A 110,047-nucleotide genomic window follows, 5' to 3' on the forward strand; every position below is an offset into this window, starting at 1 on the left:
ATCTGGGAAAGCCCCTTTACCATGATTGAATAGTGACTGGCGACGGCACGCGCCGCGCCCATGCCCGCCGTCGGACCGAGCGCCAGGGCTACCACAGGCACGGTATCCTGATTCTTGATGATATCTTCCCAGCCGGGCACGGCCGGAACATAAGTGAAACCCATATCCTCGAGGCTTTTGACCGACCCACCGCCACCGGTGCCGTCGATCATCCGGATCATCGGAATGCCCAATGTATGCGCCATTTTCTCGCACTGGGTGAATTTGCGGTGCAGCGCCGCATCGGCGGCCCCGCCGCGTACGGTGAAATCATCGGCAGAGGCGACAACCGGGCGGCCCTCGATATTGGCGCGACCGAAGATCAGGTTGCTCGGCGCGAAATCCTCGAACGTTCCGTCCTCGGCATAAGTCCCGCGTCCGGCAATCTTGCCGATCTCGCGGAAGCTGCCCTCGTCGACAATGCCCGCAATCCGCGCCCGTGCGTCGAGCTTGCCGCGGCCATGCTGGCGGGAAACTTTCTCCTCGCCACCCATTTTCTCGGCGAGCCGCTGGCGCTCGGCCAGTTCTTCAAGTTCGGGTTTCCATGTCATGTTCGGGTCCGGTCATCTTTACAGTTATGGAGGTTTTTATTTTCTGCGACTTTAGGCTGGAGGCGGCAGAAAGATGCGGATCGCGCCCGGGCAAATTGTCGCCGAGTGTAATCTTCCGAAAAGGCCGTCCCGACCGGACAATCTGATGCTGCGTACATCATCCGGCCAACATAGCGCGATGCAGGAATGTAGGACAGGATCATCAGATGGTAGCCGGATGCGATATCATGGCAGGGGTTTAACCGAGTGGTTAAGATAGGGGAAGCGGCAAATTATCCGGTGCGCATTTGCAGAGGTGCAGAAGGTTTCATCCTCCCCAAAGCTTGGCTTTGGGGAGGGGGACCATCCGCAGGATGGTGGAGGGGTAGCGAACGCACGGTCATTGACAGTGGCAAAGAGCCCCTCCGTCATCGCTTCGCGCTGCCACCTCCCCAAAGCTGAAGCTTCGGGGAGGAAAGATGGCTATTCACTCATCCCCATAAATCGCCACGCTCGCTTCAGCCTCGCTGGTGGCTCTGCCGCGATACATGCCGGCGGTGTTGAAACTATAGCCGGCCTGGCCCCATGGTGTTGCATAGATGATCCCGCCATCGCCGCCGAGTTCGCCCAGTTCGGCGATCACATCATCGGCGATCTGCTGGATTTCCTGGTCGGACAACTGGAATTCGCTGCCGTGTACGACATAGGTATAGTTGCCTTCGTCATCCTTCGGCACCGTCAATTGTGCTTCCCGGATCGCTTCGGAGAAGCGCATCCGGATGCGGGTGCAGATTTCGTGGGCGACGCCGAGGCGGATGAAATATTCGCCCGATCCGGTCGCGGATATCGCGCAGCTGCGGTTGTCGGCATAGGTGCCTGCGCCGATGATCGGACTGTCGCCGATCCGGCCCCAGCGCTTGCCGGTCATGCCGCCGGTTGATGTGCCGGCGGCCATATCGCCGCCGCGGTCCTGCGCCACCACTCCGACCGTGCCGAATTTATAATCGACATCGGCGGCGCTGATTTCCTTGGCGAGGACGGCTTCAATCTGCTGCAGCCGGTGCGGGGTGGCATAATAATCGGGTGTCACCTGTTCGAGCCCCTGTTCGCGGCTGAACTGGTTTGCACCTTCGCCGGACAACATCACGTGCGGGCTGTGGTCCTTGACCGCGCGGGCCAGCAATATCGGGTTTTTGGTGCCGTTGATCCCGGCGACCGCGCCAGCGGACAGGTCCCTGCCATCCATGATGCTGCTGTCGAGCTCGTTGGTCTTGTCCCAGGTAAAGACCGCTCCTTTGCCGGCGTTGAAATTGGGGTTGTTCTCGAGAATGATGATGGTGGCTGTGACGGCATCAATCGCGCTGCCACCGTCCTCGAGAACGGCGGAACCTGCCTCAAGCGCCTGATTCAGCGCTGCGCGGATTTCGGCGTCTTTCTCGGGCGTGATCTTGTCTCGCTCGATTGTCCCGGCACCGCCGTGAATGGCGATTGACCAGCGGGCTTCCTCTTCGATTCCGTCCTGCGCATGAGCCGCCGTTGCCGTGGTCGAAAGCAAGAGGGGTGGCGCCAACAGGCCTAGCAAATAACGGATCATCAGATGTCTCTCCCGATTGGCTCTTATCATTTCTTCGCGAACAGCCTATATGTCCGGCAAACAGGCCCTTCTTACAAGAGCAAAGATATGACCTCAGAAAATCCGTCGCTGCGTCCATGGCGCGATATTGACCGGCGCAAGTCCCGCCAGATCATGGTCGGTGACGTGCCGGTGGGCGGCGATGCGCCGATTACCGTGCAGACGATGACCAACACTCTGACCTCCGACGCCAAGGCGACGATCGACCAGATCCGCCGCTGCGAAGAGGCGGGCGTCGATATCATCCGGGTGTCCTGCCCCGATGTCGAAAGCACGGCGGCGCTGAAGGAGATTGTCCGGGCGAGCAATGTGCCGATCGTCGCGGATATCCATTTCCACTATAAGCGCGGGATTGAAGCGGCAGAGGCGGGCGCGGCCTGTCTGCGGATCAATCCGGGCAATATCGGTTCTTCAGCGCGGGTTCGCGAAGTTATCGACGCAGCCAAGTCCAACGGCTGCGCGATCCGGATCGGCGTGAACGCGGGCAGTCTGGAAAAGGATCTGCTCGAGAAATATGGCGAGCCTTGTCCCGAGGCTTTGGTCGAAAGCGCGCTCGACCATATCAAGATATTGCAGGATCATGATTTCCACGAGTTCAAGGTCGCGGTGAAAGCCTCCGACGTGTTCCTTGCGGTTGCGGCTTATGCGCAGCTGGCTGATGTGGTGGATTGTCCGCTGCATCTTGGCATAACCGAGGCCGGCGGCCTGATCGGCGGCACCGTGAAAAGCTCGATCGGCATGGGCAATCTGCTTTGGGCCGGGATCGGCGACACGATCCGGGTGAGCCTGTCGGCCGAACCCGAGGAAGAAGTGCGCGTCGGCTATGAGATGCTAAAGGCGCTCGGCCTGCGCACGCGCGGCGTTCGGGTGGTCAGCTGCCCGAGCTGCGCGCGGCAGGGCTTTGACGTGATCCGTACGGTGCAGAAGCTGGAAGAACGGCTCCAGCATATCCGCACGCCCTTATCGCTCTCGGTGCTTGGTTGCGTTGTCAACGGTCCGGGCGAGGCGCGGGAAACCGACATCGGCATCACCGGCGGCGGCAAGGGCAAACATATGGTCTATCTCTCCGGCGTAACCGACCATCATGTCGCGGACGAAGATATGGTCGATCATATTGTCAAGCTGGTCGAGGCGAAGGCAGCGGAGATCGAGGCGGGGATTAGCGAAGCGGCTTGAAGCGCCACGCGGTCAGGATTGCTGACGAACTGAAGTTTTTCCAACCAACATCTAAGATAATCACCGTTCGCCCAGAGCCTGTCGAAGGGCCTCTCTCGGCTCGCGCTTCGTCAGCGTTGCGAGGAACAAGATGCTTCGACAAGCTCAGCACGAACGGCATTTGCAAAAATGCATTTTATGCTATGCTCTGGCGAGTTTCTGCCCATTTTCGCTGAAGGATGATCCATCATGACTTCGACCCGCAAGCGCGCAAGTGACTTTCACCCGCATATTCTCGAGATTTTTGACGGCTATGTCCACGGGGCGATCTCGAAAAGGGATTTTATCAGGCAGGCGGGGAAATTTGCTGCTGCCGGGGTGACCGGGGCAATGATCCTGGATCAGTTGCAGCCAAATTATGTCTGGGCGGCGCAGGTCGAGCCGGATGATCCGGCGATCACGGCCGAACGGATCAGTTACAACAGCGCCGAAGGACACGGCAAGATCAACGCGCTGATGGCGAAACCGGCTGGAGCGACAGGCAAGCTGCCGGCGGTGCTGGTGATCCACGAAAATCGCGGGCTCAATCCCTATATCGAGGATGTCGCGCGGCGCGTGGCCAAGGCCGGCTATCTGGCGCTGGCACCCGATGGCCTGTCACCCCTGGGTGGTTATCCCGGCAATGACGATGACGGACGTGCGATGCAGGCCAAGCTGGACGGCGCCAAGCTGATGGAAGATTTCTTCGCCGCTTTTGAATTTCTGCGCGATCATGACGGTTCGACCGGCAAGGTGGGCGCGGTCGGCTTCTGCTATGGCGGCGGCGTGTGCAACGCGCTGGCCGTGGCCTATCCCGATCTTGCCGCCTCGGTGCCTTATTACGGACGCCAGCCCGAAGCCGCAGAGGTGCCGGCGATCGAGGCGCCGCTGATGATCCATCATGCAGGTAATGACGAGCGGATTAACGCCGGATGGCCTGCCTATGAGGCGGCTCTGGCGGAGCACCAGAAAGAATATAGCGTGCATTTCTATCCCGATGTGAACCACGGTTTTCACAATGACACGACGCCGCGCTATGACGAAGAAGCGGCAAGCCTGTCGTGGCAGCGGACCCTGGCGTTTTTCGACGCGCATCTGCGCAGCTAGAGGCGCAGGCGGCCGGTCACGTCTTTTTGCTGAGCGGCATGGTCTCGCTCTCGAGCCAGTTACCGACGCCCGACAGATGCTCAGGCCTGGAATTCTGTAAAACCTGCGCGCCCAAATCCGCGAGCGTCACCGTCTTCAGGCTGTCCCGAAACGCCCGCTCGGCCACCGCGAAGGCGCCCGCAATCTGGCAGGGCTTGTTACAGTCCGTTTTCTTCAAACCGCAGGGACCGTTCTGCCGGATTTCGGTGCAGCGGAAGGCAGGGGCATGGCCTTCGATTGCGGCGGTTATATCCCACAGCGTAATATCGGCGGCAAGTCTCGCGAGCCGGTAGCCGCCATGGGCACCGCGCGATGATTGCACGATCTCTGCCTTGCTGAGCGCCTGCAACTGCTTCGCCATATAGGCGGTCGGCACTTCGTGATAGCGGGCGAGCGCCTCGGCTTTCAGGCCGCGACCGTCCGGCAATGCAATCATCATCACCGCGGCATGGGCAGCCCATTCGACACCCTTGGAAATCTGCATCATTTGACTCTTGATTTAAATCGGATAATAAATGTCCGAATAACATGGAGTCGCAGCCGGATAAAGGAAAAGATCGATGCTCACCGGAAAACCTGATGTCCTTGACCGCCTGGCGCAGATGCTTGTTCTGGGGGTGGGCTTGTTCGCCTTGCTCTTCGGTCTGTTCATGATCATTCGCCCGCTCGACTGGTATGTCGCGATCCCGACGGTCATTGCCACCGGACCGCCCAACAAGCATTTCATCCGCGATATCGGGATTGCCTATGCCGCTTGCGGAATCATTCTGCTCTATGCGAGCATCAATATCCACATGCGTTGGCTAGCGGCTCTGGCGGGTGCATTGTGGCTGTCGCTGCACGGCATATTGCACATTTATGAAGTGTCGGCCGGGATTTGCTCGCCGGATGCCTTTATTGCCGATGCGCCCGGCGTTCTGGGACCACCGTTGCTGGTGTTCCTGGCACTTGCTATCCTGTTCGCGCGCCAGCGGATCGCGCCTGCCGGTATCCCGAAATCCGTGTTTCTCAAATTTGCCAATGCGGAAGCAGAGGAAAGCGAGCGGCAATATCATGATGCAATCGCCGCCGCGCCCGGTCATGCGTTTGAAAAATTCATGCATTTCCTGCCCGCCTCGATGCACAGGCACGAGGCACCGGCGCTGCTGTTCCACGCAGCCCGGATGGGCGCCAATATGGTCGAGGACTGCGGGCCCTGCGCGATCAGCTGCGCAAACTGGGCGCTGGCCGATGATGTTCGCAGAGAGACCGTCAATGCCTGGTTCAAGGGGGCGGACAATCTGCCGGAAGAAGAAGCGCTGGCGTATAAATTCGGTCAGGCGATCGCGACCCGCTCTGCCGATGCTTTCGAGCTCGGCGACCGGATCGAGGCGCAATATGGCCGTAAAGTCCGTTTCGAGCTGGCGATGGGCGCCGCGATGGTCCGCAGCTTCCCGGCCATGAAACGCGGTCTTGGTCTGACAAAAGCCTGTTCCCTCACGCCACTGGAAGTGTAATAGCCGCTGCATGAGATTCTTGCTGTTATTCTTGGCCGTGTTTGGCCTCTCGACTGCTACCGCCAGTCAGGCCGTAAAGGCCGGGGCGAGCGAAACTAACCATCCCGAAGCCCGGCCATTCGACGAATCCGCCAATGCGGTGGAGCAAGTGGACGCAGCACTTGCCCGGGCGCAACTGTCCGGCAAACGGGTGATCGTCGTGATGGGCGCCAATTGGTGTCACGACAGCCGTGGCCTGTCCGGCTGGTTTGCCGAACCTCGCTTTGCCGCGATGCTGGCGGTCAAATATGAGCTGGTCTATGTCGATGTCGGGATGAAGGACCGGAATATCGATATCGCCCGGCGCTTTGGCATAAAATCGATCAAGGGCACGCCGACCGTTCTGGTGCTGTCCTCGGACGGCGATCTGCTGAACCCGAAATCGGCACCGAAATGGCGCAATGCTGCAAGCCGCGAGGAAGATGATATCTTCGTCTATTTCGACCAATTTGCTCCCGAACTCTGAGCCGAAGGAAAGCAGGTGCCGCGCGCATTGACCTATATATTGATCCTGCTGGCGGTAATCGCCGTGGCGCTGTTCTTCCTGCCGCTGCGGCTGGCTGTAGGCATGGCGGGGCTTGAAGGATCGCGCTTTTCGGCCAAGGCAATCAGCGGATCGGTCTGGAACGGCCGGATCGAGGGCGCGCAAGTCGGGCCGTTTGCTTTGGGTGATCTCGATGCCGGTGTGCGGTTCCTGCCGTTGCTGACGGGCAGGTTGCTGATGGATCTGGAGCGACCGGCCACCGCCGGTGATGACGGGCTGGTCGCGACGGTTGGCAAATCCGGCAACAGCCTGCTGGTGCAGGATGTGACCACCGTGCTTGGCGTCGGCCGCCAATTGGCCCCGTTGCCAGCCTCGGCGATTGATCTGCGGGACGTGAATATCAGCTTCGCCGGTGGACGCTGCCAGTCGGCGAGCGGTCAGGTGCGGGTCTCGCTGGACGCAAATATACCCGGGCTCGATCTCAAACAGGGCCTGCTCGGCAATGCAATATGTCAGGATGGAGTGCTGGTGTTGCCACTGCAGAGCGGTTCCGGCATGGAGCAGCTCACTCTCAAACTCGAAGGCAACGGCTATTATACCGCGCGGCTGTTCCTCTCGGGCAGCGACCGCGCATGGACGTTGCTATTGCCGACGCTCGGCTTTCGCAACGTTCCGGACGGCTATGCGATCAAGGTTGCAGGACAATTGGCACAAAGGAACGCACAATGACCAATGCCGGAAACAAAGCGGTAAAATTCTCGATACTGGACCTTTCTCCGGTGCCGCTCGGCAGCGACGTCAAAACCGCGCTCGACCGGTCGCTGGCGCTTGCGCAGCATGGCGAGGCGCTTGGCTACGAGCGGTTCTGGATGGCCGAACATCATGGCATGGAAGGCATTGCCAGCGCCGCGACTGCAGTGGCGCTCTCGCATATCGGGCAGGGGACCAGGTCCATCCGCATCGGTGCCGGCGGGATCATGCTGCCCAATCATGCGCCGATGGTGATTGCCGAACAATTCGGCACGCTGGAGGCTCTATATCCGGGTCGCGTCGATCTCGGCCTGGGCCGCGCGCCGGGTTCGGACCAGCGGACGGCGCAGGCCTTGCGCCGCAATCTCAACAGCGATGCGAACGAGTTCCCGCGCGATGTTCTGGAACTGCAGGCGTTCCTGGCGGGGGATGACCGGCTCGGTATCAAGGCGACGCCGGGGCAGGGGACCAATATCCCGCTCTATATTCTCGGCAGCAGCCTGTTCGGCGCGCAACTGGCTGCGGCTCTTGGTCTGCCTTATGCTTTCGCGTCGCATTTTGCACCGCAGATGCTCGACGAGGCGCTCACGATATACCGGCGTGATTTCAAGCCGTCGGAGCAGTTGGCCGAGCCCTATGTACTGTGCGGTTTCAATATTTTCGCTGCCGATAGCGATGAAGAGGCGGAATATCTGTCCAGCTCGATGATGCAGAGCTTTGTCGCGCTGCGCACCGGAAATCCCGGAAAAATGCCGCCGCCGGTCGAGGGCTATCGCGAAAGCCTGCCCCCGCAGGCCCAGTCAATGCTCGAACAGATTTTGCAGGGCAGCGCGATCGGTTCGCCGGACAGAATCAAGCAGGGCGTCGAACGGTTCATTGACCGGACCGGCGCCGACGAGCTGATCATTTCCGGATCGATTTTCGATCAGGCAGCGCGCGAGAAAAGCTATGCTATCGCCGCCGATATTCGAGACCTGATCGCGGCCTAGGGCCAATTTCGCTTCACTCAAGCCTTGATTTTACCATCCGGCCTGCGCATGACTCTGGCCAATCGCAATTCCGGAATAGACGCCCCCGAGGGAGAAGACATATTGCCACGTACAGGTAGAAATTCAGCGCTTAGAGACTTTCTGAAAAGCGAGGCAGCGGGCGGCATATTGCTGATGTTTGCCGCCGCTCTGGCGATGGTCGTCGCGAACAGCCCCTTATATGACATGTACCACCACTTCCTGCACGATCTGAAAGGACCGGTCCTTTCGAGCAAATTGGGGCCGATGACGCCGCATTTGTGGATCAACGACGGGCTGATGGCGATATTCTTCCTTCTCGTCGGGCTGGAAATAAAGCGGGAATTTGTCGATGGCAGGCTTAACACCTGGGAGAGGCGGCGATTGCCGGTTGTGGCGGCTGCGGCGGGCATGGTTGTGCCGGCGCTGATCTATCTGTTTGTCGTCAAGGATGTGCCCGAACTCTACAATGGCTGGGCAATTCCGGCGGCCACCGATATCGCCTTTGCGATCGGTGTGCTTGCTCTGCTTGGGCCGCGTGCGCCGACATCGCTGAAATTGTTTCTGGTCACCGTCGCGATTGTCGACGACATGGGCGCGGTGGCGATCATCGCATTGGTCTATACCGCCGAGATCAACGGCGCTGCCTTGCTCGCCAGTGCGGCGATACTGGCCGTCATGTATACGATGAACCGCAACGGCGTGCTCAAGCTCTGGCCCTATCTGATCGGTTCCGGTCTGCTCTGGTATACCGTGCTGATGTCAGGCGTTCATGCGACCATTGCCGGCGTTTTGGCGGCCATGGTCATTCCGATCGTGGTGACACCGACATCACCGGATGCCGAAAATTCTCCGCTGCACCGGCTTGAACATGCGATTTCGCCATGGAGCGCCTTTCTGATCGTGCCGATCTTCGGCTTTGCCAATGCTGGCGTTTCGCTCAGCGGGCTGGGCATAGAGCAGATTTTCGCGCCGCTGCCGCTGGGTATCGCAGCCGGCCTGTTGCTCGGCAAGCAGATCGGCATTTTCGCCAGCGTCTGGATCGCGGTCAAAACCGGTTTCGCCGGACGGCTTGGCGGGGCCAGCTGGTTGCAGGTCTATGGCGTGGCGATGCTCTGCGGTATCGGTTTCACGATGAGCCTCTTCATTGGCGCGCTCGCCTTCCCCGGCAATACGCTGTTGATCGAGGAAGCGAAGATCGGTGTGCTCGGCGGATCCGTTCTGTCCGCGATTATCGGTTTCTGCATATTGCGCTTCGCGCCGCAGGGCCGCCATCTGGAATCACTCGACAAGGAAGATGCGGAGCAGTTGCTTGATGTTTTACCGGATGGTCAGGCGCAAAAGCTGAAAGACGCGCTTTGAAGGGCAGTGGCCTGATTGCTATTGCCTGTCTGGCAATTTCCGCCGGTACATTGTCAGCGGCGCCAGTATCTGCGCCAGTGATCACCGATACGGCTGCTTTGCAAGCATCGAACGAGCTTGGCTCCATCGCCAGCGATTATGTAAAACTGACGCTGGCGCTCGGCGAAAAAGAAGCCGGCTATGTCGATGCCTATTACGGCCCGGCGCAATGGGTAGAGGCGGCCAAGGCCGATCCGCGCGATATGCGCGAACTGGGCAATGCAATTGTCGATCTGATGCTACGGCTCGATGCGCTGACCATTAGCGATGATCCGCTGGTCGAGGCACGTAAACGCTTTCTTTCAGCCCAGCTGGAAGCCGCGCTCACGCGCCATGCGATGATGCAGAAGGAGAAATTTCCTTTCGCCAAAGAAGCCATGGGGCTGTTCGGGGTAACGCCGGAACTCAGGCCGCTGACGGAATTTGATCCGGTGCTCGAGGAGATCGAGAATATCGTTCCCGGTGAAGGCCCGCTCAGCGAACGGGTGGCGGCTTTTGAAAACGGCTATATCATTCCCACGGACCGGCTGCAGGCCGTTTTCGACACCGCGATTGCCGAGTGCAAGGCGCGGACCGCGCAATATTTCGATTTGCCCGAGGGCGAGAATTTCAGGCTGGAATTTGTCACCGGCAAAAGCTGGAGCGGCTATAATTACTATCAGGGCAATTATCAGAGCCTGATCCAGGTCAACACCGACCTGCCGATCTTCATCGGCCGCGCGGTCGATCTCGGTTGCCACGAAGGCTATCCGGGTCATCATGTCTATAATATGCTGCTCGAGAAGAACCTGACCAAAGGCCGCGGCTGGCAGGAATTTTCCGTCTATCCGCTCTATTCACCGCAAAGCCTGATCGCCGAGGGGTCGGCCAATTTTGGCATCGAACTGGCGTTCAACGGCCAAGACCGGCTGGATTACGAGCGTGATGTCCTCTACCCGCTCGCCGGTCTTGATCCGGACACAGCGGCAGCTTACTGGGCGCTGCAAATCGCCAAACAGGCGCTCAGCGGCGCACGGATGACGATTGCGCAACAATATCTCGATGGCGAAATTACCCGCGAGGAAGCGGTCGCGCTGAACCAGAAATATCAATTGGTCTCGGCAGAACGCGCGGCGCAGATGACCGATTTCAACGAGCAATATCGCAGCTATGTGATCAACTATGGCCTCGGCCTGGAAATGGTCCGCGACTGGATCGAGGCGCAGGGTGACGCGCCGGTGTGGCGCTGGAAAGCGATGGAGTGGTTGCTGAGCGAACCGATGTTGCCGGGGGATTTGCTGGAGTGAGTGATGCCGTCATGCTGAACTTGTTTCAGCATCCAGAGCGGTAATAGGCGTCTTCTCTCCCTGGATCCCGAAACAAGTTCAGGATGACGGGCTTTTTTATCAGAACAACACTCCCGCTCTCTCCCTCAGGAGAGAAGGGAAAATGGCCAATTCGGACCCGAAAAACCCCTCCATATCTGCGACCAGAATAATTGCGAACAGCCCCGTCGAATCCCTCTTGCGCATTGCAAGAATCGGCGTAATCCAAGCGCAGTTTTTCGGGACAGGATTGCTGTATGGCTTTCAATCTTTTCGGACGTATCAAACCACTAGACGCGATTTTGGCCACGGCAGAGAAAAAGGCGCTAACCCGCACTCTCGGCCCCGTTCAGCTCACCTTATTGGGGGTCGGAGCGGTCATCGGCACCGGCATTTTCGTGCTGACATCGGAGGCGGCACAGAAAGCCGGGCCGGGGATGATGTGGAGTTTCGTGATCGCCGGGCTGGTCTGTGCCGTGGCAGCGCTGTGCTATTCCGAACTGGCCTCGATGGTGCCGGTCTCGGGCTCGGCTTATACCTATACTTATGCGGTGATGGGCGAGCTGCTGGCGTGGATGGTCGGCTGGGCGCTTATCCTGGAATATGCGGTGGCGGCGAGCGCGGTTTCGGTGGGCTGGTCCGGCTATTTTGTCGGGCTTCTGGCCAATGCGGGGATACATCTGCCGACGGCGCTTACCATTGGGAGCTATGCGCCGGGCGGACTGATCAACCTGCCGGCGCTGGTCATCGCTTTGCTGGTCACTTTTCTGCTGATGATCGGCACCAGCGAGAGCGCCAAGGTCAATGCGGTGCTGGTGGCGATCAAGGTTTCGGCTCTGACCATGTTCATCGTGCTCACGCTGCCGATGATGCAGGGGCAGAATTTCGATCCGTTCATGCCCAACGGCTGGTTTGGCGAAAGCCGCGGTTTCGGGGCGGTCGGCGCGGCGGCCTCGATATTCTTTGCTTATGTCGGCTTTGACGCGGTGTCGACAGCGGCAGAGGAGACCAAGAACCCGCAACGCAACGTGCCGATCGGGCTCATCGGCAGTCTGGCCATCTGTACCGTTTTCTATCTGCTGGTCGCGGCGGGTGCGATCGGCACCGTCGGCGCACAGCCGATTGTCGACGCAGCGGGGAATGTGCTGGCGCCCGGCAGCACTGCCTTTGCCGCCCAATGTCAGGCGTTGCTGACGGCGGGCCACGAACCTCTGGTGTGCAGCCACGAGGCGTTGGCCTTTGTGCTGCGGAACATCGGCTATCCGGTCTTCGGCAATCTTATCGGGCTAGCCGCCTTTCTGGCGCTACCGTCGGTGATCCTGATCATGCTGTTCGGCCAGACGCGGATTTTCTTCGTGATGGCGCGCGATGGCCTGTTGCCGGAAAAGCTCGCCACTATTCACCCGAAATGGAAAACACCGCATATCGTCACGGCGATTACCGGTGTCGCGGTATCGGTATTTGCTGCATTTCTGCCGGTGGGCCAGCTCGCTGACATTTCGAATTCGGGGACCTTGTTCGCCTTTCTGATGGTCGCGGTGGCGGTGCTTATCCTGCGCCGTACCGATCCCGACAGGCACCGCCCGTTCCGCACGCCGCTGGTCTGGATTGTCGCGCCGCTGGCGATTGTCGGCTGTCTGGGGCTTTTCTATAATCTGCCGCTGGACGCGAAGCTGGTATTGCCGATCTGGGGCGGGATCGGGCTGCTCCTCTATTTCGCTTATGGCTACAGAAAGAGCCATGTCGGGCGCGGCCATATCGAAGTCCACGAATCGGACGCGGATGCGCCGCCCCAGCCTGTTCCGCCGATCAACGACCAATAAGCTGCTTTTGCGGCCAGAAATTTCAGGCCGCCATTAACTATCTGCTAACCAATTTCGTTCACTCCGGTTTCTGAAACATGAATCGCGTGGTTATGCGCGCACCATGAACAGGGAACGGACTTTATGACCAGACAGAGAACGCCCGAAGATTCTCCGGTAGATGTCGCGATCATCGGCGCCGGGCCAGCCGGTCTGACAGCTGCCTATTTGCTCAGTAAAAAGGGCTTTTCGGTCACGGTTATCGAGAAAGATCCGAAATATGTCGGCGGGATCAGCCGGACGGTGGAGCATGAAGGCTTCCGCTTTGATATTGGCGGGCACCGCTTCTTTTCGAAAAGCCAGGAAGTGGTCGATCTGTGGAACGAAATCCTGCCAGACGACTTCATCCAGCGTCCCCGGATGAGCCGCATCTATTATGAAGGCAAATTCTACAGCTACCCGCTGCGCGCGTTCGAAGCCTTGTGGAATCTCGGTATCTGGCGTTCGACGCTTTGCATGCTGAGCTATGGCAAGGCGAAGGTATTCCCGAACAAGAATGTGAAGAGCTTTGAAGACTGGACGGTCAACCAGTTCGGCTACAAGCTCTATTCGATTTTCTTCAAAACCTACACCGAGAAGGTCTGGGGCATGCCGTGCGACGAAATGTCGGCGGACTGGGCGGCACAGCGGATCAAGGGCCTGAGTCTCTGGAACGCGGTCACCGATGGCCTGAAACGCTCGCTTGGCCTCAACAAGAGGCCGAATGACGGACAGGAAGTCAAAACCCTGCTCGAAACCTTCCGCTATCCCCGCCTCGGCCCCGGCATGATGTGGGATGCGGCCAAGGCCCATGTCGAAGCCAAAGGCAATGAAGTGCTCATGGGCCATAGCCTCAAGCAGCTCGCCCAGGATGCCGAAGGCAACTGGCGCGTAAGCGCGACGAGCGCTGACGGCGAAACCATCATCAATGCGAAACATGTGATTTCAAGCGCGCCGATGCGCGAGCTTGCCACCCGCATCCATCCACTGCCGCAATCCATGCCGGAGGCGCAGGATCTCAACTATCGCGATTTTCTGACTGTTGCGATCAAGGTCAAATCCGACGATCTGTTCCCCGACAACTGGATCTATATCCATGATGACCGGGTTCAGGTGGGCCGCGTGCAGAATTTCCGCAGCTGGTCACCGGAAATGGTGCCGGACGAGAATATCGCCTGCGTCGGGCTGGAATATTTCTGTTTTGAAAATGACGGTCTGTGGTCCTCGTCCGACGAAGATCTGATCGAGCTGGCCAAGAAGGAAATGGCAATCCTCGGACTGTGCAAACCCGAGGATGTTGTCGGCGGCGCGGTTGTCCGTCAGGAAAAGGCCTATCCGGTCTATGACGACAGCTATGAAGATAATGTCGCTACCATGCGCAATGATCTGGAAGGCCGCTACCCGACCCTGCACATGGTCGGACGCAACGGCATGCACCGCTATAATAACCAAGATCACGCGATGATGACCGCGATGCTGACGGTGGAGAATATCGAAGCCGGCACTCGCAAGTGGAACGTCTGGAACGTCAACGAAGACGCCGAATATCACGAGGCGGGCGACGAAGGCGCGCAGAAGGTGGTCGCCGAGGAAATCAGTGAAGACCGTGCTGCCGCTCTCGAAAGCATGCGCGATGTGCCGACGCGGATCGAGGAAGAAAAACCAGCGACACGGGCTGCCTAAAATGGAACGCAGCGGCTCGGACAGACGGTCAACCATCGGTGATTGGGTAGGAAATCTGCCCGCTCCGCTGGCTTTGCTCAACCGGTTTTCGATTACCCGCTATTTGCTGGCGAGCGTCGTCAGCCTGGCCTTTGACGTTGCCTTGTTCATGGTGCTGGTCGCATTCCTGGTCGATCCGGGCTGGGCTTCTGCAATAGGCTATAGCGCCGGCATCATCGTTCACTGGCTGATTTCCTCGAGCTTCGTATTTCCCGGCAAGGCGCGCGGTGGTGCGGCGTTGCATTTGCAACGGCTCGGTTTCATCGGAACCGCCATACTGGGCCTCGGCATAACGGTCGCCATGGTCAGCGGTCTCACCAGTGCCGGTATTTTGCCGGTCATGGCCAAGGCAGCGGCCGTCGCCGTCAGTTTCTTCGCCGTATATCTTACCCGCAAATACGGGGTATTCCGGTGAGCTATATCGACAAGACCATAGCCTTGCCTGCAAAGCAGCAGCGATTCAGCACCGAATTCACGAAATTCCTCAACTGGGCGCTGGTCTGGGTTATCCTCGCCAATATTCCGTTCATGGCGATGTGGATGGTTGGCGCACCACCACGCGCGATTCCGATTGTGCTGGCGGGTCTCGTCGGCCTGATCGTCAAACGGATGCCGCGAGCGGTACAGTGGATCGCGTTCGTCGGGGTGATGGTCTATTCCCTGCTTTCTTTTGTTTCCGGCCTGTTCAGCCTGACGCTGGATTCCTTGCTCTATTCGCTGCAGTTTTTTGCCGAAATCAAACCGAGCAACTCGATCGAATATATCATTGCGGCGATCGTCATGGTCGGCATATTGATCGGCAGCTGGTTCCTGCTCAAGCGCGACACCAATTTTTCCAAACCACTGCATATCCTGCTTGGCGGAGCTCTGATTTTCGGGCTTGTCGGAGCGGATGCCGCGGTCGGTGAAGGGATGCGGGGTCATTATTTCCGGCCGGCTCCTGCAGGTGCGGGGTTTGAATCGGCGGTTACGAAATCCGGCTTTGCCGCCCGCGCCGATGGCAAGCGCCATCTGGTGCTGATCATCGTTGAATCGCTGGGGGTTCCCAAGAACAACAAGGCGATGTCAGACAAGCTGTTTGCCTATTACAACAGCAGCGCGGTCAAGGCGCGCTATGAGGTCAGCCAGGGCACGAGCCTATATTATAACAGTACCACATCGGGCGAGATGCGCGAACTCTGCGGACGCTGGGGCGATTATTATGAGTTGCTTGAAAGCGATGATCCGAAGACATTGAATTGCCTGCCCGCGCAGCTTGCCGAAAAAGGCTATGCGACACAGGCGATGCACAGTTTCAAAGGTCCCTTTTTCAAGCGGGAAGACTGGTATCCCAAGATCGGTTTTCAAAAGCGGGAATTTGCTGTCGATCTGGAAAAACGTGGCGCCGAATGGTGTGGCGGTGTCTTTGCCGGCGCTTGTGATCGTCAGGTTCCGAAAATGCTGGCCGAAAATCTGAAGCGGGCAAAGCAGCCTGTCTTTCAATATTGGCTGACGCTGAACACCCATTTGCCGGTGCCTACCGAACAGAATCTGCACCCCGAGAATTGCGAGAAAGTATCTGTCGAACTGGCCCGGGACTATCCGATGATTTGCCGCCAGTTCGCGATATTCGACGATATAGACAAGGCGCTGATCAAGGAAATTACGGCGAGCGATTTTCCGGAGGCGGATATCCTGCTGGTTGGTGATCATATGCCGCCGTTTTTTGACCGCCATCATCGTTCGCAATTTGACCCGGAGCGGGTTCCATGGCTTTACCTGAAAGCCAAAGGCTCGCAGCCCGAGGGGTAAGATTTTGGAACGCTTGCGCGGAAACCTGCCAATATTATTGATCTGGCTCGCGGTCTGCGCCGTGCTCATTCTGGTCACGCGTGGCCAGATCATGAGCGGCATCGGGTGGGACCCGGATGATCAGCTGCGCATGGTCCAGCTGCGCGACTGGCTCGGCGGGCAAAGCTGGTTTGATACTATCCAATATCGCATTGGCGAACCGGACAGCCAGCCGATGCACTGGCCGCGCTGGGTCGAATTGCCGCTGGCCCTGGTGGTCTTGCTGCTCAAACCGTTGATCGGCGCAGCGTCCGCCGAAACTGCGGCAATGGTTATCGCGCCGCTCGTCACTTTGGGCGTGGCAATGTGGCTGGTCGTCAAAATCACAGAACAGGTTTTTGACCGCAAGGTCACACTTCTGGCGGCGGCTCTGTTGGCAACTGCCGTGCCGATTGTCTCGCAAATCCGCCCGATGCGGGTGGATCATCATGGCTGGCAGATTGCTCTGGCGCTGACCGCGCTGTGGACGATGTTCTGGCCTGACAAGCGCAAGGGCGGCATTGCGCTGGGTGCGACGCTTGCGCTCTGGCTTTCGATATCGCTCGAAGGATTGCCGCTATCGGCTGCCTTTGTCGTGCTGCTGGGTTGGCGCTGGGTCTTCCGGACCGAAGAAGGGGTTCGGCTGTTCTGGACCTTATTATCCTTTCTGATGGCCAGTTTCATGTTCTATTTTGCCTCTCAGGGCAATTTCAACACGGCGGTGAACTATTGCGATGCGCTGTCACCAGCGCATTTGCTGGCCTGTACGGCGGGTGCCGCTGTTATGTTGCCGGCAATCAAATGGCTGCCCGCAAATATCGCCTTGCGCACTGTCAGTCTGGCTGTCGCCGGTGCGGCGGCCCTGGCTATCTTCTATGGCTTCGCTGCCCAATGTGTTGGCGGAGCATTTAACACCATGGATCCAATCGTTCGCGAATATTGGCTGGTCAATGTTCTCGAGGGTCTGCCGATCTGGTACCAGAATGGCAAGACCATGGTCACCTTGCTCGGCGGATCGATCATCGTCGGGCTGGGAAGTCTGATCTATATCGTGCGTGTCCGGTGCGGACAGATTGATCGCGGCAAATTATTCATTCTCGCTTACGCATTTCTCTGGGCGGTGCTGCTGTCCCTGTTTGTCCAGCGTGCCACAGCGGTCGCAGCGGCCTTTGCTCTGCCATTCATGGCCTGGGCTGTGCAGCAGGCCTTTGCGCACGCGCGCGCAATCGAGCGTCCGGTATCGCGCATACTCGCCTCCGCCGCAGTTGTTTTCCTGATCATGCCTGGCCCGCTTGCCATCGCGCTTTTCAACAAAATTACAGGAGATGACGGGAAGGCCGAATTGAACTCCGGTACTGCGACGTGCAAGGATAACGCCTCGCTTGCGCGGCTCAATGCCTTGCCCCGGTCCCGCATCGTCGCCCCATTTGATTTCGGACCACGGATATTGCTGCTGACCCCGCATTCAGTGCTCGCTACCAGTCACCATCGTAATGACAAGGCGATGGCCGATCAGATACGGATTTTTATATCCGTACCGGATGTAGCTCGCGAGATATTGGAAGCGCGTGATATCCGCTACATTGTCGCCTGCGATGGCGAAGCCGAGCTTGATTTCTACGCGAAAAAGCATCCGGAAGGTTTGTGGGCGAAACTGGCCAAAGGTCAGAATCCGGACTGGCTGCAACCTGTCCACATCAGGGACTCTGGCCTGACTATTTGGAGGGTTGCGACAAAAGAATTTCGTAACCATATGTAAATTATACTATTGTTTATAAGGAATTGTCGCAACAGACCAGAACCATGGAGAAAAATATGGCAGGGGTCACCGGACTTGGGGGGGTTTTTCATATGGTGAAGAATCCGGCAGCTACACGCCAATGGTATAAAGATTATCTGGATATGGACGGGGAATATGGTCCAATGCTCAATTGGTCGGACGAGAAAGGTGACAAACCTTATAGTCTGATCAGCCATTTTCCCGAAGACAGCGAATATCTCGAACCAAGCGCGGCCAAATTCATGATCAACCTACGGGTCGATGATCTGGATGCTTATGTCGAGCAGTTGAAGGACAAGGGTCTTGAGATTCTGGGTCAGGTTGACGAAGGATATGGCAAATTCGCCTGGATCCTCGATTGCGACGGGATCAAACTGGAATTCTGGCAGCAGGTAGAAGCACCCGATAGCTGATCCCCCGGTTCAGGCCGGAATGAATTTCAGCGCCAGCCCGTTGAGACAATGCCGCTTGCCGGTAGGCCTCGGTCCATCATTGAAGATATGTCCGAGATGCCCGCCGCAGCGCGTGCAATGGACTTCGGTGCGCGGATAGCCGATCTTATAGTCTTTCGTCGTGCCTATCCGGTCTTCGGCGAGCGGCGCCCAAAAGCTCGGCCAGCCGGTGCCGCTGTCATATTTTGTGTCCGATTTATAGACCCCGAGATTACAGCCGGCACAGGCGTAAACGCCTTTGCGCTTCTCATTATTCAACAGACTGGAATAGGCCCGTTCGGTACCTTCAAGCCGCAATATCCGATAGCGTGCGGCGCCCAACCGTTGCTTCCATTCTGCGGCTGTCCGGTTGATCTTGAACGGTCCGCCAGCCCGCGCGTTGGCATCGTCGAAAAAGCCGGAAAGGCTTATCGCTCCATAGGCTCCGGCGACTACAAGAGTACCGGATATGACTGTGCGCCGGTCGAGCGGTTTCATCTGAATTCCTTTCCAATATCCCTCATTCATTCGAACCGGGAGACAAATTGGTTACAGATGTGCGCCTGAACGGAAACTGATCAATATTTCGAAAGCTCGACTTCCAACTCGCGGAATCCGTGAACGAAACAGGCGTGGACGCGCCGGTTTTTTCCGGTCGGATTGACCTGCATGCGCCGTTTGTGCATCTCTTCCAGCAAGATACGGATTTGCAGTTCGGCGAGACGGGCGCCGACGCAGCGGTGGATGCCGTAGCCGAATGCGAGGTGACGTCTTGCATTCTCGCGGTCGACAATGATCTTGTCGGCTTCCGGAAAGACTTCTTCGTCGCGATTGGCGGAGATATACCACAGAACGACCTTGTCACCCTTCTTGATCTGGTTGCCGAACAGGTCGTGATCTTCCAGCGCCGTGCGGCGCATATGCGCGAGCGGCGTCTGCCAGCGGATGATTTCCTGAACCGCGTTGGGTATCAGATCAGGGTTTTTCTGCAGCTTTTCCCTTTCTTCGGGGAACTGGCCGAGACCATAAGCCACGCCAGACATGGTGTTACGGGTGGTGTCATTGCCGCCAACGATCAGCAATACCAGATTGCCCATGAATTCCATCGGATCCATGTCACGCATATGTTCGGAATGGATCATCATGGAAATCAGGTCGGGCGTCGGCTCCGCATCCACCCGTTCGTTCCATAATTTGGTGAAATAGGCACCCATTTCGTAGAGAATATGCCGCCGTTGCTCAGTGAGATCTTCCGCGCATGACAATTCCACATCACCAGCCCAGTCAGACCAATAGGTCAGCAGCCTGCGGTCTTCCCACGGAAAACCGAATAATATTGCCAGCATGCCGGTGGTGAGCTCGATCGAAACCTTGTCGACCCAGTCAAATTTTTCGCCCCATGGCAGGCTATCGAGCACTTCCTCGGTGCGCTGGCGGATTTCGGTTTCCATCCGTTTCATTTCGGTCGGGGTGAAGGCGGGTGCTACCGTACGACGCTGTCCGGTATGTTTGGGACGGTCCATCGCGATGAACATCGGCAGCTGAAAATCGGAGTCGTCGAAGTCGGGCTCGGCAATCGTGATGCCGCCATGGGAGACATCGGAGGAATAAATATCCGGCAATGCTTCGACATGTTGGATCGGTTTGTAGGTGGTGATGTTCCAGAAGTCACCGTGAACGCCGCCCTCAACCTTGTTGATCGGAGCAGTCGCCCGCATTTCGGCAAATGGCTTGCGCCATAGATCCTTGCTGTACAGTTCCGCCCGACTGACATCCCAGGGATTGGCCTCGCTATCTGCGACCGGAGGGTTGCGCTTATACCATTCTTCCAGAGCCTCGTCGGCGGTCGGGGAGGTGGTCAGATTATCGAGGTCGATTTGGGGAACGGATGCCATTGGTCTCTCCTGCCGTTGCCTGTATCGGCAATCGGTTGCGTTTCAAAACTAGTTCAATCTGCCTCTATTGACAGTAATGTCAATGTCTTTTCGGCAAATGTCCTGAATCTCCGGACTATTTTCCGGTCACTCTTGCAAACAGACTTTTTTTGCGAGCCGCCTGTCCGGATTTCATCACGTTACGGCGGAACAGCATCACCGAAAAGCGGATGATGATCATTGTGAAGACACCCTGCCAGATCAGCGCCAGTCCGTGCTGCCAGATATTGTCCATCTGGGCGGCGCGCGCGATCATCGCGAAGGGTGAGCTGAAAGGAAAGAGCACCGCAAACCATTCCATCGGTTCACCCAATTTTGTGATTGCTGAATAAGCGAGAAAGAAAACCAGCAATTGCCCCATGGTCACCGGCATGGACAGGGTCTGCACTTCGCGCACGGTTGTTGCCATTGCCCCGATGCCAAGAAACAGCGAGCCGAGCAGCAGATAGGCCATCGAAAAATAGAGTAGCAGCAGCAGGCAGAATAACGGCCAGCCGACGGCGGGCGAAGGCAGGGCATTCCAGTTTCCGCCGACCAGAAGGGCTACGGATATTCCTATCGTGCTCCACACTGTGATACCGACGAGCGCCATGCCCAGCATTGCGAAAAGCTTGCCGAGAAATATCGCATCCATCGGGATGGCTGCGGCCAGAATCTCGATGATCTTGTTGGTCTTTTCCTCGACCAGATTGGAAAGCACCATCCCCGCGAGGATCATCGTCAGCAGGATCAGGATTGCCTGGCCGGCCTGCGCCGTCATCAGTTGATTGCGTTCGCTGGAACTGCCCGTTTGACCGATAAGCCTCGTTTCAATGTTAACCGTGGCGGGCCGGGAAAGAGCTGTCTCCGCCAGCAGCGTAATTTTCCCTTGCCATCGTTTGACGTCTCCCGCCGAACCGGTCAGCACGGGGGCAGCCAGCGTCCCGGAGAGAATTGCGGTCAGCGATTTTTCGCTGTCCAGCTTTGCAATGATGTCCGGTTCTTGCGCGGAAAAATCCGGCAATATGATCAGCTCCGGCAGGGATTTTGAACCCAGACTCCGGACGAGTCGTGCGCGTGTTGCAAGCAGTGCTTCGGCTTCTTCCTGGTTCAGGGCGACGCCAATAACAGAATTATCAATCTCCTGCGATACCTGCGATCCCAGCCCGCCAGCGGCGACCCCTATCCCCAGTGGAAATAGCGGTCCCAGCAAAAAGAAGAAGAAGGATTTGGAAAATATGATCGCGGTGAAATCACGGCGGGCGATGACGAAGGCGGCGCGGATGGTTTCGATCATGCTCTTTCATCCCCGTTGTTGTCTGCGGCATCGGCATCCATTTTCCGCGCCGCTGCCTCGCCAGCGATCTGGACAAAGGCGTCGTGCAGGCCGGGCCGTTCGATAGAGAGGGATTCGATGCCGGCATCGCCTTCCACCAGAGCATTTAACAACGGTTCGACGCCGCTTTGGGGCAAAGTGAAATGCCAGTTGTGGCCGAGCGGTTTGCAATCTGCAGGAATTGCTGTGCGCCAGGGACCGTCGAGATTGCGTGTTTCGAGATGGACCTGCGGACGGAGCCGGTCACGGGCCTCGGAAACCTTGCCTTTGAAAGGGATTTTCCCATCGGCGATAATGGCGATTTCTTCGCACAGCCGCTCGGCATGGGCGATCACATGGGTCGAGAAAATGATCGTGACGCCCTTGTCGGCCTGGGCGCGGATCAATCGTTCCAGCTTGCCCTGGTTCAGCGCATCCAGACCGGAAAACGGCTCGTCAAGAATGATCAGGTCGGGATCGTGCACGAGCGTGCCGAGCAACTGTACCGTCTGCGCCATGCCTTTGGAGAGTTGGCGGATCTGTTTGTCGGCTGCTTCACCGAGCCCATGATCTTCCATCATGGCACGACCCCGCTTGCGGCCCTCGGCCAGCGGCAATCCGCGCAACGCGCCCATGAACGCAATCGCATCAAATGCCTTCATCGATGGATAGAGTCCGCGCTCTTCGGGGAGATAACCCACTTGGTGGGCCATGGAAATCGGCTCTGGCGATCCGAGTAGAAACCGCTCGCCTTCGTCGGGGTCAATGATCCCGAGCAGCATCCGCAAGGTCGTGGTCTTCCCCGCTCCATTTGGTCCCAATATCCCGAATATACTGCCCTTCTCGATCGTCAGATCGATACCGTCAACGGCGGCTTCGCCATCAAATCTCTTGACGATATTGCGAGCTTCGATGGCGAATTCGGAATGTGGCGCGTGCATTTACGGCTTTCATATCTGGCGGTAGTGTTTGATAGGGAAAGCCTATGCCGGATGACAAGTTAAGATTGGACAAAGCGCTCGAAAAAAAGGCGAAGGAAGAGGGCTTTGCTGCGGTCGGCATCGCTCCGGGACGGTTGGCACCAAAAACCGGCCAGCGCTTGAAGCAGTGGCTTGCGGACGGCAGCCACGGCGACATGATCTGGATGGAGAGCCGGGCCGACGAACGGTCCGACCCGACCCATTTATGGCCGGACGTCCGTTCGGTCATCATGCTGGGTATGAGCTATGCGCCGGGCACCGATCCGTTCGCGCTGGAGAGTGTCTCCGATCACGGCCGCATTTCGGTCTATGCGCAGGGCAAAGATTATCACGATGTCGTGAAAGGCGCGCTCAAGCGGACGGCCCGCTGGCTGATCGAACAGGCAGAGTGCGAGGTGAAGGTATTCGTCGATACCGCGCCGGTCATGGAAAAACCGCTCGCGGAAGCGGCTGGCCTGGGATGGCAGGGCAAGCACACCAATATCGTCAGCCGAGATCACGGCAGCTGGCTGTTTCTGGGCGCGATATACACGACTCTCGAACTGGAGCCGTCAAAGCCGGGAAAAGACAGCTGTGGCAGTTGCTCTGCCTGTCAGGGTATTTGTCCGACCGGCGCCTTTCCGGCACCCTATCAGCTCGATGCAAGGGCCTGCATTTCCTATCTCACGATCGAGCACAAGGGACCGATCCCGCACCAATATCGCAAAGCCATGGGCAATCATATCTACGGCTGCGACGATTGTCTGGCGGTCTGTCCGTGGAACAAATTTGCCCAGGCGGGGGCAGCAAACAAGGCATTTCTGCCACGCGCGGAATTGACTGCGCCGGCGCTGGCCGATCTGCTGGCGCTCGATGATGCCAGTTTCCGGCAGGTATTCTCCGGATCGCCAATCAAGCGCAGCGGCCGCGACAGGATGGTACGCAATGCCCTTATCGCGGCGGGCAATAGCGGCGATTCAGCATTGATCGTGCCGGCTCAGGCGCTTCTGGATGATGACGATGATGCGGTCAGGGACGCGGCTGGTTGGGCGCTTGAACAGCTGGCGTCAGCGCTGCCTTAGAGCATTTACGCAGCTGACCCGGTCAACCGCAGCGCCATCGCTGCGGCGGGCGTCGATATGGGTGACCCGACCGGCGCCGCCGTCTTCGGGCGGATAAAGATAGGCATCCAGTATGCACGCGCCGCTTGCAAACTGGAGTTTCTGGGCTGGCGGCTCGGATATATCCAACTGCGGTTTTCCGAACAGACGGATAAGCTGACCGGCGGTCTTGCCCATGACGATATCCAGGCCTGCTACCGATTGGAGCGGGGAGGCCGGAGCGGCTGGCAGGCTGGGGCTTCTTGTTGCCGTTGTCGATGCACAGGCCGCTAGAGCGGGCAGGCTGAACAATATAAGAAATTTGGCTTTCATGCGGATCATATTTCCTTCTTCCCATGCACCAGATGGGTAGCCATAGCGGCTCCCAATAGCGGCGCAAGGAAATTGACAAAGGGGATGGCCAGCATCAGCGCAGTGACCAGTCCGAGGGTGAAGCGCTCGAGTTTCGGCAGACTCGATCCGGCGGCGAGATTGCGATAATCGGCGGCATGGCGGGCAGCAACCATGTCCTGCAGATCGCGTCCCAGCAAAATGGCATTGACTGTAAAAAAGGCAATCGGAGGGCCGATCCCGGTCACAAGCAGCAGGATATAGAGTGGTGCCGCCAGAATATTATAGCCTAGCGCCCGGCCGGCGGACGCGAGCCCCATTTTGATCCCGATCACATAACCCGGCGGTTTCGCCGTTTCCGCTCGATCAGGATAATGTCGCCGTTCTACCGCATCGACAATATCGTCCGAGAAGATGTTGAGTACAAAAATGGCGACAATCCGGAACAATAATAATCCGGTCAATATCGCGATGATGGCCGCAGCCGCAGCTGCTGCAAGGCCGCCATCTGTCCACCCGAGCCAGGCAAATAGCCAGACCAGTCCAAAATATGCTGCTACTCCGAAAATGGCGAACAACAGAAGCGTGAGCAATATGACCTTGAGCAGGATCACCAATATAGCACGGTCGCGAAGCTGGGCGAGGGAACGCGTGAAAGCTTGTATCATTCGCGCCTCATGTCATGATTGCCCGGCCAGCGTCAATTCTGCTTGATGGCATCGGACCAAGTCCCTAACCCGTCCCGAACCATGCAAACCACCCCAAGAGGATCTTTATGACCACTGAAGCCCGTTACGATATTGTCGCCATCGGCAATGCAATTGTTGATGTCATCTCGCAAGCCAGCGATGAATTTCTTGACGAAGAGCAACTGGTCAAGGGCAGCATGGCGCTGATCGACGCCGCGCGGGCGCAGGAATTATATCGCGACATGGGGCCAGCGCGGGAAATTAGCGGCGGTTCGGGTTCCAACACGCTGGCCGGCGCATCCATATTGGGGCGCCAATGCGCCTTGATCGCGCAAGTGGCCGACGATCAGCTGGGTGAAGTGTTTGCCCATGATATCCGTGCAACCGGAATTGATTTTGATGTGCCGCCGCTGGGTCAAGAGCCGCCGACGGCGCGCTGCCTGATTTTTGTCACGCCGGATGCGCAGCGGACGATGAATACTTTTCTCGGTGCATCGCAATTCCTGCCGCCGGCTGCGGTTGACTCCGACCTGATCGCCAGCGGTGCAATCCTCTATCTTGAAGGCTATTTGTGGGACGCCGACGAGCCCAAGGCCGCGATGGCGCTGGGAATCGATATCGCCAGGGAACATGGCCGCAAGGTTGCCTTCACCCTGTCCGACACATTCTGCGTCGACCGGCACCGGGAGGAATTCGTCGGCCTGATCGATGGCGGCAAGATTGATATCCTGTTCGCCAATGAGGCGGAAATCAAGATGCTGGCCGAGACCGAGGATTTTGATGCCGCGGTTGCGCAAACGGCCGCCAAGGTGGAAACGCTGGTGGTGACGCGAAGCGAAAACGGGGCGATCGCGGTTCGTGACGGCAAGACGACCGCCGTTGCTGCGGAACCCGTTGATCATATCGTTGATACGACCGGTGCCGGTGATCTTTTCGCTTCCGGCTTCCTCAGCGGCTATATCGAACAGCGTCCGATGGAAGAATGTCTGACCATTGGCGCGATTGCAGCAGCGGAAGTGATTTCCCATTATGGCGCCCGGCCGGAAGCCGATCTGGCAGAACTGGTGAAGGTTCGCTTTGGCTGATCAGCCTTTCATCTTGAACAATTTCCGGTCTTCGGGTCCAAAGCCCCATTTCCAGATGATCCAGGCATAGCTACCGAGGATCATCGGGATACCGACGATCAATTCCATCCATTCGGGCAGATAGGTGGCGAGATAGCCTACCGCGCTCGCCACCGCGACCGCAAGCAACAAGGTCCAGCGCCAGCCATTGACCGGCGCGTCGAGCAGTTTGGACAGGAAGATCGCCTTGACCACCGAGGCATAAGCGAGAGCGACCATCAGCGCCGCGGCGACGGCGGCAGCCTGAAACAACGGCCCCCAGCCCAGAAGCACGCAGACCTGAATGAACGCGACGCTCAGCGCCGCCTGCAGCAGCAGCATTGACAGCGAGATCAGCAGGTTCCGATGGCGGGCAATATAGACAAGGGCAGATTCGGCGACCACGGCGGTTGCTGCCACCGCTTCGGCTGCCAGCAGGAAGGCCAGGGCCCCGGTTCCACCGACAAAACCCGGTCCGACCAGACCCATCACGGCTTCTCCGGGAATCGCCAGCGCCAGCGCAATGCCGATCTGTGCGGCAATGATCCAGAATCCGACCTGGCTCACCTGACTGGCAATGGCCTTCAGGTTCCCTGCCTCGAGATTGCGGGTGATGACAGGGCCGAGAATGGGATCGAAGCTGGTTTTGAGCTTTTGCGGCAGGCTCGCTACCTGTTGCGCGATATAATAGATTCCGACGATCGCCGGTGACGCAAACAGGCCGAGAATGGCGAGGTCCAGCCGGCGTGAACCCCATTCGGCGGCATCGGCTGCGGCAAGCGGCATATTGCGCCGGGCGATTTTCGCAATTTTCATCGGCTCCGGTCGCCAGCCGTGCGGCAGGCCGTAGCTTTTGAACAATGGCCAGAGTGATGCCAGCAACGCCGCAATCATCGACACGACATAGGAAAGGATCAGGCCGTCGCGCAGCGAATAATAAGAGAAGAGAAAAGCGGCGATGCTGATCGTCCAGGGTTCGACAACCGACCGGGCGCGCACCGTCGAGGCGATATCGTAACGATAGGCGAGGGCGGCCAGCGCAATATCGGCCCCGACGACGGTAAATATCACCAGCGGCAGGAACCGGTCGAGCCCGTTGATCTCGCTGTTCGGGAACATGATGAACGGAAAGGCGATGAGGATCGCCGCCGCGACGGCGGATGCGAGGAAGCTGACCAACAGCCCGTCCCAGACCACATGGACATGGGGCCTCTGGGTCTTGCTAAGCTGCGCCGCCAGCCCGCGTTTCAGTCCGAGGGTCGCGAGCTGTGCCGCAAATTCGACCACCAATATCGCATAGGCAAAACGTCCGAGCGCATCGGCGCCGTAAATGCGACCCGCGATGAACAGAAACGGCAGACGCGCAGCGAGACGCAGAAGAAAGCCGAATATATTGGTCCGTCCGCCTTTGGCCAGCGCGGCAATATCGTCCTTGCTCTTGTCAGCAGGCGCGTCGCCATCGATTGGCGCTGCACCAGCCGTGCCTGATGGTTCAGGACTGTTCAAATCGCTCTCCGGCTGGCCCGCTTAAGGGAAAGCTGTCTATAACAGTTTCGGGAATTTGTCATCATCATGGCTTGCCGGTCTATCTGCGTTCAGAAACGAGCGGCCTTTTCATGAGCTGGGTGACCACAGACTGAACGTCAGCCTCGCCTGCCAGCAAAGCGCAGACAGCGTCGACTATCGGCATATCTACCTGACGCGCCTTTGCATCCTGCTGCAGGACAGGAGCGGTGGAGGCGCCTTCGGCAACGGTTGTCCGGTCTGATAGAAGCGCTTCGGCGGACTGACCTTCCCCCAGTCCCTTGCCGAGCGAGAAATTGCGCGAACTGGTCGAGGAGCAGGTGAGCACGAGATCGCCAAGCCCGCACAGGCCGGCGAGAGTTTCTGCCCGGGCGCCACGAGCCGAGCCATAGCGGAGCATTTCGGCAAAACCGCGACTGATCAGGGAGGCGCGGGCATTTTGACCCAGGCCGGCTCCGTCGACCACGCCGCAGCCGATCGCGAGAACATTCTTGACCGCGCCGCCAATTTCAGCGCCGACGACATCATCGGAATAATAAGGCCGGAAGCTGGCTTTTGCGATCAGCGGGTTGAGCCGCTCCCAAAGCGCTTCACTTTCGCACGCCAGGGTCAGGGCTGTTGGCAGGCCTTGCGCGACTTCATGGGCAAAGGTCGGGCCGGACAGGACTGCGAGATCATTATCCGGTCGCACGACCTTGGCAACCTCGCTTAACAGCAACCGGCTTCGTGCTTCGATTCCCTTGCAGCACAGGATCAGCGAAGCGCCGGAATCGGGTAATGCCTGAAGGGTGGCGCGCAGATGCTGTGCCGGTGTCACGAGCAACAGCACATCACAGGCTGCCATCGCGTCTAAATCCTGCGTTGCGCTGATATTGTCGCGAAGACGGTGGCCGGGGAGAAAGGATATATTCTCGTGGGTCCGGTTGATCTGGTCGATAACCTCCGGTTCGCGGGCCCAGAGCAGAAATTCGTCCTGACCTTCAGATAGCACCTGCGCGAGGGCGGTGCCCCATGCGCCCGCGCCGATGACGCCAATTTTTGCTGTCGTAACAGTCATGCTTTTACCCCCGCGCCGCGCGCTTTTTCAGCCGTCGGGTCCAGCGGCCAGCGCGGCCGGGCGACGAAATCCAGTGGATCGGTCAGGCCCGCTGCGAAACGCTCTGCGCCTGCCCAGGCAATCATCGCCGCATTGTCGGTGCACAGCCACTGCGGAGGCGCGGTAAAGGTCATGTCATTCTTCTCGGCGACCTGCTGGAGCATGGCGCGGATCGGAGTATTGGCCGCGACACCGCCTGCGACCACGAGATGCGCGCAACTGCTATGATCGTGAACAGCCTTTTCCAGCCGGTCGCGCAGGCAGTCGACCACCGCCTGTTGAAAGGAGGCCGCGATGTCTTCGGGTCTGTGGGCACCGCTTTGATGGGCCCGCACCACGGCGCTTTTCAGCCCGGCAAAAGAAAAATGCGGCTCCTTTGATTTGATCAAGGGGCGGGGCAGGGGAACGGCCTCGGGATCACCTTGCTGCGCAAAGGCTTCGACCTTCGGGCCGCCGGGATAGCCGAGGCCCAATATTTTCGCGGTCTTGTCGAACGCTTCGCCGGCCGCATCGTCAATCGTGGTTGCCAGTCGGCGATATTGGCCGACGCCTTCGACCCGCAAGATCTGGCAATGGCCGCCGGACACCAGCATCAGCAAATAGGGAAAGGCCAGATCCGGATTGACCAGTCGCGGCGAAAGCGCGTGGCCTTCGAGATGATTGACCGCGATCAGGGGTTTGCCGGCGGCCATCGCCAGCGCCTTGCCGGTGACCAGGCCGACCATCACCCCGCCGATCAGACCGGGGCCAGCAGTGGCAGCGATCGCATCGACGTCATCGAGCGATTTTCCGGCTTCTTCGAGCGCGGCTGCGATCAGCGGTGTCAGGATCTCGGCGTGCGCGCGCGCGGCGATTTCCGGAACGACGCCGCCATAGGGGGCATGTTCCGCCTCTTGCCCTGCCAATTTGTGCGCCAGAATTTCGCGCTCAGACGTAACTAGCGAGGCTGCCGTTTCGTCGCAGCTGGATTCAATTCCCAAGATCAGGCTCATGACGCTTTTACTTAGGCGCTCAAGCCATTAGGACAAGCGCTATCATGAGCGAAGACAGCAAAAAAGAGATTCTCGCCGGGCTGGACCGGCCCTTGCGCATCGGCACACGCCAGTCACCGCTTGCGCTGGCGCAAGCCACGATGGCGGCAAACGCGCTGCTTTCTGTGCACGGTTGGCGGCCCGATCAGGTCGAACTGGTGCCGATGATCGCCAGCGGCGACAAGATAATCGATCGTTCGCTAGCGGAAATCGGCGGCAAGGCACTGTGGACCAAGGAACTGGATCGCGCGCTTGGCAATGGAGAAATTGACTGCGCGGTGCACAGTATGAAGGATGTGGAAACCATCCGGCCGGGCGAGTTCATTCTCGCGGCCATGCTCGAAAGGGCAGATGTCCACGACCGGCTGATCGGCGCGGATTCAATCGACTCCCTGGCCGAACGCGCGATCGTCGGCACGGCGTCGCCGCGCCGCAAGGCCCAGCTTTTACGGCTGAGAAAAGATCTCGATATCAGACTGATTCGCGGCAATGTGCAAAGAAGGCTGCAGAAGATTGAAGACGGGGACTATGACGCGACCCTGCTCGCCGCCGCCGGTCTGAACCGGCTGGACATGAACGATGTCGGTGCTGATATTCCCGCTGAGGTCATGCTTCCCGCGCCCGCGCAAGGCGCGATCGGGATCGAAACGCGGTCCGACGACTCCCATGTTCGTCGGCTTATGCATGCGATATCGTCGACGAACACATTCCGCGCTGTCATTGCCGAACGCCTGTTTCTGGAACAATTGACCGCGGATTGTCACAGCCCGGTCGCCGCTCTGGCGACGATCGAGGGCGCAACCGTTTTTCTGCGGGCCGAAATATTGCTGCCCGACGGATCCGAGTGCGTCAGCGGCGAATCCAGTTTCGATACCGGCGATGTTTCCGCGCCAGGTATATTGGCCAACACGCTATTGGGGCAGGCCAGCGCCGGTCTGAAAGCCGTATTTGGTCGATGAATCTGCCGCTGCTGATCCTTCGACCGCTCGACGGGGCGCTGCAGACCGAGCGGCGGGCAAAGGAATTGGACTTGCATGTGGTGGTCGACCCGCTGTTTGCCGTCGAGCCGATTGCATGGTCCGGTCCGGAAGCACAGGATTTTGACGCATTGCTACTGACCAGCGCCAACGCGCTCCGATTCGGCGGACCACAATTGAACGCCTATCGATCATTGCCGATTTTGGCGGTGGGCGAGAAAACCGCAGCTGCAGCAATAGCAGCCGGTCTCCATGTCGCGGAAACGGGAGCTACCAGCGCGCAAGACCTGCTGGGCGGACTGGAGGATGGCCGGTACCGGAACATATTATGGCTGGCTGGCCATGATCATACCGATCTTTCTGCAACAGATCAGCAGCTCGAAATCGTGCCGGTATATCGTTCAAACGCAATTGCGCTCGGAGAACAGGCGAAAGCCTGTCTCGCCGGGGAGACCGTCATCCTGCTGCATTCGGCGCGGGCTGCCAGACATTTTGTGTCGGAACTGGACCGGTCGGGTTTGCCCAAGAGCCAGCATCGCGTGCTGGCTTTCTCCGGAAAAGTGGCTGAGGCGGCCGGACAGGGGTGGAAAATGGTTCAAACCGCAAGCCATCCGGACGACGACGCTTTACTGTCCTTGGCGAGCGCACTATGCCGGTGATGTTGAGAGGATTTGGTCCGTCCTGCGGCCTGACTGAAGAAAAGGAGCCGTAATGAGCCGGGATTATGAAAGGCTTTCGCCATCAACTGGCAAGAGCAATTTGACGCGCAACGTGCTGATTTTGATGGTCGTGGCCTTCATCGGAGGGGCGATTCTGACAGGATGGATATTGTCGCGCTACAACCCCTTCGACAGCGAGCCTGACGCGGAAATAGCGACGGTTGCCAATGGCGCTACCGGCAAAGCTGCTGACCCGGTGACGGCGCTTGCCAACCGTATTGATGCGGATGGCACCGTCTTGCCAGCGTCAACGCAATCAAGCGAGCCGGCGGCGCCGGCACTGACACCGGAACTGGAGCGGGCGCTGGCCGTGCGCGTTGCCGATCTGGAAGACCGTTTGTCGCGGATCAATGTGCAGGCGCAGGCTGCGTCGGGCAATGCGGCCAGGGCTGAGGGGTTGTTGATCGCCTTTGCCGCCCGTCGTGCGCTGGATCGCGGATCACCGCTTGGCTATATCGATCCCCAATTGCGACTGCGTTTTGGCGATGCGCAGCCCAAGGCGGTGACGACCATTGTCAACGCTTCCCGTGAACCGGTCACCCTGGAAGAATTGTCCGCAGGACTGGACGAACTGGGGCCGGCGCTTACGACCGGATCGAGCGGCGCGGGCTTCTGGGCTGACTTTCAGCGGGAACTTTCCGAACTATTCGTCATTCGCAGTCCAGGCACGCCATCCCCGGCACCGCAACAGCGGTTAATCCGGGCGAAACGCTATGTCGAAACCGGCAATGTCGATGCCGCGATCGTCGAAGTCGAGAAGCTGCCCGGGATTGCAGAGGATGACGATGTCCTGCAGTGGATGGAAAAGGCGCGTCGCTATAATGAAGCACGGCGGGCACTCGATGTCATTGAAACCGCAGCGATACTCGAACCGCAACAATTGCGCACCGCCGAAGGGGAAAAAGTGGATCAACCTTCACCGCTGGCACCTTCTACCGCGATACCGGCTCCTTAACCTTCCAGGAACAGCTCTGCGAGACCAGCGGGAACACGAACCGGCCGTCCGCTTGACCGCTCGATAATCGCCCAGTTGGTTTTCGCGGCGACCTTTGTCTTGCCATCGGGCCCGGTGAAGCTGACGTTGCGCCAGAATCGCGCGCCCTTGGGCGGTTCTGAAATCCAGGTTCGTCCGGTCACGGTCTCGCCGACCCCGACATTGCCGCGATAATCGATCTCGTGCCGGGTTACGACCCAGATATAGCGGTCAATGGCGTCTTGCGGCGCGACCGCTTGCCAGTGGGCCGTCGCAAGATCCTGAATCCAGCGCACCCAGACTGCGTTGTTGACATGACCGAGCTCGTCAATGTCGTCTGGCTGAGCAGTGAACGCCAGCGTGAAACCAGGTTCTTTATCGATCGGGGGAGCGGGAGGGCTTTCGCTACTCACTCAGCCATCCCCATCTGCCACAATATGAAGGCGAATTCCTCTGCGGTTTCTTCCAGTGCGTTCCAGCGTCCCGACTTGCCGCCATGGCCGGCGCCCATATTGGTCTTGAGCAGCAGCATATTGTCATCGGTCTTGGTTGCGCGCAATTTTGCCGTCCATTTGGCCGGCTCCCAATAGGTAACTCGAGGATCGTTGAGGCCGCCGGTGATCAGCATCGGCGGATAGGCCTGCGCTGTCACATTGTCATATGGTGAATAGCTGCGGATCGTTTCAAAGGCAGCTTTATCGGTGATCGGATTGCCCCATTCCGGCCATTCGCCGGGAGTCAGCGGCAGACTTTCGTCCTGCATCGTATTGAGTACATCGACAAAGGGCACATGGGCGACGACGGCGCCCCATAGTCCGGAGTCGCTGTTGACGATTGCGCCCATCAGCTCGCCGCCAGCGGAGCCGCCCGACGCGGTGATCCGGCCTGTGCTGGTATAGTCCTTGGCAATCAGATCCTTGGCGACATCGACAAAATCGTTGAACGTGTTGGTTCGCTTGGCCAGCTTGCCGTCGAGATACCAGTTACGGCCCAGATCGTCGCCGCCGCGGATATGGGCAATGGCGTAGACGAAGCCCCGATCGACCAAACTGAGCCGTGTTGTAGAGAAGCTCGGCGGCACGGCATAGCCATAGGCACCATAAGAATAGAGATGGAGCGGCGCGCTGCCGTCGATCTTGGTGTCCTTGCGATAGACTAGCGACACCGGCACCATCGTTCCGTCACGAACCTCGATCATCAGTCGTTCGGTGACATATTGACTGGCGTCATAGCCGGACGGGATTTCCTGTACCTTGAGCGTTTCGAGCGACTGGTCGGACAGATGATAGTCAAAGACCGTGCCCGGCGTGACCATCGAATCATAGCCGAGCCGGAGCTTGTCGACATCATATTCGGGATTGTCGTCGAGCCCGGTGCTGTAACTGGCCTCCGGGAAGGCGATGCGCTCGACTTTGGCCGGATCGTCATAGGAACGGATTTCAATCTGATCGAGGCCATTTTCGCGGCCCTCGGTCACGTAGAAATTCTTGAATGTGCAGACGTCCGTCAGATAAAATTCGTCCGATCCGGCGATCAATGTTGTCCAGTTGTCCGGGTCGGCAACTGACGCCGTGGCAAGCCGGAAATTTACATGATCATCGTTGGTCAGGATATAAAGCGTGCCGTCATGTTCCTCCACGTCATATTCGCGCCCGGTCTTGCGGGTCGAAACCAGTATCGGTTCGGCGAGCGGATTGTCGGTCGGCACAAGCCGTATTTCGCTGGTTTCGTGATCGCCGGTCGATATGGCGATATATTTTTCCGAATGGGTCAGGCCGATGCCGACGCGGAAGCCTTCATCATCCTCGTGATATAGTTCGACATCATCGGCAATATCGCTGCCCAGAACATGGAGCCGCGCATTGTCGGTACGCCATTGTTCGTTGGCGAGACCGTAAAGCAACATTTTGGAATTGGCCGACCAGACCAGGCTCGACAATGTACCGGGGATGATATCGGGGAGTAGCTCGCCGCTCGACAGGTCCTTGATCCGTGCCTCGAACCGCTCGGAACCATTGTCGTCATAGGCATAAGCCAGCAATCGACCATCGGGTGATACCGACGCCGCGCCGAGCCGGAAATATTCCTTGCCTTCGGCCAGTATATTCTCGTCCAGCATCAGCTGGTCTTCGCCGCCGGTAACCGCTTTTCGCCAATGCTGGCGATATTGCATGCCTTCCTCGAATTTGCTCCAGTAGAGCCAGTCGCCATCCTTTTGAGGGACCGAACTGTCATCTTCCTTGATCCGCGCCTTCATCTCGGTGAACAGGGATTTGGTCAGCTCTTCCCGGCCTTCCATATTCTGTTCGAACCACTGGTTCTCTGCCTTCAGATAGCCGAGCACATCTTCGTCCTCGACCACCGGATATCGCGCATCTTTCAGCCAGTTCCACGGGTCGTTGACGACATATCCGTGCCGCTCGTAGCTGTGAGGACGCTGTTCTGCAAATGGCGGACGAGTCAGCTTTTGTGTCATATTCTCTATATATCTCCGGCCGGATTAAGGTGGCGAATGGGGCCCGGAACCCCTATGTGTTGCACTATAAGCTTATTCAAGGAGTTTGCTCGGCGATGTTGATGTCTACCTATGAAGCCCGCCTCAAGGCGTTGCGGGAACAAATGCAAAAAGACGGGCTCGACGGCTTTGTCGTTCCGATCTGTGACGAGCATATGAGCGAATATGTCGGCGAATATGCGCAACGCCTGGCCTGGCTCACCGGCTTTGGCGGATCGGCCGGTTCGGCCATCGTGCTGAAAGACAAGGCGGCGATGTTTATCGACGGCCGCTATGTCGTTCAGGTCCGCGACCAGGTCGACGGAAATCTCTATGAATATGTCAATGTAGCGGACCAGAAGCCGCATGAATGGCTCGCCGCGAACGCACCGACCGGCTCGAAAATCGGCTATGACAGCTGGCTGCACACCCGCGAATGGGCGGAAACTGCCAGCAAGGCGCTGACCAAGACCGGTGCGGAGCTGATTGCCGTGCAAAATAATCCGGTTGATGCGGTATGGGAAGACCAGCCACAACGCTCGCCGGAGAAACTGGCGGTCCATAGCGATCAATATGCCGGCAAATCGGCCCGGGACAAGCGGGCGGATGTCGCGGCGTGGCTCAATGACAAGGGCTATGACGCCACCGTCATCGCCGCGCTGGATTCAGTTGCCTGGTTCTTCAACGTCCGGGGCAAGGATATCTCCAATACGCCGGTATCGCTGGCTTATGCGATTGTACGTGCTGACGAGACAGCGACCCTGTTTGTCGCGCCGGAAAAGCTGACCGATGCGGTGCGCGAGCATCTCGGCAATCATGTCGAGATTCGTGACTATGACGAACTGGCCGACGCCTTGTCTGACATGACTGGCAAAACCGTTGCGGTTGATCCCGAGCGTTCGGTTGCCGCGATTTTCGAAGCGCTCGACAATGCCGGAGCGAAAATCGTCAAGGATCGCGATCCGACCATTCTCGCCAAGGCGATCAAGAACGAAGCGGAAATCAGCGGCCACAAGGCTGCGCAGAAGCGTGACGGAGCGGCGCTGACCAAATTCCTGCACTGGATGGCACAGGAAGCGCCCAAGGGCGGACTGGACGAATTGTCGGCTGCCGCCCGGCTGCGCCAGTTTCGCGAGGAAAATCCGGAACTCAAGGATCTCTCTTTCAACACGATTTCAGCCGCCGGAGATCACGGGGCTTTGCCGCATTATAGCGTGAACGAGGACACCAACCAGCCGGTCGAGATGAATTCCCTCTATCTGGTCGACAGCGGCGGGCAATATCTCGACGGCACCACCGATGTCACCCGCGTGGTTGCTGTCGGCGAACCGACCGCAGAAATGCGCAAGCGCTATACCCAGGTGCTGCAGGGCCATATCGCTCTCGATCAGGCGGTATTTACCAAGGGCACGACCGGCGGGCAGCTCGACATATTGGCGCGCCAGTATCTCTGGGCCGATGGCGTGGACTATGGTCACGGCACCGGCCACGGCGTCGGCAGCTATCTTTCGGTGCACGAAGGGCCGCAGCGAATATCCGGCGCAGGCGGTCTGAGCGAAGCGCTGCAGCCGGGCATGATATTGTCCAACGAACCGGGCTATTACAAGGCTGGCGAATTCGGCATCAGGATCGAGAATCTGTTCCTCGTCGAGGAGCGGGAGATCGAAGGCGGCGAGCAGACGATGCTCGGTTTCGAGACGCTGACTTTCGCGCCGCTCGAGCGCAAGCTGATCGAGGTCGACAGGCTGTCGCAAAGCCAGCGCCAGTGGGTTGATGATTATCATGCCAAGGTCCGTGCGGTGATTGCGCCGCAGCTGGATGGCGATGCGCTTGAATGGCTCAAGGCGCAAACCGCTCCGCTCTGAATCTATTGACGCGACTCACTTGTTCCCTTAATGTTCTTTTCTGAGAAAGAGGAGGAAGAGCATGATCGGTTATGTGACATTGGGCACCAATGATCTGGAGAAAGCGGCCAGATTCTATGATGCACTCGCCAAGGAAATGGGTGTCGGGCGCATGATGGACTTTGACCAGTTCATCGCATGGGGCGCGATGGGCGGTGCGCCGGGTATCGCAGCGACCAAACCGTTTGACGGACAGGCGGCCAGCGTCGGCAATGGCGTGATGGTTGCGCTCGAAGCAGCGGACACGGACCAGGTGCAGCGGCTCTACGATATTGCGCTGGCCAATGGCGGTAGCGATGAAGGCGCGCCAGGACCGCGCGGCGACGAGGGATTTTATGCCGGATATTTCCGCGACCCGGACGGAAACAAGCTAAACGCCTTTTGCATGACCGCTGCCAAAGCCGGTTGACAGCCAGACGGTGCTGGGGAAAGAGCCAGCGCCATGACAGAACAGAAAAATCCCCGCGACGGCTTTCGCCTGATCACCCCGTTGCGCGTGCGCTATGCCGAATGCGATTTGCAGGGCATCGTCTTCAACGCCCATTATCTGGCCTTTGCCGATGTCGGCATGACCGAATATATGCGGGCGATAGTGGCGGCAGACCGGCCGCGGGACGAAAATGACATGCTAGGCAGTTTTACGCGGCATTTTGGCGGCGACAACTGGGTGCGCCACGCCGATGTCGATTATCGTGCGTCAGCGAAGGCCGATGATCTGCTCGACATCGCGGTGCGAATCACCCGTTTCGGCCGGACCAGCTATACGTTGCTGGTCCATATCTTGCGCGGAGAAGAGCTGCTCAATGTGGTCAAGCTGACCTATGTCTGGTTTGATCCGGCAATCGATCAGGTTGCGCCGGTATCTGCAAAATTCATTGAGGCGGTCAGCGCGTTCGAGAATATCAAGCCGGAACGGGCGGTGGTGAACGCCTAAGCCCGAGCCCTAGGGTTGCGGCTTTGCTTCCGGATCGCTTGGCACTATCTGTTTCGCTTGCGCCTTGCGAAGACGCAGATTGGCGCGAAGCTGCGAAGCGAGCCGCTCGGCTTTCTCCGCTTCCTTGCGTAATTTTTCCGATTTGGGCTGGGGTTTTGGCATGGCACCTGATTGCATTATCCAGTGAAAAACGCAACTCCGCTTGACAAGATCGCAAGCATTTGGTCTTAGCGCCTCGGTTCGGTCGAAACCGCCCATCAGGGCGGCTATCGCCAGCGCATCAAAATGGTCCGGCTGCTGTAGCTCAGTGGTAGAGCGCGTCATTGGTAATGACGAGGTCGAGAGTTCAATTCTCTCTAGCAGCACCATTTGTTCAGCTTAGTAAAAATCAGTTTCCTACGGGACGTGCTCTAACGTGGGTACCCGCTTGGGTATGGCGTGGGTGGTGCTTTGGGCAGAAGCTTTGGACATCTGAACTTTGCGGGCAACTCGAGATCATACCCGGCTCCAATGGCTGCTCTCCTAGAAAGACTTGCTGATAACTGTCGAGCGAATCCCGTGGATATATATCGCCGCTGTGGCGATTGTTCGTCGGTCCGTTACTAAAACTCATCATGGTATACCACATTGGTAGGACAATAAAATTTGCAATGGTATGTTATATAGGTTGACAAACTGATTAGACCAAGGCAGTTTCCCATCAAATAAAAAAACACATGGGAGAAGATTCGATGAAACAGGCAGGAACTTTTGCGCTCAACGTCCGTTCGCGGCGCCGCGTATCAACGGCACTTTTGGCGGGCACGGCCATGGCGATGGTGGCTTCGCCTGCCTTGGCTCAAGACAATCAAGACGCGCAACCAGCAGACGCTGCTGCAGAAGAAAACGTTATCATCGTGTCGGGAATCAGGGGATCGCTTGCAAAGGCGCTTGATGAAAAGCGCAATGCGGACAGTCTCGTTGAAGTCATTCAGGCTGAAGATATCGGCAAGCTGCCCGATCAGAATCTTGCCGAGGTTCTTGAAAATATCCCTGGTGTTCAAATTACCAGAGACGCTGGTGTCGGCACCGGTGTGCAAATCCGCGGTACCAACGATAACCGCACCGAGATCAATGGCGTCGGGACGGTTGGCTCGGGTTCAGGGCGTAGCGGCATCAACTTCGAAGATGTCAACGCAGCGATTATTGCCGCTGTCGAAGTCATTAAGGCGCCGACCGCCATGACAACCGAGGGTTCTGTTGGGGGCACGATCAACCTGCGTACGATCCGCCCGCTCGACTTGCGCGATCCTCTGATCGCGATGCGCGTCCAGGGCGAATATTCAGAGCTTTCAAAAAGCCTTCAGCCCAGAATATCCGCAAGCTTCGGCGATAAGTGGGTGGCGGGGGACGGTGAAATCGGCGTGGTGCTAAGCGGAAGCTATACAAAGCAAGACGCGCTGTCGAACCGTCCCCGTGTCGACCGGGATACTCTTACTGTTCAGGGTACCGGGGTGACCGCCACGGGGGCTCCCGGGCCGGCATTTGACTATCTTGGCATTCAGTTCCTGAATCAGGAGCAAGAGGATTTCAAATATGAAACCTACAACTTCGCCGGGACGCTGGAATATGCTCCGACCGATAATCTGAAATTCTATCTGGACGGCTTTTATAATAAGCAGACGCGCAAGCAGGAAAGTACAAGAATTCAGGCGTCGGGTGTGAGTTCGGTCCAGCTGACCAACGTCCCCGACACGTTTGAAACGGTTAATTTCGGTTCGCTCGGTGGTGTCGAACTTGGCAGCATCCAGGCTGCAGAAACCGGAACATTGCAGCCGACCGTTGCCAATAAGCCGAACCTGCGTTTTTCAAGTGATGTCGGCGCGCGTCTGACCGAAAGCAACCTGCTTCGGTTGGGCACCGAATGGGAAAGTGGCCGCTTCAGGGCGCGGATCGAAGGATCCCGCTCGCTCTCAAGTACGCGCAATCCGGACCTCAGTACGACACTGAATTTTATTAATCCAAATACGCCGCTCACGGGCACGGCGAATGATAACGGCACGCCGTTCGCTTATGACCTTTCGGGTGGCGCGCTGACATTCGGTATTGATGAGTCGTCGGCATTTGCGCCGACGGTTGCCCAGTTGCTTGATCCAAATAACGTGGTTCTGGACGCGGTGACAGTCGGCAACAACAGGACAAGGAACGTAGAAACTACCGGCCGAATGGACTTCTCGCTGGCCCTCGATGATCTCACCGGATTTATAACGTCGTTCGATTGGGGATATCGCTATAATGATACCTCCACCGAGTTTAACGAATTTAGCTCTAGCATCGGCCTGTCGGCATTGCGCGATAGTCCGAATGGATCGAAGTTTTCGCAGCTTCTGGTCGCCGGCCCGTCGAATTTCGGTGATTCCGATGGTAGGGCGCTGGCTTTCCGTGATTTCCTTATCATCGACCCGCGTCTGGCATATTCCGACCAGGCGGGAACGCTTGCCACATTGCAGGCAGCGCTGGCGTCGGAGCCGGGTGGGCGCGTTCTGGCAGACGCCACCTTCAATCCCGCGTCCTTTTACAGGATCACTGAAAAGACACATGCTGTATATGGACAACTGAATTTTGAAGCCGGTATTTTCAGCGGAAATGTGGGCCTGCGCTATGTAAATTCGAGCGTCAACTCGCTCGGTAACCAGATCGGCGCTGGCGGTGCAATAACGGAGGTGAATACACCGGGTAAATATCATGTTCTGTTGCCACGCGTAAACTTTGCGGCAGGCCTGACTGACGATATTGTTCTGCGTGCGAGCTATGGTCAGGACATCAACCGGCCTAATTTCAACGATCTGAAGACTTCTGTTCGGTTTACCACCGGACCGAACACTGCGGTTGTAATTGGTAACCCGGGCTTGGCGCCGGAAAAAGTGACGGCATATGATGCGTCGCTCAGCTATTATTTTGCGCCGGCGGCAGTGATCAGCGTCGGCGTCTTTCACAAAAGGCGCACTAATCTTTTTGTAACGCAGGAATTCGCTCCCGCGGTAGATCCAGTGACTGGCTTCAAGGATTTCACCGCACCGTGTGAAGGTGGCGGCATATATAACCCGATCGCCGATCGAAATGTATTTGTTGACCCTGCGAATGCTGGCAATGGTCTTTGTGTTCCAATCTCCACAACGATCAACGATCCTGGCGTGACAACCCAAACCGGCGTGGAAGTCGCCTTTCAATATGATCTGTCGGCCTTCGAGGACAGTATCGGTTTCGCATCCGGTTTTGGTCTCGCGGCAAACTATACCTATCAAAAATTCGGCGGGGGGCAGGCCACCAACACATCGGCGGCTGACAGCCGCGCAAACGCGATCTTCAATTCCAGCAGTGGACTTAATGCAGCGCCGTATACTGCAGTTCAGGGTCTACTCGATTTCTCCAAACATGCCTATAATGTCACACTTTTCTACGAAAAATACGGTCTGTCCGCACGTGCTCGTTACACATGGCGCGATGCATTTCGTACCAATGACACTGCGGGCGGCGCTACTCTGGGAAGCACGCTCGGTTTCCCGGTAGTTACAGCGGCCCGAGGGCAGCTCAACGGCAGTATCACCTATGATTTGACAGAGAATATCAATATTGGGGTTGAGGGCGTCAATCTTACCAAGTCCGAGATCAAACAATATTGTGTCAATGACGGAGGATTGTTGTGCTTTCAAGGACTGCCGGACCGCAGGCTCACCTTCGGTGCCAGCATCAAATTCTAACAACAGCCTTGTCGACTGGAAGTCCTGAGCTGGCGAGCTCAAGGCGACCGGTATTCAGAACTCCAACGGAGGATGGCGCAGCGGGAGCTTGAACCGGCTGCGCCATTTTGCATCTCGCTGGAGCCCTGTCGCTGGAGTGGACAATTGGTATGAAGATACGCTAGCATGGCAGCAGGTCAGAGTGTGAACTATCAATGGGACGGATTAGAATATGGGCGAAAAGCGGCTTTTCCATAGTGTAGCGGAGCAGATCACCGATCTGATCGAGAACGGCGTGTTTCCGGTTGGTGCGCGGCTTCCCGGAGAGCGGGAGCTTGCGGAGCGATTTGGTGTCAGCCGGGTTACCATACGCGAAGCCGAAATTGCGCTTCAGGCCATTGGCCGGATCGAAATCAAGACCGGATCCGGGGTCTATGTCAGTGAAAAACAGCCTGGTGATGACAGCCAGTTGCCTGATGTCAGCGCGTTCGAGCTGACCGAGGCCCGTTCCTTGTTTGAATCCGAGGCCGCTGCGCTGGCTGCACAGAATATTTCGGATGACGATATTGTCAAACTGGAAAGGCTTACCAAGGAAATGGGTTCCGCTGATGATGCCGTATCCACCGAAGCCGATCAACAGTTCCATATTACCATTGCCGAAGCGTCCGGCAACGCAGCGATCGTTCACACGATAAAAACTCTGTGGCGAATGCGGGAGGAGTTGCCCGATGTGAAGGCGGCTTATGATTCCATTTGCGAAGTGGATAATAGCACCAGAACCACCGAGCATCAGGAAATTTATGATGCCTTGTCGGCACGCAATCCACCGGCGGCGAGGGAGGCAATGCGGCGCCATTTCCGCCGGCTTATCGAGGCAATGCTGAATGAGACTGAAAAGCGGGCGTTGGAAGAGGTGCAGCAACGCGCCAACGAGAGCCGTGAACGATTCCTGTCTCCTGCTCAAATAAGCTGATGATATCGCCTTAACCGATCGTTCTATACCAATTGGTATGAATTAATGCGTCGCTTTGGTAAAATCAATTGGTTGACTCTACTCCATTCTCCTGATAGCCCGACTCACAGAAAAGACGAGAGGATCACGGGGAATGTGGACAAGGCGCTGCCTTGCGTTTTTGAGTATCTGGCTGCTGGCGGTCCCCGCGCAGGCCAAGGACTATTTCGTCAAAAATGCAGACGAGTATAACGCAGTCGCAGCGAAGCTTGTTGCCGGCGATGTCATCATCCTTGCCAACGGCAGGTGGCATGATTTTGAAATCAAGATTTCCGGCAAAGGCGCGAGAGCCAAGCCCATCACACTGAAAGCCGAGGATCCCGGGAAGGTTTTCCTGACCGGCCAGTCAAATCTGCGTCTTGGTGGTGAATATATATTGGTCACCGGCCTGATCTTTCGCGACGGTTACAGCCCGACCGGCGAAGTCATCGCCTTCCGCGCATCCAAGGACGATCTCGCCCGAAACAGCCGCGTCACCGAAGTGGTGATCGACGGGTTCAGCAAGCCCGATCGCTATGAGTCCGATTATTGGGTCAGCATGTATGGCAAGAACAACCGCTTTGACCATAATCACCTGACCGGCAAGACCAACAAGGGTGTGACCCTTGCGGTCCGTCTGGACAGCAAGGGCAGTCAGGAAAACGGTCACCGTATCGACCATGTTTATTTTGGTCCCCGGCCTGTTCTCGGTTCCAATGGTGGCGAAACATTGCGCATCGGCACCAGCAAATATTCGATGTTCGATTCCCGCACGACGGTTGAAAATAACTATTTCGATCGCTGCGATGGCGAAGTCGAGATTATCTCCTCGAAGGCGGGGCGGAATATTTTCCGGGGCAATACGTTTTTTGAATCAAGCGGCACGCTGACGCTGCGCCACGGGGATGGCAATCTGGTCGAGAACAACGTGTTCTTCGGAAATGGCAAGGACCACACCGGCGGCATCCGTGTCATCAATCGTGACCAGACAATCCGCAACAATTATATGGAAGGCCTGCGCGGCAACGGGTTTGCCAGTGCTCTGACCGTGATGAACGGCGTACCCGATTCGCCTGTCAACCGCTACGTCCAGGTCGACAATGCCATAATCGAGAACAACAGCGTCGTTGACAGCACGCGCATTACATTTGCCGCAGGGGCCGACGCGGAACGCTCCGCCGCACCGGTGAACAGCCGTTTTCAGCATAATCTGCTCGGCGGGACCGGACCGGATGTGTTTGTCAAAATTCAGGATGATATCAGCGGTATTGCCTTTGCCGACAACCGGATGATCGGGGGCAAGATTGATCAGCCGGTAGCGGGGATCTCGGAAGGCGAAGTAGCTTTGGTCCGCGCTGAGAATGGCCTCCTCTATCCCGACGGCTCCAGTATTGGCGTATCTCGTGATCTGACTCCGGTTACGCGCGATCAGGTTGGTGTTAGTTGGTATCCGAAGCCATCGACAGGTGAGCGCTTTGGTACGGGCAGGGGAATAGCCGTACAGCCCGGCGAAGATAGTCTGACAGAAGCTTTTGCGGCCAGTTCCGACGGCGATCGGTTGGTTCTGAGCACCGGCGACTATCTGGTGAACAAGATTCTACCACTGGACAAAGCCATTTCGATCGAAGGGCCGAAAGATGCTGTGGCAAAAATCAGTTTTGCCCGTCCGTCGCTGATTGAAATCCGGCAGGGCGGAAGCGTTCGACTGAGCAATCTTGTCATTGACGGTGAATTGGCGCCGGATTCGGTTGGCAACGCCGTTATCCGGACCACAATTTATCCGATTCAGTCGAATTTCCTGATCGAACTCGACGGCGTCACCGTAGCAAATCTGGATGTGAACAAGTCGTTCCATGTCATCGCGCTGGGCAAGAGTTCGTTCGCGGATCGCGTCAGCATCAAGAATAGCAATTTTGCCAATATCTCCGGTTCCGTCTTGCAGGCTGCGTCGGAGACCGATGATTATGGCCAGTATAATGTCGAATATGTTGACGTGTCGGGTTCCAATTTCAAAGATATTGGCGGCGCCGTATTCAACATCTACCGCGGCGGCCGGGACGAAAGTACATTTGGCCCGCATTTTTCTTTGACCGGCTCCACGTTCATGAATGTCGGACGCGGCGGCAACAGTGTGACTGGATCATCCATGGTCCTGCACGGGGTGCAGCATAGCGATATCAGCAACAATGTTTTTCTCGAGACGGCACCGATCAAGATTGTCCACACTGTCGGTCGTCCGCAAACCCGGATATCGGGCAATGTTTCTAAAAATATGCCTGCGCCGATTATCGAGGAATTGAATTATCAGGGCGCGCATCGGGCTATTCTTGCCGGCAATCAATTTGAAGGCGCAGCAAAGCCATGAAGGGTAACCTCCTAGCGGTGGTACTATGGGGTGCTGCATCTTCTGCCGCCGTGGCAGGGCCAGTCGAATCCTCCCCGACCGGGTCTGTCGCGGCGGCTCAGCCATATGCGCCTTTATTCAAAAGCGAACTGGAGCGCTCCCGGTCCTTCGTGGACCAGATGATGGTGGCAGGCGTGGTCGTTCCCGTCCCCAGAGATCCCGGCGGCGGTTACACCCACGAACAGCACAAGCGCAATTTCAAGGCCATCTACGAAGGTGGCCAGCTTTACCGGATTACCGGTGAGCAGAAATATGTCGACTATGTGCGCGACATGTTGCTGGCCTATGCAAAACTCTATCCGACGCTGGACGAGCATCCGGCACGCAAAGATAGCCAAAGTTCGGGTCGGATTTTCTGGCAGGTTCTGAACGATGCGATGTGGATGGTAGACAGCATTCAGGGTTATGAGGCCATTCGCAGCCGCCTTTCAGATGCGGACCGCGATAATATTGACGAAAACCTGTTCCGCAAGGCAGCGGCCTTCCTCTCCACGGGGTCGGCGGTGACGTTCAGCAAGATCCATAACCATGCGACATGGGCCACGGCTGCCGTCGGTATGACGGGCTATGTTCTGGGCGACAAGGAACTGGTCGATATCGCTCTGCTCGGATTGGACAAAAGCGGCGAGACTGGATTCTTGCGGCAGAGCGAACTGCTCTTTTCACCCGACGGCTATTATACCGAAGGGCCCTATTATCAGCGCTTTGCCCTGAAGCCCTTTGTGGTTTTTGCCGGGGTGATTGAAAAAAACGATCCCGCACGCAAGATTTTCGAGCATCGCGATGGCATATTGCTGAAGGCGCTGCGCACCACCATCCAGCTTACCTATGACGGATATTTCTTCCCGTTCAACGATGCCATCAAGGACAAAAGCCTTCAAACCGACGAACTCTATCACGGCGTCGCCATTGCCTATCGCAAGACACGCGATCCCGGACTGCTGTCGATCGCGCAGTGGCAAGGGCGGACCGTGCTGACCGATGATGGCAAGCTGGTCGCGGATGATCTGGCCGCCGGCAAGGCAGGACCCTTTCCCTTCAAGTCGCTGTTGCTCAGCGATGGACCCGAAGGCAATCAGGGCGCGGTCGCGATCCTGCGCGAAGGTGATAGCACAAGCGGTCAGGCACTGGTCGCCAAAAACAGCTCGCAAGGTATGGGGCACGGCCATTTCGACAAGCTCAGCTGGCAATATTATGACAATGGCAACGAGATTGTCAGCGACTATGGCGCCGCGCGTTTCCTGAATATCGAGGCCAAGGAAGGCGGTCGCTATCTGCCGGAGAATGAAAGCTGGGCGAAGCAGACCATTGCCCATAATACGCTGGTGGTTGACGAAAAAAGCCATTTCGATGGCGATGTGAAGGTCGCGGATAGGATCGCTCCCAAGCAACTTTTTTTCTCCGATGCTGAGGGCGCTCGAATTAGCTCCGCCGTGATCGAGGGCGCCTATCCCGACACCCGCTTCACCCGGACATTGGCGCTGTTGTCGGTCGACGGCATATCTGCGCCGCTCGCTCTGGATATCGTGCGCGTGCAGTCCGATGGGACGCATCAATATGATTTGCCGCTGCATTATCAGGGGCATATCATGCGGGTCGGTTTTGACACCGACGCCAATAATGCGGCGCGACCAGTGCTGGGAACCGGCAATGGCTATCAGCATATCTGGGTTGATGCTGCCGGACAGCCCCAGGGGCAAGATGGATTTGTCACAACCTTGCTCGACGGTCGGTTCAACACCTATCGATTTGTGCCGCAGCAGGGTGCCGAAACCATCCTGGCGGAAATCGGGGCCAATGATCCCGATTTCAATCTGCGCCGCGAACCGATTATAATCCAGCGGGTCAGGAGCGCGCAAAACACGACTTTTGTCTCTATGCTGGAATCGCACGGCCGATACGATGGTGCGGCGGAGCAGACGGTCGGCAGTGACAGCCAGATAAAATCAATCAGCCATGAAAGCATCAATGGCTTGGACATCGTCTTTGTGGAAACACTGGACGGCAAGAAGGTCGCACTCGCCGTGTCCTATGATTCCGATCTCGAAAAGAAGCACGCGGTGAAGGTTGGCGATCAAATGCTGAACTGGACCGGATTTGCAGCGCGCATCGATTTGCCAGCTGGAAAGGCAAAGCGATGACCGCAACAATGCGAAACCGCAGCGAGACATTTGTTCAGGCTACGGACGTGCCACTGGAAACAGTGGGCGAGGGGATTACGCGGCAGATATTGACCTATGGTCCCGATCTCATGCTCTGCCGCCTGTGGTTTGAAACGGGCTCCGTCGGCGACGTGCACCAGCACCCGCACGGGCAGATCAGTTACATCGAATCGGGCCGGTTTCTCTCTATCGTGAACGGCAAGGAACAGGAACTGGGCGTTGGCGACAGCGTCATAATATCGCCCGATACCGATCATGGAATCAGCTGTATCGACGCCGGCTCTCTGCTCGACATATTCAATCCTGCACGGGAAGACTTTTTGGCAACGGGGGGAAGATAAATCGTGAGCGCTGTGAAAAAAGTCGGCAATTTCCGCTGGGCCATTGTCAGTCTCGTCGCCCTAGCGACAATCATCAACTATATCGATCGCGGTGCGCTCGGATTTCTGTGGCCGGAGATTTCCGAAGATATCGGCCTGACCAAAACCGACTATGCGATCATATTGAACGTCTTCACTTTCGCCTATGCTTTCGGGCAGACGCTGTTCGGCAAAATCTTCGACTGGATCGGGACACGCCTCGGCTTCGTTCTGTCGATCGTCGTCTGGTCGGCTGCAACAATGTTGCACGCTGCGGCGACCGGCCTGATGAGCTTTGCGGTGTTTCGGGGATTTCTCGGTCTGTCCGAGGCAGGTAACTGGCCGGGTGCGACCAAGGCCAATGCCGAATGGTTCCCGATCAATGAACGTGCGCTCGCCCAAGGTGTTTTCAATTCCGGAGCGGCGATCGGGGGGATCATTTCCGCGCCGATCATCGGCATCCTCTTTGTCTTTCTGGGCAGCTGGCAAGCGACCTTCATCGCCGTCGGCGCACTGGGTTTCCTGTGGCTCGTGCCCTGGCTGATCATTTACAAGTCCGGCCCCGAAAGCCATCCGTGGCTGTCAGAGGACGAGCGTCAATATATCCTGACCGGCCAGAAGAATGCCGAAACCAACGAGGCCGCCACATACGCGCCGAACTCTGGCGAAATTCTCTCGCGCAAGGAAAGCTGGGGCGTCATCATGGCATCCTTTTTCCTCGATCCGATCTGGTGGCTGTTTGTCGGCTGGCTGCCGCTCTATCTGTTTGAAACCTATGGCTTCGGTGTCGAGGAAATCGCCACCTATGCCTGGGTACCATACGTCGGCGCGATGTTCGGCGCGTGGTTCGGTGGAATATTGGCAGGGCGGCTGATAAAATCGGGCTGGACCGTCAACAAGACGCGCAAACTGGTGATCGCTCTCGGCGGACTGATCATGCTGGTTTCGCTGTTGCTGACCATCGTCGCTGCATCGCCCTTGATTGCGGTCTTACTGATGGCGGCCATATTGTTCGGTTTCCAGACGGCGGTCGGCAATATCCAGACATTGCCGAGCGATTTCTACAGCGGAAAATCCGTCGCCTCGCTGGCTGGTTTTGCCGGCACGGCTGCCAAACTGGCCGTGGTGGGGCTCAACTTTCTGATCCCGGTCATTACGGTCAACAGCTATGCACCGGCCTTTGCGGTGGGTGCCGGACTGGCGATCATGACCGTCTTGTCGGTTCTGGTCCTCTGCACCGACATCAAACCTCTGAAACCGAAAAATTCTTGATCACTTCCTCCTCCTCATCTGAATAACAGGGAAAATAATATGACCAAATTTAAAGGCAAAACCGTGATCGTAACTGGCGGCAGCCGTGATATCGGCCGCGCCGTTTCGGAAAATCTGGCCGCCGGGGGCGCCAATGTTGTGGTCAATTACTGCAATAATGAAGCGGACGGCCAGGCAACGCTGGACGCGATCAAGGCGGCTGGCGGCAGCGCGATACTGGTCCAGGCCGATGTGACGAAACGGGCCGATGTTGACCGTCTGGTCGCGGAAACAGTTGCGGCCTTTGGCGACACGATCGACATATTGGTGAACGTCACGGGCGGCCTTGTCGCGCGCAAGGGCCTTGCCGAAATGGATGAAGAATTTTTCAACCATGTCATGCAGCTTAACGTCACGTCGACTTTCATGATGACCCAGGTTGTTGCACCCCACATGCCAGAAGGTGGTGCGATATTGAACTTTGCTTCACAAGCCGGACGTGACGGCGGCGGTCCCGGTGCAGCAGCTTATGCCACTTCAAAAGGCGCGGTAATGACTTTCACCCGGGCGATGGCGAAGGAACTCGGCCCCAAAGGCATCCGCGTCAATTCGCTTTGCCCCGGCATGATTGCCACCGCCTTCCACGACACGTTCACCAAGGATGAGGTCCGTACCGCTGTGGCCGCTGGCACGCCGCTCCGCCGTCAGGGCAATACGGAAGAGGTCGCGCGTACCGTGGCCAATCTGGTATCGGATGACAGCAGCTTTATCACAGGCGCGAATATCGACATCAATGGCGGAATGTTTTTCTCCTGATCCCCGGAATTGCGAGCATGAAATGACCAGTGATATGGACAAACTACTAGAGGCGAAATTTGCCGCTGCGCCGGTGGTGCCCCTGATCGAGGCCAGTGACCCGGCGGTTGCGGTGGCGACGGCGAAAGCGCTGCAGGCGGGCGGCCTCGATGTGATCGAAGTCGTCCTCCGGACCGATGCCGCACTAGAGTGCATGTCGGCGATTATATCGGAGACTTCGGATATCGTTGTTGGCGCCGGCACGGTGTTGACGGCGGATCATGCAAAAGCGGTCGCGGATCGGGGGGCGCAGTTTGTCGTTTCGCCCGGCCTTGTCGATGATGTGGCGCGTTTCTGTCTCGATCGGGACATGCCCTTCTATGGCGGCACAATGACGGCTGGCGAAGTGCAGCGCGCTTATGCTTTGGGTTTGCGGACGGTGAAGTTCTTCCCGGCCAAGCTGGCGGGCGGTGTACCTATGTTGAAAACATTCTCCTCGGTGTTCCGGGAAATGCGTTTCATGCCCACCGGCGGTGTGTCTGCAGACAATCTGGGCGAATTTCTTGCCGTGCCTTCCGTGATTGCCTGCGGCGGTAGCTGGCTCACGCCCAAAGCGGCGATAGACGCGGGCGATTATGATGCAATAACCAGGCTGGCCCGCGAAGCTGTCGCTCTCGCAAGTGCCGCCAGACCATAAGGAATTTGGATATGGCAGAATATTTGTCATTTGGTGAAATCATGCTGCGGTTGAAAACTCCGGGGCACGAGCGGTTTTTCCAGTCACCCTCGTTTGAAGCAACATTCGGTGGCGGCGAGGCCAATGTGGCCGTCGCACTGAGCAACTATGGGCTGTCGTCGGGCTTTGTTTCGGCGCTCCCGGACAATGATGTCGGTGCTTCCGCGATTGGTGAGCTCAAACGATTTGGTGTGGATACCTCCAAGATCCGGCGCTCGGGCGACCGGGTCGGCATCTATTTCCTTGAAACCGGTGCCAACCAGCGTCCGTCCAAGGTTATCTATGATCGGGCCCACTCGTCGATCAGCGAGTGCAAGATCGGAGATTTCGACTGGGCGAGCATTTTTGCTGGCGCGAAATGGCTGCATATCACCGGAATCACGCCAGCGCTGACACAGGATTCTGCCGATCTCAGCATTGAGTGCGTCAAAGCGGCAAAACAGGCGGGTGTGACCGTGTCCTGCGATTTCAATTTCCGTGGCAAGCTCTGGAAATATGGCAAGAGCGCGCCAGAAGTGATGAGCGAACTGGTCAAATATGTCGATGTAGGCATTGCCAATGAAGAGGATTGCCAGAAATCGCTCGGTATCAGCGTCGACGTCGATGTCGAAACCGGCGAACTCGATACGAAGAAATATGAAGCGCTTTCGGACAAGGTGCTGGAACTTTATCCCGACATGGCAACTATCGCGATCACGCTCAGGGAAAGCCACAGCGCCGACCGCAACGGCTGGTCCGCCTGCCTGCGTGACCGGGAACAGGGCTTCAAATTGTCGCGCCACTATGAACTGACCGATATTGTCGACCGGGTCGGCGGAGGCGACAGCTTTGCTTCGGCATTGATCTATGGCCTCAACGCTTATGACGACAAACAGCAGTCGCTCGAGTTCGCGGTGGCGGCAAGCTGCCTGAAACATTCCATATTGGGTGATTTCAACCGGGTCACTGTGCCGGAAGTAGAGAAACTCATGTCCGGCGATGGATCTGGCCGCGTGCAAAGATAGGTCCCACATGTTGCTGAGCAAACTCGATATGTCTGTTGGCAGAAGGGCGCACCGGGACGGTAGCCGGAACATCCGTGTCGCCAATGACAACCCGTCTCGCGAGCAGATATTGTTCGAGAAATGCGTGCAAAGAGAGCTTGGCGGGAAATGTCAGGATGGCGGAAAGCGGATAGACGGTGATCAAGGCAAAGCCGATCCCCGGTCATAACGATCGTCTGTTTCTCGGACTTCGCAGGTATAGCGCAGGTCACTTTTTGAATACTTACTGAGCCAAAGCTCACTCAACAGGAGAAGCCACAATCCCGTGCTCTCCACAACTTGGGTATGGCGTGGGTGATCTCGGATATTGCATCACCAATACCGGATATGTGCAAGCGCGCTGAAGATAGCTTGGCATGATTCAATGTCTTCGAATGGCCGCGACTCGGGTTGCGAATCTGGTGCCATATCATTGGAGTTAACCAATAATATTAACGGAAATTGTATAAATACGACATTGTGTTAAGGATGAAAGTTAACAGATTGCCCATGGCAAATTTTCTGTGGTCGGACTTTCACCATTGATTCATAAGAGAATTTTGTAGAAATAACCATGCTTGGAATAAATCAAGCATTTTGAATCACTTGCAAATCTGGATATTATGTGGATGATGTGGGGCGTCGGCTGAATGGAGCATTAACCTTCATCGCGAGCCGAAGCTTATCGTTCGGTACGCTTTGTAGCGACGATAATTTTTGAATATGGGTTGCAAGTTTAAGGGAGGCATGCAGAAAATGCATGCTGAGGAGACTTGTTATGTTGAGAGACAATTTTTGGGAGCTTCCTGTAACGGGAGCTGGTGAACATTCGGTTGAACCTGTTCGGAACTTGTCCAAATCCAACATCAAAACATCGACAAATTGGAAAATGGGCCCGGCTCATATAGCGTTCGCTCTGTCTCGGTCAACTCAACCGAACAGGCGTTTGGATCGAGTAATCGGACGTCCGGTGAAACGGATAAGTAGGATTACTTGTCGACCCAATTCGAGGGTTCACAATAGCTTAAAGCCGTCAATTTTGGATTCTGGCGCATCATGCCGAAGAAGGGATAGGCAAAGGAATTAGATGAGTTTTTGGAAACCGGAATACCGTGTTTCCAAAGAAAGGGGGCCCGTCAGCGACCATGATTGGTGTCAAATCGCTGACAGGCCAAACGGACAGGTTCACGGGAACGCTGCCCAAATTGTGAGAAAACTCACCTTGTTGCATTAACACGGTGCGGCAGTTTAGGCAACTATTGTTGCTCAATCTGCCGCAGAGCGACTTTCTCCAATTTCCAATTTCCCGTCGGCTGCATTCGAGGCCGGTCGATGCAACTGTAATTTCCGGCCGTTGAGAGCGATTTCCGGAATGGAAATCGTATAATCGGGGGTATTCCCCATATACGGAGAAATGAAATGAAAAATCTTGTGAAACTCGCAGCAGCAGTTACCGTTCCTGCACTGATGATCGCTACTCCTGCATCAGCAGTAGTACCGGCTGATTCAGAGTCTTATGCAATTGCGCTTAGCGGGACGATCGACAGCAACTGTGAATTGATTCCTGAAGGTTCGGGAACTTTCGATGTCAACATGACCGATTTTGGCAATCAGGGAAGTCTGGTGATCGCTTATTCCTGCAACTCACCTTACACTGTTTCCCTGGAATCGTTGAACGGTGGAATGCGGCATGTCGAAAGCGGTGGTGCCATTAACATTGCCTATGATGTTGAAACCATCGGTTTCGAACTGGGCAATGGTGTTAGCGCCACCTCTACGAACTCTACCTCGATGGCTGGTTCGGCAGTTGATATTGTGACCGTATCGGACTGGACGAATATCTTCCTGAACGGTGGTATACGCACTGGCAACATGGATCTCAACTTCCCAGGGGTTGCAGATTCCTATGTTGCGGGAACATATGAAGATACACTGACCATCACACTGGCAGCTGATCTTTAATATCTAAAAAGTTAGGCCGGCAGTGATATATAGCACTGCCGGCTTTCCAGTTTTTGATTTGTAATCAGGAGAGATAGCTATGTTCCGCACAATATTGGGTCGGGTTCTATTGCTCTCGCTAGTGGCCTTGTTCTTTCCCTCTCCAGCCCATAGCTATGACCTGAAACCGATTGTTATCCAGTTGGCGCCATCCGGTGCGGGCGCTGCGCAGTCCGTGGTGATTACGAATACCCACACGCAGCCTATTGCCATAGAAGTGCGAACCTTCAAGCGTGCGCAAAATCCAGATGGCACGGACAGTCTTACGGCAGAGGATGACGACCTTCTCGTCACACCGCCTCAAATGGTGATCGGGCCCAAATCCAGCCAGAGTTTCAAGGTCCGCTGGGTCGGAGATGCTCGACCAGAGCAGGAACTGGCGTATCGTCTGGTTACTACCCAATTGCCGATAAAGTTCAAACAGGAAGAAACCAGCGATGTCAGCATGAATGTCAACATGACATATCGTTATGAGGCCGCCCTCTACATCGTGCCTCCACAGTCCACGCCTTCTGCTCGCCTGGTCTCGGTCGCGCCGTTTACCGACAATGAAGGCAAAAACTGGCTTGAAGCAAAAATAGTCAGTGAAGGGACCCGGCGTGCCATTCTCGACAAGGCCAGCCTGGTTATTACGCCGAAAAATGGAGGGGCGCCGGTTACCATGACCGGTGAGAGAACCGCATTACTCGTCAATCTGAACATTCTGGTCGGCAATGAGCGGATCGTCCGCTTGCCTTGGCCGGACGAGATCCCTCTAGGCCCCGTCACAGGCGAACTTCGCACCGACTATGTCGTGTTTGACTAAGGCGGATATGCGGCATGCGCAAAAGCACTATATCGTATCAGAGCTTTGCAGCGATTGTCGCCCTGATATTGTCCAATCCAGCCTATGGTGCACAGAAGCTCGGTGGAACTGCCCCAGTAGTTGCCAAGCAGTCCGACGAAGATGTTCGGGTGGCGGATCAATCGGATGCATTGCCCGATACCAACGTTGATTCCGTAGATGATATTTTTCAGCAGGTTTTTGGCAAGCAACGCCCCGCTCTCGAGAAAGACGATTATAGCGTCCTGATCGAGGATATTAATGTCGGCACTTACCTTGTCACTCCGGATGACGGCGATAAGCAAGGCTCAGTAGACGCGGAATTTGTCTCCAATGTCCTTGCTCCGACAACCATCGATGAAACGGCTTCATTGCTCAAGAATTTAGCTAGTGGGCGCGACGAGGTGCAATTTGATGATCTGCGTGCACTTGGGCTTTCTATCAGGTTTGATCGCACACAACTGGTGTTGAGGATTGAAATTCCTGCCGCCATCCGAACGGTTCGAAACCTGAACCTGCGGGGGATAAGCCAGCGTTCCGATATCGATATCGTCGAGCAAAGCGATATCTCTGCGTATATTTCGGTCCGTGCCGGCGCAACTTTTGTGGAAGATTCAAAATTTGTGCCGACGGGATTTGACCGGTTTGCAAGCGATATAGACATGGCATTGAACCTCTATGGTGTCGTTGCCGAAGCAGAGCTTCGCTATGATGATAGCCGTGCCCGCAAATTCACTCGTGGCGACGTACGGTTGACCTATGATGATCGCGATGCACTTGTCCGCTACGAACTCGGCGATCTCAATGTCGCGACAAGACCCTTTCAGAATGCACCCAATATTGCCGGGATATCGGCCTACCGAAATTTCAACATAAATCCTTATCTGAACGTCAGGCCATCGCCTTCACAGGCCTTTGAGCTCGACCGTCCCGCGCGTGTTGAAGTGTTGCTTAACGGCTCTCTTGTAAGGACCTTCGATCTACGTAGCGGTCGTTATAACTTACGCGATTTTCCCTTGGTGCCCTCTGCGGGCAATGACATCGAATTGCGGATCACATATGCCAGTGGAGAAACGGAAATCCGCATTTATCCCGCTTTTTTTGATCTGGAATTACTGGCACCCGGCTTGTTCGACTTCGCTGTTAACATGGGCCTGCCTTATACCGACGACAACGGCGTGCGGCGTTACGATGATAATGATTACAACGGAACGGGTTTTATCAGATATGGTGTGAATTCTGAGCTGACAGTGGGATTGAACTGGGAAGGAAGTCGTCAATTCAACTTGGTCGGCGGAGAGCTTGTCTGGGCTTTGCCGTTCGGGACTTTCGGGCTTAACGCATCGACAAACATCAACGATCCCGGCGTCGATTCCGGCAAGATCGCATTACAATATCGATGGCGCGATACCGATCCGAACACCGAACGAACCATCGACGGGCTGGTCACGTTTACCGGCAAAAATTTCCAAACTCTTGACCAACTGTTCAGCGATAATTTGCTCGCCAGCCAAGCGCGCTTTCGTGCTGGCCAGAAAGTCGGGCCGGATTCGCGGGCTCAGATTTATGCAGGTTACGAAGGGTATCGCGGAGCACTGCTGAACGACGTCTATTATGCGGGCATAAACTACTCAAGGCAGCTGCGCTTTGGTTCAGTGTCCCTCAGCGCGGAATACAGGAAAAACCAGGACAAAAGCGGTCCCGTGGTCCGGGTTGGGCTCTCGGTGCCGCTGGGTCGTGGCTCACTAACCTCTTCCTACACGACAGACGACAATGTCGCCCGAATAGATTATAATCGCATCGCATCATCTGGCGCAAACTCGTTTGGTTACAACACCAGTGTTGAGAGGCGTGACGGCTCTGACAGGCAATTGATTCGTGGTACATATGTCGGCAATCGTTTTGAAACGTCAATACAACAGATAGCGCGCAATTATTTCAGTGACGGAAACCGCGATTTGCGTACCGAAGTTACATTCGGAACCGCTCTTGCCATGGCAGATGGGCAATTTGCAATAGGTCGGCCTGTTCGTAATAGCTTCGCGATCGTAAAGGCGAACAAGAAGGCCGGAGATTATCAGCTAGCGGTGGAGCCGCGTACTGGTTTTGGATCCAGCAGGACCAAATATTCTGCTTATAGCGGTGCTCTGGGGCCGGCACTGCTAACGACTCTGACTCCATATTTTAATCGCTCCATCCAGGTTGATGCTCCGGATGCTGAAGCGGGCACCTCGTTGGGTGGACAAGTCTTTGGGCTGAACCCGGGATATCGAAGCGGCTATAATCTTGAAGTGGGCAATGCCCGCAACGTTTCGCTTTTGGGTAATATGGTTGATCGGGATGGCGACCCTCTGGTATTTGTTACCGGTCTGGCCCGGGATGCCTCGATCCTTGAGGAAAGTGCTGAAGCAATCCAAATCTTCACCAATGCCAAGGGAAGGTTTTTTCTGGAGGGCGTCGAAGCCGGACGAACATATGACATCACCGTTACGGCCGATGGACAAACGGCGACGGAAGCTGTGGCCATCCCGGAAGGTGTCACCGGAATATACGAACTGACAGCTCATTTGGCATATGATCTGGATTTCGAAGCGGAAGGAGAGAATGATGACTAATCTATATTGGAAGCATTTCACCTGTCTGACCGGAGTTTTCCTGTTGTTTCACAGCACGTCCGGCTTGGCGCAGAATGACGGGGCACTGTCAGACGAACCGTGCGCACTTGAGCTAACGGTCGATAACAGTGTTGACTGGCGAGGGCTCTATGGTCGTGGCTACGAAGTTTTTAGCGAAGAAGAATCCTTCGAGACGGTCACCATATCGGTCCGGCATCAAGGGGCCGCTTGCCAGTTTGTTCTCACCGCATCTCCTCTCTCGAGTGGCGGCGTCAATGCATTAAGCGGCCCGGGTGACCCGCTTTATTATGATGTGCTTAAAACTACGAGCGGCCCGTCTTTTCTCAGCACCGATTTCCAAGGCACTGCAACGTCACGAATTGAAGGGAAATTTGGCACAGGGAACTCTGCACAGGGTGCCACATTGTACGTCTCAATCCCCTCAAATCAAATCGTTCGGGGCGGGACCTACAGCGGGCAGGTAATGGTCCGCCTGTTTCGTGCCGATAGCGGGATCCAGGATCTGGTAGCCGAAGCGCCGCTAGCGATCCTGGCTCCAGTCGCCTCGGTCCTGAAAATCCGATCAGATGATTTCCCACAAGGTATTCGGGAAACATCTATCGACTTGGGGGACCTGTCCCGCGCCACCCGAGCCGCAGTGGATTTCAATATCATGAGCAATGCGGATGTGGCAGTCACCTTCCAATCAGCCAATCGCGGAAAATTGGCGCATGAAGCCGGAGCACCAGGCATCAGTTACAATTTGGCCTTCAAGGGTGAAAATATTGATCTTTCCACATCGGCTTCCTCAAGCAGGCTCAATTATGCACATGGCCGAATGGAGCGAGCGGTACCATTGGAGATAGTGGTACCCCAACCCAGCGGATTGCCCGCCGCAGGGCAGTATAATGATACGCTGACAGTAACTTTTACAGCGGAATAAGACGGCTGATTTTGTTAACTCTGCAGGGATAAAACCTTGTTGGGTCTGTTTCTGATCAGTGAGCGATAAGCATAGTGCAGGCGGGGGGAGCGGATATCTGAATCGCAGCAAGTGAGGCGCTTAGCGCATGATAGAGAAACAATTGCCTTATATTGAAGGCGGTCAGCCGCTATTTATCGACAGCATATTCTGACTGGTAATCATGAAATATCGTAAACTGACCATTGCACTATATTCTTTCGCATATTTTTTGCGCATTTCCAGCATCCCGTATTTTGGAATTAATTATCACAACTCTCTGACTCCTCGAATGACGCATCGCTAGACAGGTCCAAAGATATCGAGCAGTGGGTGTGCTATTATGACAGCACGACTTATCCCGCTCAGCGCCCTATTGCTCGGTTCCTTGTTTCTGTTGATCGCAGGCGGGATAAACGGCCTGATTCTGCCGATACGCGGGTTGAACGAGGGCTTTAGCGCATTTTCATTAGGATTGCTTGGTACCGGCTGGGCGGCGGGGTATGTGCTCGGCTGTATTTATACGCCGCTATTGGTAGCCGGCGCAGGCCATATCCGGGTATTCGGAACGCTCGCTGCGACCGCTGCAATTGTCATATTATTGTCGTCGATGTTCCCAAATCCATGGGCATGGATTCCGTTGAGAGCGGTCTCGGGCTTCTGTTTCGCCGGGGCGGCAATGATCGTTGAAAGCTGGTTGAACGAAGAAGTCGATTCATCGATCCGGGGTCAGGTGTTCGGAACTTACACCATGATCAATCTGGTGGGCTCGACCGGTGGACAATTGATTTTGATTGGCGCCGATGTTTCAACCCCCTGGTTCTTCATGCTGGCCGCCATATTCTATTGTCTGGCGCTGATTCCGACTGCGATCAGTTCCAACCGCGCGCCCGCGCCGCTGTTCGAGGTCAAGCTCAATATCCCGCAACTGTGGCGCAATTCGCCCGTCGCGGTGTTTGCCGTGCTGATGATCGGTATTTCCAATGGTACATTTGGGGCGTTAGCGCCGGTTTACGCGGACAGAATAGGCTTGGACCTGACGACCATCGTTCTTTTTAGCAGCTTGCCTATTCTCGCAGGGGCCGCTGCACAAATTCCGGTGGGCAAGGCATCTGATCGGTTTGATCGTCGAAAAATCCTCGTTCTGCTGGCTGTCGTTGCCCTCGCTGCGAACAGCAGTTTTCTTTTCATGCAGCCAGATACGGCCTTGATGAATATCCTGATCGGCTGTTCACTCGGCGCTGCAATCTTTGCGATGTATCCGATCGTGGTCGCACATGCCAACGATCACGCCGCTCCGGGTCAGTATATCCGCATCAGTGGCGGGCTTTTGATGTTGTTCGGGATTGGCTCGATCATTGGTCCGTTCATCGGTGGTCTTGCCATTATGCTATTTGGGCCAATGGGCCTGTTCGGGACTATTTTCGGCGCTCATTTGTTGATGGCGCTTTTCTCCCTCTGGCGAATGGGGCAGCGGGCACAAGTCGACGCAGATGATAAAGCGAGTTTCCAGAATGTTCCGTTGGCGCGAAATACCACGCCGGAAACAGAGGTGCTTGCTGATCGGCAGAACCAAGTTTGAGCTGGGACAAGACTGCGGTCCACACAATCGGGTAAGGGCCGGACGAATGCCCATGCTCTAAATGTGTGATATTTTTACCCGATTTATTCGCAATAGCTGGCTTTTACGCCCGATATGGATGGCAGCGCCCTGCCGGGGCCAAAAATTATACTACTTCCTACGCCTCCGCAAAAGATCAATTAAATCAGCTATTTAAGAAGAAGGAAATTCAGCATTTGATAATTTCATCATGTCCATATTGAACACTACGGTTCACAAAACACAAATAATCATTATAGAAAGCTTCCATATTGAAGGCCAAACTCGCCGGGGGCATTTTTTTGGCTTTGCAATGGGTTCGATAGGTTTGACCAGTCGGACGTGTTTTTCCCCTAAAATTGTAACGAAAAAACACCAGAGGTTTATTTGATCTATTTGAAAACGGGCGCATCGCTCGCGGTTATCGCGGCGCTGGGCTGTGCTTCGGCACAAGCTCAGGAAACAGACAATAAAACGCAGAAACGGGGCGTGCAGGAAATAGTCGTTACGGCTACCAAACGCACTGCGGATTTGCAGGATGTTCCGGTCGCGGTTCAGGCCTTGAACTCGGAAACGCTGGATCATTTGGGTGTTACGGTTTTTGACGATTATCTGCAGCAATTGCCCGGCGTTACCGCTGGCGGCGGCGGACCGGGTCAAAGCACGATTTATATTCGCGGCCTCGCATCGACCACGCCGAATCTGACAACCGCCGGGGTTGCCGGTCTTGCACCCAATGTCGCACTTTATCTTGACGAGCAGCCGGTATCACAGCCGGGCCGCAACCTAAACGTTTACGCAGCCGATCTCGAGCGCGTGGAAGTATTGTCCGGGCCGCAAGGCACATTGTTCGGCGCCAGCTCGCAAGCGGGTACCGTACGCCTGATCACAAACAAGCCGGTTCTCGGGCAGTTGCAGGCGAAAGTTAAGTCTGGCCTTGCGTTCACGAAAAGCGGTGATCCGAGTTACAATATCGAAGCAATGATCAATATTCCGGTTACCGATCGCTTCGCCGTTCGCGCGGTTGGCTATTTTGACAACAAGGGCGGCTATATCGACAATGTCGCCGGAACACGCAGCACCATCGACAGCGCACGTTTTCGTCCCGCCGGAACAGTGCGTGACAATGGCGTCCCTGTTAGTGCATCTCGCGACGGTTTGCAGTCAGGCGCCGATTTGAGCGGCGTCAACTTCATTCTGGCTGACAATTCGGCGCTGGCTGAAAAGAATTTTAACGATACGCAATATCTCGGGTTCCGGGTTAGCGGCAAATATGAATTTTCAAACGACTGGAGCCTGACCGTGGCCCATGCCCGCCAGGGTCTGGATTCCGATGGTGTCTTCTTTGAAGATCCCACTCTTGGTGATTTGCAGATCGAACGTTTTGAACAGGATGAGATCAAGGATGATTTCAGCAACACCAGCTGGACCCTTGAAGGGCGGATTGGCGCACTGGAGCTGGTTTATACCGGTGCCTATACCAAGCGTGAAACCAGCCAGCGGGTAGATTATTCGGACTATCTGTTTGTCGGGCAATATCTGCCTTATTATATCTGCGACGGCTCGGTTTCTTATCCGGGCGGCGCTCCATCAGGAACTTGTCAGGCACCAAATCTGCTGGTCAATTCCCGCACGGAAACCGAAGTGATGACGCATGAGTTGCGTTTCAATACTCCGGAAGACTATCCGTTGCGCCTGACCGCTGGCGGCTTTTACAGCGATCTGCAATTGTCGGAACGCAATGACTTCACCTATCCCGGCAGTACTGCGATCGATCTGTTTGGCGGCTCTTTTCCTGCCAATTTTTCGCAGCCCGGCGTCTTTAACACCGATAGCGGTGCTTATCCGGCAGGCGTGATCTTCCGCAACGATGTGCGTCGTACCGACAAGCAGTTCGGGATATTCGGTGAGGCCACCTATGACATCTCCGATCAGTTCGCGATCACCCTGGGTGCGCGATATTATGATGTGGAAGTCGATCTGGAAGGCAGCGCGAATTCGTCTTTCTGTAATTCCAGCGGCGTTGACGAAAATGCCTTCGGCACGAACATCAGCGATCTTTATGATGGTGATGGCAGCTTTACCTTCATCGGAAGTTGCAACGACGCGTTGCGGCAGACGTTTACAGAAGGTCAAACTGTAGCTGATATCCAAGCGGCCGGATTGAGCCCTGCGCAAGCGCAGCAAGTTTTCAACTCGCTCAGCGCACCGGACAAGGCAAAGACGGACGGCTTCATCTTCAAGGCCAATCTGACGTGGACACCGACCGAAGACTTGCTGTTCTACGCAACCTATTCGGAAGGCTTCCGTCCCGGCCTGTTGAACCGGCCAGGCGGAGCGCAAAGTCCCGGTGGATTTACCGTTCCCTTCGCACTGGAAACCGATGACGTAACTAATTACGAATTTGGCTGGAAAACATCGCTCTTCGACAATCAATTGCGGTTCAATGGTAGTGCCTTCTTCGTGGATGTGCAGAATTTGCAGACCACGATCTTTGACACCAGCATCACCAATCTGTTTTTCTCGGACAATGCAGCAAACGCAGAAATCAAGGGTATCGAGGCTGATCTTACAATCGCTCCTTATTCTCTGAGTGGCTTAACGGTGAGCGCGGCTTTCTCTATCCTCGACACCGAGATTACCGAGGTTCTCACGCCAACTAATGATGTGATTTCCGGACGCAGTCTTGCTTATGCTCCGAGTTTTCAGGGTAATATACGGGCGCGCTACGAATGGAGTGCCTTTGGCAATTGGACAGCCCATGTTCAGCCGCAGGTTACCTATTCGGCATCTTCGGCAACCGATATTATCGAGATCAACCGGATAACGTTGGATAGCTGGACAACATACGGCTTGTCCGCGGGTCTCAGCGACGACACATAGTCATTGGAGATATTCGGTGACAATTTGACGGATGAACGTGCTGAAGTCAGCGGCAGTTTTGTCTATGATCGTGCGCGCATTACGGTCAACCGTCCGCTCACTGTCGGCGCACGGGTTTCGTTCTCATATTGAGGAAAATAAAATTCAGGGAAAGCCTGCCAACCGGTTGGCTTTCCCTTGCATTAAAGGACAGCAAGACGCGCGCGCATGACTGAAACCGGTCTTGATATAGAAGAACAGCTAAAACAGGCGCGCGCTCATATGTATGACGGGCGTTTCGACGCGGCAATGCAATGTGCCGCCTCAATCTTGCAGCATGACGGACAGAATATCGACGCGCTTTATATGAAGGCCGTTTGTGAACGCTATCTCGGACATATGGATCAGGCGCTCAAGAGCGTCGAGCTACTGAAAAGCCTTTCACCGGATTTTGGCCGTGCGTATCAAGAAGAAGGCCATATTTTCAAAGCCATGGGCGATGATGACAGCGCGCTGGCTGCCTATCGCCGGGCTTGCCAGTACAATCCGACGCTTGAGGCCAGCTGGAAAGCACAAGGCGACATATTTGATCGCCGGGGCCTAGCCGATGCGGCAAGGGATGTGCGTGGACAGGCACAGCGTATAGCTGCCTTGCCAAAGCCGCTGGTCGCGGTGTCACATCTTCTCTACGAAGGCAAACTGGTCAAAGCGGAGAATGCCTGCCGCCATTTCCTGCAAAACAATCCCCATAATATCGAAGCGATGCGATTGCTGGCGGATATCGGCTCGCGTCTCGGCATATTGGAAGATGCGGATTTCCTGCTCGAAAGCGCGCTGGAATTCGAGCCGGATAATATCCAGGTCCGGATTGATTATATCCAGATACTTCGCAAGCGCCAGAAATTCTCCGAAGCCCTGAGACAAAGCGAAATATTATATCAGCGCGACCCCGAAAACGCGGTTTTCCAATCGCTTTTTGCAGTCGAATCCATGCAGACTGGCGATTATGATCGTGCACTGGATCTGTTTGACAAGGTCTTGCAGCAACTTCCCGATGATCCGGTCACATTGACCTCCAAAGGGCACGCGCTGAAGACTTTTGGCCGTCATGACGAGGCGGTCCGGTCCTACCAGAAAGCGTTCCAATCAGATCCGGGCTATGGCGATGCCTATTACGGCCTCGCGAATCTCAAAACCTATCGCTTCAGCGATGAAGAGCTCGCCCTGATGGAATTGCAGGCACAGGGCAATCGTCTCAGCTATCAGAACCGGATCCATATCTGCTTTGCGCTCGGCAAGGCCTATGAAGACCGCAAGGAATATGACACGTCCTTTGGCTATTATGATCGCGGGAATGAACTGAAGCGCGTGCAGTCGCGCTACGATGCGGATCAGATGACCGCGGAACTGCAAGCGCAGATCAAGGTTTGCACCCCAGCCCTGTTCGAAAAGCAAGCGGGCAAGGGCCATGAGGCGCCCGATCCGATTTTCATATTGGGTCTGCCGCGTGCCGGATCGACCCTGCTGGAACAGATACTCGCATCGCATAGCCAGATCGACGGGACGCTGGAGCTGCCCAACATATTGTCATTGGCGCACCGGCTGCGAAGAGGGAAACAGGCGAGCAATGACTCGCTATATCCCGAAGTTCTGCATGATCTGGATGCCAGCCAGTTGCGCGATATGGGGCGGGAATTCATCGACAGCACCCGCATCCACAGGCAGGGCGCTCCGTATTTCATTGATAAAATGCCGAATAATTTCCGGCATATCGGCCTGATAAAACTCATACTGCCTAATGCGAAAATCATTGATGCACGGCGGGAACCGATGGCTTGCTGTTTTTCCGGTTTCAAGCAACTGTTCGCCGAAGGGCAGGAATTCACTTACGGCCTGAACGAAATAGGCCGCTATTACCGCGACTATGTTCAGTTGATGGCACATTGGGACAAGGTGTTGCCCGGCGCAGTGCTGCGGGTACAGCATGAAGATGTGCTCGACGACCTCGAAGGGCAAGTCCACCGGATGCTGGAGTATCTGGGCCTGCCGTTCGAGCAGGGCTGCATCGATTTCCACCAGACGGAACGGGCCGTTCGCACGGCCAGTTCGGAACAGGTGCGCCAGCCAATTACCAAAGCGAGCGTCGATCTGTGGCGCCATTACCAATCGCATTTACAGCCGCTGAAAGATGCGTTGGAAAACAAAGCAATGGAGCCTCAAAAGTGAGCGGAACCGAGACAGCAATGACGGACGAAATCGACAGTGGTTACGAGACCGATTATGAAGCGGGTCAGGACAATGTGAATACGTTCGGGCTGGAAATGCATAATCCGGTCTTCTTTATCAGCGCCTTCCTGATTATCACGTTCGTACTCCTGTCTTTGATATACCCGCATATCTCTCAAAAGGGGCTCGAGACCACCAAAGCCTGGACGTTGCAATATTTTGACTGGTTCTTTGTCATAGCGACCAATTTCGTTTTGTTTTTCTGTGTTGCCATCGCTGTTTCACCCTTGGGCAAAATTCGACTGGGAGGGACGGATGCAAAACCGGAGTTCGGGATGGCTTCCTGGATTGCGATGCTATTTTCGGCCGGTGTCGGAATTGGCATGCTGTTCTACGGCGCCGCCGAGCCAATGGCCTATTATACCGACTGGGGCGGAACCCCGCTGAACGTCGAAGCGCTTACGCCCGAAGCTGAACGTCTGGCGCTTGGTGCGACGGTGTTTCACTGGGGCCTGACCCCCTGGGCGGTCTATGCCGTAATCGGCCTGGCACTCGCCTTTTTCTCCTTCAACAAAGGGCTGCCGCTAACCATTCGCTCCGCTTTCTATCCGATATTGGGTGAAAGAATATGGGGATGGCCCGGACATTTCATCGACATTCTGGCCGTCATTGCCACCCTGTTCGGTTTGGCGACATCATTGGGTTTCGGCGCGCAACAAGCCGCGACGGGCATCTCCTTTCTGTTCGGCGTCGAGGCGAGTTTGACGTCTCAGCTATTGCTGATCGTCGTCATCTCCGGCCTTGCTATCATTTCGGTGATGCGCGGCATGGACGGCGGCATAAAATTGCTGAGCAATATCAATATGGTTCTTGCCGCATTGCTGCTCGCATTTGTATTCATCGCAGGCCCGACGATGGCGATATTCAGCGGTTTTGGCAAGGCGATCACAAGCTATGTCGAATATGCCATTCCACTGAGCAACTGGAACGACCGGGCAGACAAGATCTGGTATCACGGCTGGACGATATTTTACTGGGCGTGGTGGATAAGCTGGTCGCCCTTTGTCGGCATGTTCATCGCCCGGATTTCCAAAGGTCGCACGATCCGCCAATTCTTGACCGTGGTACTTATCGTGCCGGTGATCGTTGCCATCATATGGTTCACGACATTCGGTGTTACGGCAATAGAGCAGGTCAAGGACGGCGTCGGCCAATTGCCAGATGGCATCAACGAAGTACCGTTGGTGCTGTTCCAGATGCTCGAGAATATGCCGTTCCCCGTCATAGCTTCTTCTCTGGCGATCATTTTATTGATCGTATTTTTTGTCACCTCGTCCGATTCCGGTTCACTGGTGATTGATGCTATAACCGCTGGCGGCAGAACCGATGCACCTGTGTCCCAACGTATCTTCTGGGCGGTGTTGCAAGGTCTGGTAGCAGCGGCATTATTGGTCGGAGGTGGTGCGGCTGCACTGGGGACACTCCAGGCCGGCACGATAGCAAGCGGCCTGCCATTCACCGTCGTACTGCTTGTCTGTTGTTACAGTCTGTTCAAGGGCTTGATGTCAGAATATCAGCTGTTGAAGGTTGGTAAACTCACCGATTGACGACAAATATGTCCGGCTTGGTCCGCATCTCCCCTCGTTCATATATGGCGTTGGCGCAATCGTCCCGAATGCGTCAATGGGGACGCTGTAATCAGAAAAGTCGGCTGCCGATCGGAACCTCGATATCCGGTTTGAACAGGACAACATGACCGGAGGAATCCGGGAAACCCAGAGTGAGAACCTCGGACATGAATTTGCCGATCTGGCGGGGTGCAAAATTGACGACCGCCGCAACTTGGCGATCCAGCAGTTCCTCGAGCCGATAATTTTCGGTGATTTGCGCTGATGACCGCTTGGTACCGATGACCGGACCGAAATCGATCAATAATTTATAAGCCGGCTTTCTGGCTTCGGGAAATGGTTTCGCCTCGATAATCCGGCCTACGCGAAGATCCACCGAAAGAAACTGATCGAAGGTGATTAGCTCACAGGCGGGTGCGTCAGGATCGTGGCTTAGATGCATCGCATATAATTAGGCATCATGCTTTCACCACACCAGCAGTTTTTAAGCATGCTTCAATTCTTGTTGAAGCGGGAGATGCTTATTATACTCGCATTAAACCGATAGGTAAGATGTCGCCTTTCCAAAGGTCTTCGCTGGTTCCTGAAAGCCGTCGTTGCCTGAACTGCACGCGCTCGAGAATTGATGGCTCTAGCTAGGGGGTTGTTGGCCGACCGGTATTGCGTATCGAATGCAGCTAAGCCGCTAGTCGAGCGATCAATCGAGTAAGCACGCCTTGTCTGCGTGATCGGACTGCTGGGCGCAGGAAACAAAATCAAGGTACAGAGCCGAGAGACAATGAGTTTTCCTGATTATCGAAAGATCAAGGAAAGTCCTCTGGCGTCATTGAAATTACCAAATCAACGAAGCTTTTGATTGCCAATCTTTCGAGTCCAACCAGTTTGTCCGCAAACGGTTTTTCGGTTCCCGTAAAAACGGTTATGCCTTCCATAGATGCCGAGAAGAACAACGCGTGCAACGCTTCCGCAATATCGATGCAAAACCTGCCGACATTTCGATTTTCAGCGTCATCTTCGCCAATCAGCTAATATGCAACATCGATAGCGATCCGCAGCGTGCGTGGACGGAGCGGCGTCAGATAGCCATCGCTGCCCGGGACGAAGGGGGTCCCCAGGGCAAAACGATTGCCACGCGAATCCAGCAGGTTGGTTACGGTCAAGGTCAGTCCACGCGCTTCGTTGCCGATGCGGGCTGCAAAGCCGCTATCGACATAATCTCCTTGCCCGCCACCCAGTTTCGGTCCGATTCCCAGCCGCGAAGGACCTACATAACTGGCCCATCCCTGAATGCGGAAATCCTCGTCGCCCAGAAGTGTCTCATAATTGACCGACCCGCGCATGGCATGACTGGCGACATTGGGTATGCGGCCAAGCCGCCCGGAAGCGGGGATGACAACTGGTGATGACAAATCGGCAGCCGGGCCGCCGAATATCACCGAAGCCAAGCGTAATTCAGAGGATAGTTGAGTGACGCGGCTCCAATTATATACGCCACCGAGTTCAAGCGACAAACCGGTCAGCGGTCTCGCTGCGACGGAACCCGAGATGCTGGTAATCTTGCCATCTCCGATATTCGCCGTCGTCGGGAAACCGTTGGTATCGATATAATCCGCCTGAATATCGCGCCAGCGGCTGTGCGAGATGGAGATCGTGGCGTCGAACGGGGTGACCCCCTTGCGCCCGAACCGCATGCCGGCATCATAAGTGGATACATGATCATTGCGAAAGCGCTGAACAAAATTGCCGTCAATCGACAATCCACCAGGGCGGAATCCTTCCTGATAGCGAGCATAAAATGTCGCATTCCTGCCCAAATTCGCAAGCAAAGACGCAGACGGCAACAGATCCTGCTCTTTGCGATTGGCTGTTACCGCGCGCCCGATTGCACTGAAAGCCAGCAGCGCATCTACGTCCTCGCCCGTGCCGCCGAGTTCGGCATGGGTGTAGCGCAGGCCACCGGCTGCGACGATATCGGGCAGCAGTTCGACCGATGCCTCGCCATAGGCACTAAATTCCGTGATCTCGTTGGAGACACCGGAAATTGCCGTGCTCATGGTTTCTCCACCAAAGGCCCGTGTCTGGCGCGTTTTATTGTCGACGAAGCTCGTGCCGAGCACCCAGCCCAGCCCGTTCCGGAACGGACGCGACAATCTGGTTTCGCTGGAAAACATCCGTGTTTCATTTTTCTGGTCAAAGATACGGGGCGTATCGTCGACCAGGCTGGCGTCGAACCGCTCGAAAAGATGGTGATCAACATAGGCATTGGACGACTGGAATTGCAGATCACCCCAGTCTTTCATGAGTACCATCATCGCCGATCCGTAGCGCGCCTTTGCCCCCTGTTCGACGAGACTGCTGCGGGTTAGCGGCGGTGCATCCTTGTCTGCATATTGTGCATCCTCAGCGGTTATCCTTTGATAGATGCCGCCCAGGTCTATCGCCCAGCTGTCGCCCAGATCGAGGCGAAGCGTACCGCGCCCTCCGCGGATATTGGTCCGATTGATATCGTGCAGTCCGAGCCGGGGATTGTCGATATAGCCACCGTCGCTTACCGAATAGCCTACCAGCCGCAACGCGTGGCCGCTTTCTCCGATGGGAATATTTGCGGTCGCTGATATATCGCTCCCCGGCGCGCCGTGCTGAACCAGCGAAACACCCGCAGATGCCATCAATTTTGTGGCAGAGGCATCGGGTGCCTCCGGTATCGTCCGGATAATGCCACCCAGCGATCCTGCGCCATATAATGTGCCTTGTGGCCCTTCGAGCACTTCTACCCGCTCGATATCATATAGCCGCAAATCGGGGTCTGGCGCGTTGTAGCTCAACCGGATGTCACCCAGATACTGCCCGACGGTAGCCTGGGTCGGTCCGGTAAAACTGGAATCGGCGATGCCCCTGATGAACAGCTTGTTGCGGCCGCTGCCGAGATGGGTGGACGATATCGTCGCCATGCGCGACAATATCGAGTCCATGCCCCGCTCCCCGCCAAAAGCCAGATCGCTACCGTCCAATATGGTGACAACCCCCGCATATTTGACATATGGGGTGTTGATCTTGCTGGCCCGCACAACGATTTCTTCTGCTTGATCTTCAACACTATCTGGCGGCGCGCGCGGGGCACTTGATGATGTTTTGGCGTGCGATTTCGTCCGGCGGCCAGCGAGTTTTGTCCGGGTCGGCCGCCGCTCTATCCGCCAACTGGTGACACCCACTTTGACCGCGCGGGCATCGGTGCCTGAAAGCATGCGATCCAGCGCTTTTTCCGCGCTCATCCGACCGCGCACGGGTTTCACAGGGCTTTGCCAGAGCTTGGCATCGGCGACGCTGATGCTGATGCCCGCCTGACGTCCCAGCAGCGGGAGGCTTTGCAACAATGTTCCGCGCGGCAATTCAATCGCGCGCGATTCATCGCGCGCCGCGACGGGCATCGCGAACGACAGCAACAACAGGGCGGAGAACAGGCGGGTAATCATCTTAGCGGGTCAGCAACCATCCTTCCGTCTGTTTTTCTGCACGAATGCCGGCCAGGGCAGTCAGATCGTCAATCACCCGCTGCTTGTCATCGCTGACGAGCAGTGCGCCACGGAAGGGCAGGGCGGCGACATTGGACGAGACAGAGATTTTCAGGCCGGCCGTCCTGCCAAGATCCTCTGCAACTTCCGCGATCGACGCGCCATTGTAGACAAGCTGTCCTTTGCGCCAGCCGCCGATGCTGTGAGTGGCGATCGCCTGTACTCTCGGACGGCCACCTGCATCCGATGCTTCGATGCCATATCCGGCATTCAGCCGGATATTTTCCCGGTCTGGATTGTAGAGGACAAGACCTTCCGACACGGCAACACTCAACGCATCGCGCCTACGGATGACATTGAAGGCTGTTCCCATATCGACAAGCCTTGCCTTGCCTGCCTCGACCATGAACGGATCGTCCTCGCGATGAACGACATGAAACATCGCTTCGCCACTTTCGAGCCGCGCAAAACGTGGCCGGTCCTCGTCCAGTTCAACTATCGTTCCGCCATTGATCTCGATCCGCGAACCATCTGCAAGCGCTACGGTCCGGTGCTCTCCGGCATCGGTCTCGATACGGGTGGCGCCGCTGTTGAGCATAGATAAACCGACAATGCCGACCAGGGCAGCTGCTATCGCGCCGCCAAGCCATGTCCTGCGGCTGGCAATCATGGATCTTGCCGGAACTGCGGTTTCCTCGACAGGGTGCGGCAGATGGCCAAGATCCGCATCGAGACTGGCAAGCCGGTCATAGATGGCGGCATGTTCCGGGCCGAGTTCCAGCCATGTACTGAAACTTTCCCAATCGTCAAATGCAGGATCCCTTTGTCGGACCACCCAATCGATTGCTTGTGCTTCAACCGTTGAAGGCATGTCATCACTCATCGATTTGCCCCTTTATTGCGGCAAGCGCTGTATAGACCTTGCGCAAATCTGCCTCGACCGTGCTCAGGCTGACGCCAAGCCGGGTTGCTATGTCACGCTGGCTCATTCCTTCGATGCGGAAATAGCGGAAGGCCGCCGCCGCTCGTTCACCGAGTCTATTGATAGTTTCATCCACCCGTGCCAGCTCTTCCCGCGAAATGAGCGACCGTTCGATGGATGGATGAACCCGTCCGCTATCCTGTTCACCCCAGGCCTTCTCCCTCATTTCGGCGGCCCGTGCAGACCGGTAGCGGTCCAGCATGAGGTTGTTGGCGGCCCGGTACAGATAGGAAAGCGGGTGAGCCACAGGCCCGCTGGGCGATCCTGCAATGTGAACCCACAATTCCTGAAACACGTCTTCTGCACTATCGCCGGCGCCACGCGCTGCCAGAAAGCGGATCAGCTTTTCCCGATTTGCCAGCAGCACGGCTTCCATCCCGCGCGCGGTCTCAGATCCTCCATCCACTCTAGTCATAAATTGTTCGTTTCGGCCTTGGCGCTTCTTTTTCTTGATGCTCCATTTAGCGCATGAGCCATCGAGTGCGCCTCCCGCCGGGGCGATATATAACAACCGCATCGCACCGCGCAATAGCTGCGTACAGGGGTGAGCGGTGATCGAGGCAGGGGTGGCAAAAATGTCATTCTCCATTCTGTTTCAAAATAAAAGGCAAGGGGGGAAAGCAGGACTGGGTGCAAGTTCTCCCCCCTTGCAGTTTTGCTTAGGCGACTTCTCTATAGCCCGAGCCGTATGCTTGCGCGGACTGCTATTGCCGCATGATTTTGATGTTCTTCCACGGATACTTCTCCTCCGACCTGAAAGCCTGAATTGCCGGCAACGGCACGCAAACGGCCGACCCAGCCGCTCTGGCGTTCCTCGGGAACAAGAGTGAAAGGTGTGCCATTATTAAACTGGGCGACAGTGACGCCGAGCGCACCGCCAACAATCTGTCGACGACCCGCTTCCAGTTCAAAACGGTACCAGCCGTCATATTGATCAATCCCGCCGAGATCGAGCCCGAGCGCTACAGTTCCCGATACGGCAAGCTCATCGCTGTTCCGTTCAGCGATGGTCAGGTCGAGTGCGTCACCGCCACCCGTTTCGGCATAGCCGTCCTCTTTCAGCTTGTAATAGTCTACCGCAACGGTCGGACGGATCGAGAAATTGCCCGAGCGCAGGTCGTGGCCGACGGCACCGGATGCCGACCATAATGTGCCATCCCAGTCAGCGGTCATTGTCTTTGTGATCTCTTCGGTACCGAGCGTAGCGTTGAAATAGCGATAGCCGTCAAAATCGATTTTTGCGCCGGATACACGGGCATGGGCGAGCCAGTTTCCTGTGTTCAAACGCCAATAGCCCGCTAGCTCAAACTGGTTTGACCAGACTTCATTGCTGTTGCTGCCGTTACCATTTTTTCCGTTGAGATAAGCGATAGAGGCGCCGAAATTGCCGATGCCGGTCTTATGCTCGGCGCCCGCCGATATGCCCCAGCCCCCGACATCATAGCCGGCAGTATCGCCACGGCTTTTCGAAACACCCCATCCGGCCTGGGCCACCCAATAACCCCAACTGCCTTCATCTTTGAACGGGCCTTTGGGGTCGGCAAGGAACCGTGCGAGCGCGCGCGATCCCGAGGTGACATTTTCAAACAGGCCGCCTTCATGTTCGGGTAGCATCTGGCGGAGCTGGTGACGGAATTCTTCTCCATCGGCGATAGCCAGGAAAATGTCCTCGACATCTTCATCGTCGACCAGTGCCGCATAGGCTGCTGCAAAACCGCTTGCTTCAGAACGGTTGAGGCCCAGTTCTGCAGCGTCCTTGCGAGCGACGCTGACGATGACCTGATTGGTGTTTGCGCTTAGCGAGCCCTTGTAAAGAAAGGGCAGAAGCGTCGTTGATGCGGTCAAGTTGCTGGCGCCCGTAAGCGTCCCTGCCTGCAACACTATATGGTCACCCTCCGCGCTTTGGACATCGGACAGTCTGATTGCGAGTTTCGAACCGGTCGCAAAACTTGCACCTCCCGATATCTGCAGGGCGGTGTCGGTGCTGCCGCCAACGGTCACACCGAGCACGCCCTCTCCGGTAACGGCAAGGGAGGCGATCTGGGTAGAACCTGTAACATCCAACGTGCCACCCGATACTGAAACCGCAAGGCCCTGTGCATTGACCAGCGAGCCGGAAAAACGTGATGTGCCGGAAATTGTCAACATGTCCGCGCCGCCGCCGAAATCGGCAGTGCCACTGAATATCGATGTGCCGGCGAGCGCAAGCGTGTCGGCCCCGGCGCCAAAGCTGGCCGTGCCGCTGTAAGTGGCATCACCCGATAAATTAAGCCGGTTGTCGCCGGTTCCGAAACTGCTGTTGCCCGTCACACTGCCATCGGCGATGTCGAATATGTCGTTCCCGCCACCGAAGCGAATGTCGCCGGAGATGAAAGGCGCTTTGGCTGTTGCAGCCACTGCTGTCTGACGAACGACAGCGCCTGAATTATTTGCCGACAGGTCGATTGCGATGTTCCGGTCCGATGTCTTGAGCGCGCCGATGGCTGTAATTGCGCCGCTGTTTTCGACCAGGTCGAGATTGCCCGATTTGTCGATAATGGCAATGGCCGTTGCATCATCTCCGCCCGCTTTGGCGTTAATGGTACCGCTGTTGCGGATGGTCGGTACGTTTGCGCCAGCGCCTATCGAAACAGCGGTGCTGATCGACGTCGCGCTGCTGCCGCCGGTTGCCTCGATGATACCGGCATTGCGGATTTCCGGTGTGGTCGCGCCGGCACCGAATTTAATTGCAGTCGCCGATCCACCATTGGACGCGGCCTTCACTGAACCGGTCGAGCCAATGCCGATACCACCCTCGATCGTGACCGCGCCACCGAGCCCGCCTACTTGCAGGCCGTTTGCCTCGATGCCAGTATAGAGACCGCTGCCCAGAATGCCGCCATCAATGACCAGACCGAACCCTGTGCCGGTGCCTGCAACCGGACCAATGGTCACGGCGTTGCTTGTGTCGCCGATGCGCATGGCCGGGGCTGCACCATAGGAACGGACGAGAGCAGAACCCTCTTTCGAATCTTCGATGCCGTCATCATCTTCGTCATTGTCTGTGGCGCTGTTATCCTTTGGTGGCACAGCGAGAATGATGCCGCCGGTGACATTTCCTTCCACAGACAGTGCAGGTCCGCCCTGCAACAGGTCATCGGCGTCAAGCTTGGAAGTGTCTGAGGGTGGCGTTGTATATCGATAGCCGCTCGAGCTCAGTGTGCCCTGAACCACCAGCGCGCCGTTGACATTGCCGTCGATACGCGCCGCTACCGCATCCACGCCCTGCGCGGTGATTGTGCCTGCAAGCCGGATATTGCCGTTTACATCCTGCAAACCAACGCCAAGCGCACGGTCGCCAACCACGCTCGTCTTGCCGTCATGGACAAAATTGCCGGTCAATGTCCCGCCAAGACGAATGCCTGCCGAGTCATTGCCTTCGACGGTGATCGTTCCGCTATTCGTAATGTTGCCGGTGAAAGCACCCGCGGTTGCAATGCCTGTCCGGCCGGTTCCGATCGCAAAAGGGCCATCCAGATCACCGTCATTGTCGGAATCGGTCGGTGCGTAGGGTTCGTCAATGATGATCTTGCCGGACGCAGCATTGTTAATCGTGCCGGTAACGCCAGCGGTTGCCAGAATGCCGGTGGCATTGTTGGCATTGCTGATCTCTATCGTACCTTCGTTGGTCAGCTTGTTGTTGCTGTCGATGGTCACGGCACTGCCCGATGTCGGCTTGATCGAACCGGCCGACGTGATCTTTATGTCGTCGGCAGCGCCGGATTTGATCGTTGATGTGCGGACGGGGGTGGTCGTGGCTGTCGCGATGCTCGTTTCCGCCTGAGCGGGGATGGATATGACAGCGAACAGGCAGGTCGACCCGAGTAGATATTTGCGCATATAAATCCTCTTGTGAATGTCGGGATAAATTTCCCGTTGCAAACACAAGACGGAGTCATTCTTCTGCAGCCTTGATCAGAATCGATATTTTCGTCCTATTGAAAATTGCGACAAGGTTCTTGGCCGTTTTTTGCGTGCAGAGTGGGCATTCTAGGATCGGGAGTATTGTGAGATACTCGGGTAGCAAAATGGGGGATATTTCGGCCCTCCGGAAAAGAAATCTGGGAATGTCCGCTCAATGCGGACAGGAATGACCCCGCAGCAGAATTTTCAAACATCATATCCTAATTCTATCCACAATCCCCGTCTAATGGCCAAAACCAGTTCCTCCCCCAAAGGCAAATGCGGCGGCATCAATATTCAGCCTTGCATATTTGTTCGAGCAATAAATTTTGACGTTCAGCAGGCCTAAACATTCAGAAGAATATCTGTGCGTCATTGCGAACCGGTAATGTCCGCCAGATACGACGATCAATAGAAAGGTCAAATCCGTGACGCCAACCAAGATTGTAAAGACCGCCGTGACCGGACTGGTTAGTTGTTTCTTGTGCGTAGGCGCGAGTGCTGAAGTGCCGACGGAAGTCGATACGCCGGAACGTTTTTCAGTTCTCGTAACCTATGGGGAAGATAAATGCCCCGAGGCAGAGGGCGACGAAATCGTCGTTTGTGCCCAAAGGCCCGAATCAGAACGTTACCGTATCCCGAAGGAACTTCGCGAAACCGCAGAAGAAGAACAAGGCGGTGAACAGAGCTGGAGTTCGGCGGTCGCGTCCCATGACGAGGCAGCACGGCCAGGGCGCCCCAATAGTTGTTCGGTCGTCGGAACATATGGTTTTAGCGGCTGCCAGGCATCGATCATGCGCCGGTGGTTTGACGAGCGTTCCAATAGCGGGAACTAGGCCCGGAGCTTGTCCCGGCCATAGCAGTCGGTTCGAAAATACGCGGTTATCCAGCCCGTGAAAGCCGGCTTTAAAGTGACCGATTGTCAATCCGGGGCTTAGCCCTGTCGTCGGCTAAAGCTCGGATGATCCTGACGCCACAATTCCCGGTCGATGCAGTATCTAACGAAGTTCTGTTGCACGCTTGTAGGCGGCCCGCAGCGTGTTGCCGATCAATTCCGAATATTCCCTGTTACCGTTCAGCGCGTCTAGACCGGCGGCGGTGGTGCCGCCCTTGCTGGTAACGTTCGTGCGCAAATTCTCCAGAGACTGGTCGGATTGTAGCGCGAGCTCCAGTGTTCCGCGGACCGTACCCAGAACCAGGCTTTTGGCGTCTTCCTCACTAAATCCCAGTTCTTCGGCAGCCTCCACATAAGCGCGCAGCATCTCGAAAACATATCCCGGCCCGCTTCCGGCCACCGCTGTCAGGCGATCCAGCATATCTTCGCTGTCCACCCAGACGATTTCGCCCGAACATAAGGCGAGCCGTTCTATCTCGCTGGAGGCCGTTTCGGGGACAGTGCCATGGGCATAAAGACCGCTGACACCCTTGCCGATCATCGCAGGCAGGTTGGGCATGATCCGGATGACCGACCGTCCCGGCGCATGAGCGGCCAATTTTTCGGCCGAATAGCCAGCTGCTATCGAACTTATCACACCCGAAGGACTTAGCCGGGGCAGATAGGCAGGAAGCACGTCATCAATCAACTGCGGTTTTAGCGCGACGATTAGATAATCAAAAATTTCCTCGCCCAACTCTTCTACAGAACCAACCTGTAATACACCCTGCGGCAGATCGGGGCTGGCCGGGTCAGCCACGGTAAAATCATAATCGGTGTTGGCGGCCCATGCCTTCAGCAGCGCACCGCCCATGTTTCCGCATCCTAGGAGCAATATTTTTGTCAAATCAATCTCTTGCTGTTAGTGTTATTGAGGTCGAGCGATGTGCTTAGTATTCAAAATAGGCATGTCAACAAATGTTTGTTTATCATAGCTTTCATGCAAAATCAGATGTTTTGATCACTAAATTATTGCACTGGATAGGTTCAATCCCTACCTCCACGGATTAGTAATAAGGGCATCAGGTCACATGGTACAAGGTAAAACGATCGTTGTGAAAGTGGGCTCAAGCCTGCTTGCCAACGAAGAACGGCTCACGCCACGCTGGGCTTTCATGCATAATCTGCTGGAAGATATCGCCCGGTTGCGGGAAGGCGGAGCGAAAGTCATATTATGCTCGTCCGGTTCGGTTGCGCTGGGCATGAACATGATCGGCGAACGGCCCGAGACGGCTGGTCTGCGGGACAAGCAGGCTGCAGCCGCATGCGGTATGCCGCTTTTGCTCAATGCCTATAAGCAGGTCGCCCATGAATATAGTTTTGAAATAGCGCAGGTGCTGGTGACCTTGCGCGATCTGGAAGACCGTAAACGGTTCCTGAATACCAAGAATACGGTCGACCGGCTACTCGACGCCAATATCATGCCGATCATCAACGAAAATGACACGATAACGACCGAAGAAATCCGGGTCGGTGACAATGACCGGCTGTCTGCGAAAATTGCCCAAATGCTGCAGGCGGACGAACTGATCATCCTGACGCAGGTTGATGGCCTATTTGACAAGGACCCGTCGGAGCCCGGCGCCAAGCTGGTCGAGGAAGTTACCGATGTCTCGCCTTATCTGGCGGTGACCGAAGGGGTGAGCAGCCTGGGCAGCGGCGGGATGCTGACCAAGATACAAGCGGCCCATATGGCGCAGAATTCCGGTTGTGATACGCGGATCGCGCATGGAGAATATGAGCATCCGGTAACGTCCGTGTTGAATGATGAAAGACGTCATACAAGAATTCTGGCCAATGAACGGCCTGAATCCGCCTGGGCCAACTGGCTATCAGATCGTCTGCAGATGGCGGGGAGCATTGTGGTAACCGAGGAGACCGCCGAAGCGTTCAAAACAGGCCGACGGAATATTGGCCGGGAAGATGTGCTCTCGATTCAAGGGCCGTACGTCAAAGGCGATGTCATCCATATATATAATGAATCCGGTAACGAGCTGGCGCGAGGTCTGACCAATTTTTCGTCTGATGAAACCATGGCCCTGGCCCGGAACCCTGCGATGACGGCCTTGCAGCTATTGGGCTATAAAACCCTCGGCACGCTGATTACCGACAAGAATATGATCGTATTGGATGACCGGCACCTGACATGGGATTTGCCGGCAGATGAGGTTATGACCGAAGTCGCGCCCCAAAGCTAGATTTCGCCCACCTCGAGAATGGGGGCGGATTCGAGCTTGTTTGCTTCCATCATCACAGCGATGCGCTGGACCGACGAGATCAGCAGATTCTGTTCCCATGATTCGAGTTGTGACAAAGACAGCAAAAAGTCTTCTTGCAGCAATTCCGGTGCATTTTCGATACAGTCTCGACCTTTCTCGGTCAAAACTATCTCCACCGAACGTCGGTCATCCTCGCTTTTCTCGCGTGTAACCATTGCGGATTTTTCCAGCCGATCGACAATCGACGTCACCGTGGCATGCGATAAATGTACTGTTTTAGCGATGACCGACGGCTTTGCCCGGCCGTCCTTTTCCAATGCCTTCAAGAGTAGAAGCTGTGGCGTCGTCTGTCCGGTTTCTCTCTCCAGCTTCTTCGAATGCAAATCGATCGCGCGGTTAATCTGGCGCAAGGCCACCAAAAGTGCGTTTGAGTTTGACATAATAAGTCCAATATAGATTTATTGCGTCAATGACCTAGGTAATTGCAGATATTTTTTGACGATCGCTGGAATCCGTCCGCTCGGTATTGCTCTTAAAATGGGTCGTTTATGAATTGAAGTCTCAAGGACGGTCCCATTCTTTATATCGATCATTGCCGACGAAACCGACTTCTTCGACCCCCGCCCGTTTGATCATCGCTACGACCTGGTCAAATCGTTCGTATCGGGCCCGGGCGTCGGTTTCGAAATGGAGTTGCGGTTTCGCCGGATCACGCGCCATCATTTCCAGCCTGACCTGCAACCGGTCGCTGTCCATCGGTACATCGTTCCAGATCGCCGTCCCTGCGGAATTCAGGAGCAGTCTGTTGACATCGGGAGTGTTTGTTCCCTGTCCGCCGGTTGGCAGGTCTACCGGGACTTTATGGGTGACAGCCGGGACGGAGAGCATCAGCATCACCAAAAGAACCAGCAGCACATCGATTAGCGGTGTGATGTTGAGGTCGGCAAGGGGTTGCTCCATCGCCAGGTTTGCGGATTTCTGACGGAGATGCAGTTTTTTGGTGCGCATATAAATCCTCCTATGAAATGTTATAATATATCATGTAACATAAGATCAAACGGATTGCAAAAAGCTGCTTGCCTTATCAATCGAATAGGCCAAACTGCGTTCTATGTCGGAGGAACTGGAAGCAATGGGCACCGCTGTGGAAGGCGGTCTTTTAGCCAAAGCATTGGATGGACACAGCGCCGGATCAGCGGGTGACGAAGGTCCAAATTGCCTCAACTGCGGTGCGCTTGTGGCCAGCAGCTATTGCGGCAATTGCGGACAGCCGCTGCATGTTCATCGGTCAATCGGTGCTTTCTGGCACGACATATTGCATGGCGTGTTGCATTTTGAAGGCAAGTTCTGGCGGACCTTGCCGCTATTGGCCTGGAAACCGGGTGACCTAACCCGGCGTTACGTGCATGGCGAACGCGCAAAATTCATCTCGCCAATGGCGCTATTCCTGTTTTCCGTATTCATGATGTTCGCGGTCTTCTCCTTTCTTGGCGATCCTTTTTCAGGAGGAGATGAAACCGCCACGGATGGTGAATGGAGCATCGGTGTAGCCGAGGAGGCGGGGCGACTGGATGGACAGATCAGGGCGAAGACGGCGCAGCTAAATCTGGCTGACGGTGAAAACAGAACCAAGCTTGAGCAGGAGATTCTGAAACTCAAGAAGGGCCGCAATGTTATGGCAACGATGACCGGCGAAGAAATGCCATATCCCGCTGTCAAACTGGCTGATGGCGATATTGAGAACACCAATTTGTCAGACGATGATTTGTCTAGGATACAGGACGGACTGGACGATATCCAGGCCGGCAATGTGCTGACATCCGACAGCAGCATCAGTACGGGCGCTCCGGAAATTGACAAATGGCTCGCCGCCGCCGTCAAGAAGGTCACCGCCAACCCGGAACTGCTGCTCTACAAACTGAAGGCCAATGGCTATAAATTTGCGTGGCTGTTGATTCCCATTTCCCTGCCATTTGTTTGGCTGACGATCATTGGCCGGCGCGGTTACCATTTTTATGATCATGCGGTTTTTACCACCTATTCGATCAGCTTCATGTCGCTGCTCTTTATCTCCTGCGCGATTCTCGCCGCCATGGGCGTCCCTGGCGGCGTTTGGTCTGCCCTGCTGATCTTTTATCCACCATTTCATATGTACCGGCAACTGCGGCACGCCTATCAAATGTCCCGAACCGAAGCCTTGGTAAGGGTTTCGTTCCTGCTGGTCTTCACTGTCATCAGCCTGTCTTTGTTCTTCGCTATTTTGCTCGCTCTGGGTGTTTTGGGATAAAATCATGACCATGAATATTGATCGTCGGCAATTGATGGCGCTGGGCACATTTGGCCTCGGTGCGCTCAGCATGCCGGCTTCGGCGTCGCTGATGGGCGCGAAGGGTTTTACCCATGGGATTGCCAGTGGTGAGCCGTCACAGCGCTCTGTTCTGTTGTGGACCCGCTTTGTAGGTAATGGCGATGTCAGGCTTACGGCTGAAATATCCGCGAACCCCGATTTTGCCGGTGCCAAAATTGCGGGAGAGGTGGAAGCGCTGGTTGATCGTGACCATATCGCAAAGATAACGGTGCAGGACCTCGATCCAAACCATTGGTATTTTTACCGCTTCATTGCTCCCGATGGCTCGAAATCCGCGATCGGTCGAACCCGGACCTTGCCTGAAGGGCCAATCCCGAAATTCACAATCGGTGTGGTCGGCTGTTCCAATCTGCCCTTCGGCTATTTCAATGCTTATGCTCATGCCGCGCAAAATGCGGAACTCGACCTGATGGTTCATACCGGTGACTATCTTTATGAATATCCGGTTGGAACCTATCCATCCCAAGATCAGGCGCTGGCCGGGCGGGAGATAAACCCGGTCTCGGAAATGGTACAGTTGGCCGACTATCGCCTGCGCTACGCGGCTTATCGGAAGGATCCGGACCTCCAGCGCATTCATCAGGTGCTGCCGATGATCGCGATGTGGGACGATCATGAATTTGCCAATGACGCCTATATGGATGGCGCGGAAAACCATGACAGCAGTGAGGGTGACTGGGAGGTGCGCAAGCGGGTCGCCGAACGGGTCTATCGCGAGTGGATGCCGGTCAGCGACATGGAATATGGCAGTCCGCGCTGGAGCGAATATCAGATTGGCGATCTGGCGACGATTTTCATGACCGAAAGCCGGATCGGCGCGCGGACAAAGCAGCTCGATCTTGCGGCTGCGCTGAAAGGGCAGAAGGATATCCAGCAGGCGCTCGAATCCTTTCGGGACAATGCCTGGCAGGATCCGGCTTTGGAAATGATTGGCGGCGAGCAGGAGGCTTGGCTGACGTCCGGGATGCGCAAATCCAAGGCCTCCGGGACCAAATGGCAGGTCTGGTCACAGCAATGCGTAATGGGTGAACTCAAACTGCCGCAGGAAGCGATAAACTGGGTTTCCGATGATGCGCCGGCCTATGCCAGGGAACGGCTGGCGGTGGGGGCAATGGCGGCCAAGCTTGGTCTGCCGATCAACCTCGATAGCTGGGATGGCTATCCTAAGGCCCGCGAACGTGCTCTTGCCAGCGCCCAGCAAGTGGACGCGGACCTCGTTGTACTATCCGGTGACAGCCACAACGCCTGGGCGTTTGATCTTGCGACCAGTGACGGCGCGGCCGGTGTCGAATTCGCCGGGCATAGCGTGACCTCTCCGGGAATCGAATCCTATCTGTCAGGAGCCAGCCCCGCGGTCGCTGCGAAATCGCTGATCGAAACCAATTCCGCGCTGCAATGGACCGATACCGCTCAACGCGGTTATATGGCCGTGACGCTGACTCCCGAGAAAGCCACGTCGACATGGCATTTTCTTGATACTATCCGGGCGAAGTCCATTGCGCTGAGCGGAAGCAAAAGCCAGACGGTGTTGCGGGGTGCGAACCGGCTTCAGGCCTGAACGCTCCGCTATTTATGTAAAACCGTGAAGACCAGTTGTGGTCGTACCGGTCCAGCCCTGCATCATCTGCGGTCAACAAATTGCGCAAACCGCTCTCAAACGCTCGACATTCATATCAAAATTACGCAAAGCGGCGGTTCCCTATAACTAAAAGCTAGAAACGACCGATAATGTCCGAAGAATTTTACCGCATCAAACGCCTGCCGCCTTATGTCTTCGCTGAAGTGAACGCGATGAAGGCCGAGGCGCGAGCGCGCGGCGAGGATATTATCGATCTCGGCATGGGCAATCCCGATGGGATGCCGGCCAAGCATGTTATCGACAAGCTTTGCGAAACAGCCAATGATCCGACCGCGCACCGTTACTCGGCTTCGAAGGGCATCAAGGGGCTGCGACTGGCGCAGGCGAAATATTACAAACGCCGCTTTGACGTCGATCTTGATCCGGAAAGCGAAGTCATTGTGACACTCGGCTCCAAGGAGGGGCTGGCGAATCTGGCGCAGGCGATCACCGCGCCGGGCGATGTCGTACTCGCTCCCAATCCGTCTTATCCGATCCATACGTTCGGTTTCATCATCGCAGGCGCAGCCATCCGCTCGATTCCTGCTGCACCGGGACCCGATTTCTTTACCCGGCTGGAATATGCGATGAGCTATACTGTGCCAAAACCTTCAGTGCTGGTAATGGGCTATCCGAGCAATCCGACCGCCTATGTCGCCGATCTCGATTTCTACCAGAAAGTCGTCGATTTCGCGCGCGAGCACAAGCTTTGGGTGATCAGCGATCTGGCTTATGCCGAGATCTATTTCGGTGACACGCCGACACCATCGATGCTCCAGATTAAAGGGGCAAAGGATTGCGTGGTCGAATTTACCAGCATGTCCAAAACCTATTCGATGCCGGGTTGGCGCATGGGCTTTGCGGTCGGTAATCAGAAGCTGATCGGCGCCCTGACGCGGGTAAAATCCTATCTCGATTATGGTGCCTTCACGCCGATTCAGGTCGCCGCGACAGCAGCGCTCAACGGCCCGCAGGATATTATTGCCGAAAACCGTGCGCTATACAAAAAGCGCCGGGATATCATGGTCGAAAGCTTCGGCCGTGCCGGTTGGGACATCCCGCCGCCCGAAGCGAGCATGTTCGCCTGGGCTCCGATTCCCGAGCAGTTCAAGCATCTCGGCTCGATGGAATTTTCCAAACGACTGATTGCGGAGGCTGGTGTAGCCGTGGCGCCCGGCACCGGCTTTGGTGACGAAGGCGAGGGCTTTATCCGGCTGGCACTGGTCGAAAATGAACAGCGCATCCGTCAGGCAGCGCGGAGCATCAAGAAGTTCCTGAGCAAGGGCTGACGGGTTTGCGTACGCTGAATGGAGTCCGATCAGACGCCATTCAGCGTGATGCCTAGCCTTTCCAGAGCACCCGATAGAGATCGAAGCGGCGGTCTTTCAGATTCTGCACGGCGCCGGATTGCCGGCTGGTGAGCAGGCTTGTCATCGACAGGTCGGCAATTGCGATGGTTTCTGTGTTCGGAGCGGTATCTGCCGCGACGCCGTCTCGTGCGAACGGGAAGTCGGATGGTGTCAGGATCGCGCTCTCGGCATAGTGAATGTCCATATTCTCGACGTTCGGTAGGTTGCCGACCACGCCTGACATCACGACATAGCACTGGTTTTCCACCGCGCGGGCTTGGCAGCAATAGCGCACCCGCAAATAGCCGCGCCGTTCATCGGTGCAGAAGGGAACGAACAATATCATCGCGCCCTGATCGACAAGATGCCGCGCCATCTCGGGGAATTCGCTGTCATAGCAAATCATCACGCCGATCGGCCCGCAATCTGTCGGAATGGCTTCTGCGCCAAAGCCGCCCTTGATATTCCACCAGCGGACTTCGCTCGGTGTCGGGTGCAGCTTGTCCTGCGTATAGATCGCGCCGCTGCGCAGGAAGACATAGGATATGTTGCGGATATCGCCATTTCCCATGCGGGTCGGGTGGGAGCCGCCGATGATATTGATATGATAGGAAACCGCCAGCTTCTCCATCACTTCTTTGAACCGTTCGGTATATTCGGCGATTTTTTCAATCGCTTGAGCCGGGTCCAGCTTTTCGCCTTCAAGAGACAGCAATTGCAGCGTGAACAATTCCGGGAAGGTCACGAAGTCCGCGCCATAATCTGCAGCCACATCGACAAAATATTCGACCTGCTCTTCAAATTCGGTCTGCGAGGCAATCTTGCGCATCTGGAATTGCACGGTCGCAACCCGCACCGATTGCGGCAGACGGTCATGCGGGCTCTGCGTCACCAGCTTCGCTTCGACCGCCAGCGGGTTTTCCCAGAACATATGCACCGCGTTGCCGCCGGACGGCTTGTCGGTCGGCATATAGTCTTTCAAAATGCCGAGCGGCACGAAGCCCTGATTGAGCTGAAAATTGATTACCGGATCGCGGAATTGCTTGTCCAGAACCGCCGCCAGATAATCCGCTGGATCAGGAAATTTGCGCTTGCGCCGCTCGTAGCCGGGCAATCTGCCGCCAAAAATAATGCCTTTCAGCCCGAGATGCTGGCAGAGCTCCCGGCGGACCTTGTAGAAACGCAGGCCGATACGCAGGCGCCGATAATCGGGATCGACGCTGACTTCCATGCCATATAATATTTCGCCCGCCGGGTCATGCCGGGCAGCAAAGCCGCCACCGGTGATTTCCGCCCAGCTATGCGCCGCGCGGGCGGTTTTCTCGGATATCTGGAATGTTGCGCAATGGCCGACAATCTTGCCTTCATATTCCGCGACCAGCTGGCCATCGGCGAAATTATTGATCTGGCCACGGACTTCCTCGGCCGTATAGCCTTCGCCCTTGCCGTAAACTTTGCGCGACAGGGTCGAGATTTTTCTGGCGTCTTCCAGTTCCGCCATGCGGATGATGAGTTTTGGTTTTTCTGCGGTCATCCGCGCCCATTAGCGGGCTTTTAAACCTTGGGGAAGCTATGTTGTTAAAGCGATAGCCCAGCGCTCGATATTCGGTCGATAGATAATCGCGCCAGTCTGAAAGGAAACGGACGCAGGATTTTTTGCTGCTATGGTGACCGGACGGAACGCTTCCGGTTTTTAGGCGTAAGGATCGGCATGAACCATTCAAACCTGTTAGATAAAGACTATAAAGTCAGGCGTCTGGAAGAACTGCAGGACACGATCGGCGCGATGATCCTGCAGCCGGAGTTCCCCTGCGTCGGCGCGAAATCAGCCTTGGCCCGTGACAATCTCAAAACCGTAGTTGCCCACCGGATCGACAGCAGCTGGGACGATTTGACAATCCATCGCGAACTGCTCGCCTGGGCCAGGGAATATCGCGAGTGCGACGAGGGGTTCCGCAGCCTGGCTGTCATATTCGAAGGCCCGGAAGATCTGTCGGAAGTCGAATTTGAAAAATTGATGTGGGAAAGAATCCAGTCGATAGCAGACAAGGACGCGTGGCTCGGTCAGTCTTACGACGAACGCGTCAGTGCTGATCCCAAAGATCCGCATTTCTCTCTCAGTTTTGGTGGCGAACCCTTTTTCGTGATCGGCTTGCACCCCAACTCCTCCCGTCCGGCCCGCCGCTTTTCACAACCGACTTTGATCTTCAATCTTCACGACCAGTTCGAGCGCTTGCGGGAACAAGGCCGCTATGAGAAGATGCGCGATACGATCCTGGATCGCGATAAAAAGCTGGCCGGGGACATTAATCCGATGCTGGCGAAACATGGCGAGTCCAGCGAAGCCCGCCAATATAGCGGGCGGCACGTTGACGATGACTGGCAATGCCCGTTTCAGGATCGGCGCACGACATGAATGCGACCCGCATCCCGCCACGTTCGGGCGCAGCGTTCCGGTTGCTGAAAGGCCAGTTCCTCGAGGTGATCGATCCGGACGGCGGACAGGTCTCCGACCTGCTTGCCTATAATGCCGATGATGTCAGGGAAGTTCTGTCGAACGGCCGGACCTTTGATTATGAGGAAACCATCAGACTGGGCGAAGGCAACCAGCTCTGGTCGAACCGCTCGAACCCGATGCTCAGGATTGTGCATGACACGGTGGGCTCGCACGACTTCCTGCTGACACCGTGCAGCGAAGATACGTTCAGGTATTTCTACCCCGACAAGCCGGTGCATCGTGGATGTTTCGGAAATCTGGCAGAAGCGCTTGCCCCTTATGGTATTGAACCGGATGCGATTCCCTGCGCGTTTAACGTGTTCATGAACGTACCGGTCGATCAGTCAACCGGAAAGCTCGAAGTTCTTCCGCCAACGAGCAAGACCGGCGATGTCATCCGCTTGCAGGCAGAGATGGATCTTGTGATCGGCCTGACGGCCTGCTCGGCTTATGCATCCAACGGCGGAAGTTTCAAGCCGATCGACTATCAGGTTCTGCCGGACGTTGCGGACTAAACAACCCGCTCGACCTTGCTTTTAGTCAGCAAAGCCCTTCGTCGTCCTGTTCGCTATCGCAACCAGCGAAAGCATGACCGGTACTTCGACCAATACGCCGACCACCGTTGCCAGTGCCGCGCCGCTGGACAGACCGAACAGGCCGATAGCGACCGCAACCGCCAGTTCGAAGAAGTTGGACGTCCCGATAAGCGCGCAGGGTGCCGCGATATTATGCGGCACTTTCCATGCCCATGCCGCTGCATAGGCAACCGCGAATATACCGTAGGACTGCAGGATGATCGGGATGGCGATCAGCACGATCAGCACCGGTTGCGCCAGGATGGTTTGCGCCTGAAAGGCAAAGAGCAAGACGACCGTTGCCAGCAGACCCATGATCGACGCCGGTTTGAGCCGGGCCGTAAAATGATCCACCGCCGCAACATCATTGTCATGGCTGGCGATGACCATGCGCCGGGTGAATGCTCCGGCAACCAACGGCACGACAACGTAGAGCAGTACGGAGAGAAGCAGCGTCTGCCACGGAATGGCGATATCGGTTACGCCGAGCAGCAATGCGACAATCGGTGCAAAGGCGACGATCATGATCAGGTCGTTCACCGATACCTGCACCAGAGTATAGGCGGCATCGCCTTTGGTCATTTGCGACCAGACAAACACCATTGCAGTGCAGGGGGCAGCGCCGAGCAGGATCAGACCGGCAATATATTGCTGCGCGTCTTCGCCCGATATGATCCCGCTATAGATATAATCGAAGAACAGCACAGCAAGTGCGGCCATAGTGAACGGCTTGACCATCCAGTTGACTATGACGGTGATGATCAGCCCCTTGGGCCTGCTGCCGATATCCCGCAGACTGCCGAAATCGACCGCCACCATCATCGGATAGATCATCGCCCAGATCAGAACGGCGACGACGAGATTGACCGAGGCATATTCAAGGCCCGCGATCAGGCTGAACAGTCCGGGCGCGATATTGCCGAGCAGCAGGCCAGCCAATATGGCCAGGCCAACCCATATCGAAAGCCAGCGTTCGAAAAGTCCCATTATATATTCCGTTCTCTGGCGCTTTCGTCAGCGCCGATGGCTGCCAGACGGGTCTTCAGGCTGAGCGCGTCGAGAGCGTCGATCGGCAGGTTGAGTAGCAGGCTGATCCGGTTACGCATATAGCGCAACGCGGTCTGGAACGCCTCGCGCTGGCCATCGCCTTCGACAGCGGCCGGGTCTTCAATACCCCAATGGGCGGTCACTGGATGGCCCGGCCATATCGGACAGGTTTCGCCCGCGGCATTGTCACAGACGGTTATGATGACATCCATCCGGGGGGCGTCCGGTGCAGAAAATTCATCCCAGCTTTTCGACCGCAAACCGCCGGTATCAAATTCCAGCTGCTCCAGAATTTCAAGCGCCATGGGATGTGCCTCGCCCTTCGGAAAGCTGCCCGCGCTATAGGCGCGAAAGCGACCCGCGCCATCACGGTTGAGCAATGCCTCGCCCAATATGGAGCGCGCCGAATTGCCCGTGCAGAGGAACAGCACGTTATAAGTCTTGCCTGACATGTGATTATCAGCAGCAGGAGGAAGAAGCTGCGGGTTGCGGCTTCATTTCTGGTGTGCAGCAAGCTCCGTCGGCGGCATTTCCGGACGCAAGCTGGCCGAGATCGACGCGATTGCCATAATCGGTCACTTCGCCGTTGGTCAGAAAGGCTTCCCAGGCAACACCATCGGGATCCGCCGTCCAGTTTTTTTCCGACTGCGCGTAGCAGCAGGTCGTCGCCCCTTCGTCAAATATCGCGCCGCCGGCCTGTTTGATCCGGCCGTAAACCTCGGCCAGTTCCTCGGCATTTTCGGACTGGATACCGACGTGCTCGACCCCTCGATTGGCGCCTTCGTGGCTCGACATGGCAAAATTGACGCGAGGGTCATCGAGCATCCATTTGGCGTAATCGTCCTTCAGGACCGTCGGTTCCGCGCCGAACAGGCTGGTATAGAATGCGACCGACTTGTCGATATTTTCAACGGACAGATGAATATGCATTCTTTTCATTTGCAGGCTCCTTGTGAAACGAGAAGGTCAACCGCGCAGGCGTTACCGGCGCAGCAATTTTCCAGCAGATAGGCGACGAGTTGATTCATCGCCGCATAGTCCGCCCGGTAGATCAGGGTACGGGACTGGCGCTCCTGACTGATCAGGCCGGAGCGTGTCAGATGGGCGAGATGGAAGGACAGCGAACTGGGCGGAACGCCAAGCCTCTCGGCTATCGCGCCGGCAGCAAGACCATCTTTGCCCGCCTGCACCAGCAAGCGGAATATTGAGAGCCTATGCTCCTGGGCGAGCGACGCCAAAGCGCTGACGGCCTGATCGGGTTCCATTTACGACTCCATTGATTCGATAATCATGGAAATATAAAAATAATATCCTTGCGTCAATGATATTTCTACTATTGTCGAAATATCATTGACGGCGGTCGTTAGGTGACTGACGGGGTTCCCGATTGGGCAACGCGAATATTGTCACATTTTACTGTCCTACGGGGCAGCTTTTGTGCCACGTTGCGGCATGATGTTCACTGACGCGAAACACCCATTTCTTAACCCCCTCGGAGCCGGCAATCGGGTCACCGGGATTTTCAAAATATAACACTGTAAAGTGTGTAAAGTTCGACGAGGATGATTTGCGCTTATGATTGATTTATATTTTGCTCCGACACCCAATGGCTGGAAAATATCGGTCATGCTCGAGGAGAGCGGGCTCGATTATAATATCAAATGGGTGAACATCGGAGCCGGCGAGCAGTTCGAACCGGAATTTCTCGCGATCAGCCCGAATAACCGGATCCCGGCGATCATCGATCATGATCCTGCGGATGGCGGAGAACCGGTTAGTGTGTTCGAGACTGGTGCGATCCTGCTTTATCTGGCGGACAAGGCGGAAGCATTTCTGCCGCATGATTTGCGCGGACAGATTGCGGCGACCGAATGGCTGATGTGGCAGATGGGCGGGCTGGGACCGATGATGGGCCAGCATGGCCATTTCAAACTCTACGCGCCCGACCGAATCGAATATGCCACCGAGCGCTATCGCAAGGAAGTGCTGCGACTGTTTGGCGTGATGGACCGGCGTCTGGCGGATCATGACTATCTCGCGGGTGAAGACTACAGCATTGCCGACATGTCCTGCTTCCCCTGGGTCCAGACTTACAAGCGTCAGGAAATCAACCTCGATGACTTTAGCCATGTGAAGCGCTGGTACGAGACGCTGAAGCAGCGCGAAGGCCTGCGGCGCGGGATGGCGGTCGGCCGGGACAAGATCAATCGGAACCCGCAGGACGATGCGCAAACGCGCAAGACATTGTTCGGGTTGGACCGATAGGAAATAGCCACTCCCTGTAAACGGGTGAGGTAAAAAAAGGACCGAATATGACCACAGTAGAATTTTACTTCGATCTCTCCTCTCCATGGACGTGTCTCGCCTTCCACAATATCCAGCCGATCATCAAAGACAATGGCGCGGCAATCATCTGGAAACCGTTCCTCGTTGGCGGCGTGTTTAATGCAGTGAATCAGGACGTGTACGCTGCGCGGGAAAACCCGGACAATCGAAAATTCGTTCACAGTTTCCGCGTGCTAAAGGACTGGGCAAAGCTCGCCGGTCTGCCGATGAATTTTCCGAGCGAACATCATCCGGTCAAGTCGGTACATGCGATGCGGTTATGTTGTGCCCTGGAGGAGGACCAGGCGGCACTGCACAAGTTCGCGACCGCCGCATTCAACGCTTATTATGGTGACCAGCGCAATCTGGATGATCCGGAAGTGTTGATCGCGATTGCCAACGAGGTCGGACTGGACGGTGTAGCGCTGGCCGCAAAGACGCAGGAACAAGCAATCAAGGACCGGCTGCGCGCCAATACCGAAGAGGCGATTGCCCGCGGTGCCTATGGCTCTCCAAGTATTTTTGTACCTTTTGGAGAGGGAGAAAGAATGTATTTTGGCAATGACCAGTTGCCGCTCGTTAACTGGGCGATTAAACAAGGTCCAGCATAACAGCGAATCTTCATTTCCGTTCGTGTCGAGCGCAGTCGAGACACTTGGGAATATCAAACTTCTCGACTTCGCTCGAAGCGAACGGGGAAGAGCAAAGGATGAAAAATGTCAGAACGCGTCACCATTACCGTCAAAGATCATATCGCCGATGTCCGGTTTAACCGGCCCGACAAGATGAACGCGCTCGATGCCGAGCAGATTGATGCCATCGTCGAAGCGGGCGAGAAGCTGGCGGCGATGGAAGGCATAAGAGCCATTGTTCTTTCCGGCGAAGGCAAGGCTTTTTGCGCCGGTCTCGACATGGGTAGCTTTGCCGCATCGGCCGCTGCTGCATCGGAACCAGGCAAGGATGGCGACAAGTCACCACTCGCCAACACCCTGACCGAGCGTACCTTTGGTAATGCCAATAAATATCAACATATCGTGCTGCTTTGGCGGAAATTGAAAGCGCCGGTCATCGCGGCGATCCATGGTCCGTGTATCGGTGGCGGTCTGCAATTCGCCAGCGCCGCTGACATTCGGGTAGTCTCGCCAGATGCAAAAATGTCGATCATGGAAATGCGCTGGGGCCTGATCCCGGATATGGGCAGCTACACGACCTGGCGCAGCTTTGTGCGCGACGATATCCTGCGCGAGCTCACCTATACCAATCGCATCTTTACCGGCGAAGAAGGCAAGGAGTTGGGCTTCGTTACCCATCTGTCTGACGACCCGCATGCCAAAGCCATGGAAATCGCGACCGAGATCGCCAGCAAACATCCACAAGCAGTACAGATCGCCAAAGATCTGATCAACAAGCTGCCCGATATGAACGAAGACGAGATATTGATGATGGAATCGATCGGTCAGGACAAGGTCAGCCGCACGCCCAATCAGGTCGAGGCGGTGATGGCGTTCATGCAGAAACGCACCGCGAATTTTGTCGACTGATTTGCATATTGCCGTTCGTCCTGAGCCTGTCGAAGAACCTCTCAAGAGCATATCGGCAGTTCGACGAGCTTGGTGCGAACGTCCCGTACCGGCAAGCTGCTAACCGGTGGTTCGCATTTTCTCCAGTTCCGCGACGACCTCTGCCCGTAGCGGTTTGCCCTCGCCGTCGGTGCGGCAGACAATGATGGAGTCGCAAGTGGCGATGCAGTGGCCGTTCTGGAACATGGCCTGCGCGATCACATAGCTGGACGTCCCGATCTTGCTGACGCCCGAGCTGATCTCGACGTCATCGGGATATTGCCCTTCGCGGAGATAGTTGATCGTGACCGCTGCGACCATGCTCCGCTCGTTCTTCGGTCGGTCGCCCCAAGGTCGTAGTGCGCGGTTTAGCCGCACCCGCGCATTCTCGAACATCGAAGCGAAGGCGACATTGTTGAGATGCCGGTTCGGGTCAATATCCTGAAAACGCGTCTGGGTTACGACAGACACGGGATAGTTTTCGGCGATCAGCTGCCATGCTTCCGGGCGGGCCATATTGTCTCAGTTCATCTTCGCAACAAGGTCTTTTTGCAGTGTCTTGCAGGCAAAGATATAGAGACCGCCCGCGACGAAAAATATGCCGACGATATAGATCATCGACCAGCGAAGCCCTTCCGCGCTTGCCGTCAAACAGGCCGCGGCCTTGGCCGCACCGAGGGTGGCGATCAGGTCTTCCGGCCGGCCTTTGCAGATCTGTCCAGTCAGTTCGGCTGCAAACTGGGAGCTGGCGAGATTGGCGCTCATCAGCATGTCGCTCGCGATCCCCATGACAAGAGGGCCGCAGCCATAGCCGATGAGGTTGACGATGAACAGGAACAGGGCAACGGCGGTTGCCCGCGACTGAGGGCTCGCGACGCCTTGGCAGATGGTATATTGGGCGCCGAGATAGCCATAATGCAGGGTGGCAGCAAAGAGCAGCACTGTCAGGGCAAAGGGCACGCTATCGGTGGTGAAGCCGATCCAGTAAAGCGGAACGCATATGATCAGCATGACACCGGGCAGCCAGGCAACCACGTTGGGGTAACGACCGCTCATCTTCTCGGTCAGATAGCCGGTAAAAAATGCGCCGGCAGACGCAGCAAGACCCAGCGGAACGGCAATCTGTAGCGTCACTTCCGAGATGGACATTTCATGGACGCGCTGGAAAAATGCGACCTGAAAATTGCTGACGCCATAGCCGACAAAGGCGACCAGAGCGGCGGCTATCATGTTGATCCAGAAGCTGCGCTTGGCGGACAATTCCCTCACCGTTTCTGCTATGCCCATTTTCCTGGGTTTGGTTGCGGTCGGCGGGTCAGCGTAGCCGCGCGGTGGCTCCTCGACGGTGAAGAGAAAAATGACGCCGAAAACAACACCCGGTATACCGAGCGCCAGAAACGCCTCGCGCCAGGAAAATAATTCGGTGATCGGTCCGCCAAAGGCATTGGCCAGAACACCGCCCAGTGTGATGCCCATAGTGTATATCGCGATCGCCCGTGCGCGACTGCGTGGCGGGAAATAGTCGGAGATGATCGAATTGGCTGCAGGTGTTAGGCCGGCTTCTCCTATGCCGACGCCGATACGGAACACGAGTAACGCGATGAAACTGCCTGCTATCCCGCATAAGGCAGTCATGAGCGACCACAGGATGACACTGGCGGCGATGATCTTGACGCGGTTCATGCGTTCGGCAAGCCGGGCAATGGGGATGCCCATCACCGTATACATGAGAGCAAAGCCGAAACCGGACAACAGGCCGAATTGCCAGTCCTGCAACTTGAACTCTTCGATAATGGGTTGGGCGACTACGCCGATCAATATGCGATCGATGAAGTTCAATGTGTAAAGAAGCATCAACGAAATTATTACATAGTTGCGATAGCCACCGGATCGATATGCCAGCCCGGTATTCGTCAGAGGCTCTGCCTGTGTTGCGTTCATGCTCTCTCCATTTTTTTAAGTTGATGGCCCGAACGCGGGGACAAGTCCAGAGGACTTTGTGGCAATTGGGATTGAGTGCCGTCGAGTCCTGTGAGCATTGCACATTATGAAAAAATTTCACGAAATCGCGAATTTCTGTTATTGTAACATAAGGTAACGTAAGGGTTCTCAGGGGGAAGATATGGCGCAGAGCGCACGTTTCCGGCAATTTCTCGGAAGTATTCGTCGCAAATCTGCAGGCCGATATCGAACCTTGCAACTCTGTGATACTCGATTCGGTCGGTCACGCCCGCTATGACAGTATCCGCTGCAGAGAAACTGAATGACGGACAGCGCGATTGTTTGCGGCTCGTGCTGGCGCATCATAATTCCAAGGAAATTGCACGGGAACTGGGCGTGTCTCCGCATACTGTAGATCAGAGATTGCGCATCGCCATGCGCATTATGGAAGTGCCGTCGCGTTTCGAGGCGGCACGAAAATTTGCTGCGTTCGAGGCAGACGATCAATATCAACCGTTGATATATCAAATGCCGGAGGTTGAGCGAGGCAGAAAAAACGGGAAATTGGTCTCGCCAACCGAAAGGACCGCAAGCGACAGGACAGGCTCCGAAGATGATATTTCAAATGTAGATGGCAATATTGCCATTATGGCTTTTGGGAGATCAGAAACGAGGCGCCGACGGATTCCCGTTCCGCGATATCGTGGCGAGAGAAACAATCTTGGCACGGTGGCACGACTGGGGTGGATATTGGCGATTGCGATTGGGTCCGCATTATCTTTCGGTGGACTTATCGCGGGGTTGGAAGCGTTGTCCCGGCTAAAAGGGTGATCAACACCCAGTCAGGTCTGCGCATCCGCTCCTCGATTTGGTGACTTTGAATAGTATGAAATATCGATTCTGGGGAAAGGAAAGTTCATGCTGAAACAACGACAAAATGCTGCCGAGAATTTGGCGAGAAGACTGTTTGCTACCGAAGAAGCTGTTGATCAGGCTATTTGCAAAATGGCAGATTTGGCGGGATATATGCCAGTAGCGAGAACGAGTGCACATTTATCGGCTGTGGTCGGTCAGGATGCGATATCGCAGGCAGCTGAAACTTTGTCTGCATTGATCAGGGCAAGAGGACAATTGATAGCAACACACAACCGATTGGCGGAAACGCGAGATCAAATTGGATTGCAAGCCATGGCCATGGGTAGCGGAGATATGAAACCGCCGATGCTTCAGAATAAAAAAGATGAGAAAATTGTCACTTTAGCAGAACATGTTGCCTAGCTATCTGTGATCCTATTTGCCCAAAAGGCGCTTGAATCGTCGATACCAGCGGGTTTGTCGCTGTGATTTTCACTACGATATGGGCCTATATCTATTATCTATTTCTTGTGGCCTGCTGTGGACATGCAATTTATCGCGGTTCCCGTTCTGAATATTTCGGGGCTGCTATCATGATTATCGGATCGGTTTCCACATTGGTTGTTAGCAGGCTGTATGGGACTTCGTGGACGAGCGTGGAAGTAGGTATATTTGCAATTGATATAGTTGCCTTCTTAGCGTTGATTTATCTTGCGTTCAATTCCGATCGCTTCTGGCCACTTTGGGCAACCGCTTTTCAACTGCTTGCGGTAACCATTCACCCCACAATGATGGTTATGCCACAGATAACGCCTTGGGCGTTCGGTACCGGAGCTGTCTTTTGGGCCTATCCCATGCTGTTGGCACTGGCTCTTGGATCCTTTGAGCACAGGCCGTTTGTGGCCGAGCATGAAAATAATTCCGGCTAGCGTCGAGCAACGATCCGATCACTTGTTTCTAACCATTGTCTTCACTTTCTGCAGCGGCAACGCTTCTGCGATCCGGAGGAGTATAATTATGGCGGATGATATGTTTTTACCGCTTTTTGATCTTTTCCAAAAGGAAATGCTGCTTTTCGCGAGCGTGTGTTTTTTGCTTGGCTCGGCCGATGATCTGGTTTTCGACGGGTTGTGGATTTTTCACAGCGTGAAACGCAAGCTGTTCGTCTATTCTCGCTACGAACGGGCAACCGTGGAGACTTTGGGCCAATCCGCGCCCGATGGACGGCTGGCTATATTTGTACCGGCCTGGAAAGAGGCTACGGTGATTGGCGCGATGCTAGCAAGATGTTTGCGACAATGGACATCAAGCCAATTTCGCATTTATGTCGGATGCTACCCGAATGATCCGGCAACGATTGCGGCGGTCGCGGCTGCATCGTCGGGCACGGAGAATATCCGGATTGTAGTCTGTCAGCAAAACGGGCCGACGACGAAGGCGGATTGTCTGAATCATCTGTGGGATGCGCTGTGTCAGGATGAAATCGAGGAAAAGACCAATTTCAAGGCGGTCGTGCTCCACGATGCAGAGGATCTTGTCCATTCTCAGGAGCTGAGGCTTCTCGAATATCTGATTGGGCGGGCCGCTCTGGTTCAATTGCCGGTCATTCCGCGCCGGGCCACTAGGTCGCGCTGGGTCGCCGGCCATTATGGCGACGAATTTGCTGAATTACATGGCAAGCAAATGGTGATGCGCGAAGCGCTGGGTGCCTCTATCCCCTCTGCTGGCGTGGGCTGCGCTTTTGCTCGGGATGCCCTGCAAAAATTGACAATTCGGACAAAAGGGAAGCCCTTTGACGCGCATAGCCTGACCGAAGACTATGAACTGGGGCTCAATCTGACGGGAGGAGATGCCCGGGGCATTTTTGCGCGACTGCGCGACCGGGATGGACAATTGGTCGCGACGCAGGAGTTCTTTCCTGAAAAGCTTGAAGATGCCGTCCGTCAGAAAAGCCGCTGGATCGCGGGGATATCCTTGTCCGGATGGGATCGACTGGGATGGAAAAATGATTGGCGGGAAAATTGGATGAGACTGCGTGATCGTAAGGCCAGTCTGGCGGCAATTATTCTGGCTATTGCCTATGCGGCCGTAATTTTAACAGGTGGCCTGCTTCTCGCCGACCGATTTGGTCTATACAAATTTCAACCCCTTTCCGGGTTTCTGAAAACACTGCTTTTCGTTAATGCCGGATTTCTGATGTGGCGATTGCTATTGAAAAGCTATTTCGTCTTTGCGCTTTATGGTCTTCGTGAAGCGGCGATATCGATACCGAGGACAATCGTTGCGAATGTGATTAATATTCTAGCGGCCTGGCGTGCCATTGGCCATTATGTTGAGCAGCTTGCCGGTCATCCGGTGAACTGGGAAAAAACACATCATTTTTACCCTGAAACTAGCGAAATCCAGCAGCTTAGATCAGGCTATTCACTGGCTGGAAGGAATTGATGCATTGGCGGAAGAGGCTGCCGGTGCGCCGCTTCGTGCGTTTGGAACGATAATATCCATATGGGTAATGATGCGGGTTTTCTCATGGAATATTCCTCCGGATATTGTCGTGGATTCGGTAGGGCCAGCGATTGGCCATTCGGCAATAGGTTACGAGATTTCGCAAATCAATAATGCCGGTGCGCAGCGCCGGAGTGGGTCGCAATTTTCGAGGCGGGTTTCTGCGCAAGACACTGCTGGCGAAAACAAGGCCTTTTTCCCCCCGTTCTATCCTCCGCGAGGATCGATTGATCGGATGTCCGCCGACCGGCTCATTTCCAGACCGCATTTTCTGCTGGCGAACATGCGAGCGGCGGACGTCAATTACCGGCTTCCAGCCGGCATATCACCCCAGCAAGCACCCAGCCTTTCGCAAAGGGTTGAATTGAATAAACCTCCGGGCCAAAACCTAACCGCAAAGCTGCGCCGAAATGGACTTATCGGTTATGCTTGGGTTTTCGCCAGACGAGTCTTTCAAAGCGCAGATCCGGAGTCGAGAGGGCAGGATTTCATCATATCAAATGGACAATATGGGGGTAGTCAGGCCGGTGTCATCTTGTCCTATCCGATATTGGCCAAGCCGAACCCTGAAATAGCGGTTTATGGAAGGCTGACCACCGCGCTGGCGCCACTGGCGCAGGAGGAAGCCGCTGTTGGTCTCCGGATGCATCCGGTTCAGAACTTGCCTTTTTCTATCCATGCCGAAAAGCGGCTGGATGCAGGTTCGGGCGGGGATCGGGGAACAGCCTTTTATATGGCTGGTGGCACGGGCCCTGATCAAATTGTGGAAGATATTCTGCTCGAGACCTACGCTCAGGCGGGATATATTTTAGGTGACAACGAAAGCTATTTTTTTGACGGGGCTGCTACCTTGCAGCATCCCGTCGCTGAATCCGGAAGAAAGAAATTATATTTTGGAGTTGGGGCATGGGCTGGCGGTGAACGCCAGATAGCTCGATTGGATGTTGGGCCGCGAGCAGATATCAGAATCCCTCTGGGTTCTGCATCAGCGCGTTTCTCTGTCGACTGGCGGTTCCGGATTGCCGGAAATGCACGGCCAGAAAATGGCCTGGCGCTAACCGTTTCAACTGGATTTTAAGCGAACCGGATTTTGTCCCTGATCGGTAAACGGATTGATTTTTGACGTTGCGAACCGCAACGCCCTTTATCCCGCAACAAAAAGAGATTAGTCCAATTGGAATATGGACATATATCTCCCAATCGCCAATCTCTCAGTCAATGCATTTGTCATAGTCCTGCTTGGCGGTCTTGTGGGAATTTTGTCCGGTATGTTCGGCGTCGGTGGCGGTTTTCTAACTACTCCGCTGCTAATTTTCTACGGCATTCCGCCGACGGTCGCCGCTGCCTCTGCATCCACCCAGGTCACGGGTGCCAGTATTTCGGGTGTTGCGGCTCATATGCGCCGCAAGGGAGTAGATTTCCGGATGGGCGGGATATTGGTGGTTGGCGGTATATTCGGAACGCTGATTGGCACCGGGCTGTTCCAGATTCTGCAGAGGTGGGGCCAGATCGACACCGTCATCAATGTTCTGTACGTCCTGATGCTCTCGAGTATCGGCGGTTTGATGTTCAAAGAATCCTTGCAGAGTGTCAGGGCACTGCGCGCCGGAAAACCGATGCCCGCGCGGAAGAGGCGTCATCATCCTTTGGTCGCCAACCTGCCATTCCGATGGCGCTTTTACCGCTCCGGCCTCTATATTTCGCCGATCGCGCCATTCGTGCTCGGTCTGCTTACCGGCATTTTGACTATGTTGCTGGGTGTTGGTGGTGGCTTTATCATGGTACCGGCGATGCTTTATCTGCTCGGCATGGGCGCTCAGGTGGTGGTCGGAACCTCGCTGTTTCAAATCCTGTTCGTGACCATTGCGTCGACGATGATGCACAGCATGACGACGCGAGCGGTTGATATCGTTTTGGCTTCATTGCTGCTCCTTGGCAGCGTGACCGGCGCGCAACTGGGCGCAAAATTCGCGCAGCGTATGCGACCGGAATATTTGCGGCTGAGTTTGGCAGCCATGGTCCTGCTTGTTGCCATACGCATGGCATTGGGCTTGGGCTTCCAGCCCGATGAAATATACACGGTGCAACTCCTGTGATGCAGTGGCGGACTCTTTTGCCCCGCTTGCTCGCGGTGTTCGGTATTGCCGTCATGACCATGGCTGCGACCCCGGTACTGGTTCCGGAAGTATCTCAGGATCGGATCAGCATCAGGGGTGATTTCAACGGTGCACAATTGCTGCTCTTTGGTGCTATCACCTATCCGCCGGGTACGCGCAATACCGATCAGGCAGATATCGTGGTTGTTCTCAAGGGGCCGGTTGAATCCATTGTCGTGCGTGAAAAGCAACAGATAGCGGGGATATGGATCAATGCGGCAAGCAGCGAATTCCGTTCCGCCCCCGGCTTCTACGCGGTTGCGTCTTCCAAACCGATCGACGAGATTGTAGATGGCAAAACGGCAGATATCTACGAATTGGGACTAAATCATTTGCAGCTTTCTCCGGCTGGAGCAATCGACAGTCGTGAACTGGATCGCTTCGTTAACGGGCTGGTGGATCTGAATGCCCGCGGAAATCTATTCAAGAATTTGCCCAATAGCGTGAAGATCACCAACAGCGTGTTGTATCAGGCGCGGATCAATCTGCCCGCCAGTGTCCCGGTAGGCGATTATACGGCAGAAACCTTCCTAATTCTCGATGGGCGGGTAGAGGCGGCAGAAGTCAAAGAGGTTACGATTGAAAAAATCGGAATGGGGCGTTTTATAACCAATCTATCCCAGAACAACGGCTTTCTATATGGCTTGATTGCTGTGTTCATTTCGGTTTTTCTAGGCTGGTCTGCCGGTTATCTGTTCCGCAAGATGTGAGGCTTGTTCAGCGGCAAGCCTGCGAATTTACCTTTCTTTAGGTGCGGTAAATCTTCCTTAACCATGAAGCATTAGTCCGGTGTTTTGACCAGTAACACAGGAAAAACCGTAATGTCCGACATGGGTTCTCATAATTTTCCCGCATCTGCACCTCTTCCGGTTTCAGGAAATGAAACGCAGGGCCATAGTGAACACGCTCCCGCTCCAAAGCGCACCGAAGGCCATAAAATTGGCGAAGTCATTGAAATTGCGGGGTCGGGTTCCAAAATTGTCATGGATAGTGCCGTCCTGACCAGGTTGCTTGATCATCCCGATGCAACAGTAAGAATGGCTGGCCAGGTGGGCAGTCAGGTCAAAATTCGTGTTGGCCAAACATGGCTGCTGGCCAATATCCGAACTCAGAGGCTTTATGAAGGTCAGTCGGGGCTGGTGGTCGCCGAGATCGATTTTCTGGGAGAAGGTGACGAAGAACAGCTTACCGGACATATTTACAATTTTCGCCGTGGTGTAACCCGCTATCCAACGCCAGCCTCGCTGGTCTACGCAGTGACCACAGCGGATCTGAAACAGGTCTACGCATCCGATGGCCGGGCCAATGTTGAAATCGGCACGGTCTATCCCACGGACGATATACGCGGGGCCCTTTATGTCGATGCCATGCTTGGTAAGCATTTCGCGCTTCTGGGATCGACAGGTACGGGTAAGTCGACTTCTGCGGCTCTCATTCTCCATAAGATTTGTGATCTGGCTCCCGAAGGCCATATCATCATGATTGATCCTCACGGAGAATATTCTGCCGCCTTCAAGGAAAATGGCAAATTATTCGACGTGAACAACCTCAACCTGCCATATTGGCTAATGAATTTTCGTGAACATTGTGAAGTATTTGTCCAGTCGAGAGGTGATGCCAAACAGATGGACTGCGACATTCTCGCCAAATGTCTGCTGGCAGCAAAAGCAAAAAGTCAGGCATCTGCAAATATTGCGAAGCTGACCGTGGATTCACCTGTGCCCTATTTGCTGTCCGATCTGACAGGGATACTTCAGAACGAGATGGGCAAGCTCGACAAGGCGACCAACAGCGCCCCCTATCAACGGCTGAAATCCAAGATCGACGAGATCAAGGCCGATCCGCGCTACAGTTTCATGTTTTCCGGGATGCTTGTCGGCGACACAATGGCGGCATTTCTTGCCAAGATTTTCAGACTACCGTCCGAGGGAAAACCGATCTCGATTATCGATGTCTCGGCAATGCCGTCCGAAATCACGCCTACCGTGGTTTCTGTGCTCAGTCGCCTGGTGTTCGATTACGCTATATGGGCCCGAAATGAACCGCAGCGGCCGATGCTTTTGGTCTGCGAGGAAGCGCATCGATACATTCCGAATGATGATGTTGCCGAGGAAAGCAGTGTTCGCGATATTCTCAGCCGGATCGCCAAGGAAGGCCGTAAATATGGCGTCTCTCTGGGTCTTATCACCCAGAGGCCGTCGGATCTGGCCGAAGGTGTGCTGTCGCAATGTGGTACAATCCTGTCGATGCGTCTCAACAATGACCGAGATCAGGCCTTTGTGAAAGCCGCTATGCCGGAGGGTGCGCGCGGATTTCTCGACTCCATTCCAGCCTTGCGCAATCGTGAAGTGATTTGCTGTGGCGAAGGCGTTGCCATTCCCATTCGCGTTTCTCTCGATACGCTGGCCGAGGACCGGCGTCCGGCTTCGGAAGATCCGGTATTCTCCGAGCTATGGCGCGAGCAAGGCGGCGAAGAAGAAATCATCCAGCGGGTGATCAAGCGCTGGAGAGCGCAAGGCCGGTAAACGCCGCTCCGACCGTTTGTCCATTTCCATTGGCCGTTGATCGATGGCCGGTATCAAATCCCCAGCCATCGATTACACTCGTAGTCACTAGGTCGCGCATCGGGCGCGGCAAGATGACATGGAGAATCCGATGGTTGATAAACGCTATTTCTCGTTTGCTGGGGGATTGGGCCTTGTCGCGGCGTCGATATTGCCGGCGATGGCGAGCCAAGCACGTGATGCGAAACACCAGCACCATGGAGAATGGAGCAAAACGCTCGCACGGGATATCAAAGCCCAAGTGACGGCCGGGATGGCTGAAGCTGCTGTTGGCATGGAAAAGGGTGCCGATGAGATGCTGCGCGGCGCCGACGAAATGGAAGCCTATGCCGACCGGCTGGAACGCGACCCTGTTTTTCGCGAACGCGAGGCGGCGCGCCAGAATGACCACAGAGATACGCAAGTCACGGCCGAGCAGTTGCTGGCTAGCGCCCCCGAAATGCGAGGCGGCGCGGAAAAAATGCGTGAAGGGGCCGTGAAAATGCGCGCTGGCGCCGAAAAAATGCGACGCGGGAACGATAGCTAAGAGAGATATCGGAAGCCGGTATCGCCGCGGAGGCGGGGAACCATCTCCGATTAGTTCCAAAATTAGCCAAATTGCTGATATTCTCGAGCAGGATTATCCCAACCGATCAATTGCCGCCTGTAACCGTTCGGCTTCCGCTTCTTTGTCGGAGAGGTCGGAACGAGCTTTTTCGACCGCTTCCGGTTTGGCTTTTTCGACGAAATTCGCGTTCCCGAGACGACCTGACAAAGACTTGGCTTCTTTCTGCGATGCTTCCAGCGCCTTGGTTAGCCGCGCCTTTTCTGCTGCGAAATCGACGGCACCTGCCAGTGGCAGCACATAAGTTGCACCATCTACCACGATTTGAGCAGTTGCGCCTTCCGGTGCAGCATCGAAGGAAAAGCTTTCCAGCCTGCCAACGCGGTTCAGCGCAGAGCTTTGACGCTGGATACGCTCTGCCAGAGCATCATCGCCATCGCGGACGTGGGCTGACATTTTTGTTCCGGGCGGAATGTTGAGTTCGACTTTTGCCGTGCGGGTGGCCGAGATGAGACGAATGAGCCAGTCGACTTCCGCTTTTGCTTCCTTGTCGATGTCCGCTTTCGGCTCCGGCCATTTGGCTACAATCAGATCATATTCTCGGTCGCCCATGCTGTGCCAGAGTTCTTCCGTAATGAAAGGCATGAACGGGTGCAGCATGACGATGATCTGGTCGAGAACCCAGCCGGCGACAATACGGGTTTCGTCTGCCGAATTGGCATCCTCACCCTGCAAAACCGGTTTGATCAGTTCGAGATACCAGTCGCAGAACCGGTCCCAGGTGAAGTGGTAGATGGTGTTGGCCGCCGCATCGAAGCGAAGGTCGGCCAGCGCCTTGTCGAGTGCGCCCTGCGTTTCGACAACTTCGCTGATGATCCAGCGATTGACCGGCAGAGTGGCTTCCGGTGCGGCGAGAGTCTTGCTTGCGCCAATGCCGTTCACTTCGCAGAAGCGGGAAGCATTCCACAGCTTGGTGGCAAAGTTGCGATAACCTTCGACTCTTTTGTCATCCATCTTGATGTCGCGGCCCTGGCTTTCCATCGCTGCCATGAAGAAGCGCAATGCGTCGGCACCATATTGGTCGATCAGGCCGAGCGGATCGACGACATTGCCCTTGGACTTGGACATTTTGGAGCCATCTTCGGCGCGCACCAGTCCGTGGAGATAGAGTCGCTTCCACGGCACTTCTTTCATGAACTGGATGCCCTGCATCGCCATCCGCGCGTCCCAGAAGAACAGGATATCGAAGCCGGAGATCAACAAGTCATTGGGGTAATGGCGTTCAAGGTCTTTGGTTTTCTCCGGCCACCCGAGCGTGCCGAAGGGCCAAAGAGCGGAGGAGAACCAGGTGTCGAGGACATCTGGATCGCGAGTAAGCACAACGTCTGCGCCAGCTTGCGCCTGCGCTGAAGCTTCATCCATGGCGACATAGATCTTGCCGTTTTCGTCAAACCATGCGGGAATACGGTGTCCCCACCAAAGCTGCCGTGAAACGCACCATGGCTGGATATTCTCCATCCAGTTGAAATAGGTCTTTTCCCAGGTCTTGGGAACGATCTCGATATCGCCATCACGGACAGCCTTGATTGCGGGTTGCGCAAGCGTCTCTGCATCAACATACCATTGGTCGGTCAGCCACGGCTCGATCACCACGCCGCCGCGATCACCGAAAGGTGTCGCGATGGTGCGCGGTTCGGCGTCATGCTCGACGGTTTCGCCGTCCTTGTTTTTCGAGACATGCGGAATCAGGAAGCCCTGTTCCTTCAGCCGCTGGACAACCAGTTCGCGGGCGCCATTGATGCCGTCTTTCTTGAACCGGTGCAGTCCGATATATTCGTCTGGTACCAGCCCGTCAGCGGTCTGGCAGACATTGGCCTCGCAATCGAGCATATTGAGCATCTCGCCAGCCGCAAAGCCCGCACGCTTGCCGACCTCGAAATCGTTAAAGTCATGGCCCGGCGTGATTTTCACCGCGCCGCTACCCAGCTCGGGATCGGCATGTTCGTCGGCAACAATCTTGAAGCGGCGCCCGGTGATCGGCTGCAGGATTTCCTTGCCGATCACGCTCTTATAGCGGTCATCGCTTGGATGTACGGCAACCGCCATATCGGCCAGCATCGTTTCAGGCCGTGTCGTCGCGACCTCGATATAGTCCTGCCCGTTATCCAGCGTCACGCCGTCGGCGAGCGGATATTTGAAATGCCAGAAGCTGCCCTTGGTGTCGGTGGTCTCGACTTCCAGATCTGAGATCGCGGTTTTCAGCGCCGGGTCCCAGTTGACCAGGCGCTTGTCGCGATAGATCAGGCCGTCATTATAGAGATCGACAAAGACCTTGAGTACGGCCTCGTTCATGCCCTCGTCCATGGTGAAGCGTTCGTTGGACCAGTCCATCGAACAGCCGAGACGCCGCAGCTGGCCGGTAATCGTGCCGCCGCTTTCCTCTTTCCACGCCCAGACTTTCTCGACAAATTCCTCGCGGGTGAAGTCGGTACGCTTTTCCTGGCGCTCGTTCATCTGACGCTCGACCACCATCTGGGTGGCGATACCGGCGTGATCCATACCGACGACCCAGAGCGCATCCTTGCCCTTCATCCGTTCGTGGCGGATGACGATGTCCTGCAATGTATTGTCCAGAGCATGGCCGATATGCAGGCTGCCGGTGACGTTGGGCGGAGGGTTGACGATCGTGAACGGCTCGCGATCATCGCGTTCCGGCCGGAACAGTCCCTTGGTTTCCCAATGCTCATACCAGCGAGCTTCAATGGCGGCGGGGTCGAAATTTTTATCTAAGGTCATGCTGAGCCTTTGGCATTGGTTTTCACCGTAAACAACAGGCAATTGTCCGTTAATGGTGAGCCTGTTGAACCGCACCTATAAAAATAGAACGCCCTTCGACTGGCTCAGGGCTAACGGAAAAGCGTCAATCTGTTCGAGTGTTTCGGCCGGCTAGCCCAGTATTGCATCAATTTCCGCATTGGCCTTGGCGCGCAATTGCCGCTTGCAAGCCTTGAACCCCGGTTGGGCCGCCAGTTCCTGCGCACGCGCGACGGCTTGATCCAGCAATTGAGCCGGCCCTGCCAACTCGTCAGCCAGTCCCGCGCTCAAAGCTTCTACCGGTGTAAGCAAATGGGATGACAAAGCCAGTCTTCGCCGCCAGACGGGGTCAAGCCAATGATCGAGGATCGCTTGTGGAACGGGCGGGAATGGCAGGCCCGCCTTCGCTTCGGGCAGTCCGATTTTGTAATCGCCTTGCGCTGCGACGATCCAGTCTGCTGCGAGCGCCATGATACCGCCCGCGCCAATGGCGTTGCCATTGAGCGCGACCACCACCGCACAGGGCAGGCGATGCAGCGCTGCCGCAAATGCGTCTATAGCCGCTGCTGCGTGAATCTGGCCGGCTTTGTCCAGTGTCGCCACGATTTTCGTGTCCATCCCGCAGGTGAAATGTTCACCGGCCCCAGTCAGAACAATGCCATTTTTTGGAGGATCTTTGGCCAATGCCTGCAAGGCCGCAATTCCCTCCTCCAGCAGAGCCGGATGGAGTGTATTGCGTTCCCCGTTGGTCAGCGTGACGATGATCGTACCATCGCGTTCTTCGGTCGGGAAAAAGCTCACTCGCCTTCGCTTTCCTGATTGCCGGCCGCTGTCCATTTATCCATCCAGTCAAAGACCGTCCGGTACCATTGCACACTATTCTTGCCCTTGAGCACCCAGTGGTTTTCATCGGGAAAGATCAACAATTTGGACGGGATGTCCATTTCCTGCGATACGGTGAACGGCATGATAGTTTGGGTATAGGGGATCCGGAAATCCTTTTCGCCGTGGATGAACAGAGTCGGTGTTTTCCAGTTGGTGATCTTGTTGACGGGATTCCATTTTTCCGGGTTGGGTCGCGACCACCAGTTGCCGCCATGATCCCATTGATCGAACCACAATTCTTCCGTGCTTAGCGCCATTGCGCGCAGATCGAATACACCGGCATGATTGATCAAACAGTCGAACCGGTCTGGCCAGTTGCCGGCAATCCAGTTCATCATATAACCACCATAAGAGCCGCCGAGAGCGCAGGAACGCTCGCCGTCGATTTGTGGATCGATCTTCAGCGCCGCTGCATAACCCAGCTTCAGGTCCTCCAGCGGCTTGCCGCCCCAATCCTGATTGATGCTGTCGGTAAATTTTTGTCCGTAACCGGCAGAACCATGGAAATCGACGGTAACCGCCGCATAGCCTTGCGCCGCCATCACTTTCGGATTCCAGCGGGTAGACCAGTTGTTGCCGAAACTACTCTGGGGACCGCCGTGGACGAGAAAGGCCATCGGCAGTTTGCCGGTCGCGCCTTGAGGTTTGATGATCTGACCCCAGACTGTGTCGCCATTGGCACCGGGAAAATTGAACCGCTTGATTTCGACCTTGTCGATTTCGGCCAACTCACGACCGTTGATATTGGTCAGCTGCGTGACATTTCCGCCCGCCGTGCGGCGATAAATGTCCGTCGGCGCCTGCAGGCTGTTCATTGTGTAGATCAGCGAGCCGTCCTGCAAGGGTATCGTGGTGCCGACATTGCCTTCCGCCGTCAGACGCGTGACTTTGCCGGTCGCGACTTCCACTGCAAAGGCCGGATGATCGAGCACGTCCTGCGCGGTCACGATGAGATATTTATTATCGGGCGTCCAGACGATTGATCCGACCGAACGGTCCCAATCCTTGGTCAGGGCAATGGCTTCGTCTTCATCGCTGCCTTGCTTGCGCAATTTTACGACAAGCCGATCAGCCTCATAGCCAGGTCTCTCCATCGCGGCCCAGGCCAGCCATTCACCGTCCGACGAAAAGGCCGGTAACGTGTCAGTAGCCTTGTTATTAGCGGTAAAATTGACGGTTTCCTTGCCATCGGCCTTGGCACCGTAAATATCGATATTGGTGGATTTAGGTTCATTGCGGTCCGCAACTCTGAGTGCGAAGAAGACACCATCCTCTCCCGGTACCCACGCGATTTCCTCACCGCCTCCGAATGGTTTGGAAGGACTGTCGCCGGTCAGATCACCATCCAGAGCGGAGCCTTCGCCCGCTATCTTTCCGTCTTTCAGTTCAAAGGCAAATATCCGGCTATAATTTCCCGGCGTTTCCCAGCTCGACCAGTGGCGGATGAACAATTCATCATATTCGCGGCCGGTTCCTGGTCCGGGTTCGGCCCTGTTGCCGCTTTCGTCACAACCGAACGTCGGACAGTCTCGGGCAATGTCGCCCCAGAGCGCGATTTGCTTGCCGGTTTGAGACAATTTGAAGCCGGCGATATCGGCTTTTAGATCACTCGCCTGAACCGGTTTTCCCACTTTATCCCCTGATAGAATGTCGGCATGCCAAAGCTGTTCCGAGCCGCTGGCGTCGCTGAGATAATAGAGGCTGCCATCCGGCGCGAACGCCGGACTATGTTCGCTTTTTCCAGCTGCGTCGAGAATCCGGACGGGTGTTGCATCGGCGGCATCGATATCAAGGAGATATAGCGCACTCGACCGCTCGTAGGTTTCTGGCTGCGTTTCTGTCACGTCATAGGCAGCCCATTTCTCGTCAGGAGAAATACTAACCGATCCCATCCGTTTCAGCGTCGCGAGATCCTCCGGCGTCATTGGTCTGGCCGAAGCAAGGGTTGGCACAATGGCACCGGTCAGGAACAGGGCCGTGGTAAATGTTTTGAAATATTTTGTCATGGCCGGGAGTTTAGCACGGCTGTCTGACAAGGCAATTGGGATTAGGGGTGAAGGACTATTTGTCGCTTAACCGCTGAATCTCGCGGGATACCAATTCTTCGACGAGGTCGGGCAGATTCTGGTCCAGCCATTCTTTGATCAGTGGTCGCATCATTTCACGGGTCAGGTCTTCGAGCGACGTGCCGCCGGACTGTTGCTGTGGCATCCGGCGTTCCATCGCGCCTTTTTCGACCAGCGCCGAGAGCGATTGGCGCATGCTATCAAGCTTGTTGTCGTCAATCAGCCGCTCTTCCTTGCGGCGGTCTCCAAAGACGCCTTGTGCGGATGGATTGTCTGCTTCCGGCAACTCGTTGGTCAGTTCAAGCACTTCTTCGTTCGCCGGCTTGATATCCGGGACAGCCTGCAGCGCTGGTTTCAGCGGAGCTTTCCGACGTTGCTGGGGGCGATCCTCGTCGATCGCCTTGTCATCGGCGATGATGCGTTTGATCGACGAGAGGATTTCCTCCATCGATGATTCCCTGTTCTGTTCGGCCATGTGCGAAACCCCCAAACTTATACTCTGTGGTCGAAACTAATCGACGCTATTCATTCTATCGGCGCGTCGGTATCTCAGGCAACGGCTCTATCTCCGCTTTTTGGGCCTGAGTGTCAACGGTTCTGGTTGCCTGCGGTTCCGGATTCGGATCGCTTTGATAGTCATAGAACATATCGTCGACCCGCTCGTAATTGACCTTTGGATCATAAAGCGGTCCGCCTTCGAGACCCAGATCGCGGGCTTCCGCCCGCCCCATTGCGGCTAGCAGGGAAAAACCAGCGACATAGCTGTTGCGCCGCGCGGTCACCAGTTGCACCTGGGCGTTGAGCAATTCCTGCTCGGCGTTCAGTATGTCCAATATGGTCCGGTTGCCGACGGAATTTTCTGCCCGAACTCCCTCCAGCGACAGGCTGGCAGCGGCTACGGCACGCTCCGAAGACTGGATGACCCGCTCGGATGCGCGCCAGCTGGAATAAGCCGCACGGGTCTGCGAAATCACGTCGCGCTCGACCGCAATCAGCTGCTCGTAAGTCTGGCCAGAGCGGGCTTGCGCCTGACGGATTTGCGCAGCCGGTCGGCCCCCCTGGTAAATCGGCATGCTTGCCTGGATGCCGACTTCTGCAGTGGATTGTTCCTGAATGAAAGTTGTGCCGGCAATATTCCCGCCAAGCGTTCCATGGTAATTCAAATAGCGCCCTTGAACATAAGTCGAAACCTTGGGTTTGTTGGCGGCTCGGGCCGTTTTGATATCAAATTCCGCGGCCGCTGCGCGTTCTTTGGCGGCGAGTAGATCCGGATTATATGTTAGCGCGATATCGACGGCCTGATCCGGTGTTTCGGGAAGGTTTGGCAATGGCGGAGGCGCTTCCAGATCGCCGGGCTCGTGTCCGACCAGCGCGATGTAATTTTCCTTGCTGCGGATCAGACTCGCGCGCACGGTTTCCAGATCACCCTTTGCTACTTCCAGCCGGGATTCCGATTGTGCTACGTCGGTCCGGGTCAAATCGCCGATTTCGAACCGATCGCTGGTCGCTTCCAGATTGACCGAGAGGACGCCGACATTTGCCCGGTTCAGTTTGACGATTGCCGTGTCGCGGATGACGTCCATATAGGTGGCGACAACATTGCTGAAAAGACTTGCCTCGGTTGCGCGGAGGTCCAGCTGACCCGCTTCGACTCTGGTCTTGGCGGCGCGGACGGCATTTTTTACCGCTCCGCCCGAGTAGATCGGTACAGTGACCGAGCCGCCCGCAGTGGACTGGCGCAGAGGTGCAGTGAAGCTATTGGCGCTGCGCAGGAAATTTTCCTGAAAACCGAAATCAGTGGTCGCGCTGGGGCGGCCATCCGCTTTGGCAATGGCGACGGTCTCGTCGGTCGCCCGCTGGGCGGCGCGCGCGCCGGACAGGGTGGGGTTTGTTTGATAAGCAGCCACGAGGGCATCGCGGAGCGTGTCTGCTTGCACTGGCGCAGACAGCAACGTCAGGATAGCCGTTCCAGCAAAAAGGCGACGTCTATTCATCTCAAGTCTCTCCCGAACGCCTTTAAAAAGTGAAGGTTTTTGCTTTGTCAAAACCAGGCAGGGGACATCCCCCGCAATCGGCAAAATATTGATAGCCAACATGTTCCCCAGCCGTGCGGCCTAAAGCAAGACGAGATACGCCATCATTCATGACTGCTGCCACGATTCGTCCGTCCGGGGCGAGTTGATCGACAAGGGTTTGGGGAATCTGATCCACCACTCCATCAATAACGATCACGGAATAAGGTGCCGATTTGCTCCAGCCGTCCACATGTTCGGCCGTTTCAATCGTGATTCCTTCAACGCCCGCCAGATTTTTCTTCGCGGTCGCCGCCAGTTTGGCATTCGCTTCGATCGCTGTCACCGAACCGGCGAGTTGGGCTAAAACAGCCGCTGTATAGCCCGTGGCCGCGCCGATCAGTAAGACATTGTCATTCTTTGTCACATGCGCGACATTCAACAACCGCCCGGTGGTGAGCGGCGGATTTAAAGCCCGGCCTTCGCCGACTTGCACGCCGCGGTCGGCATAAGCGAAGCTGCGTTGGGCAGCGGGCACAAAATCTTCGCGCGGGACATGACTCATGGCCGCGATAACACGCGGATCACTGACGTCAGTGGTACGCAACTGGCTGACCACCATGGCTTTGCGCATCTGCTTGAAATTTTCCTGACCCAAGAGTCGATCCTTCCAAAATATGTTTTTCGTCCATGCCACGCCTGTATTATTAACACAATACACTATGGAGGAGATTTTGTCGCTTCTAGCGGGGCTTGGCACTTGCGCCAAGATGGAATCCGGCGAATTTATGCCGACTGCGTCTTTTGCGCGACAATCGGGCCATTTCTGACAATATGCACCACCAAAAACGGATGATGCAAGTTTGGGTTGACTTTACTAGCAAAGCGAAGCAATTCGCGCCCTCTCTCCGGCCCGATGGCGGAGTGGTGACGCA

The 110,047-nt window shown here is 55.9% G+C and carries 95 protein-coding genes and 1 tRNA gene (1 of these 96 running past the window's edge); 60 read left to right on the plus strand and 36 right to left on the minus strand.

Annotated features, from left to right (window positions below):
* Positions 1-590, minus strand: the 5' end (the start) of a protein-coding gene (locus AACZ86_RS03060) for a carboxyl transferase domain-containing protein (RefSeq protein WP_339689234.1). Its footprint begins 934 nt before the window's first position; only the first 590 of its 1,524 coding nucleotides appear in the window; the start codon lies at positions 588-590; its stop codon lies beyond the left edge, outside the window.
* Between the two features lie 466 nt (positions 591-1,056).
* A complete protein-coding gene (locus tag AACZ86_RS03065; protein ID WP_339689235.1) occupies positions 1,057-2,163 on the minus strand; it encodes an isoaspartyl peptidase/L-asparaginase in 1,107 nt (368 codons plus the stop codon).
* An 87-nt stretch (positions 2,164-2,250) separates the two neighbouring features.
* Between AACZ86_RS03065 and ispG the strand changes: the two genes are divergently transcribed.
* Both ispG and yghX read left to right on the plus strand, forming a co-directional pair.
* Positions 2,251-3,378, plus strand: coding sequence for a flavodoxin-dependent (E)-4-hydroxy-3-methylbut-2-enyl-diphosphate synthase (ispG, locus tag AACZ86_RS03070; RefSeq protein ID WP_339689236.1), 1,128 nt, complete (start codon positions 2,251-2,253; stop codon positions 3,376-3,378).
* A gap of 228 nt (positions 3,379-3,606) precedes the next feature.
* A complete protein-coding gene (gene yghX, locus AACZ86_RS03075; RefSeq protein ID WP_339689237.1) occupies positions 3,607-4,503 on the plus strand; it encodes a YghX family hydrolase in 897 nt (298 codons plus the stop codon).
* 16 nt (positions 4,504-4,519) lie between these two features.
* Here yghX and AACZ86_RS03080 read toward each other — a convergent pair whose 3' ends face one another.
* Entirely contained in the window at positions 4,520-5,029 is a 510-nt protein-coding gene (locus AACZ86_RS03080) for an Rrf2 family transcriptional regulator (protein WP_339689238.1), read from the minus strand.
* Positions 5,030-5,102: 73 nt separating this feature from the next.
* On the opposite strand from AACZ86_RS03080, the gene AACZ86_RS03085 reads away from it, so the two are divergent.
* From AACZ86_RS03085 to AACZ86_RS03140, 12 genes are all read left to right on the plus strand, one after another.
* Entirely contained in the window at positions 5,103-6,038 is a 936-nt protein-coding gene (locus AACZ86_RS03085; protein WP_339689239.1) for a hypothetical protein, read from the plus strand.
* Between the two features lie 10 nt (positions 6,039-6,048).
* Positions 6,049-6,543 (plus strand): thioredoxin family protein, encoded by a 495-nt coding sequence (locus tag AACZ86_RS03090; protein ID WP_339689240.1) that lies wholly within the window; start codon positions 6,049-6,051, stop codon positions 6,541-6,543.
* Positions 6,544-6,558: 15 nt separating this feature from the next.
* The gene (gene gspN, locus AACZ86_RS03095) at positions 6,559-7,290 is read left to right on the plus strand and encodes a type II secretion system protein N (protein ID WP_339689241.1); all 732 of its coding nucleotides are present in this window, start codon (positions 6,559-6,561) and stop codon (positions 7,288-7,290) included.
* Entirely contained in the window at positions 7,287-8,300 is a 1,014-nt protein-coding gene (locus tag AACZ86_RS03100) for an LLM class flavin-dependent oxidoreductase (protein WP_339689242.1), read from the plus strand. The genes gspN and AACZ86_RS03100 overlap by 4 nt, the downstream gene beginning before the upstream one ends.
* A gap of 102 nt (positions 8,301-8,402) precedes the next feature.
* Positions 8,403-9,680 (plus strand): Na+/H+ antiporter NhaA, encoded by a 1,278-nt coding sequence (gene nhaA / locus AACZ86_RS03105; protein ID WP_339689243.1) that lies wholly within the window; start codon positions 8,403-8,405, stop codon positions 9,678-9,680.
* Positions 9,677-11,005, plus strand: a complete 1,329-nt coding sequence (locus tag AACZ86_RS03110; protein WP_339689244.1) for a hypothetical protein — start codon at positions 9,677-9,679, stop codon at positions 11,003-11,005. The genes nhaA and AACZ86_RS03110 overlap by 4 nt, the downstream gene beginning before the upstream one ends.
* 275 nt (positions 11,006-11,280) lie before the next feature.
* Complete coding sequence (locus AACZ86_RS03115) at positions 11,281-12,846, plus strand: amino acid permease (protein ID WP_339689245.1); 1,566 nt, start codon at positions 11,281-11,283, stop codon at positions 12,844-12,846.
* Between the two features lie 123 nt (positions 12,847-12,969).
* The gene (locus tag AACZ86_RS03120; protein ID WP_339689246.1) at positions 12,970-14,547 is read left to right on the plus strand and encodes an NAD(P)/FAD-dependent oxidoreductase; all 1,578 of its coding nucleotides are present in this window, start codon (positions 12,970-12,972) and stop codon (positions 14,545-14,547) included.
* Between the two features lies 1 nt (position 14,548).
* Positions 14,549-15,001 carry a GtrA family protein gene (locus tag AACZ86_RS03125; protein WP_339689247.1) on the plus strand — a complete coding sequence of 151 codons (453 nt, stop codon included), beginning with the start codon at positions 14,549-14,551 and terminating at the stop codon, positions 14,999-15,001.
* Positions 14,998-16,377 (plus strand): sulfatase-like hydrolase/transferase, encoded by a 1,380-nt coding sequence (locus AACZ86_RS03130; protein ID WP_339689248.1) that lies wholly within the window; start codon positions 14,998-15,000, stop codon positions 16,375-16,377. The genes AACZ86_RS03125 and AACZ86_RS03130 overlap by 4 nt, the downstream gene beginning before the upstream one ends.
* A 37-nt stretch (positions 16,378-16,414) precedes the next feature.
* Complete coding sequence (locus AACZ86_RS03135; RefSeq protein ID WP_339689249.1) at positions 16,415-18,154, plus strand: hypothetical protein; 1,740 nt, start codon at positions 16,415-16,417, stop codon at positions 18,152-18,154.
* Between the two features lie 56 nt (positions 18,155-18,210).
* Complete coding sequence (locus tag AACZ86_RS03140; protein WP_339689250.1) at positions 18,211-18,588, plus strand: VOC family protein; 378 nt, start codon at positions 18,211-18,213, stop codon at positions 18,586-18,588.
* A 9-nt stretch (positions 18,589-18,597) separates the two neighbouring features.
* Here AACZ86_RS03140 and msrB read toward each other — a convergent pair whose 3' ends face one another.
* The 4 genes from msrB to AACZ86_RS03160 all read right to left on the minus strand — a co-directional run bounded on the left by msrB (position 18,598) and on the right by AACZ86_RS03160 (position 22,775).
* Entirely contained in the window at positions 18,598-19,104 is a 507-nt protein-coding gene (gene msrB, locus AACZ86_RS03145) for a peptide-methionine (R)-S-oxide reductase MsrB (RefSeq protein ID WP_339689252.1), read from the minus strand.
* Positions 19,105-19,184: 80 nt separating this feature from the next.
* Positions 19,185-20,501 carry a cytochrome P450 gene (locus AACZ86_RS03150; protein WP_339689253.1) on the minus strand — a complete coding sequence of 439 codons (1,317 nt, stop codon included), beginning with the start codon at positions 20,499-20,501 and terminating at the stop codon, positions 19,185-19,187.
* Between the two features lie 115 nt (positions 20,502-20,616).
* Positions 20,617-21,816 (minus strand): ABC transporter permease, encoded by a 1,200-nt coding sequence (locus tag AACZ86_RS03155; RefSeq protein WP_339689254.1) that lies wholly within the window; start codon positions 21,814-21,816, stop codon positions 20,617-20,619.
* Entirely contained in the window at positions 21,813-22,775 is a 963-nt protein-coding gene (locus AACZ86_RS03160; protein WP_339689255.1) for an ATP-binding cassette domain-containing protein, read from the minus strand. The genes AACZ86_RS03155 and AACZ86_RS03160 overlap by 4 nt, the downstream gene beginning before the upstream one ends.
* A 44-nt stretch (positions 22,776-22,819) precedes the next feature.
* Here AACZ86_RS03160 and queG point away from each other — a divergent pair, with 44 nt between their 5' ends.
* Positions 22,820-23,875 (plus strand): tRNA epoxyqueuosine(34) reductase QueG, encoded by a 1,056-nt coding sequence (queG, locus tag AACZ86_RS03165; RefSeq protein ID WP_339689257.1) that lies wholly within the window; start codon positions 22,820-22,822, stop codon positions 23,873-23,875.
* On the opposite strand, the gene AACZ86_RS03170 is transcribed toward queG, so the two are convergent.
* Together AACZ86_RS03170 and AACZ86_RS03175 are read right to left on the minus strand one after the other, a co-directional pair.
* A complete protein-coding gene (locus AACZ86_RS03170) occupies positions 23,861-24,226 on the minus strand; it encodes a hypothetical protein (RefSeq protein ID WP_339689258.1) in 366 nt (121 codons plus the stop codon). The genes queG and AACZ86_RS03170 overlap by 15 nt on opposite strands.
* 5 nt (positions 24,227-24,231) lie before the next feature.
* The gene (locus tag AACZ86_RS03175; RefSeq protein WP_339689259.1) at positions 24,232-24,912 is read right to left on the minus strand and encodes an EI24 domain-containing protein; all 681 of its coding nucleotides are present in this window, start codon (positions 24,910-24,912) and stop codon (positions 24,232-24,234) included.
* Between the two features lie 107 nt (positions 24,913-25,019).
* Here AACZ86_RS03175 and AACZ86_RS03180 point away from each other — a divergent pair, with 107 nt between their 5' ends.
* Positions 25,020-26,018 (plus strand): adenosine kinase, encoded by a 999-nt coding sequence (locus tag AACZ86_RS03180; protein WP_339689260.1) that lies wholly within the window; start codon positions 25,020-25,022, stop codon positions 26,016-26,018.
* On the opposite strand, the gene AACZ86_RS03185 is transcribed toward AACZ86_RS03180, so the two are convergent.
* The 3 genes from AACZ86_RS03185 to tsaD form a co-directional block, all read right to left on the minus strand.
* Positions 26,019-27,500 carry a lipopolysaccharide biosynthesis protein gene (locus AACZ86_RS03185; protein ID WP_339689378.1) on the minus strand — a complete coding sequence of 494 codons (1,482 nt, stop codon included), beginning with the start codon at positions 27,498-27,500 and terminating at the stop codon, positions 26,019-26,021. It lies immediately after the preceding gene.
* A 121-nt stretch (positions 27,501-27,621) separates the two neighbouring features.
* Positions 27,622-28,617 carry an NAD(P)H-dependent glycerol-3-phosphate dehydrogenase gene (locus AACZ86_RS03190; RefSeq protein WP_339689261.1) on the minus strand — a complete coding sequence of 332 codons (996 nt, stop codon included), beginning with the start codon at positions 28,615-28,617 and terminating at the stop codon, positions 27,622-27,624.
* Positions 28,614-29,648: a tRNA (adenosine(37)-N6)-threonylcarbamoyltransferase complex transferase subunit TsaD gene (gene tsaD / locus AACZ86_RS03195; protein WP_339689263.1), complete on the minus strand. Its 1,035-nt coding sequence runs from the start codon at positions 29,646-29,648 to the stop codon at positions 28,614-28,616. Before tsaD ends, AACZ86_RS03190 begins: the two co-directional genes overlap by 4 nt.
* A gap of 44 nt (positions 29,649-29,692) precedes the next feature.
* Here tsaD and hemC point away from each other — a divergent pair, with 44 nt between their 5' ends.
* From hemC to AACZ86_RS03210, 3 genes are read left to right on the plus strand one after another with little or no spacing between them, the layout of a single operon-like run.
* Positions 29,693-30,646 (plus strand): hydroxymethylbilane synthase, encoded by a 954-nt coding sequence (gene hemC, locus AACZ86_RS03200; protein ID WP_339689264.1) that lies wholly within the window; start codon positions 29,693-29,695, stop codon positions 30,644-30,646.
* On the plus strand, positions 30,643-31,323 hold the full coding sequence (locus AACZ86_RS03205) for a uroporphyrinogen-III synthase (RefSeq protein WP_339689265.1): 681 nt from the start codon (positions 30,643-30,645) through the stop codon (positions 31,321-31,323). The genes hemC and AACZ86_RS03205 overlap by 4 nt, the downstream gene beginning before the upstream one ends.
* 52 nt (positions 31,324-31,375) lie before the next feature.
* Positions 31,376-32,338, plus strand: a complete 963-nt coding sequence (locus AACZ86_RS03210; protein ID WP_339689266.1) for a hypothetical protein — start codon at positions 31,376-31,378, stop codon at positions 32,336-32,338.
* On the opposite strand, the gene AACZ86_RS03215 is transcribed toward AACZ86_RS03210, so the two are convergent.
* On the minus strand, positions 32,335-32,769 hold the full coding sequence (locus AACZ86_RS03215; RefSeq protein ID WP_339689268.1) for a thioesterase family protein: 435 nt from the start codon (positions 32,767-32,769) through the stop codon (positions 32,335-32,337). The genes AACZ86_RS03210 and AACZ86_RS03215 overlap by 4 nt on opposite strands.
* Positions 32,766-34,832, minus strand: a complete 2,067-nt coding sequence (locus tag AACZ86_RS03220) for a S9 family peptidase (RefSeq protein WP_339689270.1) — start codon at positions 34,830-34,832, stop codon at positions 32,766-32,768. The genes AACZ86_RS03215 and AACZ86_RS03220 overlap by 4 nt, the downstream gene beginning before the upstream one ends.
* 101 nt (positions 34,833-34,933) lie before the next feature.
* Between AACZ86_RS03220 and AACZ86_RS03225 the strand changes: the two genes are divergently transcribed.
* The 3 genes from AACZ86_RS03225 (at position 34,934) to AACZ86_RS03235 (ending at position 37,688) form a co-directional block, all read left to right on the plus strand.
* Positions 34,934-36,715 carry an aminopeptidase P family protein gene (locus tag AACZ86_RS03225; RefSeq protein ID WP_339689379.1) on the plus strand — a complete coding sequence of 594 codons (1,782 nt, stop codon included), beginning with the start codon at positions 34,934-34,936 and terminating at the stop codon, positions 36,713-36,715.
* A gap of 61 nt (positions 36,716-36,776) precedes the next feature.
* Positions 36,777-37,163, plus strand: coding sequence for a VOC family protein (locus AACZ86_RS03230; protein WP_339689271.1), 387 nt, complete (start codon positions 36,777-36,779; stop codon positions 37,161-37,163).
* Positions 37,164-37,196: 33 nt separating this feature from the next.
* Complete coding sequence (locus tag AACZ86_RS03235) at positions 37,197-37,688, plus strand: thioesterase family protein (protein ID WP_339689272.1); 492 nt, start codon at positions 37,197-37,199, stop codon at positions 37,686-37,688.
* A 9-nt stretch (positions 37,689-37,697) separates the two neighbouring features.
* Here AACZ86_RS03235 and AACZ86_RS03240 read toward each other — a convergent pair whose 3' ends face one another.
* The gene (locus AACZ86_RS03240) at positions 37,698-38,012 is read right to left on the minus strand and encodes a hypothetical protein (protein ID WP_339689273.1); all 315 of its coding nucleotides are present in this window, start codon (positions 38,010-38,012) and stop codon (positions 37,698-37,700) included.
* Here AACZ86_RS03240 and AACZ86_RS03245 point away from each other — a divergent pair.
* From AACZ86_RS03245 to AACZ86_RS03335, 19 genes are all read left to right on the plus strand, one after another.
* A tRNA-Thr gene (locus tag AACZ86_RS03245) sits at positions 37,982-38,056 on the plus strand. The genes AACZ86_RS03240 and AACZ86_RS03245 overlap by 31 nt on opposite strands.
* Positions 38,057-38,497: 441 nt before the next feature.
* Complete coding sequence (locus tag AACZ86_RS03250) at positions 38,498-41,428, plus strand: TonB-dependent receptor (protein ID WP_339689274.1); 2,931 nt, start codon at positions 38,498-38,500, stop codon at positions 41,426-41,428.
* 211 nt (positions 41,429-41,639) lie between these two features.
* Positions 41,640-42,380, plus strand: coding sequence for a FadR/GntR family transcriptional regulator (locus AACZ86_RS03255; RefSeq protein WP_339689275.1), 741 nt, complete (start codon positions 41,640-41,642; stop codon positions 42,378-42,380).
* A gap of 160 nt (positions 42,381-42,540) precedes the next feature.
* Positions 42,541-44,763: a polysaccharide lyase 6 family protein gene (locus AACZ86_RS03260; RefSeq protein ID WP_339689276.1), complete on the plus strand. Its 2,223-nt coding sequence runs from the start codon at positions 42,541-42,543 to the stop codon at positions 44,761-44,763.
* Complete coding sequence (locus AACZ86_RS03265) at positions 44,760-46,943, plus strand: alginate lyase family protein (protein WP_339689277.1); 2,184 nt, start codon at positions 44,760-44,762, stop codon at positions 46,941-46,943. Before AACZ86_RS03260 ends, AACZ86_RS03265 begins: the two co-directional genes overlap by 4 nt.
* Entirely contained in the window at positions 46,940-47,305 is a 366-nt protein-coding gene (locus tag AACZ86_RS03270) for a cupin domain-containing protein (protein ID WP_339689278.1), read from the plus strand. Before AACZ86_RS03265 ends, AACZ86_RS03270 begins: the two co-directional genes overlap by 4 nt.
* Positions 47,306-47,308: 3 nt before the next feature.
* Positions 47,309-48,595: an MFS transporter gene (locus tag AACZ86_RS03275; protein WP_339689280.1), complete on the plus strand. Its 1,287-nt coding sequence runs from the start codon at positions 47,309-47,311 to the stop codon at positions 48,593-48,595.
* Positions 48,596-48,634: 39 nt separating this feature from the next.
* Positions 48,635-49,390, plus strand: a complete 756-nt coding sequence (locus tag AACZ86_RS03280; RefSeq protein ID WP_339689281.1) for a glucose 1-dehydrogenase — start codon at positions 48,635-48,637, stop codon at positions 49,388-49,390.
* 34 nt (positions 49,391-49,424) lie between these two features.
* Positions 49,425-50,066: a bifunctional 4-hydroxy-2-oxoglutarate aldolase/2-dehydro-3-deoxy-phosphogluconate aldolase gene (gene eda / locus AACZ86_RS03285; protein WP_339689283.1), complete on the plus strand. Its 642-nt coding sequence runs from the start codon at positions 49,425-49,427 to the stop codon at positions 50,064-50,066.
* An 11-nt stretch (positions 50,067-50,077) separates the two neighbouring features.
* Positions 50,078-51,109, plus strand: coding sequence for a sugar kinase (locus tag AACZ86_RS03290; RefSeq protein ID WP_339689284.1), 1,032 nt, complete (start codon positions 50,078-50,080; stop codon positions 51,107-51,109).
* A gap of 7 nt (positions 51,110-51,116) precedes the next feature.
* Positions 51,117-51,317 (plus strand): hypothetical protein, encoded by a 201-nt coding sequence (locus AACZ86_RS03295; protein WP_339689285.1) that lies wholly within the window; start codon positions 51,117-51,119, stop codon positions 51,315-51,317.
* A 1,229-nt stretch (positions 51,318-52,546) separates the two neighbouring features.
* A complete protein-coding gene (locus AACZ86_RS03300; RefSeq protein ID WP_339689286.1) occupies positions 52,547-53,089 on the plus strand; it encodes a hypothetical protein in 543 nt (180 codons plus the stop codon).
* 79 nt (positions 53,090-53,168) lie between these two features.
* Entirely contained in the window at positions 53,169-53,933 is a 765-nt protein-coding gene (locus tag AACZ86_RS03305) for a fimbria/pilus periplasmic chaperone (RefSeq protein WP_339689287.1), read from the plus strand.
* A 14-nt stretch (positions 53,934-53,947) separates the two neighbouring features.
* On the plus strand, positions 53,948-56,566 hold the full coding sequence (locus AACZ86_RS03310) for a fimbria/pilus outer membrane usher protein (RefSeq protein ID WP_339689288.1): 2,619 nt from the start codon (positions 53,948-53,950) through the stop codon (positions 56,564-56,566).
* Positions 56,559-57,509, plus strand: a complete 951-nt coding sequence (locus AACZ86_RS03315; RefSeq protein ID WP_339689289.1) for a hypothetical protein — start codon at positions 56,559-56,561, stop codon at positions 57,507-57,509. The genes AACZ86_RS03310 and AACZ86_RS03315 overlap by 8 nt, the downstream gene beginning before the upstream one ends.
* Before the next feature lie 361 nt (positions 57,510-57,870).
* The gene (locus tag AACZ86_RS03320) at positions 57,871-59,109 is read left to right on the plus strand and encodes an MFS transporter (protein ID WP_339689290.1); all 1,239 of its coding nucleotides are present in this window, start codon (positions 57,871-57,873) and stop codon (positions 59,107-59,109) included.
* A gap of 405 nt (positions 59,110-59,514) precedes the next feature.
* Positions 59,515-62,010 (plus strand): TonB-dependent receptor, encoded by a 2,496-nt coding sequence (locus tag AACZ86_RS03325; protein ID WP_339689291.1) that lies wholly within the window; start codon positions 59,515-59,517, stop codon positions 62,008-62,010.
* Between the two features lie 207 nt (positions 62,011-62,217).
* The gene (locus tag AACZ86_RS03330) at positions 62,218-64,215 is read left to right on the plus strand and encodes a sulfotransferase (protein ID WP_339689292.1); all 1,998 of its coding nucleotides are present in this window, start codon (positions 62,218-62,220) and stop codon (positions 64,213-64,215) included.
* Positions 64,212-65,822, plus strand: a complete 1,611-nt coding sequence (locus AACZ86_RS03335) for a BCCT family transporter (RefSeq protein WP_339689293.1) — start codon at positions 64,212-64,214, stop codon at positions 65,820-65,822. The genes AACZ86_RS03330 and AACZ86_RS03335 overlap by 4 nt, the downstream gene beginning before the upstream one ends.
* Positions 65,823-65,913: 91 nt before the next feature.
* Here AACZ86_RS03335 and AACZ86_RS03340 read toward each other — a convergent pair whose 3' ends face one another.
* From AACZ86_RS03340 to AACZ86_RS03360, 5 genes are all read right to left on the minus strand, one after another.
* Positions 65,914-66,285 carry a tRNA-binding protein gene (locus AACZ86_RS03340; protein WP_339689294.1) on the minus strand — a complete coding sequence of 124 codons (372 nt, stop codon included), beginning with the start codon at positions 66,283-66,285 and terminating at the stop codon, positions 65,914-65,916.
* Between the two features lie 583 nt (positions 66,286-66,868).
* A complete protein-coding gene (locus tag AACZ86_RS03345; RefSeq protein WP_339689295.1) occupies positions 66,869-69,316 on the minus strand; it encodes a TonB-dependent receptor in 2,448 nt (815 codons plus the stop codon).
* A 1-nt stretch (position 69,317) separates the two neighbouring features.
* Complete coding sequence (locus AACZ86_RS03350) at positions 69,318-70,238, minus strand: FecR domain-containing protein (protein WP_339689296.1); 921 nt, start codon at positions 70,236-70,238, stop codon at positions 69,318-69,320.
* The gene (locus AACZ86_RS03355; protein WP_339689297.1) at positions 70,231-70,926 is read right to left on the minus strand and encodes an RNA polymerase sigma factor; all 696 of its coding nucleotides are present in this window, start codon (positions 70,924-70,926) and stop codon (positions 70,231-70,233) included. Before AACZ86_RS03355 ends, AACZ86_RS03350 begins: the two co-directional genes overlap by 8 nt.
* 83 nt (positions 70,927-71,009) lie before the next feature.
* Positions 71,010-74,216 (minus strand): autotransporter domain-containing protein, encoded by a 3,207-nt coding sequence (locus AACZ86_RS03360; RefSeq protein WP_339689298.1) that lies wholly within the window; start codon positions 74,214-74,216, stop codon positions 71,010-71,012.
* Positions 74,217-74,707: 491 nt separating this feature from the next.
* Here AACZ86_RS03360 and AACZ86_RS03365 point away from each other — a divergent pair, with 491 nt between their 5' ends.
* Entirely contained in the window at positions 74,708-75,115 is a 408-nt protein-coding gene (locus AACZ86_RS03365; protein WP_339689299.1) for a hypothetical protein, read from the plus strand.
* A 162-nt stretch (positions 75,116-75,277) separates the two neighbouring features.
* Here the strand turns inward: AACZ86_RS03365 and AACZ86_RS03370 are convergent, their stop codons facing one another.
* A complete protein-coding gene (locus tag AACZ86_RS03370; RefSeq protein ID WP_339689301.1) occupies positions 75,278-76,060 on the minus strand; it encodes a pyrroline-5-carboxylate reductase in 783 nt (260 codons plus the stop codon).
* Positions 76,061-76,244: 184 nt separating this feature from the next.
* Between AACZ86_RS03370 and proB the strand changes: the two genes are divergently transcribed.
* On the plus strand, positions 76,245-77,411 hold the full coding sequence (gene proB / locus AACZ86_RS03375; RefSeq protein WP_339689302.1) for a glutamate 5-kinase: 1,167 nt from the start codon (positions 76,245-76,247) through the stop codon (positions 77,409-77,411).
* Here the strand turns inward: proB and AACZ86_RS03380 are convergent.
* Positions 77,408-77,848 carry a MarR family transcriptional regulator gene (locus AACZ86_RS03380; RefSeq protein WP_339689303.1) on the minus strand — a complete coding sequence of 147 codons (441 nt, stop codon included), beginning with the start codon at positions 77,846-77,848 and terminating at the stop codon, positions 77,408-77,410. The genes proB and AACZ86_RS03380 overlap by 4 nt on opposite strands.
* 145 nt (positions 77,849-77,993) lie before the next feature.
* Positions 77,994-78,440 carry a biopolymer transporter ExbD gene (locus AACZ86_RS03385; protein ID WP_339689305.1) on the minus strand — a complete coding sequence of 149 codons (447 nt, stop codon included), beginning with the start codon at positions 78,438-78,440 and terminating at the stop codon, positions 77,994-77,996.
* Between the two features lie 103 nt (positions 78,441-78,543).
* On the opposite strand from AACZ86_RS03385, the gene AACZ86_RS03390 reads away from it, so the two are divergent.
* The 3 genes from AACZ86_RS03390 (at position 78,544) to AACZ86_RS03400 (ending at position 82,707) form a co-directional block, all read left to right on the plus strand.
* A complete protein-coding gene (locus AACZ86_RS03390; RefSeq protein WP_339689306.1) occupies positions 78,544-79,719 on the plus strand; it encodes a DUF3667 domain-containing protein in 1,176 nt (391 codons plus the stop codon).
* A 4-nt stretch (positions 79,720-79,723) separates the two neighbouring features.
* Entirely contained in the window at positions 79,724-81,358 is a 1,635-nt protein-coding gene (locus AACZ86_RS03395; RefSeq protein ID WP_339689308.1) for an alkaline phosphatase D family protein, read from the plus strand.
* 170 nt (positions 81,359-81,528) lie between these two features.
* The gene (locus tag AACZ86_RS03400; RefSeq protein ID WP_335652772.1) at positions 81,529-82,707 is read left to right on the plus strand and encodes an LL-diaminopimelate aminotransferase; all 1,179 of its coding nucleotides are present in this window, start codon (positions 81,529-81,531) and stop codon (positions 82,705-82,707) included.
* A 52-nt stretch (positions 82,708-82,759) separates the two neighbouring features.
* Here the strand turns inward: AACZ86_RS03400 and AACZ86_RS03405 are convergent, their stop codons facing one another.
* Positions 82,760-84,301, minus strand: a complete 1,542-nt coding sequence (locus tag AACZ86_RS03405) for a bifunctional GNAT family N-acetyltransferase/carbon-nitrogen hydrolase family protein (RefSeq protein ID WP_339689311.1) — start codon at positions 84,299-84,301, stop codon at positions 82,760-82,762.
* 177 nt (positions 84,302-84,478) lie between these two features.
* Between AACZ86_RS03405 and gntA the strand changes: the two genes are divergently transcribed.
* Positions 84,479-85,183, plus strand: coding sequence for a guanitoxin biosynthesis heme-dependent pre-guanitoxin N-hydroxylase GntA (gene gntA, locus AACZ86_RS03410; RefSeq protein WP_339689313.1), 705 nt, complete (start codon positions 84,479-84,481; stop codon positions 85,181-85,183).
* A complete protein-coding gene (locus AACZ86_RS03415; RefSeq protein WP_339689314.1) occupies positions 85,180-85,779 on the plus strand; it encodes an urea carboxylase-associated family protein in 600 nt (199 codons plus the stop codon). Before gntA ends, AACZ86_RS03415 begins: the two co-directional genes overlap by 4 nt.
* 21 nt (positions 85,780-85,800) lie before the next feature.
* Here AACZ86_RS03415 and arsB read toward each other — a convergent pair whose 3' ends face one another.
* Genes arsB through AACZ86_RS03435 form a run of 4 tightly spaced genes read right to left on the minus strand, consistent with a single transcriptional unit; the run spans position 85,801 to position 88,151 of the window.
* Positions 85,801-86,826 carry an ACR3 family arsenite efflux transporter gene (gene arsB / locus AACZ86_RS03420; protein ID WP_339689316.1) on the minus strand — a complete coding sequence of 342 codons (1,026 nt, stop codon included), beginning with the start codon at positions 86,824-86,826 and terminating at the stop codon, positions 85,801-85,803.
* Entirely contained in the window at positions 86,826-87,338 is a 513-nt protein-coding gene (locus AACZ86_RS03425) for an arsenate reductase ArsC (protein WP_339689318.1), read from the minus strand. The genes arsB and AACZ86_RS03425 overlap by 1 nt, the downstream gene beginning before the upstream one ends.
* Before the next feature lie 7 nt (positions 87,339-87,345).
* Positions 87,346-87,825 (minus strand): ArsI/CadI family heavy metal resistance metalloenzyme, encoded by a 480-nt coding sequence (locus AACZ86_RS03430; protein ID WP_339689319.1) that lies wholly within the window; start codon positions 87,823-87,825, stop codon positions 87,346-87,348.
* The gene (locus tag AACZ86_RS03435; RefSeq protein ID WP_339689320.1) at positions 87,822-88,151 is read right to left on the minus strand and encodes a metalloregulator ArsR/SmtB family transcription factor; all 330 of its coding nucleotides are present in this window, start codon (positions 88,149-88,151) and stop codon (positions 87,822-87,824) included. The genes AACZ86_RS03430 and AACZ86_RS03435 overlap by 4 nt, the downstream gene beginning before the upstream one ends.
* 310 nt (positions 88,152-88,461) lie before the next feature.
* Between AACZ86_RS03435 and AACZ86_RS03440 the strand changes: the two genes are divergently transcribed.
* From AACZ86_RS03440 to AACZ86_RS03450, 3 genes are all read left to right on the plus strand, one after another.
* Complete coding sequence (locus AACZ86_RS03440; RefSeq protein WP_339689322.1) at positions 88,462-89,151, plus strand: glutathione binding-like protein; 690 nt, start codon at positions 88,462-88,464, stop codon at positions 89,149-89,151.
* Positions 89,152-89,198: 47 nt separating this feature from the next.
* Entirely contained in the window at positions 89,199-89,822 is a 624-nt protein-coding gene (locus AACZ86_RS03445; RefSeq protein ID WP_339689323.1) for a 2-hydroxychromene-2-carboxylate isomerase, read from the plus strand.
* Between the two features lie 105 nt (positions 89,823-89,927).
* Positions 89,928-90,752, plus strand: coding sequence for a crotonase/enoyl-CoA hydratase family protein (locus tag AACZ86_RS03450; protein WP_339689325.1), 825 nt, complete (start codon positions 89,928-89,930; stop codon positions 90,750-90,752).
* Positions 90,753-90,851: 99 nt separating this feature from the next.
* Here AACZ86_RS03450 and AACZ86_RS03455 read toward each other — a convergent pair whose 3' ends face one another.
* The gene (locus AACZ86_RS03455; RefSeq protein WP_339689327.1) at positions 90,852-91,286 is read right to left on the minus strand and encodes an acyl-CoA thioesterase; all 435 of its coding nucleotides are present in this window, start codon (positions 91,284-91,286) and stop codon (positions 90,852-90,854) included.
* Positions 91,287-91,292: 6 nt separating this feature from the next.
* On the minus strand, positions 91,293-92,711 hold the full coding sequence (locus AACZ86_RS03460; protein WP_339689329.1) for an MFS transporter: 1,419 nt from the start codon (positions 92,709-92,711) through the stop codon (positions 91,293-91,295).
* A gap of 294 nt (positions 92,712-93,005) precedes the next feature.
* Between AACZ86_RS03460 and AACZ86_RS03465 the strand changes: the two genes are divergently transcribed.
* The 9 genes from AACZ86_RS03465 to AACZ86_RS03505 all read left to right on the plus strand — a co-directional run bounded on the left by AACZ86_RS03465 (position 93,006) and on the right by AACZ86_RS03505 (position 101,317).
* On the plus strand, positions 93,006-93,542 hold the full coding sequence (locus AACZ86_RS03465) for a helix-turn-helix transcriptional regulator (RefSeq protein ID WP_339689331.1): 537 nt from the start codon (positions 93,006-93,008) through the stop codon (positions 93,540-93,542).
* An 87-nt stretch (positions 93,543-93,629) separates the two neighbouring features.
* A complete protein-coding gene (locus tag AACZ86_RS03470; RefSeq protein ID WP_339689333.1) occupies positions 93,630-93,989 on the plus strand; it encodes a hypothetical protein in 360 nt (119 codons plus the stop codon).
* A 170-nt stretch (positions 93,990-94,159) separates the two neighbouring features.
* Positions 94,160-94,495, plus strand: a complete 336-nt coding sequence (locus AACZ86_RS03475) for a hypothetical protein (protein WP_339689334.1) — start codon at positions 94,160-94,162, stop codon at positions 94,493-94,495.
* Between the two features lie 136 nt (positions 94,496-94,631).
* Positions 94,632-96,011, plus strand: a complete 1,380-nt coding sequence (locus tag AACZ86_RS03480; RefSeq protein ID WP_339689380.1) for a glycosyl transferase family protein — start codon at positions 94,632-94,634, stop codon at positions 96,009-96,011.
* Positions 96,012-96,078: 67 nt separating this feature from the next.
* Positions 96,079-97,149, plus strand: coding sequence for a hypothetical protein (locus AACZ86_RS03485; protein ID WP_339689335.1), 1,071 nt, complete (start codon positions 96,079-96,081; stop codon positions 97,147-97,149).
* A gap of 103 nt (positions 97,150-97,252) precedes the next feature.
* On the plus strand, positions 97,253-98,167 hold the full coding sequence (locus AACZ86_RS03490; RefSeq protein WP_339689337.1) for a sulfite exporter TauE/SafE family protein: 915 nt from the start codon (positions 97,253-97,255) through the stop codon (positions 98,165-98,167).
* Positions 98,167-98,937, plus strand: a complete 771-nt coding sequence (locus tag AACZ86_RS03495) for a TIGR02186 family protein (protein WP_339689338.1) — start codon at positions 98,167-98,169, stop codon at positions 98,935-98,937. The genes AACZ86_RS03490 and AACZ86_RS03495 overlap by 1 nt, the downstream gene beginning before the upstream one ends.
* Before the next feature lie 273 nt (positions 98,938-99,210).
* Complete coding sequence (locus tag AACZ86_RS03500; protein ID WP_339689382.1) at positions 99,211-100,752, plus strand: DUF87 domain-containing protein; 1,542 nt, start codon at positions 99,211-99,213, stop codon at positions 100,750-100,752.
* A gap of 130 nt (positions 100,753-100,882) precedes the next feature.
* The gene (locus tag AACZ86_RS03505) at positions 100,883-101,317 is read left to right on the plus strand and encodes a hypothetical protein (protein ID WP_339689340.1); all 435 of its coding nucleotides are present in this window, start codon (positions 100,883-100,885) and stop codon (positions 101,315-101,317) included.
* A 93-nt stretch (positions 101,318-101,410) separates the two neighbouring features.
* On the opposite strand, the gene AACZ86_RS03510 is transcribed toward AACZ86_RS03505, so the two are convergent.
* The 6 genes from AACZ86_RS03510 to AACZ86_RS03535 form a co-directional block, all read right to left on the minus strand.
* Entirely contained in the window at positions 101,411-104,131 is a 2,721-nt protein-coding gene (locus AACZ86_RS03510; RefSeq protein ID WP_339689341.1) for a valine--tRNA ligase, read from the minus strand.
* 150 nt (positions 104,132-104,281) lie between these two features.
* The gene (locus AACZ86_RS03515; RefSeq protein WP_339689342.1) at positions 104,282-104,950 is read right to left on the minus strand and encodes an enoyl-CoA hydratase/isomerase family protein; all 669 of its coding nucleotides are present in this window, start codon (positions 104,948-104,950) and stop codon (positions 104,282-104,284) included.
* Complete coding sequence (locus AACZ86_RS03520) at positions 104,947-107,040, minus strand: S9 family peptidase (protein ID WP_339689343.1); 2,094 nt, start codon at positions 107,038-107,040, stop codon at positions 104,947-104,949. Before AACZ86_RS03520 ends, AACZ86_RS03515 begins: the two co-directional genes overlap by 4 nt.
* Positions 107,041-107,095: 55 nt before the next feature.
* Entirely contained in the window at positions 107,096-107,575 is a 480-nt protein-coding gene (locus AACZ86_RS03525; RefSeq protein ID WP_339689345.1) for a DUF2497 domain-containing protein, read from the minus strand.
* A 55-nt stretch (positions 107,576-107,630) separates the two neighbouring features.
* On the minus strand, positions 107,631-109,094 hold the full coding sequence (locus AACZ86_RS03530) for a TolC family outer membrane protein (RefSeq protein ID WP_339689346.1): 1,464 nt from the start codon (positions 109,092-109,094) through the stop codon (positions 107,631-107,633).
* Positions 109,095-109,116: 22 nt separating this feature from the next.
* Positions 109,117-109,770 carry a protein-L-isoaspartate O-methyltransferase gene (locus tag AACZ86_RS03535; protein WP_339689347.1) on the minus strand — a complete coding sequence of 218 codons (654 nt, stop codon included), beginning with the start codon at positions 109,768-109,770 and terminating at the stop codon, positions 109,117-109,119.
* Positions 109,771-110,047: the final 277 nt, after the last annotated feature.

The organism is uncultured Parasphingorhabdus sp. (assembly GCF_963975735.1).
Classification (GTDB): domain Bacteria; phylum Pseudomonadota; class Alphaproteobacteria; order Sphingomonadales; family Sphingomonadaceae; genus Parasphingorhabdus.

Excerpts from the sequence above, each read along its gene's own strand:
- AACZ86_RS03065 (WP_339689235.1), bottom strand. The coding sequence starts at position 2,163 with ATGATCCGTTATTTGCTAGGCCTGTTGGCGCCACCCCTCTTGCTTTCG.
- ispG (WP_339689236.1), top strand. The coding sequence starts at position 2,251 with ATGACCTCAGAAAATCCGTCGCTGCGTCCATGGCGCGATATTGACCGG.
- yghX (WP_339689237.1), top strand. The coding sequence starts at position 3,607 with ATGACTTCGACCCGCAAGCGCGCAAGTGACTTTCACCCGCATATTCTC.
- AACZ86_RS03080 (WP_339689238.1), bottom strand. The coding sequence starts at position 5,029 with ATGATGCAGATTTCCAAGGGTGTCGAATGGGCTGCCCATGCCGCGGTG.
- AACZ86_RS03085 (WP_339689239.1), top strand. The coding sequence starts at position 5,103 with ATGCTCACCGGAAAACCTGATGTCCTTGACCGCCTGGCGCAGATGCTT.
- AACZ86_RS03090 (WP_339689240.1), top strand. The coding sequence starts at position 6,049 with ATGAGATTCTTGCTGTTATTCTTGGCCGTGTTTGGCCTCTCGACTGCT.
- AACZ86_RS03100 (WP_339689242.1), top strand. The coding sequence starts at position 7,287 with ATGACCAATGCCGGAAACAAAGCGGTAAAATTCTCGATACTGGACCTT.
- AACZ86_RS03115 (WP_339689245.1), top strand. The coding sequence starts at position 11,281 with ATGGCTTTCAATCTTTTCGGACGTATCAAACCACTAGACGCGATTTTG.
- AACZ86_RS03120 (WP_339689246.1), top strand. The coding sequence starts at position 12,970 with ATGACCAGACAGAGAACGCCCGAAGATTCTCCGGTAGATGTCGCGATC.
- AACZ86_RS03125 (WP_339689247.1), top strand. The coding sequence starts at position 14,549 with ATGGAACGCAGCGGCTCGGACAGACGGTCAACCATCGGTGATTGGGTA.
- AACZ86_RS03140 (WP_339689250.1), top strand. The coding sequence starts at position 18,211 with ATGGCAGGGGTCACCGGACTTGGGGGGGTTTTTCATATGGTGAAGAAT.
- msrB (WP_339689252.1), bottom strand. The coding sequence starts at position 19,104 with ATGAAACCGCTCGACCGGCGCACAGTCATATCCGGTACTCTTGTAGTC.
- AACZ86_RS03150 (WP_339689253.1), bottom strand. The coding sequence starts at position 20,501 with ATGGCATCCGTTCCCCAAATCGACCTCGATAATCTGACCACCTCCCCG.
- AACZ86_RS03155 (WP_339689254.1), bottom strand. The coding sequence starts at position 21,816 with ATGATCGAAACCATCCGCGCCGCCTTCGTCATCGCCCGCCGTGATTTC.
- AACZ86_RS03160 (WP_339689255.1), bottom strand. The coding sequence starts at position 22,775 with ATGCACGCGCCACATTCCGAATTCGCCATCGAAGCTCGCAATATCGTC.
- queG (WP_339689257.1), top strand. The coding sequence starts at position 22,820 with ATGCCGGATGACAAGTTAAGATTGGACAAAGCGCTCGAAAAAAAGGCG.
- AACZ86_RS03170 (WP_339689258.1), bottom strand. The coding sequence starts at position 24,226 with ATGAAAGCCAAATTTCTTATATTGTTCAGCCTGCCCGCTCTAGCGGCC.
- AACZ86_RS03175 (WP_339689259.1), bottom strand. The coding sequence starts at position 24,912 with ATGATACAAGCTTTCACGCGTTCCCTCGCCCAGCTTCGCGACCGTGCT.
- AACZ86_RS03180 (WP_339689260.1), top strand. The coding sequence starts at position 25,020 with ATGACCACTGAAGCCCGTTACGATATTGTCGCCATCGGCAATGCAATT.
- AACZ86_RS03190 (WP_339689261.1), bottom strand. The coding sequence starts at position 28,617 with ATGACTGTTACGACAGCAAAAATTGGCGTCATCGGCGCGGGCGCATGG.
- tsaD (WP_339689263.1), bottom strand. The coding sequence starts at position 29,648 with ATGAGCCTGATCTTGGGAATTGAATCCAGCTGCGACGAAACGGCAGCC.
- hemC (WP_339689264.1), top strand. The coding sequence starts at position 29,693 with ATGAGCGAAGACAGCAAAAAAGAGATTCTCGCCGGGCTGGACCGGCCC.
- AACZ86_RS03205 (WP_339689265.1), top strand. The coding sequence starts at position 30,643 with ATGAATCTGCCGCTGCTGATCCTTCGACCGCTCGACGGGGCGCTGCAG.
- AACZ86_RS03210 (WP_339689266.1), top strand. The coding sequence starts at position 31,376 with ATGAGCCGGGATTATGAAAGGCTTTCGCCATCAACTGGCAAGAGCAAT.
- AACZ86_RS03220 (WP_339689270.1), bottom strand. The coding sequence starts at position 34,832 with ATGACACAAAAGCTGACTCGTCCGCCATTTGCAGAACAGCGTCCTCAC.
- AACZ86_RS03225 (WP_339689379.1), top strand. The coding sequence starts at position 34,934 with ATGTCTACCTATGAAGCCCGCCTCAAGGCGTTGCGGGAACAAATGCAA.
- AACZ86_RS03230 (WP_339689271.1), top strand. The coding sequence starts at position 36,777 with ATGATCGGTTATGTGACATTGGGCACCAATGATCTGGAGAAAGCGGCC.
- AACZ86_RS03235 (WP_339689272.1), top strand. The coding sequence starts at position 37,197 with ATGACAGAACAGAAAAATCCCCGCGACGGCTTTCGCCTGATCACCCCG.
- AACZ86_RS03240 (WP_339689273.1), bottom strand. The coding sequence starts at position 38,012 with ATGACGCGCTCTACCACTGAGCTACAGCAGCCGGACCATTTTGATGCG.
- AACZ86_RS03250 (WP_339689274.1), top strand. The coding sequence starts at position 38,498 with ATGGCGATGGTGGCTTCGCCTGCCTTGGCTCAAGACAATCAAGACGCG.
- AACZ86_RS03255 (WP_339689275.1), top strand. The coding sequence starts at position 41,640 with ATGGGCGAAAAGCGGCTTTTCCATAGTGTAGCGGAGCAGATCACCGAT.
- AACZ86_RS03265 (WP_339689277.1), top strand. The coding sequence starts at position 44,760 with ATGAAGGGTAACCTCCTAGCGGTGGTACTATGGGGTGCTGCATCTTCT.
- AACZ86_RS03270 (WP_339689278.1), top strand. The coding sequence starts at position 46,940 with ATGACCGCAACAATGCGAAACCGCAGCGAGACATTTGTTCAGGCTACG.
- AACZ86_RS03280 (WP_339689281.1), top strand. The coding sequence starts at position 48,635 with ATGACCAAATTTAAAGGCAAAACCGTGATCGTAACTGGCGGCAGCCGT.
- eda (WP_339689283.1), top strand. The coding sequence starts at position 49,425 with ATGGACAAACTACTAGAGGCGAAATTTGCCGCTGCGCCGGTGGTGCCC.
- AACZ86_RS03290 (WP_339689284.1), top strand. The coding sequence starts at position 50,078 with ATGGCAGAATATTTGTCATTTGGTGAAATCATGCTGCGGTTGAAAACT.
- AACZ86_RS03295 (WP_339689285.1), top strand. The coding sequence starts at position 51,117 with ATGTTGCTGAGCAAACTCGATATGTCTGTTGGCAGAAGGGCGCACCGG.
- AACZ86_RS03300 (WP_339689286.1), top strand. The coding sequence starts at position 52,547 with ATGAAAAATCTTGTGAAACTCGCAGCAGCAGTTACCGTTCCTGCACTG.
- AACZ86_RS03305 (WP_339689287.1), top strand. The coding sequence starts at position 53,169 with ATGTTCCGCACAATATTGGGTCGGGTTCTATTGCTCTCGCTAGTGGCC.
- AACZ86_RS03310 (WP_339689288.1), top strand. The coding sequence starts at position 53,948 with ATGCGCAAAAGCACTATATCGTATCAGAGCTTTGCAGCGATTGTCGCC.
- AACZ86_RS03315 (WP_339689289.1), top strand. The coding sequence starts at position 56,559 with ATGACTAATCTATATTGGAAGCATTTCACCTGTCTGACCGGAGTTTTC.
- AACZ86_RS03320 (WP_339689290.1), top strand. The coding sequence starts at position 57,871 with ATGACAGCACGACTTATCCCGCTCAGCGCCCTATTGCTCGGTTCCTTG.
- AACZ86_RS03330 (WP_339689292.1), top strand. The coding sequence starts at position 62,218 with ATGACTGAAACCGGTCTTGATATAGAAGAACAGCTAAAACAGGCGCGC.
- AACZ86_RS03340 (WP_339689294.1), bottom strand. The coding sequence starts at position 66,285 with ATGCATCTAAGCCACGATCCTGACGCACCCGCCTGTGAGCTAATCACC.
- AACZ86_RS03345 (WP_339689295.1), bottom strand. The coding sequence starts at position 69,316 with ATGATTACCCGCCTGTTCTCCGCCCTGTTGTTGCTGTCGTTCGCGATG.
- AACZ86_RS03350 (WP_339689296.1), bottom strand. The coding sequence starts at position 70,238 with ATGAGTGATGACATGCCTTCAACGGTTGAAGCACAAGCAATCGATTGG.
- AACZ86_RS03355 (WP_339689297.1), bottom strand. The coding sequence starts at position 70,926 with ATGGAGAATGACATTTTTGCCACCCCTGCCTCGATCACCGCTCACCCC.
- AACZ86_RS03360 (WP_339689298.1), bottom strand. The coding sequence starts at position 74,216 with ATGCGCAAATATCTACTCGGGTCGACCTGCCTGTTCGCTGTCATATCC.
- proB (WP_339689302.1), top strand. The coding sequence starts at position 76,245 with ATGGTACAAGGTAAAACGATCGTTGTGAAAGTGGGCTCAAGCCTGCTT.
- AACZ86_RS03385 (WP_339689305.1), bottom strand. The coding sequence starts at position 78,440 with ATGCGCACCAAAAAACTGCATCTCCGTCAGAAATCCGCAAACCTGGCG.
- AACZ86_RS03390 (WP_339689306.1), top strand. The coding sequence starts at position 78,544 with ATGTCGGAGGAACTGGAAGCAATGGGCACCGCTGTGGAAGGCGGTCTT.
- AACZ86_RS03395 (WP_339689308.1), top strand. The coding sequence starts at position 79,724 with ATGACCATGAATATTGATCGTCGGCAATTGATGGCGCTGGGCACATTT.
- AACZ86_RS03400 (WP_335652772.1), top strand. The coding sequence starts at position 81,529 with ATGTCCGAAGAATTTTACCGCATCAAACGCCTGCCGCCTTATGTCTTC.
- AACZ86_RS03405 (WP_339689311.1), bottom strand. The coding sequence starts at position 84,301 with ATGACCGCAGAAAAACCAAAACTCATCATCCGCATGGCGGAACTGGAA.
- gntA (WP_339689313.1), top strand. The coding sequence starts at position 84,479 with ATGAACCATTCAAACCTGTTAGATAAAGACTATAAAGTCAGGCGTCTG.
- AACZ86_RS03415 (WP_339689314.1), top strand. The coding sequence starts at position 85,180 with ATGAATGCGACCCGCATCCCGCCACGTTCGGGCGCAGCGTTCCGGTTG.
- arsB (WP_339689316.1), bottom strand. The coding sequence starts at position 86,826 with ATGGGACTTTTCGAACGCTGGCTTTCGATATGGGTTGGCCTGGCCATA.
- AACZ86_RS03425 (WP_339689318.1), bottom strand. The coding sequence starts at position 87,338 with ATGTCAGGCAAGACTTATAACGTGCTGTTCCTCTGCACGGGCAATTCG.
- AACZ86_RS03430 (WP_339689319.1), bottom strand. The coding sequence starts at position 87,825 with ATGAAAAGAATGCATATTCATCTGTCCGTTGAAAATATCGACAAGTCG.
- AACZ86_RS03435 (WP_339689320.1), bottom strand. The coding sequence starts at position 88,151 with ATGGAACCCGATCAGGCCGTCAGCGCTTTGGCGTCGCTCGCCCAGGAG.
- AACZ86_RS03440 (WP_339689322.1), top strand. The coding sequence starts at position 88,462 with ATGATTGATTTATATTTTGCTCCGACACCCAATGGCTGGAAAATATCG.
- AACZ86_RS03445 (WP_339689323.1), top strand. The coding sequence starts at position 89,199 with ATGACCACAGTAGAATTTTACTTCGATCTCTCCTCTCCATGGACGTGT.
- AACZ86_RS03450 (WP_339689325.1), top strand. The coding sequence starts at position 89,928 with ATGTCAGAACGCGTCACCATTACCGTCAAAGATCATATCGCCGATGTC.
- AACZ86_RS03455 (WP_339689327.1), bottom strand. The coding sequence starts at position 91,286 with ATGGCCCGCCCGGAAGCATGGCAGCTGATCGCCGAAAACTATCCCGTG.
- AACZ86_RS03460 (WP_339689329.1), bottom strand. The coding sequence starts at position 92,711 with ATGAACGCAACACAGGCAGAGCCTCTGACGAATACCGGGCTGGCATAT.
- AACZ86_RS03465 (WP_339689331.1), top strand. The coding sequence starts at position 93,006 with ATGACAGTATCCGCTGCAGAGAAACTGAATGACGGACAGCGCGATTGT.
- AACZ86_RS03470 (WP_339689333.1), top strand. The coding sequence starts at position 93,630 with ATGCTGAAACAACGACAAAATGCTGCCGAGAATTTGGCGAGAAGACTG.
- AACZ86_RS03475 (WP_339689334.1), top strand. The coding sequence starts at position 94,160 with ATGATTATCGGATCGGTTTCCACATTGGTTGTTAGCAGGCTGTATGGG.
- AACZ86_RS03480 (WP_339689380.1), top strand. The coding sequence starts at position 94,632 with ATGCTGCTTTTCGCGAGCGTGTGTTTTTTGCTTGGCTCGGCCGATGAT.
- AACZ86_RS03485 (WP_339689335.1), top strand. The coding sequence starts at position 96,079 with ATGATGCGGGTTTTCTCATGGAATATTCCTCCGGATATTGTCGTGGAT.
- AACZ86_RS03490 (WP_339689337.1), top strand. The coding sequence starts at position 97,253 with ATGGACATATATCTCCCAATCGCCAATCTCTCAGTCAATGCATTTGTC.
- AACZ86_RS03495 (WP_339689338.1), top strand. The coding sequence starts at position 98,167 with ATGCAGTGGCGGACTCTTTTGCCCCGCTTGCTCGCGGTGTTCGGTATT.
- AACZ86_RS03500 (WP_339689382.1), top strand. The coding sequence starts at position 99,211 with ATGGATAGTGCCGTCCTGACCAGGTTGCTTGATCATCCCGATGCAACA.
- AACZ86_RS03505 (WP_339689340.1), top strand. The coding sequence starts at position 100,883 with ATGGTTGATAAACGCTATTTCTCGTTTGCTGGGGGATTGGGCCTTGTC.
- AACZ86_RS03510 (WP_339689341.1), bottom strand. The coding sequence starts at position 104,131 with ATGACCTTAGATAAAAATTTCGACCCCGCCGCCATTGAAGCTCGCTGG.
- AACZ86_RS03520 (WP_339689343.1), bottom strand. The coding sequence starts at position 107,040 with ATGACAAAATATTTCAAAACATTTACCACGGCCCTGTTCCTGACCGGT.
- AACZ86_RS03525 (WP_339689345.1), bottom strand. The coding sequence starts at position 107,575 with ATGGCCGAACAGAACAGGGAATCATCGATGGAGGAAATCCTCTCGTCG.
- AACZ86_RS03530 (WP_339689346.1), bottom strand. The coding sequence starts at position 109,094 with ATGAATAGACGTCGCCTTTTTGCTGGAACGGCTATCCTGACGTTGCTG.